107 protein-coding genes, 3 tRNA genes and 3 pseudogenes (2 of these 113 cut by a window edge) are annotated in these 112,042 nt (G+C 71.7%); 41 read left to right on the top strand and 72 right to left on the bottom strand.

Annotated elements, in window-relative coordinates; translation table 11 throughout:
- On the top strand, positions 1–610 hold the 3' portion of the coding sequence (locus SNOUR_RS22215) for an adenosine deaminase (protein WP_067358631.1). Its footprint begins 419 nt before the window's first position; the window shows 610 of its 1,029 coding nt (coding positions 420–1,029); the start codon falls outside the window, past its left edge; it ends in the stop codon at positions 608–610.
- Between the two features lie 27 nt (positions 611–637).
- On the opposite strand, the gene SNOUR_RS22210 is transcribed toward SNOUR_RS22215, so the two are convergent.
- The 6 genes from SNOUR_RS22210 to SNOUR_RS22185 form a co-directional block, all read right to left on the bottom strand.
- Complete coding sequence (locus tag SNOUR_RS22210) at positions 638–1,702, bottom strand: UDP-N-acetylmuramate dehydrogenase (RefSeq protein ID WP_067349954.1); 1,065 nt, start codon at positions 1,700–1,702, stop codon at positions 638–640.
- 59 nt (positions 1,703–1,761) lie between these two features.
- The gene (locus SNOUR_RS22205; protein WP_067349952.1) at positions 1,762–2,196 is read right to left on the bottom strand and encodes a MaoC family dehydratase; all 435 of its coding nucleotides are present in this window, start codon (positions 2,194–2,196) and stop codon (positions 1,762–1,764) included.
- Between the two features lies 1 nt (position 2,197).
- Positions 2,198–2,650: a MaoC family dehydratase N-terminal domain-containing protein gene (locus SNOUR_RS22200; RefSeq protein ID WP_067349949.1), complete on the bottom strand. Its 453-nt coding sequence runs from the start codon at positions 2,648–2,650 to the stop codon at positions 2,198–2,200.
- 85 nt (positions 2,651–2,735) lie between these two features.
- Complete coding sequence (rpmG, locus tag SNOUR_RS22195) at positions 2,736–2,900, bottom strand: 50S ribosomal protein L33 (protein ID WP_004571794.1); 165 nt, start codon at positions 2,898–2,900, stop codon at positions 2,736–2,738.
- 89 nt (positions 2,901–2,989) lie between these two features.
- A tRNA-Met gene (locus SNOUR_RS22190) sits at positions 2,990–3,062 on the bottom strand.
- Between the two features lie 47 nt (positions 3,063–3,109).
- Positions 3,110–3,182, bottom strand: a tRNA-Thr gene (locus SNOUR_RS22185).
- 181 nt (positions 3,183–3,363) lie between these two features.
- On the opposite strand from SNOUR_RS22185, the gene SNOUR_RS22180 reads away from it, so the two are divergent.
- Both SNOUR_RS22180 and SNOUR_RS22175 read left to right on the top strand, forming a co-directional pair.
- The gene (locus SNOUR_RS22180; protein WP_067349946.1) at positions 3,364–4,617 is read left to right on the top strand and encodes an amidohydrolase family protein; all 1,254 of its coding nucleotides are present in this window, start codon (positions 3,364–3,366) and stop codon (positions 4,615–4,617) included.
- A gap of 49 nt (positions 4,618–4,666) precedes the next feature.
- Positions 4,667–5,329, top strand: a complete 663-nt coding sequence (locus SNOUR_RS22175) for an NAD(P)H-binding protein (RefSeq protein WP_039635284.1) — start codon at positions 4,667–4,669, stop codon at positions 5,327–5,329.
- Positions 5,330–5,462: 133 nt separating this feature from the next.
- On the opposite strand, the gene SNOUR_RS22170 is transcribed toward SNOUR_RS22175, so the two are convergent.
- Positions 5,463–6,437 carry a quinone oxidoreductase family protein gene (locus tag SNOUR_RS22170; RefSeq protein ID WP_067349943.1) on the bottom strand — a complete coding sequence of 325 codons (975 nt, stop codon included), beginning with the start codon at positions 6,435–6,437 and terminating at the stop codon, positions 5,463–5,465.
- A gap of 197 nt (positions 6,438–6,634) precedes the next feature.
- Between SNOUR_RS22170 and SNOUR_RS22165 the strand changes: the two genes are divergently transcribed.
- Positions 6,635–7,267 (top strand): TetR/AcrR family transcriptional regulator, encoded by a 633-nt coding sequence (locus tag SNOUR_RS22165; protein WP_067349939.1) that lies wholly within the window; start codon positions 6,635–6,637, stop codon positions 7,265–7,267.
- A 168-nt stretch (positions 7,268–7,435) separates the two neighbouring features.
- On the opposite strand, the gene SNOUR_RS22160 is transcribed toward SNOUR_RS22165, so the two are convergent.
- Positions 7,436–7,517: transfer RNA gene (locus SNOUR_RS22160), tRNA-Tyr, on the bottom strand.
- Between the two features lie 188 nt (positions 7,518–7,705).
- On the opposite strand from SNOUR_RS22160, the gene SNOUR_RS22155 reads away from it, so the two are divergent.
- The 3 genes from SNOUR_RS22155 to SNOUR_RS48435 all read left to right on the top strand — a co-directional run bounded on the left by SNOUR_RS22155 (position 7,706) and on the right by SNOUR_RS48435 (position 8,925).
- Entirely contained in the window at positions 7,706–8,194 is a 489-nt protein-coding gene (locus SNOUR_RS22155; protein WP_039635280.1) for a YajQ family cyclic di-GMP-binding protein, read from the top strand.
- 129 nt (positions 8,195–8,323) lie between these two features.
- Positions 8,324–8,833 (top strand): hypothetical protein, encoded by a 510-nt coding sequence (locus tag SNOUR_RS22150; protein ID WP_067349937.1) that lies wholly within the window; start codon positions 8,324–8,326, stop codon positions 8,831–8,833.
- Entirely contained in the window at positions 8,800–8,925 is a 126-nt protein-coding gene (locus tag SNOUR_RS48435; protein ID WP_312633199.1) for a hypothetical protein, read from the top strand. Before SNOUR_RS22150 ends, SNOUR_RS48435 begins: the two co-directional genes overlap by 34 nt.
- Positions 8,926–8,928: 3 nt before the next feature.
- Here SNOUR_RS48435 and SNOUR_RS22145 read toward each other — a convergent pair whose 3' ends face one another.
- From SNOUR_RS22145 to SNOUR_RS22080, 14 genes are all read right to left on the bottom strand, one after another.
- Complete coding sequence (locus SNOUR_RS22145; RefSeq protein ID WP_067349935.1) at positions 8,929–9,321, bottom strand: YccF domain-containing protein; 393 nt, start codon at positions 9,319–9,321, stop codon at positions 8,929–8,931.
- Between the two features lie 118 nt (positions 9,322–9,439).
- A complete protein-coding gene (htpX, locus tag SNOUR_RS22140; protein ID WP_039635276.1) occupies positions 9,440–10,309 on the bottom strand; it encodes a zinc metalloprotease HtpX in 870 nt (289 codons plus the stop codon).
- 200 nt (positions 10,310–10,509) lie between these two features.
- Entirely contained in the window at positions 10,510–12,033 is a 1,524-nt protein-coding gene (locus SNOUR_RS22135) for an NADH-quinone oxidoreductase subunit N (RefSeq protein WP_067349932.1), read from the bottom strand.
- A complete protein-coding gene (locus tag SNOUR_RS22130; protein ID WP_067358629.1) occupies positions 12,033–13,622 on the bottom strand; it encodes a complex I subunit 4 family protein in 1,590 nt (529 codons plus the stop codon). The genes SNOUR_RS22135 and SNOUR_RS22130 overlap by 1 nt, the downstream gene beginning before the upstream one ends.
- Before the next feature lie 113 nt (positions 13,623–13,735).
- A complete protein-coding gene (locus SNOUR_RS22125; RefSeq protein WP_067349929.1) occupies positions 13,736–15,733 on the bottom strand; it encodes an NADH-quinone oxidoreductase subunit 5 family protein in 1,998 nt (665 codons plus the stop codon).
- Positions 15,730–16,116 carry an NADH-quinone oxidoreductase subunit NuoK gene (nuoK, locus tag SNOUR_RS22120; RefSeq protein ID WP_067349927.1) on the bottom strand — a complete coding sequence of 129 codons (387 nt, stop codon included), beginning with the start codon at positions 16,114–16,116 and terminating at the stop codon, positions 15,730–15,732. Before nuoK (SNOUR_RS22120) ends, SNOUR_RS22125 begins: the two co-directional genes overlap by 4 nt.
- Complete coding sequence (locus SNOUR_RS22115) at positions 16,116–16,706, bottom strand: NADH-quinone oxidoreductase subunit J family protein (RefSeq protein WP_067349924.1); 591 nt, start codon at positions 16,704–16,706, stop codon at positions 16,116–16,118. Before SNOUR_RS22115 ends, nuoK (SNOUR_RS22120) begins: the two co-directional genes overlap by 1 nt.
- The gene (locus SNOUR_RS22110) at positions 16,703–17,290 is read right to left on the bottom strand and encodes a NuoI/complex I 23 kDa subunit family protein (protein ID WP_067349921.1); all 588 of its coding nucleotides are present in this window, start codon (positions 17,288–17,290) and stop codon (positions 16,703–16,705) included. Before SNOUR_RS22110 ends, SNOUR_RS22115 begins: the two co-directional genes overlap by 4 nt.
- Positions 17,290–18,255 (bottom strand): complex I subunit 1/NuoH family protein, encoded by a 966-nt coding sequence (locus SNOUR_RS22105; RefSeq protein WP_067349920.1) that lies wholly within the window; start codon positions 18,253–18,255, stop codon positions 17,290–17,292. The genes SNOUR_RS22110 and SNOUR_RS22105 overlap by 1 nt, the downstream gene beginning before the upstream one ends.
- Positions 18,252–19,457 (bottom strand): NADH-quinone oxidoreductase subunit C, encoded by a 1,206-nt coding sequence (locus tag SNOUR_RS22100; RefSeq protein WP_067349917.1) that lies wholly within the window; start codon positions 19,455–19,457, stop codon positions 18,252–18,254. The genes SNOUR_RS22105 and SNOUR_RS22100 overlap by 4 nt, the downstream gene beginning before the upstream one ends.
- Entirely contained in the window at positions 19,454–20,119 is a 666-nt protein-coding gene (locus SNOUR_RS22095; protein WP_067349914.1) for an NADH-quinone oxidoreductase subunit B, read from the bottom strand. Before SNOUR_RS22095 ends, SNOUR_RS22100 begins: the two co-directional genes overlap by 4 nt.
- Positions 20,110–20,511: an NADH-quinone oxidoreductase subunit A gene (locus SNOUR_RS22090; protein ID WP_067349911.1), complete on the bottom strand. Its 402-nt coding sequence runs from the start codon at positions 20,509–20,511 to the stop codon at positions 20,110–20,112. Before SNOUR_RS22090 ends, SNOUR_RS22095 begins: the two co-directional genes overlap by 10 nt.
- 262 nt (positions 20,512–20,773) lie before the next feature.
- Positions 20,774–21,997 carry a CpaE/TadZ family protein gene (locus tag SNOUR_RS22085; RefSeq protein ID WP_312633184.1) on the bottom strand — a complete coding sequence of 408 codons (1,224 nt, stop codon included), beginning with the start codon at positions 21,995–21,997 and terminating at the stop codon, positions 20,774–20,776.
- Positions 21,998–22,962: 965 nt separating this feature from the next.
- Positions 22,963–24,087: a secretion protein snm4 gene (locus tag SNOUR_RS22080; protein ID WP_067349909.1), complete on the bottom strand. Its 1,125-nt coding sequence runs from the start codon at positions 24,085–24,087 to the stop codon at positions 22,963–22,965.
- Between the two features lie 148 nt (positions 24,088–24,235).
- Here SNOUR_RS22080 and SNOUR_RS22075 point away from each other — a divergent pair, with 148 nt between their 5' ends.
- The 6 genes from SNOUR_RS22075 to rarD all read left to right on the top strand — a co-directional run bounded on the left by SNOUR_RS22075 (position 24,236) and on the right by rarD (position 32,517).
- Positions 24,236–25,456, top strand: a complete 1,221-nt coding sequence (locus SNOUR_RS22075) for a sensor histidine kinase AbrC1 (protein ID WP_067349906.1) — start codon at positions 24,236–24,238, stop codon at positions 25,454–25,456.
- A 175-nt stretch (positions 25,457–25,631) separates the two neighbouring features.
- Positions 25,632–26,963 (top strand): sensor histidine kinase, encoded by a 1,332-nt coding sequence (locus tag SNOUR_RS22070; RefSeq protein ID WP_067349903.1) that lies wholly within the window; start codon positions 25,632–25,634, stop codon positions 26,961–26,963.
- Positions 26,964–27,303: 340 nt separating this feature from the next.
- The gene (locus tag SNOUR_RS22065) at positions 27,304–27,963 is read left to right on the top strand and encodes a response regulator AbrC3 (RefSeq protein ID WP_067358626.1); all 660 of its coding nucleotides are present in this window, start codon (positions 27,304–27,306) and stop codon (positions 27,961–27,963) included.
- A gap of 300 nt (positions 27,964–28,263) precedes the next feature.
- The gene (locus SNOUR_RS22060) at positions 28,264–30,216 is read left to right on the top strand and encodes a 2-oxoacid:acceptor oxidoreductase subunit alpha (RefSeq protein ID WP_067349901.1); all 1,953 of its coding nucleotides are present in this window, start codon (positions 28,264–28,266) and stop codon (positions 30,214–30,216) included.
- Entirely contained in the window at positions 30,209–31,303 is a 1,095-nt protein-coding gene (locus SNOUR_RS22055; protein WP_067349899.1) for a 2-oxoacid:ferredoxin oxidoreductase subunit beta, read from the top strand. The genes SNOUR_RS22060 and SNOUR_RS22055 overlap by 8 nt, the downstream gene beginning before the upstream one ends.
- A 191-nt stretch (positions 31,304–31,494) precedes the next feature.
- On the top strand, positions 31,495–32,517 hold the full coding sequence (rarD, locus tag SNOUR_RS22050; protein ID WP_067349896.1) for an EamA family transporter RarD: 1,023 nt from the start codon (positions 31,495–31,497) through the stop codon (positions 32,515–32,517).
- Here the strand turns inward: rarD and SNOUR_RS22045 are convergent.
- The 4 genes from SNOUR_RS22045 to SNOUR_RS22030 form a co-directional block, all read right to left on the bottom strand.
- Entirely contained in the window at positions 32,507–33,325 is an 819-nt protein-coding gene (locus tag SNOUR_RS22045) for an ABC transporter permease (RefSeq protein ID WP_067349894.1), read from the bottom strand. The two genes, rarD and SNOUR_RS22045, sit on opposite strands and share 11 nt — an antisense overlap.
- Positions 33,312–34,331 (bottom strand): ABC transporter ATP-binding protein, encoded by a 1,020-nt coding sequence (locus tag SNOUR_RS22040; protein WP_067349891.1) that lies wholly within the window; start codon positions 34,329–34,331, stop codon positions 33,312–33,314. Before SNOUR_RS22040 ends, SNOUR_RS22045 begins: the two co-directional genes overlap by 14 nt.
- 128 nt (positions 34,332–34,459) lie before the next feature.
- Positions 34,460–35,725 carry a LolA family protein gene (locus SNOUR_RS22035; protein WP_067349888.1) on the bottom strand — a complete coding sequence of 422 codons (1,266 nt, stop codon included), beginning with the start codon at positions 35,723–35,725 and terminating at the stop codon, positions 34,460–34,462.
- A 260-nt stretch (positions 35,726–35,985) separates the two neighbouring features.
- Positions 35,986–36,999 (bottom strand): polyprenyl synthetase family protein, encoded by a 1,014-nt coding sequence (locus SNOUR_RS22030; RefSeq protein WP_039635241.1) that lies wholly within the window; start codon positions 36,997–36,999, stop codon positions 35,986–35,988.
- Between the two features lie 809 nt (positions 37,000–37,808).
- Between SNOUR_RS22030 and fahA the strand changes: the two genes are divergently transcribed.
- Positions 37,809–39,038, top strand: coding sequence for a fumarylacetoacetase (gene fahA / locus SNOUR_RS22025; protein ID WP_067349885.1), 1,230 nt, complete (start codon positions 37,809–37,811; stop codon positions 39,036–39,038).
- Positions 39,039–39,184: 146 nt separating this feature from the next.
- Positions 39,185–39,673: a hypothetical protein gene (locus SNOUR_RS22020; RefSeq protein ID WP_067349882.1), complete on the top strand. Its 489-nt coding sequence runs from the start codon at positions 39,185–39,187 to the stop codon at positions 39,671–39,673.
- An 83-nt stretch (positions 39,674–39,756) separates the two neighbouring features.
- On the opposite strand, the gene nuoN is transcribed toward SNOUR_RS22020, so the two are convergent.
- The 14 genes from nuoN to SNOUR_RS21950 are packed head-to-tail and all read right to left on the bottom strand — an operon-like array spanning position 39,757 to position 55,982.
- Positions 39,757–41,409 carry an NADH-quinone oxidoreductase subunit NuoN gene (nuoN, locus tag SNOUR_RS22015; RefSeq protein WP_067349881.1) on the bottom strand — a complete coding sequence of 551 codons (1,653 nt, stop codon included), beginning with the start codon at positions 41,407–41,409 and terminating at the stop codon, positions 39,757–39,759.
- Positions 41,406–43,145, bottom strand: a complete 1,740-nt coding sequence (locus tag SNOUR_RS22010; RefSeq protein WP_067349877.1) for an NADH-quinone oxidoreductase subunit M — start codon at positions 43,143–43,145, stop codon at positions 41,406–41,408. The genes nuoN and SNOUR_RS22010 overlap by 4 nt, the downstream gene beginning before the upstream one ends.
- Before the next feature lie 3 nt (positions 43,146–43,148).
- Positions 43,149–45,032, bottom strand: a complete 1,884-nt coding sequence (nuoL, locus tag SNOUR_RS22005) for an NADH-quinone oxidoreductase subunit L (protein WP_067349874.1) — start codon at positions 45,030–45,032, stop codon at positions 43,149–43,151.
- Positions 45,033–45,045: 13 nt separating this feature from the next.
- The gene (nuoK, locus tag SNOUR_RS22000) at positions 45,046–45,345 is read right to left on the bottom strand and encodes an NADH-quinone oxidoreductase subunit NuoK (RefSeq protein ID WP_016573026.1); all 300 of its coding nucleotides are present in this window, start codon (positions 45,343–45,345) and stop codon (positions 45,046–45,048) included.
- Positions 45,342–46,193, bottom strand: coding sequence for an NADH-quinone oxidoreductase subunit J (locus SNOUR_RS21995; RefSeq protein WP_067349871.1), 852 nt, complete (start codon positions 46,191–46,193; stop codon positions 45,342–45,344). Before SNOUR_RS21995 ends, nuoK (SNOUR_RS22000) begins: the two co-directional genes overlap by 4 nt.
- On the bottom strand, positions 46,190–46,807 hold the full coding sequence (nuoI, locus tag SNOUR_RS21990; RefSeq protein WP_229921480.1) for an NADH-quinone oxidoreductase subunit NuoI: 618 nt from the start codon (positions 46,805–46,807) through the stop codon (positions 46,190–46,192). The genes SNOUR_RS21995 and nuoI overlap by 4 nt, the downstream gene beginning before the upstream one ends.
- Positions 46,800–48,188 carry an NADH-quinone oxidoreductase subunit NuoH gene (gene nuoH, locus SNOUR_RS21985; protein ID WP_067349867.1) on the bottom strand — a complete coding sequence of 463 codons (1,389 nt, stop codon included), beginning with the start codon at positions 48,186–48,188 and terminating at the stop codon, positions 46,800–46,802. The genes nuoI and nuoH overlap by 8 nt, the downstream gene beginning before the upstream one ends.
- A complete protein-coding gene (locus SNOUR_RS21980) occupies positions 48,185–50,764 on the bottom strand; it encodes an NADH-quinone oxidoreductase subunit G (RefSeq protein ID WP_067349864.1) in 2,580 nt (859 codons plus the stop codon). The genes nuoH and SNOUR_RS21980 overlap by 4 nt, the downstream gene beginning before the upstream one ends.
- Positions 50,761–52,143 (bottom strand): NADH-quinone oxidoreductase subunit NuoF, encoded by a 1,383-nt coding sequence (nuoF, locus tag SNOUR_RS21975; RefSeq protein WP_067349861.1) that lies wholly within the window; start codon positions 52,141–52,143, stop codon positions 50,761–50,763. Before nuoF ends, SNOUR_RS21980 begins: the two co-directional genes overlap by 4 nt.
- Positions 52,143–52,937, bottom strand: coding sequence for an NADH-quinone oxidoreductase subunit NuoE (gene nuoE / locus SNOUR_RS21970; RefSeq protein WP_179954862.1), 795 nt, complete (start codon positions 52,935–52,937; stop codon positions 52,143–52,145). The genes nuoF and nuoE overlap by 1 nt, the downstream gene beginning before the upstream one ends.
- Entirely contained in the window at positions 52,934–54,268 is a 1,335-nt protein-coding gene (locus SNOUR_RS21965; RefSeq protein WP_067349856.1) for an NADH-quinone oxidoreductase subunit D, read from the bottom strand. Before SNOUR_RS21965 ends, nuoE begins: the two co-directional genes overlap by 4 nt.
- Positions 54,268–55,026: an NADH-quinone oxidoreductase subunit C gene (locus SNOUR_RS21960; RefSeq protein ID WP_067349854.1), complete on the bottom strand. Its 759-nt coding sequence runs from the start codon at positions 55,024–55,026 to the stop codon at positions 54,268–54,270. Before SNOUR_RS21960 ends, SNOUR_RS21965 begins: the two co-directional genes overlap by 1 nt.
- Positions 55,023–55,613 carry a NuoB/complex I 20 kDa subunit family protein gene (locus tag SNOUR_RS21955; protein ID WP_039635212.1) on the bottom strand — a complete coding sequence of 197 codons (591 nt, stop codon included), beginning with the start codon at positions 55,611–55,613 and terminating at the stop codon, positions 55,023–55,025. The genes SNOUR_RS21960 and SNOUR_RS21955 overlap by 4 nt, the downstream gene beginning before the upstream one ends.
- 9 nt (positions 55,614–55,622) lie before the next feature.
- The gene (locus SNOUR_RS21950) at positions 55,623–55,982 is read right to left on the bottom strand and encodes an NADH-quinone oxidoreductase subunit A (RefSeq protein ID WP_067349851.1); all 360 of its coding nucleotides are present in this window, start codon (positions 55,980–55,982) and stop codon (positions 55,623–55,625) included.
- Between the two features lie 765 nt (positions 55,983–56,747).
- Here SNOUR_RS21950 and SNOUR_RS21945 point away from each other — a divergent pair.
- Together SNOUR_RS21945 and SNOUR_RS21940 are read left to right on the top strand one after the other, a co-directional pair.
- Positions 56,748–57,551: a C40 family peptidase gene (locus SNOUR_RS21945; RefSeq protein WP_067349848.1), complete on the top strand. Its 804-nt coding sequence runs from the start codon at positions 56,748–56,750 to the stop codon at positions 57,549–57,551.
- Between the two features lie 241 nt (positions 57,552–57,792).
- On the top strand, positions 57,793–58,611 hold the full coding sequence (locus tag SNOUR_RS21940) for an ATP nucleotide 3'-pyrophosphokinase (RefSeq protein WP_067349846.1): 819 nt from the start codon (positions 57,793–57,795) through the stop codon (positions 58,609–58,611).
- Here SNOUR_RS21940 and SNOUR_RS21935 read toward each other — a convergent pair.
- The 3 genes from SNOUR_RS21935 to SNOUR_RS21925 all read right to left on the bottom strand — a co-directional run bounded on the left by SNOUR_RS21935 (position 58,601) and on the right by SNOUR_RS21925 (position 61,537).
- On the bottom strand, positions 58,601–59,416 hold the full coding sequence (locus SNOUR_RS21935) for an alpha/beta fold hydrolase (RefSeq protein WP_067349843.1): 816 nt from the start codon (positions 59,414–59,416) through the stop codon (positions 58,601–58,603). The genes SNOUR_RS21940 and SNOUR_RS21935 overlap by 11 nt on opposite strands.
- Positions 59,417–59,582: 166 nt before the next feature.
- The gene (locus SNOUR_RS21930) at positions 59,583–60,038 is read right to left on the bottom strand and encodes a carboxymuconolactone decarboxylase family protein (protein WP_067349841.1); all 456 of its coding nucleotides are present in this window, start codon (positions 60,036–60,038) and stop codon (positions 59,583–59,585) included.
- A gap of 152 nt (positions 60,039–60,190) precedes the next feature.
- The gene (locus SNOUR_RS21925; protein WP_328285918.1) at positions 60,191–61,537 is read right to left on the bottom strand and encodes a geranylgeranyl reductase family protein; all 1,347 of its coding nucleotides are present in this window, start codon (positions 61,535–61,537) and stop codon (positions 60,191–60,193) included.
- A gap of 85 nt (positions 61,538–61,622) precedes the next feature.
- On the opposite strand from SNOUR_RS21925, the gene SNOUR_RS21920 reads away from it, so the two are divergent.
- Together SNOUR_RS21920 and SNOUR_RS21915 are read left to right on the top strand one after the other, a co-directional pair.
- Positions 61,623–62,156: a GNAT family N-acetyltransferase gene (locus SNOUR_RS21920; protein WP_067349834.1), complete on the top strand. Its 534-nt coding sequence runs from the start codon at positions 61,623–61,625 to the stop codon at positions 62,154–62,156.
- A gap of 224 nt (positions 62,157–62,380) precedes the next feature.
- Positions 62,381–63,328: a D-alanyl-D-alanine carboxypeptidase family protein gene (locus SNOUR_RS21915; protein WP_229921479.1), complete on the top strand. Its 948-nt coding sequence runs from the start codon at positions 62,381–62,383 to the stop codon at positions 63,326–63,328.
- Positions 63,329–63,441: 113 nt separating this feature from the next.
- Here the strand turns inward: SNOUR_RS21915 and SNOUR_RS21910 are convergent, their stop codons facing one another.
- From SNOUR_RS21910 to SNOUR_RS21895, 4 genes are all read right to left on the bottom strand, one after another.
- On the bottom strand, positions 63,442–64,143 hold the full coding sequence (locus SNOUR_RS21910) for a demethylmenaquinone methyltransferase (protein ID WP_067349829.1): 702 nt from the start codon (positions 64,141–64,143) through the stop codon (positions 63,442–63,444).
- Between the two features lie 398 nt (positions 64,144–64,541).
- Positions 64,542–65,150: an imidazolonepropionase-like domain-containing protein gene (locus SNOUR_RS21905; protein WP_067349826.1), complete on the bottom strand. Its 609-nt coding sequence runs from the start codon at positions 65,148–65,150 to the stop codon at positions 64,542–64,544.
- Between the two features lie 14 nt (positions 65,151–65,164).
- Positions 65,165–66,379: a cyclic dehypoxanthinyl futalosine synthase gene (mqnC, locus tag SNOUR_RS21900; RefSeq protein ID WP_067349823.1), complete on the bottom strand. Its 1,215-nt coding sequence runs from the start codon at positions 66,377–66,379 to the stop codon at positions 65,165–65,167.
- A gap of 191 nt (positions 66,380–66,570) precedes the next feature.
- Positions 66,571–68,517 carry a serine/threonine-protein kinase gene (locus SNOUR_RS21895; protein ID WP_067349821.1) on the bottom strand — a complete coding sequence of 649 codons (1,947 nt, stop codon included), beginning with the start codon at positions 68,515–68,517 and terminating at the stop codon, positions 66,571–66,573.
- 307 nt (positions 68,518–68,824) lie between these two features.
- Here SNOUR_RS21895 and SNOUR_RS21890 point away from each other — a divergent pair, with 307 nt between their 5' ends.
- Positions 68,825–69,838, top strand: coding sequence for an alpha/beta hydrolase (locus SNOUR_RS21890; protein WP_067349818.1), 1,014 nt, complete (start codon positions 68,825–68,827; stop codon positions 69,836–69,838).
- A gap of 53 nt (positions 69,839–69,891) precedes the next feature.
- Here SNOUR_RS21890 and SNOUR_RS21885 read toward each other — a convergent pair whose 3' ends face one another.
- Positions 69,892–70,800 carry a menaquinone biosynthetic enzyme MqnA/MqnD family protein gene (locus SNOUR_RS21885; protein WP_067349815.1) on the bottom strand — a complete coding sequence of 303 codons (909 nt, stop codon included), beginning with the start codon at positions 70,798–70,800 and terminating at the stop codon, positions 69,892–69,894.
- Between the two features lie 250 nt (positions 70,801–71,050).
- Here SNOUR_RS21885 and SNOUR_RS21880 point away from each other — a divergent pair, with 250 nt between their 5' ends.
- The 3 genes from SNOUR_RS21880 to SNOUR_RS21875 all read left to right on the top strand — a co-directional run bounded on the left by SNOUR_RS21880 (position 71,051) and on the right by SNOUR_RS21875 (position 72,389).
- The gene (locus SNOUR_RS21880; RefSeq protein WP_003984261.1) at positions 71,051–71,254 is read left to right on the top strand and encodes a cold-shock protein; all 204 of its coding nucleotides are present in this window, start codon (positions 71,051–71,053) and stop codon (positions 71,252–71,254) included.
- A 668-nt stretch (positions 71,255–71,922) separates the two neighbouring features.
- Positions 71,923–72,060 carry a hypothetical protein gene (locus tag SNOUR_RS46270; protein WP_158690127.1) on the top strand — a complete coding sequence of 46 codons (138 nt, stop codon included), beginning with the start codon at positions 71,923–71,925 and terminating at the stop codon, positions 72,058–72,060.
- A gap of 17 nt (positions 72,061–72,077) precedes the next feature.
- Positions 72,078–72,389 carry a hypothetical protein gene (locus SNOUR_RS21875; RefSeq protein WP_039635190.1) on the top strand — a complete coding sequence of 104 codons (312 nt, stop codon included), beginning with the start codon at positions 72,078–72,080 and terminating at the stop codon, positions 72,387–72,389.
- A 151-nt stretch (positions 72,390–72,540) separates the two neighbouring features.
- Here the strand turns inward: SNOUR_RS21875 and SNOUR_RS21870 are convergent, their stop codons facing one another.
- Complete coding sequence (locus SNOUR_RS21870) at positions 72,541–74,439, bottom strand: AMP-dependent synthetase/ligase (protein WP_067349813.1); 1,899 nt, start codon at positions 74,437–74,439, stop codon at positions 72,541–72,543.
- A gap of 457 nt (positions 74,440–74,896) precedes the next feature.
- Complete coding sequence (locus SNOUR_RS21865; protein ID WP_079143507.1) at positions 74,897–75,526, bottom strand: TetR/AcrR family transcriptional regulator; 630 nt, start codon at positions 75,524–75,526, stop codon at positions 74,897–74,899.
- Positions 75,527–75,731: 205 nt separating this feature from the next.
- Between SNOUR_RS21865 and SNOUR_RS21860 the strand changes: the two genes are divergently transcribed.
- Positions 75,732–76,652 (top strand): alpha/beta fold hydrolase, encoded by a 921-nt coding sequence (locus tag SNOUR_RS21860; RefSeq protein ID WP_067349806.1) that lies wholly within the window; start codon positions 75,732–75,734, stop codon positions 76,650–76,652.
- A 103-nt stretch (positions 76,653–76,755) separates the two neighbouring features.
- Here SNOUR_RS21860 and SNOUR_RS21855 read toward each other — a convergent pair whose 3' ends face one another.
- The 5 genes from SNOUR_RS21855 to SNOUR_RS21835 form a co-directional block, all read right to left on the bottom strand.
- Positions 76,756–78,123: a dicarboxylate/amino acid:cation symporter gene (locus tag SNOUR_RS21855; protein WP_067349803.1), complete on the bottom strand. Its 1,368-nt coding sequence runs from the start codon at positions 78,121–78,123 to the stop codon at positions 76,756–76,758.
- Between the two features lie 429 nt (positions 78,124–78,552).
- The gene (locus SNOUR_RS21850) at positions 78,553–78,840 is read right to left on the bottom strand and encodes a DUF4229 domain-containing protein (protein WP_067358622.1); all 288 of its coding nucleotides are present in this window, start codon (positions 78,838–78,840) and stop codon (positions 78,553–78,555) included.
- Between the two features lie 96 nt (positions 78,841–78,936).
- The gene (locus SNOUR_RS21845) at positions 78,937–79,461 is read right to left on the bottom strand and encodes a GNAT family N-acetyltransferase (RefSeq protein ID WP_067349800.1); all 525 of its coding nucleotides are present in this window, start codon (positions 79,459–79,461) and stop codon (positions 78,937–78,939) included.
- A 42-nt stretch (positions 79,462–79,503) separates the two neighbouring features.
- Complete coding sequence (mqnE, locus tag SNOUR_RS21840) at positions 79,504–80,667, bottom strand: aminofutalosine synthase MqnE (protein ID WP_067358620.1); 1,164 nt, start codon at positions 80,665–80,667, stop codon at positions 79,504–79,506.
- A 179-nt stretch (positions 80,668–80,846) separates the two neighbouring features.
- Positions 80,847–81,305 (bottom strand): Lrp/AsnC family transcriptional regulator, encoded by a 459-nt coding sequence (locus tag SNOUR_RS21835; protein ID WP_039635179.1) that lies wholly within the window; start codon positions 81,303–81,305, stop codon positions 80,847–80,849.
- A 125-nt stretch (positions 81,306–81,430) separates the two neighbouring features.
- Here SNOUR_RS21835 and SNOUR_RS48430 point away from each other — a divergent pair, with 125 nt between their 5' ends.
- The gene (locus SNOUR_RS48430) at positions 81,431–81,565 is read left to right on the top strand and encodes a hypothetical protein (RefSeq protein ID WP_312633127.1); all 135 of its coding nucleotides are present in this window, start codon (positions 81,431–81,433) and stop codon (positions 81,563–81,565) included.
- Here SNOUR_RS48430 and SNOUR_RS21830 read toward each other — a convergent pair.
- Complete coding sequence (locus tag SNOUR_RS21830; RefSeq protein ID WP_067349798.1) at positions 81,562–82,281, bottom strand: UbiX family flavin prenyltransferase; 720 nt, start codon at positions 82,279–82,281, stop codon at positions 81,562–81,564. The two genes, SNOUR_RS48430 and SNOUR_RS21830, sit on opposite strands and share 4 nt — an antisense overlap.
- A gap of 110 nt (positions 82,282–82,391) precedes the next feature.
- Between SNOUR_RS21830 and SNOUR_RS21825 the strand changes: the two genes are divergently transcribed.
- Positions 82,392–82,997 (top strand): rhomboid family intramembrane serine protease, encoded by a 606-nt coding sequence (locus tag SNOUR_RS21825; protein ID WP_067349795.1) that lies wholly within the window; start codon positions 82,392–82,394, stop codon positions 82,995–82,997.
- Positions 82,998–83,128: 131 nt separating this feature from the next.
- Positions 83,129–83,710 (top strand): DUF4870 domain-containing protein, encoded by a 582-nt coding sequence (locus SNOUR_RS21820; protein ID WP_067349792.1) that lies wholly within the window; start codon positions 83,129–83,131, stop codon positions 83,708–83,710.
- Positions 83,711–83,753: 43 nt separating this feature from the next.
- Here the strand turns inward: SNOUR_RS21820 and mqnP are convergent, their stop codons facing one another.
- The gene (mqnP, locus tag SNOUR_RS21815) at positions 83,754–84,656 is read right to left on the bottom strand and encodes a menaquinone biosynthesis prenyltransferase MqnP (RefSeq protein WP_067349789.1); all 903 of its coding nucleotides are present in this window, start codon (positions 84,654–84,656) and stop codon (positions 83,754–83,756) included.
- A 73-nt stretch (positions 84,657–84,729) separates the two neighbouring features.
- On the bottom strand, positions 84,730–86,184 hold the full coding sequence (locus tag SNOUR_RS21810; RefSeq protein ID WP_067349786.1) for a menaquinone biosynthesis decarboxylase: 1,455 nt from the start codon (positions 86,182–86,184) through the stop codon (positions 84,730–84,732).
- Between the two features lie 86 nt (positions 86,185–86,270).
- On the opposite strand from SNOUR_RS21810, the gene SNOUR_RS21805 reads away from it, so the two are divergent.
- The 4 genes from SNOUR_RS21805 (at position 86,271) to SNOUR_RS21790 (ending at position 89,996) form a co-directional block, all read left to right on the top strand.
- Positions 86,271–86,768: a PLD nuclease N-terminal domain-containing protein gene (locus SNOUR_RS21805; protein ID WP_067349784.1), complete on the top strand. Its 498-nt coding sequence runs from the start codon at positions 86,271–86,273 to the stop codon at positions 86,766–86,768.
- Between the two features lie 68 nt (positions 86,769–86,836).
- A complete protein-coding gene (locus SNOUR_RS21800; protein ID WP_079142821.1) occupies positions 86,837–87,400 on the top strand; it encodes a nucleoside deaminase in 564 nt (187 codons plus the stop codon).
- Positions 87,401–87,509: 109 nt separating this feature from the next.
- On the top strand, positions 87,510–88,121 hold the full coding sequence (locus tag SNOUR_RS21795; protein ID WP_067349781.1) for a DUF4291 domain-containing protein: 612 nt from the start codon (positions 87,510–87,512) through the stop codon (positions 88,119–88,121).
- Positions 88,122–88,565: 444 nt separating this feature from the next.
- Positions 88,566–89,996: an alkaline phosphatase family protein gene (locus SNOUR_RS21790; RefSeq protein WP_067349779.1), complete on the top strand. Its 1,431-nt coding sequence runs from the start codon at positions 88,566–88,568 to the stop codon at positions 89,994–89,996.
- A gap of 100 nt (positions 89,997–90,096) precedes the next feature.
- Here SNOUR_RS21790 and ccsB read toward each other — a convergent pair whose 3' ends face one another.
- From ccsB to hemL, 7 genes are all read right to left on the bottom strand, one after another.
- Entirely contained in the window at positions 90,097–91,182 is a 1,086-nt protein-coding gene (gene ccsB, locus SNOUR_RS21785) for a c-type cytochrome biogenesis protein CcsB (RefSeq protein ID WP_067349777.1), read from the bottom strand.
- A complete protein-coding gene (gene resB, locus SNOUR_RS21780; protein ID WP_067349774.1) occupies positions 91,179–93,014 on the bottom strand; it encodes a cytochrome c biogenesis protein ResB in 1,836 nt (611 codons plus the stop codon). The genes ccsB and resB overlap by 4 nt, the downstream gene beginning before the upstream one ends.
- A gap of 3 nt (positions 93,015–93,017) precedes the next feature.
- Positions 93,018–93,782, bottom strand: a complete 765-nt coding sequence (locus tag SNOUR_RS21775) for a cytochrome c biogenesis CcdA family protein (RefSeq protein WP_099055717.1) — start codon at positions 93,780–93,782, stop codon at positions 93,018–93,020.
- A 4-nt stretch (positions 93,783–93,786) separates the two neighbouring features.
- The gene (locus SNOUR_RS21770; protein WP_067349771.1) at positions 93,787–94,401 is read right to left on the bottom strand and encodes a TlpA family protein disulfide reductase; all 615 of its coding nucleotides are present in this window, start codon (positions 94,399–94,401) and stop codon (positions 93,787–93,789) included.
- 131 nt (positions 94,402–94,532) lie between these two features.
- A complete protein-coding gene (locus tag SNOUR_RS21765) occupies positions 94,533–95,756 on the bottom strand; it encodes a polysaccharide deacetylase family protein (RefSeq protein ID WP_067349769.1) in 1,224 nt (407 codons plus the stop codon).
- A gap of 147 nt (positions 95,757–95,903) precedes the next feature.
- The gene (locus tag SNOUR_RS21760) at positions 95,904–96,599 is read right to left on the bottom strand and encodes a histidine phosphatase family protein (protein ID WP_067358615.1); all 696 of its coding nucleotides are present in this window, start codon (positions 96,597–96,599) and stop codon (positions 95,904–95,906) included.
- A gap of 44 nt (positions 96,600–96,643) precedes the next feature.
- Positions 96,644–97,969 (bottom strand): glutamate-1-semialdehyde 2,1-aminomutase, encoded by a 1,326-nt coding sequence (gene hemL, locus SNOUR_RS21755; RefSeq protein WP_079142819.1) that lies wholly within the window; start codon positions 97,967–97,969, stop codon positions 96,644–96,646.
- A gap of 319 nt (positions 97,970–98,288) precedes the next feature.
- Between hemL and SNOUR_RS21750 the strand changes: the two genes are divergently transcribed.
- Positions 98,289–98,882, top strand: coding sequence for a hypothetical protein (locus tag SNOUR_RS21750; protein ID WP_078875854.1), 594 nt, complete (start codon positions 98,289–98,291; stop codon positions 98,880–98,882).
- A gap of 81 nt (positions 98,883–98,963) precedes the next feature.
- On the opposite strand, the gene SNOUR_RS21745 is transcribed toward SNOUR_RS21750, so the two are convergent.
- Together SNOUR_RS21745 and SNOUR_RS21740 are read right to left on the bottom strand one after the other, a co-directional pair.
- Positions 98,964–99,833, bottom strand: coding sequence for an SDR family NAD(P)-dependent oxidoreductase (locus SNOUR_RS21745; RefSeq protein ID WP_376738534.1), 870 nt, complete (start codon positions 99,831–99,833; stop codon positions 98,964–98,966).
- 41 nt (positions 99,834–99,874) lie between these two features.
- Positions 99,875–100,417, bottom strand: a complete 543-nt coding sequence (locus SNOUR_RS21740) for a cupin domain-containing protein (RefSeq protein WP_067349767.1) — start codon at positions 100,415–100,417, stop codon at positions 99,875–99,877.
- Between the two features lie 138 nt (positions 100,418–100,555).
- Between SNOUR_RS21740 and SNOUR_RS48425 the strand changes: the two genes are divergently transcribed.
- The 3 genes from SNOUR_RS48425 (at position 100,556) to SNOUR_RS21725 (ending at position 102,672) form a co-directional block, all read left to right on the top strand.
- Positions 100,556–100,972, top strand: coding sequence for a MazG-like family protein (locus SNOUR_RS48425; protein WP_067349765.1), 417 nt, complete (start codon positions 100,556–100,558; stop codon positions 100,970–100,972).
- 225 nt (positions 100,973–101,197) lie between these two features.
- Positions 101,198–101,533 (top strand): YnfA family protein, encoded by a 336-nt coding sequence (locus tag SNOUR_RS21730; protein ID WP_067349762.1) that lies wholly within the window; start codon positions 101,198–101,200, stop codon positions 101,531–101,533.
- 371 nt (positions 101,534–101,904) lie between these two features.
- A complete protein-coding gene (locus tag SNOUR_RS21725; protein ID WP_067349760.1) occupies positions 101,905–102,672 on the top strand; it encodes an SDR family NAD(P)-dependent oxidoreductase in 768 nt (255 codons plus the stop codon).
- Positions 102,673–102,744: 72 nt separating this feature from the next.
- Here the strand turns inward: SNOUR_RS21725 and SNOUR_RS21720 are convergent, their stop codons facing one another.
- Positions 102,745–103,938: an RtcB family protein gene (locus SNOUR_RS21720; protein ID WP_067349757.1), complete on the bottom strand. Its 1,194-nt coding sequence runs from the start codon at positions 103,936–103,938 to the stop codon at positions 102,745–102,747.
- Positions 103,939–104,100: 162 nt separating this feature from the next.
- On the opposite strand from SNOUR_RS21720, the gene SNOUR_RS21715 reads away from it, so the two are divergent.
- The 5 genes and pseudogenes from SNOUR_RS21715 to SNOUR_RS21700 all read left to right on the top strand — a co-directional run bounded on the left by SNOUR_RS21715 (position 104,101) and on the right by SNOUR_RS21700 (position 108,821).
- Complete coding sequence (locus tag SNOUR_RS21715) at positions 104,101–105,036, top strand: hypothetical protein (RefSeq protein WP_067349754.1); 936 nt, start codon at positions 104,101–104,103, stop codon at positions 105,034–105,036.
- A 200-nt stretch (positions 105,037–105,236) separates the two neighbouring features.
- Positions 105,237–105,956, top strand: coding sequence for a DUF3558 family protein (locus SNOUR_RS21710; protein ID WP_067349751.1), 720 nt, complete (start codon positions 105,237–105,239; stop codon positions 105,954–105,956).
- Positions 105,957–106,066: 110 nt separating this feature from the next.
- A pseudogene (locus SNOUR_RS21705) lies at positions 106,067–106,273 on the top strand (DUF2637 domain-containing protein); the annotation flags it as partial.
- A 164-nt stretch (positions 106,274–106,437) separates the two neighbouring features.
- Positions 106,438–106,552: pseudogene (locus SNOUR_RS49275) on the top strand (IS5/IS1182 family transposase); the annotation flags it as partial.
- Positions 106,553–106,847: 295 nt separating this feature from the next.
- Complete coding sequence (locus SNOUR_RS21700) at positions 106,848–108,821, top strand: hypothetical protein (protein WP_159425894.1); 1,974 nt, start codon at positions 106,848–106,850, stop codon at positions 108,819–108,821.
- 226 nt (positions 108,822–109,047) lie between these two features.
- On the opposite strand, the gene SNOUR_RS46265 is transcribed toward SNOUR_RS21700, so the two are convergent.
- The gene (locus SNOUR_RS46265; RefSeq protein WP_159425893.1) at positions 109,048–109,629 is read right to left on the bottom strand and encodes a hypothetical protein; all 582 of its coding nucleotides are present in this window, start codon (positions 109,627–109,629) and stop codon (positions 109,048–109,050) included.
- Positions 109,622–109,954, bottom strand: a complete 333-nt coding sequence (locus SNOUR_RS21695) for a hypothetical protein (protein ID WP_067349745.1) — start codon at positions 109,952–109,954, stop codon at positions 109,622–109,624. Before SNOUR_RS21695 ends, SNOUR_RS46265 begins: the two co-directional genes overlap by 8 nt.
- 82 nt (positions 109,955–110,036) lie before the next feature.
- Between SNOUR_RS21695 and SNOUR_RS43225 the strand changes: the two are divergent.
- A pseudogene (locus tag SNOUR_RS43225) lies at positions 110,037–110,823 on the top strand (IS5 family transposase).
- A gap of 408 nt (positions 110,824–111,231) precedes the next feature.
- Here the strand turns inward: SNOUR_RS43225 and SNOUR_RS21680 are convergent.
- On the bottom strand, positions 111,232–112,014 hold the full coding sequence (locus tag SNOUR_RS21680; protein WP_159425892.1) for a hypothetical protein: 783 nt from the start codon (positions 112,012–112,014) through the stop codon (positions 111,232–111,234).
- A protein-coding gene (locus tag SNOUR_RS21675) for a hypothetical protein (RefSeq protein WP_067349732.1) crosses the window boundary here: on the bottom strand, positions 112,014–112,042 show its end. Its footprint extends 2,011 nt past the window's final position; 29 of the gene's 2,040 nt are visible here — the last part of the coding sequence; its start codon lies beyond the right edge, outside the window; the stop codon is at positions 112,014–112,016. Before SNOUR_RS21675 ends, SNOUR_RS21680 begins: the two co-directional genes overlap by 1 nt.

The raw sequence follows: 112,042 nt of genomic DNA, 5'->3' as shown, positions 1-112,042 counted from the left end.
CGCCGCGAACCGCATGAAGCACCCGCTGGACGCCCGCACGCTGGCCCGGCTGGCGGTGCGCTACGCCGACCACGGCGTGGTCGGCTTCGGGCTCTCCAACGACGAACGCCGGGGGCTGGCCCGGGACTTCGACCGGGCCTTCGCCATCGCCCGGGACGGCGGCCTGCTGTCGGCGCCGCACGGCGGCGAGCTGTCCGGGCCGGCCAGCGTCCGGGACTGCCTGGACGATCTGCACGCCACCCGGATCGGGCACGGGGTGCGGGCCGCGGAGGACCCGGTGCTGCTGCGCCGGCTGGCGTCCCGCGGGGTGACCTGCGAGGTGTGCCCGGCGTCGAACGTCGCGCTGGGCGTCTACGGCAAACCGGAGGACGTGCCGCTGCGGACGTTCTACGAGGCGGGCGTCCCGATGGCGCTGGGCGCCGACGACCCGCTGCTGTTCGGCTCGCGGCTGGCCGCCCAGTACGAGATCGCCCGCACCTCGCACGCCTTCGACGACGCCGAGCTGGCCGAGCTGGCCCGGCAGTCCGTGCGGGCCTCCCGGGCGCCCCAGGACGTGCGGCGGGCGGTGCTGGCGGACATCGACGCCTGGCTGGCCGCCCCGGCGCCGTAGCGGGCCGCCGGCGGCCTTCCACGGCCCCTACAGGCTGACGCCGACCGTCACCGGTTCGTTGACGAGGGTGACCCCGAAGGCGTCGTGGACGCCGTCGCGGACCTCGCGGGCCAGCGCGAGCAGGTCCTCGGTGGTGGCCCGGCCGCGGTTGGTGAGGGCGAGGGTGTGCTTGGTGGAGATCCGGGCCGGGCCGCTGCCGTAGCCCTTGGTGAAGCCGGCGCGGTCGATCAGCCAGGCCGCGGAGGTCTTCACCCGGCCGTCGCCGTCGGGGAAGGCGGGCGGCGCGGCGTCGGGGCCGAGGCGGTCGTGGACCCGCCGGACGAGATCGGCGTGCTCGGCCTCGCTGAGGACGGGGTTGGTGAAGAAGGAGCCGGCCGACCAGGTGTCGTGGTCCTCGGCGTCCAGCACCATGCCCTTGCTGGCCCGGAGCGCCAGGACGGTCTTGCGGGCGACGGCGAGCGGCACCCGGTCCCCGGTGCCGACCCCGAGGGCGCGGGCCGTCTGGTCGTACTTCAGGGGCGCGGAGAGTCCGTCCGCGTCCTCCAGGGCGAAGCGGACCCGCAGCACGACGTACCGCTCGGGGTGCTGCTTGAAGCGGCTGTGGCGGTACGAGAAGCCGCACTCCTCGTTGGCGAGGGTGACCGTCTCGCCGGTGCGGCGGTCGTAGGCGACGACCTCGGTGAGGGTCTCGGAGACGTCCTGGCCGTAGGCGCCGACGTTCTGGATCGGGGTGGCGCCGGCCGAGCCGGGGATGCCGGCCAGGCACTCGACGCCGGCCAGTCCGGCCTCGACGGTGCGGGCGACGGCGTCGGACCAGTTCTCGCCCGCGGCGAGTTCCAGGGACGTGCCGTCGACCGTGACGCCGCGGGTGGCGATGCGCAGGGCGGTGCCGTCGAAGCCCTTGTCGCCGATGACGAGATTGCTGCCGCCGCCGATGATCAGCAGCGGGCTGCCGGCCTCGTCGGCTTCGCGGACGGCCGCGACCACCTCGTCGTCGGTGGTGGCCGTGACGAGCCGGGTCGCGGGGCCGCCGAGGCGGAAGGTGGTCAGCGGGGCGAGGGGAGCACCGTGCTCCACGTGGAGTTCCTGCACGCGCCCAAGGGTACGGGGGCGGTCCGGCGGCATCGGGCCGGCCGCCCCACGCGGCTGCGTCAGGCGAGCCGGACCACGGCGCGGGACATGCCCAGCACCTTCTGGCCTGCGCTCTTGGCGGTGAGGTCGACGCGGACGGTTCGCTCCGCGTCGTCGAGCTTGGCCGCGACCGTGCCGCTGACCTCGATCAGCGCACCGGTCCCGTCGTTGGGCACCACGACGGGCTTGGTGAAGCGCACGCCGTACTCGGCGACCGCACCCGGGTCGCCGACCCAGTCGGTGACCACCCGGACCGCCGAGGCCATGGTGAACATGCCGTGCGCGATGACGTCCGGCAGTCCGACCTCCTTGGCGAACTTCTCGTTCCAGTGGATCGGGTTGAAGTCCCCGGAGGCGCCGGCGTACTGGACGAGCGTGGCACGGGTCACAGGAAAGGTCCGCGCGGGGAGTTCGGTGCCGACCTCGACGTCGTCGTAGGCAATCTTCGCGGTCATCTCAGGACTCCTCAGCGGGCCGGGCGACGAGCTTGGTGAGGGCGGTCACAACGTGCTCGCCGGCCTCGTCGTGCACCTCACCGCGGATGTCGATGACCTCGTTGCCGGCCATGGACCGGATCGCTTCGATGGTGGAGGTCACGGTCAGCCGGTCGCCGGCGCGCACCGGACGCCGGTAGGCGAACTTCTGGTCGCCGTGGACCACCCGGCTGTAGTCCAGGCCGAGTTGCGGATCCGCGACGACCAGCCCGGCAGCCTTGAACGTGATGGCAAACACAAAAGTCGGCGGCGCGATCACATCGGGGTGACCGAGGGCCTTGGCGGCTTCGGTGTCCGTGTAGGCGGGGTTGGTGTCACCGATCGCCTCGGCGAATTCGCGGATCTTTTCCCGCCCGACCTCGTACGGGTCGGTGGGCGGGTACGTGCGTCCGACGAATGACTGGTCGAGCGCCATGGGCTCGCAACCTCCCTGAACTGATGGTGCCAATGCCGCGAGGCCGCCCCCAGGAAATGGGGACGGCCTCACAGACGAGCCTGAGTTATCGCGTCTCGCGGTGCGCGGTGTGCGCGTTGCAGCGCGGGCAGTGCTTCTTCATCTCAAGGCGGTCCGGGTCGTTGCGCCGGTTCTTCTTGGTGATGTAGTTCCGCTCCTTGCACTCCACGCAGGCCAGCGTGATCTTCGGGCGGACGTCGGTGGCAGCCACGTGAGTGCTCCTTGACGGACGGGTAGTCGATATGAACGCATAGAAGAGTAGCCGACCGGAGGACCGACCCCACAATCGGCTACTGTCAGTAGCGGTGACCGGACTTGAACCGGTGACACAGCGATTATGAGCCGCTTGCTCTACCGACTGAGCTACACCGCTGCGATGTACGAGTCCCTCGCCCGAGGACGAGGTACCTCACACACCAGAGCCCCAATACGGAATCGAACCGTAGACCTTCTCCTTACCATGGAGACGCTCTGCCGACTGAGCTATTGGGGCGAGCGATGAAGACATTACACGGCCCGCCGCCAAACGTGAAATCCGAATCCGCGTCGCGCCCCAGCAGCCCCCCGCACCACGCCAGTACGACTATTCCGCGCCTGCGCGAAGCTCTCCGGGGCGCACCCTAGGCTCGGATCCACACCGCGTGATCTTGCACGCCGTGGCTTCGAGGAGCGCGATGTCCGACAGCAGTTCGCCGCAGCCGGGGAAGCCTGGGGGTGCCGGCCGGTACAGCCGGCCGGATTCCGGTGCGCTGGTCCTGTGCGGTGCCCGGCTCGCCGACGGCCGCACCGTGGACGTCCGGCTCGGCGGCGGGCGCATCGAGGCGGTCGGCACGGCCGGCAGCCTCGCCCCGCAGGGCGCCCGGGTGGACCTCGCCGGCTATCTGCTGCTGCCGGCACCGGCCGAGCCGCACGCGCACTGCGACACCGCACTGACCGCGGACGCCGACGGGCCGGCCTCCGACTCCACCGAGGACGTCCAGCGCCGGACCACCGAGGCGGCGCTGCTGCAGCTCGGGCACGGGGCCACGGCCTCCCGCAGCCATGTGCGGATCGGCGGCGTCCAGGGGCTGGGGGCGCTGCAGGCGGTGCTCCAGGCCCGCCGGGCGCTGCGCGGGCTGGCGGACCTGGCGGCGGTGGCGGTGCCGCGGGTGCTGACCGGAGTGGCCGGCGCGAACGGGCTGGCGATGCTGCGGGACGCGGTCAAGATGGGCGCCACGGTCATCGGGGGCTGCCCGGACCTGGACCCCGACCCGACCGGGTACGTGGAGGCCGTCCTGGAGGTGGCCGGCGAGCACGGCTGCCCGGTGGACCTGCACACCGACGGCGACGACCCGGCGCGGTTGGCGCGCGTCGCGACGATGTGCGGCGGGCTGCGGCCGGGGGTGGCGATCGGGCCGTGTGCCGGGATGGCACGGATGCCGCGGAGCGTGGCGTCCCGGGTCGCGGAGCAGTTGGCGGCCGCCGACGTCACCGTCGTCTGTCTGCCGCAGGGCGACTGCACGGGCCTGGAGCGCAACGGCTCCCGGGTGTCGCGGCCGGCGCCGGTGCGGCTGCTGCGGGCGGCCGGGGTGCGGGTGGCGGCGGGCAGCGGGGCGCTGCGGGACGCGGCCAACCCGGTGGGTCGGGGCGACCCGTTGGAGGCCGCGTACCTGCTGGCGTCCTTGGGGGAGGCCACGCCCGAGGCGGCGTACGAGACGGTGAGTTCGGCGGCGCGGGCCACTCTGGGGCTGCCGGAGGTGCGCGTCGAGGCGGGTTTCCCGGCGGAGTTGCTGGCGGTGCGCGGGGAGCGGATCGCCGGGGTGCTCTCGTTGGCGTACAGCCGGATCGTGGTGCACCGGGGGCGGGTGGTGGCGCGCACCAGTGCGGTGCGCGAGTACTGCGATTCGGTGGACGTGGCACTGGAGTTGCCCCGCCAGTCGCAGCGCTAGGCGGCCTGTCCCCGGGGGTGGCGGGGCGGTTGGGCGTACGGTCGGCAGCATGCGCATTGTCATCGCAGGTGGACATGGTCAGATCGCGCTGCGGCTGGAGCGGTTGCTGCATGCGCGCGGGGACGAGGTCGCGGGGATCGTCCGGCGGCCGGAACAGGCCGGCGATCTGCTGGCAGCGGGTGCCGAACCGGTGGTCTGCGACCTGGAGTCGGCGTCGGTGGGCGATGTCGCCCGGCATCTGGAGGGGGCGGACGCGGCCGTCTTCGCGGCGGGCGCCGGGCCGGGCAGCGGCGCCGCACGCAAGGACACGGTGGACCGCGGCGCGGCGACGCTGTTCGCGGACGCCGCCGAGGCGGCCGGCGTGCGGCGCTTCGTGGTCGTCTCGGCGATGGGCGCGGACCGGGAGCCCCCGGAGGGCACCGATCCGGTCTTCGCGGCCTATCTGCGGGCCAAGGGCGCCGCGGACGCCGATGTACGGGCCCGGGCCGGGCTGGACTGGACGATCCTGCGTCCGGGCCGGCTCACCGACGATCCCGGTACCGGCCAGGTGACGTTGGCCGACGCGACCGGGCGCGGCGCGGTGTCGCGGGACGACGTGGCGGCCGTGCTGGCGGCACTGCTGGAGGAGCCGGACACGGCCGGCCGGACGCTGGAACTGATCGGCGGGGACGTGCCGGTGGCGGACGCGGTCCGGAACGTGGCGTCGCACTGAGGCCCGCGGCGGCGGAGGTGCCCACACGGCCCTGAGGGCGTCTCCGCCGCCCCGTGGCGGCCACCGGGCCGTCCGGGGAGCCAGGGACGGCGGGCGGCGCCCCAGCGTCGTCCGGAGCCCGCGGCAGGCCCCGTTACGGCAGGACGAGGATCCGGCCGAGGTGCGACCGCTCCTCGATGAGCCGGTGCACGGCGGGCGCGTCGGCGAGCGGGAACCGGGCGTGGACGGCGGTGCGCAGCCGTCCGGACGCCGCGTGGCCGGCCAGTTCGGCCATCTCCGCGCGGGCCCGTTCCGGGGCCGCCGCGCGCCAGGCCAGCAGGGAGAACCCGACGACCGTCCTGAGCGCGAAGAGGCTGGTCACGGGGACGTCGAGCAGTTCGCTGCCGGCGGCACCGTAGACCACGACGCGGCCGAACGGCGCGAGCAGGTCGAGGCTCCGCCGCAGGATCTCGCCGCCGACGGAGTCCAGGACCAGGTCCACTCCCCCGGGCGCGACCTCGCGGACCCGCTCCGGCCAGTCGTCGGCCGAGTAGTCGACGGCGGCGTCGGCGCCGAAGGAGCGGACGAAGTCGAACTTGCCCGGTGAGCCGACCGCGGCGATCACCTTCCCGGCACCGAGGAGCTTGGCGAGCTGCACCGCGAGGTGGCCGATGCCGCCGGCCGCGGAGTGGACCAGGACGGTCTCGCCCGCGGCCAACTGGCCGGTGCGCAGCGTCCGGAGGGCGACCGGGGCGCCCATGGGGAGCATGCTGGCCACGCCGAGGTCCACCCCGTCGGGTACCGGGGCGAGCCACTGGGCGTCGGCGACGACCTGCTCGGCGAAGGCGTCCTCGCTCAGCGTCGCGACCCGCCGCCCGATCAACTCGCGGTCGACGCCGGGGCCGGCGGCCTCGACGGTGCCGACCACGTCGCCGGTGAGCCGGCCGGGCAACGGGCGCCGGAAGAGCGGTCCGGCGGCCGGCCCGCGCCGCATCCTGGTGTCGACGAAGTTCGCCCCGATCGCCTCGGTCCGCAGCAGCACCTCGCCGGGCCCCGGGGCGGGGACCTCGGCCTCCTCGCTCGTCAGGACGTCGGGGCCGCCGTACTCGTAGTAGCGCACGCGTCGCATGCCAGCTCTCCTCGGTGGTCGAAGAAACGCAGCGGTGGGTCGGCCCTGACCGGCGCGGCAGGCTCAACTGGACCGGCGGTCAGGTTATGTGCCGACCGTAGCCATTACTGGACCACTGGTCCAGTTGTTTCTGCGAAATGATGGCCCTCCGGCACCGACCGGGCGCCGAGGACACGGGACGGAGAGGGTGAGGGCCGATGGCGGAAGCCCGCCGCGAACGCGCCGACGCGGTACGGAACCGGCGCGCCATCCTGCTGGCGACCGAGGAGCTCCTGGCGCACCATCCGCCGGAGAAGATCTCGATGGAACAGGTCGCCGCCGCGGCCGGGGTCGGCAAGGGGACGGTCTTCCACCGCTTCGGCAGCCGGATGGGCCTGATGCTGGCCCTGATGGAGGAGCGGGCGGTGGCGCTGCGCGAGGCGGTCACCGACGGCCCGCCGCCGCTCGGCCCGGGCGCCGCCCCGCGGGAGCGGCTGCTCGCCTTCCTGGACGCCGTCGTCGAACTCGTCGCCCGCAACAAGGGCCTGCTGGCCGCGCTCTGCCACGCCACCACCACCGCCCAGCGCCCCGCCGACGACGCGCCGCGCGGCGAGCACCCCTTCCACGCCTTCTGGCACGGTCATGTCAGCGCCCTGCTCGCCGCGCAGCGCCCCGACCTGGACGCCGGGCTCCTGGCGCACTTCCTCATCGGGGCCCTGCAGAACGAGCGCGTCCTGCGGCTGCTGGAGCGCGGCGAGACCGTCCACGTGGCCGGGACGCTGCGCGCGTTGGTCACCGGACTGCTGGACGCCGCGCCGGCGGCCGACGAAGACGCGCCCGGGAGGCCGTGAGACCCGGCCGGCCGCGAGCCGCACCGGGGCGCGGAAAATTCACCCGCCCCGTCCCGCGGGCCGCGCCGCCACCCGAAAGACGGGACCGCGGGGCGACGCAACGCAGAGAACCGCAATACAAAGAACCCCTGAACCGTATTCCTACGATTCAGGGGTCCTTCATGGCTGTGGCGGCGCCAGGATTCGAACCTGGGAAGGCGAAGCCGGCAGATTTACAGTCTGCTCCCTTTGGCCGCTCGGGCACACCGCCGGGGGTGTCGTCCGGGATCCCGCTGTGGGGCGGTGTTCCCTGGCAACGACGTAAACCATACCCGATGACAGGGGGTGCTCTGCCACTCGATTCGGGAGCGCTGGATCTTGGCCGGGTGGCTAGGCTTGGCAGGCGGTCCGGGAAGGGCCGCATCCCTGATGGATCTACGTACGAGGAGCCAATCCACCATGGCCGACTCCAGTTTCGACATCGTCTCGAAGGTCGAGCGGCAGGAGGTCGACAACGCCCTCAACCAAGCCGCCAAGGAGATCTCGCAGCGCTACGACTTCAAGGGCGTGGACGCGTCGATCCAGTGGTCGGGCGAGAAGATCGAGATGCGGGCCAGCGCCGAGGAGCGGGTGAAGGCCGTCCTGGACATCTTCCAGTCCAAGCTGATCAAGCGCGGCATCTCGCTCAAGGCGCTGGACGCCGGCGAGCCGCAGGCGTCGGGCAAGGAGTACAGGATCTCCGCCTCGATGGAGGAGGGCATCTCCCAGGAGAACGCGAAGAAGGTCGCCAAGATCATCCGCGACGAGGGGCCGAAGGGCGTCAAGGCGCAGGTGCAGGGCGACGAGCTGCGCGTCACCTCCAAGAGCCGGGACGACCTGCAGGCCGTCCAGCAGCTGCTGCGCGGCAAGGACCTGGACTTCGCGATCCAGTTCGTCAACTACCGCTGAGCGTCCCCGCCGAGGGCGGGTGACGGGCGGGAGCCGTTGGGGCGGCGCGACACGGGAGCGCGCCGCCCCAACGGCGTTGCGGGACACGGGGGTTGACCTCAAGCCTGGTCGAGGTCGCAGGGTGGTCGCATGACTGCCGACACGCCTTTCCCCACGTCTCCTTCCACGCCCGCATCGTCGCCGGCCGGGTTCCGGGTCGATGTGTTCCCCGACGTCCGGCGTCCGGACGCCGGGGCGGTGCTGATCGGCGAGTGGGACACGGGTGGGCCGGAGCGGCAGCGGGCGGTGATGGACGGGGTGGCCCGCGCCTGGGCGGAGGCGCCGCTGCCGGACGGGTTGCTGTCCCGGGTGCTGTTCACCGGGACGGACGGGCGGAACGTGCTCAACTACGGCCAGTGGACCAGCCATGCGGCGCGCCGGGAGTTCCTGCGGACCGGGGCCGCGGGGCTGACGGACCGGCTGGCGGCGGTACTGGACGGCGTCGGGGGCGTCGGCACCGGCGGGCCGGGGACGGCGCGATCGCCTCGTACTTCCACCTCTCCGAGGACGGCACCCGGGTCGTCGACTACAGCGAATGGGCCGACCCGCAGTCCCACCAGCGGGTGGTGGACACCCGACTGCTGGACGGCGGGCCGGTGATGCGCTTCCTCGGCGGGCTGGACGGCGTGGAGCCGCTGGGCTTCCGGCGGTTCACGGCCCCGAGGGGGCTGGTGCGCGCCCTGCCGGCCTGAGGGTCAGCGGGTGGCGAACGGCTGGTCGGTGGGGACGATCTCGCGGCCCAGCGGCAGCAGGGAGAGCGGGATCATCTTGAAGTTGGCGATGCCCAGCGGGATGCCGATGATCGTCACGCACTGGGCGACGCCGGTGACGATGTGGCCCAGGGCCAGCCACCAGCCCGCGAAGACGATCCAGATCAGGTTGCCGATCGCCGAACCGGCGCCGGCGTCCCGGCGCTCCACGGTCGTCCGGCCGAACGGCCACAGGGCGTAGCCCGCGATACGAAAACTGGCAACGCCGAACGGGATCGTGACGATCAGTACGCAGCAGATGACTCCGGCGATGACGTAGCCGACCGCCATCCAGAAGCCGCTGAGGACCAGCCAGAGGATGTTGAGGATGAACTTCATGATCGGCAGCCTTCCAGGGGCAGGTCGGGGAGTGGTTCCGCCGTCCTAGACGCCGCCGGCCGCGGGAAACGTTGCGTGTTTCGCGCGCCTGTCCCCCAAGGGCGGTCGGCGATCGACCTCAGGGGCGGTGATGGCCGGCCATCTGCTCCAGCCGGGCGATGCGCTCGCGCATCGGCGGGTGGGTGGAGAAGAGGCGGGAAAGGCCCTCACCGCGGCGGAACGGATTGGCGATCATCATGTGGCCGGCGGTCTCCAATCGGGGCTCGGGGGGCAGCGGGAGCTGCTGGGTGCCGATCTCCAGCTTGCGGAGCGCGGAGGCCAGGGCGAGCGGGTCGCCGGTGAGCTGGGCGCCGGAGGCGTCGGCCTGGTACTCGCGGGAGCGGCTGACGGCGAGCTGGATCAGCGAGGCCGCCACCGGGCCGAGGATCATGATCAGCAGTGTGCCCAGGAGGCCCGGGCCCTCGTCGTCATCGTCGGAGCGGCCCACGGGGATCAGCCAGGCGAAGTTGACCAGGAACATCACGACCGAGGCCAGCGCGCCGGCGACGGAGGAGATCAGGATGTCGCGGTTGTAGACGTGGCTGAGTTCGTGGCCGATGACGCCGCGCAGCTCGCGCTCGTCGAGGATCCGCAGGATGCCGTCGGTGCAGCAGACCGCGGCGTTGCGCGGATTGCGGCCGGTGGCGAAGGCGTTGGGGGCCTGGGTCGGGGAGATGTACAGCCGCGGCATGGGCTGGCGGGCGGCGGTCGAGAGCTCGCGGACCATGCGGTAGAGCTGGGGCGCCTCGAACTCGCTGACCGGGCGGGCCCGCATCGCGCGCAGGGCGAGCTTGTCGCTGTTCCAGTACGCGTAGGCGTTGGTGCCCACGGCGACCAGGACCGCGACGATCAGGCCCGTACGGCCGAAAAGACTGCCGATGACGATGATGAGTGCGGACAGTCCCCCGAGGAGTACGGCGGTCCTGAGCCCGTTGTGCCGGCGGTGCACGGTACGCCCTCCAAGTGGTGCGGCAGGGGAACCCTTTGCTTCGTTTCTCCACTCTCCAGTGGACCCTTACTCACTGGTCAACGCGAGAGGGGCGGGGGTGGTTCCCCGGCCCGTGCCTGGTCGGAGGGCGGGCGGGGCACGGCCGGAGGGGTGACCGGTGGGCGGACGGGGCCGCCGTCCGCCGTACGGCGGGGCGGGCCCTACAGGAGGGCGCCGGCGGCGAACCGGAGGACGAGCTGGGGGGCGCCGGAGAGGGCGACGCCCAGCACGGTGGCGAGGGTCAGGGCGGTGGTGAGGGCCGCCGGGATCGGGGCGCGGGGCGCTCCGGCGGGCTCGCCGGCCGGGGTCTCGGCGGGCCGGAAGAGGACCGCCGTCCACTGGAGGTAGTAGTAGAGCGCGATCACGACGTTCACGGCCATGACGACGGCCAGCCAGCCGAGCCCGGCGTCGACCGCCGCGGAGAAGACCGTCACCTTGGCGAACAGGCCGATGATGCCCGGCGGCAGGCCCGCGAGGCACAGCAGGAAGAAGCCGAGGGCGAGCGCCACCAGGGGGCGGCGATGGTAGAGGCCCCGGTAGTCGGCGAGGCGGTTGGCGGGGCTGGTGCGGGCCACCAGGGCGGCGACGGCGAAGGCGCCGAGGTTCACCGCGGCGTACATCAGGGCGTAGGCGACGGTCGCGCCGATGGCGTGCGCGGGGTCGTGGGCGTAGCCGGCCGCGGCGATCGGGACCAGCAGGTAGCCGGCCTGGCCGACGGAGGACCAGGCGAGCAGGCGGATCGCGCTGTGGGCGCGGTCCGGGTCCTGGCGGAGGGCGGCGGCGTTGCCGACGGTCATGGTGAGCGCGGCCAGCACGGCCAGCGCCGGGCCCCAGACGTCCGCGTAGGCGGGGAAGCCCTGGACGGTGACCAGGATCAGGCCGGAGAAGCCGACGGCCTTGCCGACCACGGAGAGGTACGCGGCGATCGGCAGCGGCGCGCCGACGTAGGTGTCGGGCACCCAGAAGTGGAACGGGGCGGCGGCGGTCTTGAAGGCGAAGCCGACGAGGGTGAGCGCGACGCCGGCGCTGGCCAGGGTGGCCAGGCGGGGGTCGGGGAGGGCGGCCAGGGCGTGCGCCACCCGGGAGAGGTGGAGGCTCCCGGTGGCCGCGTAGACGAAGCTGACACCGAGGAGCATCACGGCGGTGGCGGCCACCGAGGAGAGGAAGAACTTCAGTGCCGCCTCGGAGGAGAGCCGGTCGCCGCGGCGCAGCCCGACCAGGGCGAAGGCGGGCAGCGAGGCGACCTCCAGGGCGATGACCAGGGTGGCCAGGTCGCGGGAGGCGGGCAGCAGGGCGGCGCCGGCCGCGGAGGAGAGCAGCAGGAACCAGTACTCCCCGGCGGGCAGGTCGTGGTCCTTGAGGGTGTCGATGGACAGCAGCGCCGTCAGGAGCGCGCCGCCGAGCACCAGGAACTGGACGATCAGGGTGAAGTGGTCGGCCACGTAGCTGCACGCGTCGGGGGTGCCGGTGAGGCAGAAGGTGCGGCGGCGGCCGTCCAGGAGGGGCAGCAGCAGGAGCGCGGAGGCGGCCAGGCCGGCGGTGGCGAGCCAGCCCAACAGGGGCTTCCGGGCGGTCGGCAGGAAGAGGTCGGCGACCAGCACCACCAGGGCGACGGCGGCGGTGAGGGTGGGCGGGGCGATGGCGAGCCAGTCGACGGACTGGACCAGCGAGGTGACCTGACTCATCACTTACCGCCTCCGAGGAGCTGCTGGACGGCCGGGTTGGTGAGGCCGAGGAGGGCCGCGGGCCACAGTCCGGCGAGGACGGTGAGGACGGCCAGGGGGCTCCAGGCCGCGTATTCGTAGCGCGCGAGGTCGGGGAGGGCGGGGGCGGTGGCCGGCCCGCCGGTGTCCTGCGGGGAGGTCGGGGCCTTCAGGGTGCCGCCCATGCAGACCCGGCGGACGACCAGCAGCAGGTACGCGGCGGTCAGCAGCGTGCCGAGGCCGGCCAGCGCCATGAACGTCAGGAACGCGGGGCGGCTGAGGCCGGCGGCCGGGTGGAAGGCGCCGAACATCGCCAGCATCTCGCCCCAGAAGCCGGCCAGTCCGGGCAGGCCCAGGGAGGCGACGGCGGCGAAGGCGAGCAGGCCGCCGAAGCGGGGCGCGCGGCCGTAGAGGGCAGCGCCGGTGGTGCCCGCCAGGGTGTCCAGGTCGGTGCTGCCCAGGCGGTCCTTGAGGCCGCCGACGAGGAAGAAGAGCAGGCCGGTGATCAGGCCGTGGGCGATGTTGGCGAACAGCGCGCCGTTGACGCCGGTGGGGGTCATGCTGGCGATGCCGAGCAGGACGAAGCCCATGTGGCCGACGGAGCTGTAGGCGATCAGGCGCTTGAGGTCGCCCTTGGCGCCGGTGCGGACGAGGGCGAGGCAGGCCAGCGAGCCGTAGACGATGCCGACGGCGGCCAGCGCGGCGAGGTAGGGCGCGAAGGTGTGCATGCCGTCGGGCGTGATCGGCAGCGCGATCCGCACGAAGCCGTAGGTGCCCATCTTCAGCAGGACGCCGGCCAGCAGCACCGAGCCGACGGTGGGGGCGGCGGTGTGCGCGTCCGGCAGCCAGCTGTGCAGCGGCCACATCGGGGACTTGACGGCCAGTCCGATGCCGACGGCGAGCACCGCGACGAGTTGCACGGTGTGGCTGAGCTGGGCTTTCGGGCCGTTGTCAGTGGCCAGTGCGACCATGTCGAAGGTGCCGGATTTCACGCCGATGAGGAGGAGGCCCAGCAGCATGACGACGGAGCCGAGCAGCGTGTAGAGGATGAACTTCCAGGCCGCCGCCTGCCTTCCGGCGCCGCCCCAGCGGGCGATGAGGAAGTACATCGGGACGAGGACCATCTCGAAGGCGAGGAAGAAGAGCATCAGGTCCAGGACGGCGAAGGTCGCGAGGGTGCCGGATTCCAGGACGAGGATCAGCGCGACGAATGCCTTGGGGGACGGGCCCGTTGGCATGTTGAAGTAGCTGTAGAGGGCGCAGAGGAAGGTCAGCAGCGCGGTCAGGACGACGAGGGGGAGAGAGATGCCGTCGACGCCGAGGTGGACACGGATGCCCAGCGCCGGGATCCAGCTGAGGTCGGTGGTGGCCTGCATACGCGCCGGGTGACCGTGGTCGAAGCCGACGGCCAGCGCGAGGGTCGCGGCGAACACCACGCCGGTGACGGTCACGCCGTGGCGCAGCACGGCCTGGTCGGGGTTCTTCCCCTTCAGGCCGGGCGGGGCCGGCAGCAGCGCGGCGAGCGCGCCGATCAGGGGGAGCACGACGGAGCCCGCGAGGAGGATCTGCAGGGCGGTGTGGTTCACGGGTCAGGCCCTCCTGCGGGGTTCGGCTCCGGCGAGGCAGGCCACGAGGAGTGTCGGCTGGGGGTGCGGGGGTCGGCCCCCGGGGGATGGCGGCACGGTCAGGCTCCCGTGCCCGTGGCGACGAGGACGGCGGCGACGCCCAGGACGAGCGCGCCGGCCAACAGCGCCCCGAGGTAGGTCTGCACGTTGCCGGTCTGGGCGCGGCGGACGGCGGCGCCCAGCCAGCGGGGGGCGGTGCCCGCGCCGCTGACGTAGGTGTCGACGACGGCGCGGTCCAGGAAGCGGACCAGCTCCGCGGCGGCGCGGACGGGCCGGACGAACAGCGCGGAGTAGACCGCGTCGAGGTGGAAGCCGGCGGCCGCGTGGCGGTGCAGCGGGCCCAGCAGGAGCCGGCCGGGGTCGGCCGGGTCCGGGGCGCCGGCGGCGTCGCCGTAGGCCGGGGGGTGGGTGACGATGGCCAGTTCCTCGGCGAGCGCGGGGGTGGCGTCCTCCGCCACGGCCACCACGCCGAGCGGGGTGCGGGTGGCGAGGGCACTGGTGTGGCGCCAGGCGGCGTAGGTGATCAGGCCGCCGACGAGGGCGACACCGGTGCCCAGCACGGAGGTGGTGAGGGTCGGGGTGAGCGAGCGCCCGTCGAACCAGGCGGGCAGGAAGGTGGCGGTCAGGCCGAAGCCGACGGTGGGGAGGAAGAGCACCCACAGCACGGCGGTCATCGCGCGCGGCTGCGGGCCGTGGTCGGGGGCCTCGGGGCCGGTCCCGCGGAACGTCAGCAGCCACAGCCGGGTGGCGTAGGCGGCGGTGAGGAGGGCGGTGAGCAGTCCGGAGACCAGGACGGTCCAGCCGGCGGAGCCGGGGATGCCGGCCGCGTGGCCGGTGGCGGCGTGCTCGGCGGCGCCCAGGACGGCTTCCTTGGAGAAGAAGCCGGCGAACGGCGGGATGGCGGCGAGCGCGAGCAGCGCGACGGTGACCGTCCAGAAGGCGTCCGGGATACGCCGGGCCAGGCCGCCCATCCGGGACATGGCGGCCAGCGAGTTGGTGCCCGCGGCGTGGATGATCACGCCCGCGCCGAGGAAGAGGAGGGCCTTGAACGCACCGTGCGACAGGAGGTGGAAGACGGCGGCGCCGCGGTCGCCGACGGCCAGCGCGCCGGTCATGTAGCCGAGCTGGCCGACGGTCGAATAGGCCAGCACGCGCTTGATGTCGTCCTGGGCGAGCGCGGCCAGGGCGGAGCCGACCATGGTCACCGCGGCCATCACGGCGAGCACGACCAGCGCCGCGGCGGAGGCGGCGAAGACCGGCAGCAGGCGGGCGACGACGTAGACGCCGGCGGCGACCATCGTCGCGGCGTGGATGAGCGCGGAGACCGGCGTCGGGCCGGCCATCGCGTCCGGGAGCCAGGTGTGCAGCGGGAACTGCGCCGACTTGCCGGCGACGCCGGCCAGCAGCAGCAGCGCGATCAGCGTCGGGTGGTGCAGGCCGTCGCGGGCGACGTGGCCCAGGATGCCGGTGATCCGGAAGGTCCCGGCGTCGGCGGCCAGCGCGAAGATGCCGAAGAGGAAGGGCACGTCGCCGAGCTTGGTGACGAGGAACGCCTTCAGGGAGGCGGCGCGGGCGGCCTCGGTCTCCCAGTAGTGGCCGACGAGGAAGTACGAGCAGATGCCCATGACTTCCCAGCCGACCAGCAGCACCATCAGGTCGCCGGTGTAGACGACCAGCAGCATCGCGGAGGTGAAGAGCGAGACCAGGGCGGCGTAGGAGGGGTAGCGCGGATCGTCGCGCAGGTACGCCGTGGAGTAGATCTGCACGCAGGTCGCCACCACGCCGACGAGGACGCCGATCAGCGCGGCGAAGCCGTCGACGTGCAGCGCCAGGTCGACGGGGAGCGAGCCGGTCGGGGTGAGCCGGGTGGCGACGTCGGTGGCCGGTCCGCCGCCCTGGCCGACGGCGACGGCGACGGTCAGCACCGCCGCGGCCAGCGTCGGCAGCACCGCCAGCGGCCGGACGAAGCCGGGCGAGCGCCGCCCCAGGAGGAGGCCGACGACGGCTCCGAGGAAGGGCAGGAGGGGGGCGAGTACGGCGGTGGTCGTGAGAGTCACGCGGTGGCCTCCGCCCCGGTGTCCGGCTGCGGCTGCCGTGGTGCGTCCGCGCTGCCCGCACCGTCCGGGCCGGACGGCCGCTCGGCGAGGTCGCGGAGCCGGTCGATGTCGGAGCTGCCGCGGTTGCGGTAGACGAGCAGCACGATCGCCAGCCCGATGCCGATCTCGGCGGCGGCGACGGCGATGGTGAAGAGGGTGAGCGCCTGGCCGGCGTGCAGGGTGTCGCGCAGCCAGACGTCGAAGGCGACGAGGTTGAGGTTGACGGCGTTGAGCATCAGCTCGACGGACATCAGCACCAGGATCGCGTTGCGGCGCGCGAGCACGCCGTACAGGCCGGTGCAGAAGAGGAGGACGGCGAGGACCGCCGGGTACGCGAGATGCATCAGAGCCGCCCCTCCCGCGCGGCGGGCGCCGAGGTCTCGGCGGCGCCCTTCGCGCCGCCGCCCCGGCGGGACAGCGCGACCGCCCCGACCAGCGCGGCGAGCAGCAGGACGGAGAGCGCCTCGAAGGGCAGCACCCAGAAGCGGAACAGGCTGCGCCCGGCGGCCTCCGCGGAGCCCTGAACGACCCCGTCGAGGTCGATCCAGGTGGCGCGGAAGGCGTCGACGACAACCCAGACCAGGGCAGCGGCCGAGGCGCCGGCCACCGTCAGCGCGGCCCAGCGGTTGCCGGAATCGGCGTCCGGGGACGGGCCGATGGGCGCCTTGGTGAGCATCAGCCCGAACAGCAGCAGCACGACCACCGACCCGACGTAGATCAGCACCTGCACCCAGGCGATGAACTCGGCGGTGAGCAGGAGGTACTCCACGGCGATCCCGCCGAGGGCGACCACCAGCCACAGCGCGGCGTGCACCAACTGCCGGGAGCCGACGGTCATCAGGGCCGCGCCGAGGGTGGCGATGCCGACGAGGACGAAGGCGATCTCGACGCCGGTGGGCGAGAGGAAGCCGTGGCTTGCGGCGGCGAGCGTCACGTTCCCTCCTGGGTGTCGGTCGGGTCAGCGGTGCTGACCGGGGGCGGTTGCGGGGCGGCGGCCTGCTGGGCGGCGAGCTTGTCCGCGGCCTTGCGGGCGGCAGCGATCTCCTTGGGCTCCTCGGCCGCCGGGTCCAGCGCGGGCGGCTCGGGCACCGTCCACATCCACTCGCGCAGCTTGTCGCGCTCGTGGGTGAGCTCGCGGATGTCGGTCTCGGCGTACTCGAACTCCGGCGACCAGAACAGCGCGTCGAAGGGGCAGACCTCGATGCAGATGCCGCAGTACATGCACAGCGCGAAGTCGATCGCGAAGCGGTCCAGGACGTTGCGGCTGCGCTCCCGGCCCCCGGGGGCGGCCGGCGGCACCGTCTCCTTGTGGGAGTCGATGTAGATGCACCAGTCGGGGCACTCGCGGGCGCACAGCATGCAGACCGTGCAGTTCTCCTCGAACAGCCCGATGACGCCGCGGGTGCGCGGCGGGAGGTCGGGCTGGACGTCCGGGTACTGCGCGGTGACGGACTTCCGCGTCATCGTGCGGAGCGTGACGGCCAGACCCTTGGCCAGGCCGGAACCGGGGATACCCATCAGGAGATCACCACCTTGACGATGCCGGTGAGGGCGATCTGGACGAGCGCCAGCGGGATCAGGACCGTCCAGGCGAGCTTCTGCAACTGGTCCTCGCGCAGCCGCGGGTAGGTGACCCGCAGCCAGATGACGACGAAGGCCAGCGCCACGGTCTTGACCAGCGTCCACAGCCAGCCCAGGCCGTCGGCGCCGAACGGGCCGTGCCAGCCGCCCAGGAAGAGGACCGCGGTCAGCGCGCTGAGCACGACGATGCCGGCGTACTCGGCGAGCAGGAAGAGCGCGAAGCGCAGCCCGGTGTACTCGGTGTACGCGCCGAAGATGATCTCCGAGTCGGCGACCGGCATGTCGAACGGCGGTCGCTGGAGCTCGGCGAGCCCGGCGGTGAAGAACACCACGCCGCCGATGATCTGCCACGGCACCCACCACCAGTGGAAGGCGTCGAGGATGCCGGGCAGCGCGAGGGTGCCGGCGGCCATCGCGACGGACGCGGCGGCCAGCAGCATCGGCAGTTCGTAGGCGAGCAGCTGCGCGGCCGTCCGCAGACCGCCGAGCAGCGAGAACTTGTTGGCCGAGGCCCAGCCCGCCATCAGGGAGCCGAGCACGCCGACGCCCATCACGGCGAGCACGTAGAAGACGCCGGCGTCGAGCGCCTGCCCGACGGCGTTGCCCGGCCCGATCGGGATGGCGACCATGACCAGGAGGTAGGGCAGCAGGGCGACCGCGGGCGCGAGCTGGAAGATCCGCCGGTCGGCGCCGGTCGGGACGACGTCCTCCTTCTGCGCGAACTTCACGCCGTCGGCGACCAGCTGTGCCCAGCCGTGGAAGCCACCGGCGTACATGGGGCCGAGGCGGCCCTGCATGTGGGCCATGACCTTGTGCTCGGTCTGGCCGATGACCAGCGGGAAGACCAGGAAGACGACGAAGATGGCGAGCAGGCGCAGCACCAGGGCGAGGGTGTCGCTCACGGGGTGTCGCCTCCTTCGTCTTCGGGCCGTCGGGCGGGCGGTGCGTCGGACCGTTGCGGGGCGGCGTCCGGCGCCGGTGCCGCTTCCGGACCCGGCGGGGCCGTCGGCTCGGGGGCCTCGGCCGGTCCGGGCTCGGGGGCCGGCGCGGGCTTCCCGGCGGCCTCGGCTTCTTCGAAGGCCGGGCGGGCGTGGTGCCAGGGCGCGTCGGCGGAGCGCGGTGGCGCGGCGGGGCGCCGGGCGGCCGGGGTGCCCTCGGCTGCGGTGTCCTTGGGCGCGGTGTCCGGGGACGCGGTGGGCTCGGGCGCGGCGGCCTCGGCTGCGGCCGCCTGCTGGCTGACCGAGCCCTGGCTCACCGACCGGTTGCGACGGGGCGGCCGGTCCGGGCGCGCGGCGCGGGCCGGGCGTTCGGCCGGGGCACCGGCCGCCGCCTCGATGGCCGCCGCCTCGGTCTCCGCCGTCTGCTGGCTCGCCGAGCCCGCGCTCACGGACCGGGTGCGCCGGGCCGGGCGCTCGCCCGCGGCCCCCGCCGCCCGGGCGCCGCGGGCCGGCCGCGCCGGGGCGGGCGGCAACTGGCCCTTGAGCGGGCCCCACTCGTTGGGGTCGGGCACCCCCGGCGGCAGCATCTGCCGCCGCTTGGGCCCGCCGGGCGCCGCGGGCTCCCCCGGCTCCTTGGCGCCCGGCCACGCCTTCGCGACCCGGGCCGCCAGGACGAAGTCCTTGCGCAGCGGATGGCCCTCGAACGTGTCCGGCAGGAGCAGCGGTACTAGGTGCGGATGGCCGGCGAAGTCCACGCCGAACATCTCGTGGGTCTCGCGCTCGTGCCAGCCGGCGCCCGCGAACACGCCCACGGCGGTGGGCAGCACGGGCGCGTCGTGCGGCACGGTGGTGCGGACGATCAGCCGGCGGACGGCGCCCGGGTGGGCGACATCGGCGAGGTGGGCGCAGATCCGGAAGCCGGTGCCGGGCTCGTCGACGGCGCTCAGCCAGTCGAAGTAGGTGCAGCCGAGCTCGTCGCGGGCGACGGTCAGCGCGCCGATCCAGGCGTCCGCCGGGACGTCGACGGTCAGCAGGTCGTAGGCCAGCTCCGCGGTGGCACCGGCGCCGAAGAGGGCGCCGGCCGGGCGCGGCAACCAGCCGACCGCCTGCTGCTCCTCGGCGGGCGGCTCGGCCGGGTCGGCCGGCTGCTGGGGCTGCTCGGTCATCGGGCCCCCTCCCCCGCGGTCCCGGCAGTACCGGACGCGTCCGGGGACGGGGCGGCCGGCGGGGTCACCAGGCCGCTGCGGAGCGCCGCGGCGGACGGCCGGGCGGCACGCTGGTAGCGCTCGCCGAGCGACTCGCGGGCGATCTTCTCCTGGAGCTTGAGGATGCCCTGGAGCAGCGCCTCCGGACGGGGCGGGCAACCGGGCACGTAGACGTCCACCGGGATGATCTGGTCGACGCCCTTGGTGACCGCGTACGAATCCCAGTAGGGGCCGCCGCAGTTGGAGCAGGCGCCGAAGGAGATGACGTACTTCGGCTCGGGCATCTGCTCGTAGAGCCGCTTGACCGCGGGCGCCATCTTGTCGGTTACGGTGCCGGAGACGACCATCAGGTCCGCCTGGCGCGGTCCGGGCGCGAACGGGATCACGCCGAGCCGGATGAAGTCGTGCCGGGCCATGGACGCGGCGATGAACTCGATGGCGCAGCAGGCCAGGCCGAAGTTGAAGACCCACAGGCTGTAGCGGCGGCCCCAGTTGAGGACCACCTTCATGGGTTCGGGGGCCAGCCGGGCCAGCGCGCCGAGGCGCCGCGGCTCCGGCAGGAACTCAGGGGCGACGCTCCCGGGCACGGTCTCGGAGCCGGCGGAAGCGGGGGTCACGTCCATTCCAGGACGCCCTTCTTGTACGCGTAGAGCAGGCCGACGGCGAGGAAGCCGAGGAAGATGAACATCTCCACCAGCGTCACAGCGCCGTATCCGGGCGCGGCGAAGACCGTCGCCCAGGGGAACAGGAAGATCGAGTCGACGGCGAAGACGACGTAGAGGAAGGCGTAGACGTAGTAGCGGACCTGGGTGTGCGCCCAGCCCTCGCCGACCGGATCCACGCCGCACTCGTACGTCAGCAGTTTCTCGGGCGTGGGCACCACGGGCCGCAGCAGCCGCCCGGCCCCGAAGGCCACAGCGACGAACAGCACCCCGACCACGGCGATGATCCCGACGGCCGAATAGCCCAGGAAATAGTCCGCGGCGACGGTGGTGCGTACGGTCGTGTCCGGCACGTCCGCCCCTCGCTCCCTGACTGCGCTTCTTGAAACGACTTTTACACGATCTGTACGGACGCGAGTCTAGGCCCTGCCCCGGCCGCGTAGAGCAGCCGTGTCATCGCCGACGGTGGGGTCGGCCCCGCTTCGCCCTTCCTGGGTGGCCGGCAGCGTAGACGGCGGGCCAGGTTGTCTCACCAGGCGTCTCACGAATCGGACGGCAGGCGTCCGGTGGGCGGACCGGGTGGGCGGGCGCCGCCGTGCGTCGGCGGCCCGTCGGTCAGCGCGGGGTGCCGCCGCCGTACGCGGCGCGCGGGTCGGCGGACGGCGGGGGCGCCTGGGGGTGCGGCTGGTACGGGGACGGGTGCGGGGGCTGGTGCTGTGGGTGCTGCTGGTGCGCCGGGGGTCGGGGTGGCGGTGCGGTCGGGGGCCGGACCGCCGGCGGGGGCGGGGCGTAGCGCTGCGCGGCCGGTGCCGCGTGCGGCTGCTGCGCGGGGGCCGGGTGCGGCGGCCGGCGCCGGGCCGGGTCCCGGGAGACCGCGCGGTCCATGACCTCGGCCGCGATCCGCGCCGCCGCCTCCCGTGTGCGGGCGCCCAGCAGCTCGCTGCGGATGGCGCCGCCCGCCGCCAGATGGCGGTCGTAGGGCAGCGGCAGCACCGCCGCGCCGCCGGCGCCCAGATGCCCGGCGGCCTTGCGGACGTCGACGCCGCTGTCCGGCGAGGAGTGGGTGAGCACCACGACCGTGGTCGGCAGCAGACCGGGGTGCAGACCACCGACCCAGTCCAGTACCGAGCGGGTGGCGGCCACGCCCTCCGGGGTCGCCGGGGTGACCAGGACCCGGGCCTGGGTCGTCACCAGCGCGGTGCGGGCCACCTCGGCGGGCAGCGTCTCGCAGTCCACCACCGTGGCGGCGAAGTGGCGGCGCAGCGAGGTCATCACCACGCGGTAGGTGTCGAGGTCCAGCCGGGTGCCGATGGCGCCCTGGCTGCCGGGCAGCAGCCAGCCGCCGCCGGCGAACGGGAGGAGGTAGCCCGTCAGGTCCGTGATCAGCATCGACGGATCGAGGATCTGCGCGAGGTCGCTGCCCGACCAGCGGACCTCGCGGGCGCCGAGCCGGTGCGGGAGCGTGCCCAGCGCCGGGTCGGCCTCGACGGCGAGCACCGGATCGGGGCGGTAGTGCGCGAAGGTCAGCGCGAGCAAGGCGGCGACGGTGGACTTGCCGGCGCCGCCGCGGATGCTGGACACCGCGATCTGCCGGCCGCTGGAGACCGGTTGCTGGATGGCGTGCGCGGCCTGGGTCAGGGCGGCGGTCTCGGCGGCGGGCGAGGACGCGAACACCCGGCGCAGGGCCCGGCCCGCGCGCCGGGGCAGCGGGTCGCCGCGGCGCGGCCGGGGCTGTCCGTCGGCCAACTCGGGCGGCAGCAGCGGCACGGAGACCGGCGTCCGCGCGGGCAGCCCGGAGCGCCCGTAGTGCCCGGGGGCGGGCGCGGATCCGGGGCCCACCGGGTGCGACGAGGCCGGCGCGGCGGGGCCCGGGGCGGCCCCCGGGGCGGGCGCGACCGGCGGCAGCGGGGCGACGGCCGGCGGAACCGGGGCGGCCGGAGGCGCCGGAGGAACTGCCGTGCCTGATGGGACTGGTGGGACTGGTGGAGCCAATGGCTCCAATGGGGCCGATGGAGCCGATGGGGTCTGGATGACCTGGCCGGCCTGGATGATCTGACCGGTCAAGGCGACCTGAGGGGCCGGCGGGGGCGGGGACGCCGGCGGTGCTGCCGGGGCCGGGGCCGCGGGAGCCGGCGCGGACGCAGCCGCAGCGGGCGCGGTCGCCGGCGCGGTCGTCGGCGCGGTCGTCGGCGCGGGGTCGAACGGGGACGGTTCGGCCGCCGCGGGCATCATCTGGGGCGGCGGCGACATCGAGGGCAGGGCCGGCGTCGGGGTCGACATCGGCGTCGGGCTCTGGCTCGGCGTCGGCGCAGCCGGCGGCATCGGTACGGCCGCGGGCAGCGCGCCCGGCGCCCCGCCGGCCACCACCGCACCACCAGCGCCTACAGAACCACCCGAACCGGCAGGACCACCCGGCCCGGCAACACCGCCCACTGCCGGCGTACCCGCGGCAGCTGCCGGCTGTGCCGTGCTCTCCGTCGTCATCCGGCCCTCACCTCCTCCCGGTCTTCGCCCTGCGTTCCGAACTCCCCGGGCCGGCCGGAACGTTCCGCCGGCGCCGGGTCTTCACAGGATGTCCCCGTCGTCCCCGCCGACCGCGTCGTCCCCGCCGACCTCATCGCCTCCGCCGGCACCGACCCTCTCCTTCCCACGACCGCTCCCGACCGCTCCCGACCGCTCCCGACCGTCCCGATCGCTTCCGGCCACTTCCAGTCGCTCCCGACCGCTTCCGGCCGTTCCCCACTGCTCCGGACCGCTCCGGTCGTTCTCCGCTCCGTGCCTCCTCGCCCGCAGCTCCGCTCCCGTCAGGAACCGCCCAGCAGCAGCCCGTAGAGCCCGAACGCGCCGAGGCCCACGGGGATCAGCGCCACCATGCTGACCGACTCCACCAGATCCAGCCAGCGCCGCAGCCGGTTCCGCAGCGGTTCCGGCAGCCGGACGGCGAGCGCCGCCACCGGCAGGGCGACCAGCAGGCCCAGCGCGGCGAGCGCGAGCGCCGGGGCGCCGCCGTCCGTCGCGCAGAGCAGGACCAGCCGCACGCAGACGGCCGTTCCGGCGGCGAGCAGCGCGATCACCTCCGCGGCCAGGGGATAGGCACGGGCCCGGGAGAACAGGACGACGGCCAGCAGCAGGGCGGTGAGCACCGTCCAGAGCCCGGGCGCGCCCGCCGCGAGCACACCGGCCGCGCCGGCCGAGGCCGCCAGCGCCACGGTGGCCGGGGCCAGTCCCCGGTGGGCGGCGGCCAGCGCGGCGGCCGCCCGGTGGCGACCGACCGTCGCGGTGCCGGCGTGCCGGTCGTCCAGCCCGGTCAGCCCCGCCGCGCGCAGCGCCAGCCAGGGCAGCGACCCGAGGGCGAGGACGGAGAGGAATCCGAGGGCGACGCCGGTGCGGACCGGGTCGGTCAGGGCCAGCAGCAGTTCCCAGGCGCCCACCGTGAGCGCGAGCGTGGCCGCGCCGGCGAGGCCGCCGCGGCCGAGGCCGGTGCGGAGGCCGAGCAGGGCCAGCCCGACCGCGGCGACGAGTCCGGTGGCGGCGAGCCGGACGGCACCGCCGGGGGCCGCCTGCCAGCCGGCGACGACGCCGAGGGTGCCGCCGATGAGCAGCAGGGCGGTGCCGGCGGCGCGCCGGGCGGGCGCCGCGGTGAGCGCCGCGCCGCCGCCCGCGGCCAGGACGGCCGTGCCGCCCAGCCAGAGGGCGGCGCCGGCGCCGTACCAGGTGCCCGCCGCGATCCCGGCGACGGCGGCGAGCAGCACGCTCGCGGTGAGAGCGGTCCGGGTCCGGCAGCGGTCGTCCCAGTGCGGGCTGTCCTGGGGGCCGGCCGGGCCGGCGGGCGCCGTCGGGGCCGCGGTCCGGGCGCTGCCGCCGCACTGTCCGGGGCCCGCGTCCGCACCCGGCGTCGCACTCGTCATGTCCACGCGGCCGTTCTGCACCGCAACACCATACGGTCCCGGTGCCGCGCCCTGTCCACAGCGTCGCGCGCCAACCCGGGCCGCCCGGGCGGAAGGTGGGGGAAACCCCCCGCCCGCCACCCGACGGCCCCCATGGCAGAGCGGTGCCGGGCCCGGCAAGCTGGGGCGTATGACGGAAAGTTCCCAGCTCGCTGCCGACACCGACGCCGCCGACGGGGCGCCGCTCCCACCCCCGCGGGCGCCGCTCGACCGCTGGACCTGGCGGGAGATCGGATATCTGCTGGCCAACCTCCCCCTGAGCGTGACGGCGTTCGTGGTGCTGGTGGTCTGGTTGGTGCTCGGGCTCGGACTCTCCGTCACGGTCGTCGGACTGCCGCTGCTGGCCCTGGGACTGACGGCCTGTCGGTTCTACGGGAAGCTGGAACGGGCCCGGGCGCGGGCCTGGCTCGGGGTGGCGGTGGCCGAACCGAGCCCGCTGCGACTGAGCCAGCACGGGTTCTTCGGGTGGCTGTGGGCGCGGCTGAAGGACCCGGTGGCCTGGCGGCACGCGCTGTTCGCGGTGATCCGGCTGCCGTGGGGCATCCTCACCTTCTCCCTCGTCCTGGTCTCGCTGCTCGTGGGCTGGCCGGTGCTGCCGTGGCTGGCCCGCTGGCTGGCCAACGTGGACCGGGCGATGGTGCGCGGACTGCTGCCGCCCTCCGACGAGTTGGAGCGGCGGATCGCGGAGCTGGAGTCGGACCGGATGACGGTCACCGACACCGCCGCCGCCGACCTGCGGCGGATCGAACGGGATCTGCACGACGGCGCGCAGGCCCGGCTGGTGGCGCTCGCCATGGGCCTCGGCCTGGCGAAGGAGAAGCTCGCCGAGGGGCAGGCCGACGAGAGCGTGGCCGCGATGGTGGACGAGGCGCACGGCGAGGTGAAGCTGGCGCTCCAGGAGCTGCGCGACCTGGCCCGCGGCATCCACCCGGCGATCCTCACCGACCGTGGCCTGGGCCCGGCGCTGACGTCGCTGGCCGGGCGCTGCACGGTGCCGGTCACCACCTCCGTGGACCTGGCCGAACGCCCCGCACCGGCCCTCGAGGGGATCGTCTACTTCACCGTCTCGGAGCTGCTGCAGAACGTCTCCAAGCACAGCGGCGCACGGCAGGCGTCGGTGGAGGTGTGGCGGTCCCGGGACCGGCTGCTGCTCCAGGTGCAGGACGACGGGAGGGGCGGCGCGCGGCTCGACGGCGGCAGCGGGATGGCCGGGCTCGCGGACCGACTGGGGTCGGTGGACGGGCTGTTCGTGCTGGATTCGCCGGCGGGCGGGCCGACCCGGGTGACGGCCGAGGTGCCGTGGCGCCCGCGGCCGGAGGCGGGGGCGGCGCCGGGCACGGGCCGGCGCTGAGCGGGGCGCGGACCCTTCCGCCGGGGTGGGGAAAACCCCCGGCGGAAGACTGCGAGCACCCTCATGGCCCGGGCGGCGCCGGTCGTCGACCCTGGAGGGAGCCGGCAGGGGCCGGTCGGGAACCGCCGGAATCGCCGGCACGGACGCCACGGCAGAACGGACGGACGAGACAGACATGGACACCGCGTACTCCGCGCACCACCCCACCCGCCCACCGCGGCCCCGCGGCCACCGGGTGCCGGTGGGGCTGCGCGCCCCGTTCGCCGGGCGCACCTGGCGGGAGTTCCTCCACCTCTGCCTGAGCCTCCCGGTGGCCAGCGTGATGTTCGGCTACGCGATCGCCGTGGTCTCGACGAGCGCCGGCCTGCTGATCACGTTCCTGGGCATCCCGGTGCTGGCCGGCGGGCTGGCCGGCGCCCGCGGGCTGGGCGCCCTGGAGCGGGCCCGGGCGCGGGCGCTGCTGGGGCTGGACGTGGCCGCCCCGGAGCCGCTGCGCCCCTCGAAGCCGGGCCTGATGGCGTGGGTCGGCGCGGTCCTCAAGAGCGGGGCGTCCTGGCGGCACCTGCTCTATGCGTTCGTGCACTTCCCGTGGGCGCTGTTCGCGTTCGTCGGCTCGGTGACGTTCTGGTCGGTGGGCTGGGCGCTGCTGAGCTTCCCGTTCTGGTACTGGCTCGCCCCCTCGTACGCCTCCCTGCCGGGGATCCAGCTGTGGGGGGACGGGACCACCGTCCTGTATGTGAGCCCGACGGTGGCGGCCATGGTGAGCGGGGTGTTCGGGCTGCTGATGGTGCTGGCCGGGCCGTGGGTGTTCCGCGGGCTGACGCAGGTGGACCGGCTGCTGGTGCGCGGGCTGCTGGGGCCGTCGCCGCTGGCCACCCGGGTCATCGAGCTGGAGTCGGACCGCGGGGTGGTGGTGGACACCGCCGCCGCCGACCTGCGGCGCATCGAGCGCGACCTGCACGACGGGGCGCAGGCCCGGCTGGTGGCGCTGGCGATGGACCTCGGACTGGCCAAGGAGAAGCTGGCCGAGGACCCGCAGGCGGCGGCGCGGATGGTGGACGAGGCGCACGGCGAGGTGAAGGTCGCGCTCCAGGAGCTGCGCGACCTGGCCCGCGGCATCCACCCGGCGATCCTCACCGACCGCGGCCTGGGCCCGGCGCTGTCCGCACTGGCCGGCCGGTGCACGGTGCCGGTCACCGTCGAGGTGGACCTGGACCGCCGCCCGGCCCCGGCCATCGAGGGCATCGCCTACTTCACCGTCTCCGAACTGCTCCAGAACGTCGCCAAGCACAGCGGGGCGGACCGTGCGGCGGTGGACGTCTGGCACACCGCGGACCAGCTGATGCTGATGGTGTCGGACGACGGCCGGGGCGGGGCGAGCACCGAGGCCGGCGGCGGGCTGGCCGGGCTCGCCGAGCGGTTGAACTCCGTCGACGGCCTGCTGGTCGTGGACTCCCCGGCGGGCGGCCCGACCACGGTCACCGCCGAGCTGCCCTGGCGCGGCTGACCGACGACCGGCGGACGACCGGCGGACGACCGGCGAACGACCGACGGGGAGCGACCGGGGAGAACGATCGGAGGACACGATCGGGGTGGGGCCGGGACGGGGGTCCGGCCCCACCCGCCTTTCCCCGGCCGCCGCCCACCCCCGCCCCTGTCCTCTCCCCTCACCTTCCTCCCCCTTCCTCCCCCGTCTTCCGCCTTCCGCGCCGCCGCGCGTCGTTCCTCTTCTCCCCCTCACCCGCCCGCCGCGTTCCGGATGCTGGAATGCTGGGGGACGGCAGGCTGGACCGTGGGAAACGTGGGGAAACGAGGTCGTGGGGGACGTGTCGGTCGTGGAGGACAGGGTGCGGGTGGTCATCGCCGAGGACTCGGTGCTGCTGCGGGAGGGTCTGACGCGGTTGCTGACCGACCGCGGGCACGAGGTCGTGGCGGGCGTGGGCGACGGCGAGGCGCTGGTGAAGACGGTCGCCGAGCTGGCCGCCGCGGGCGCCCCGCCGGACGTGGTGGTGGCGGACGTGCGGATGCCGCCGACCCACACCGACGAGGGCGTGCGGGCCGCGCTCCGGCTGCGGCGGGACCACCCCGGGGTCGCCGTGCTGGTGCTGTCGCAGTACGTGGAGGAGCAGTACGCCACCGAGCTGCTGGCCGGGTCGAGCCGGGGCATCGGGTATCTGCTCAAGGACCGGGTCGCCGAGGTGCGGGAGTTCGTGGACGCGGTGGTCCGGGTGGCCCGCGGCGGCACCGCGCTGGACCCGGAGGTGGTGGCGCAGCTGCTGGGCCGCAGCCGCAAGCAGGACGTGCTGGCGCACCTGACGCCGCGGGAGCGCGAGGTCCTGGGGCTGATGGCCGAGGGGCGGACCAACGCGGCGATCGCCCGGCAGCTGGTGGTCAGCGACGGCGCGGTCGAGAAGCACGTCAGCAACATCTTCCTGAAGCTGGGGCTGACGCCGAGTGACGGGGATCACCGTAGGGTGCTCGCCGTCCTCACCTACCTCAATTCCTAACCACCTTGTCGGATATTCGTGATGTGCCGATCCACCAGCAGCGGAGGGGCAGGACGTAGAACGATGGTCCTAGCACCAATGGACGAGGTCGGTGCGTCACGGGGACAGGCGCGACGAGGGCAGTGATTCGATGACAAAACATGACAGAGCGGTGTCTCATCCCGGCGTCCACGATGTGGCCGGACCAGGGAAGGGCACCCTTACCCAAGTACGATGGTTATGGGACAACCGGTCGGTACGACCCGTCCCATGCCCTGCGTCCAGCGGGGACGCCGCACCCCTTGAGGGAGGTCCGAAGCAGTGACCAGCCAGGTCAGTAGCACAGCCGAACAGGCCGACGGAGCGCTAGTCGGGGAACAGCGCACGTCCGGCGACGGCGGCCCGGGCAAGGAAGTCCGGCGCCTGGACCGGGTGATCATCCGGTTCGCCGGCGACTCCGGTGACGGTATGCAGCTCACCGGTGACCGTTTCACCTCCGAGACGGCGTCGTTCGGCAACGACCTGTCGACGCTGCCCAACTTCCCCGCCGAGATCCGGGCCCCTGCCGGAACCCTCCCGGGCGTCTCCAGCTTCCAGCTGCACTTCGCCGACCACGACATCCTCACCCCCGGGGACGCGCCGAACGTCCTGGTGGCCATGAACCCGGCCGCGCTGAAGGCCAACATCGGCGACGTGCCGCGCGGCGCGGAGATCATCGTCAACACCGACGAGTTCACCAAGCGCCCGATGGCGAAGGTCGGCTACGACTCCAACCCGCTGGAGGACGGCTCGCTGTCGGCGTACAACGTCCACCCGGTGCCGCTGACGACGCTGACCATCGAGGCGCTCAAGGACTTCGGGCTCTCCCGCAAGGAGGCCGAGCGCAGCAAGAACATGTTCGCGCTGGGCCTGCTGTCGTGGATGTACCACCGGCCGACCGAGGGCACCGAGAAGTTCCTGCGGGCGAAGTTCGCCAAGAAGCCGAACATCGCCGAGGCGAACGTCACCGCCTTCCGGGCGGGCTGGAACTTCGGCGAGACCACCGAGGACTTCGCCACCTCCTACGAGGTCGCGCCGGCCACCGCCGCCTTCCCGACCGGCACCTACCGCAACATCTCCGGCAACCTCGCGCTGTCCTACGGCCTGATCGCCGCCGCGCGCCAGGCCGACCTGCCGCTGTACCTGGGCTCGTACCCGATCACCCCGGCCTCCGACATCCTGCACGAGCTGTCCAAGCACAAGAACTTCGGTGTGCGGACGTTCCAGGCGGAGGACGAGATCGCGGGCATCGGCGCGGCGCTGGGCGCGGCGTTCGGCGGCTCGCTGGCGGTCACCACGACCTCCGGCCCGGGCGTGGCGCTGAAGTCCGAGACCATCGGCCTCGCGGTGAGCCTGGAGCTCCCGCTGCTGATCGTGGACATCCAGCGCGGCGGGCCCTCCACCGGCCTGCCCACCAAGACCGAGCAGGCCGACCTTCTCCAGGCGATGTACGGGCGCAACGGCGAGGCCCCGGTGCCGATCGTGGCCCCGAAGACGCCCGCCGACTGCTTCGACGCGGCACTGGACGCGGCCCGGATCGCGCTCACCTACCGCACCCCGGTCTTCCTGCTCTCCGACGGCTACCTGGCCAACGGCTCGGAGCCCTGGCGGATCCCCGAGGTCGACGAACTCCCCGACCTGCGGGTGCAGTTCGCCACCGGCGCCAACCACGAGCTGGCGGACGGCACCGAGGTGTTCTGGCCGTACAAGCGCGACCCGGAGACCCTCGCCCGGCCCTGGGCCGTCCCCGGCACGCCCGGCCTGGAGCACCGCATCGGCGGCATCGAGAAGCAGGACGGCACCGGCAACATCTCCTACGACCCGGCCAACCACGACTTCATGGTCCGCACCCGCCAGGCGAAGGTGGACGGCGTCACCGTCCCCGACGTCGAGGTGGACGACCCGGTGGACGGGACCGGACAGGGCGCGAACACCCTCGTCCTGGGCTGGGGTTCGACCTACGGGCCGATCACCGCGGCGGTCCGGCGGGTCCGTGGCGCGGGGCAGCGGATCGCCCAGGCGCACCTGCGCCACCTCAACCCCTTCCCGGGGAATCTGGGCGAGGTCCTGGCGCGTTACGACAAGGTGGTCGTGCCGGAGATGAACCTCGGTCAGCTCGCCACTCTGCTGCGCGCCGAGTACCTCGTCGACGCGCGCTCGCACACCCAGGTCAGCGGGATGCCGTTCAAGGCAGAGCAGCTCGCGGAGGTCCTTAAGGAGGCCATCAATGACTGACACGGTCTCGGAGAAGCCCGCGCAGATCGAGGCGCTCTCCCTGGTGCCCAAGGCCACGGCGAAGCAGTCCATGAAGGACTTCAAGTCGGACCAGGAAGTGCGCTGGTGCCCCGGCTGCGGCGACTACGCCGTCCTCGCCGCCGTCCAGGGCTTCATGCCGGAGCTGGGCCTGGCCAAGGAGAACATCGTCTTCGTCTCCGGCATCGGCTGCTCCTCCCGCTTCCCGTACTACATGGACACCTTCGGGGTGCACTCCATCCACGGCCGCGCCCCGGCCATCGCCACCGGGCTCGCGTCCTCGCGCCGCGACCTGTCGGTCTGGGTGGTCACCGGTGACGGCGACGCGCTGTCCATCGGCGGCAACCACCTCATCCACGCCCTGCGACGCAACGTCAACCTCAAGATCCTGCTGTTCAACAACCGGATCTACGGGCTGACCAAGGGCCAGTACAGCCCCACCTCCGAGGTCGGCAAGATCACCAAGTCGACGCCGATGGGGTCGCTGGACGCGCCGTTCAACCCGGTCTCCCTGGCGCTGGGCGCCGAGGCGACCTTCGTGGCCCGCACCGTCGACTCCGACCGCAAGCACCTCACCTCGGTGCTGCGCGCGGCCGCCGCGCACCCCGGCGCGGCGCTGGTGGAGATCTACCAGAACTGCAACATCTTCAACGACGGCGCCTTCGAGGCCCTCAAGGACAAGGAGCAGGCCCAGGAGGCGGTGATCCGGCTGGAGCACGGGCAGCCGATCCGGTTCGGCACCCCGGCACCGGACGGCCTCGGTTCCAAGGGCGTGGTCCGCGATGCGGCCACCGGCGACCTCAAAGTCATCGACGTCACCGAGGCGGGCACCGACGGGGTCCTGGTGCACGACGCACACACCTCCTCCCCCACCACGGCGTTCGCCCTCTCCCGGCTGGCCGACCCCGACACCCTGTACCGCACCCCGATCGGTGTGCTGCGCGACGTCGAGCGGCCCGTCTACGACACGCTGATGGCCGAGCAGTTGGACACCGCCGTCGAGCAGAAGGGCAAGGGCGACCTGGGTGCCCTGCTGACCGGCAACGACACCTGGACGGTCGTCGGCTAGCCGACGCCCCGGCCGGACCCCTCCCGCGGGTGTCCGTGGTGAGCGCCTTGCGGCGTTCTCCGCGGGCACCCGCGCGTGCGTTCCGGGCCCCTTCACACTCCTGTCATGACCGTCTTACGGAACGGACATGACAGGAACGCCGGACGGCGCTACCTTGCACAGCATCGACCGCGCACGACCAGGAGGGCCCCTTGCCGCCTCGAACCGACCAGCGAGCCGGCCTCGCATACGGCCTCGCCGCCTACACCATGTGGGGTCTGCTGCCGCTCTACTGGCACCTGTTGGGCGCCGCCGCGCCGTCCGAGATCCTCGCCCACCGCATGCTGTGGTCGCTGCCGGTCGCCCTGGTCATCCTGGCCGCGCTGCGCCGCTGGTCCTGGATACGCCCGCTGCTGCGGCAGCCCAAGAGGCTCGGGCTGGTCCTGGTCTGCGCCGTGGTGATCTCGCTGAACTGGTACCTCTACATCTGGGCGGTCAACGCCGGGCACGTCCTCGAAGCCTCGCTCGGATACTTCATCAACCCGCTGGTGAGCATCGCGTTCGGGGTGCTGGTGCTGCGCGAGCGGCTGCGGCCGCTGCAGTGGGCAGCCGTGGTCATCGGCGCCGTCGCCGTCGTGGTGATGACCATCGCCTACGGCCGGATGCCCTGGATCGCGCTCGGCCTGGCCCTGTCGTTCGCGACGTACGGGCTGGTGAAGAAGGGCATCAAGCTCGACGGGATCGAGGGCTTCAGCGCCGAGACCGCCCTCCAGGCGCTGCCGGCGCTGGGCTTTCTGATCTACCTCGGGGCGCACGGCGAGTCCTCCTTCGTCACCGGCGGGACGGGGCAGGCGCTGCTGTTCGCGGGGTGCGGTATCGCGACCGCGGTGCCGCTGATCTGCTTCGGCGCCTCGGCGGTGCGGCTGCCGCTGACCACCGTCGGGATGCTCCAGTACCTGGCGCCGACCTTCCAGTTCCTGCTGGGCCTGACGGTCTTCCACGAGCAGATGCCGCCGGAGCGCTGGGCCGGCTTCGCGCTGGTGTGGGCGGCACTGGTGGTGCTGACCTGGGACGCGCTGCGGACCGCCCGGCGGGCGCGATCGGCGCTGGCCGCCGCGGGCGCACGGGCCGGCGAAGCGGTCGCGGCGCAGGCCGGGCAGGCGGCGCAGACCGGGCCCGCCGCCGCGGACCGGGCCGCCCCGGAGCCGGACGCGCCGGGACCCGTCAGGCCGTGATGTCGCGGGTGGTGAACCGCGCCCAGGCCGCCGAGCCGAACACCACCGCGTAGAGCGCCTGGAGACCGAGGTTCCGCAGGATCCCGTCCATGTAGACCGGGTCGCGGAGCAGGTCCGCGAAGGACAGCCAGTAGTGCGGGAAGAGGTACGGCTGGATGGCCTGGAGCTGCGGTATGCCGTCCAGGATCTGGGCGGTGAGCACCAGGCCGACGGTCGTCGCCATGGCGGCGACGCCGCTGTCGGTGAGCGTGGAGACGAACAGGCCGAGGGCCGCCACCCCGAGCAGGGAGAGCGCCACGACGCCCGCGATGGCCAGCGCCCGCAGCAGCCCCTCGCCGAAGGATATGGACGTCCCCGAGAGCAGCGTCACCTTGCCCAGGGGGAACAGCAGCGCCCCGGTGGCCAGCGCGGACAGCGCCACGACGAGGGTGCCCGCCAGACAGAACGCCACGACCGTGACGAGCTTGGCGCACAGCAGGCGGGTACGGCCGGCGGGGGCGACGAGGAGGTAGCGCAGCGTCCCGGTGTGCGCCTCGCCGGCGATGGCGTCGCCGGCCACCACCCCGACGGCCATCGGCAGGAACACCGGCAGCGTCACCGCGAGGGCGGTGAAGACCAGGAAGAGGCCGTTGCCGGCGATCCCGGCGAGGAACGCCGGACCGCCGCCTCCGCCGTGCCGCCCGGCCTGGATCCGCACGGCGACGCCCACCAGCACGGGGACGCCCGCCAGCACGGCCAGCAGCACCAGGGTGCGCCAGCGCCGGAAGGTCGTGGCGATCTCACTGCGCAGCAGGTCAGCCCGCAACATCGAATCCCTCCCCGGTCAGCCGGACGAAGGCGTCCTCCAGGGACGGCCGTTGGGTGCCGAAGGCCCGGACCCGGACGCCGGCGCGGACCAGCGCGGCGTTCAGCTCCGCCGGGTCCGGGGGCGCCGGGCCGTCCGGCGAGGCCTTCGGCAGTTCGCCGGTGACCCGGTCCCCGTCGGCCCGCAGGCCGGTCAGGCCGTGCTCCTTCAGGACCCGGACGGCATCGGCCGGATCGGGGGTGGTCACCGCCAGGTGGCCGTGGGCGCCCGGGCCGAGGACGGCCGCGGTCAGACCGGCGACCGGCCCCTGGGTGACCAGCCGGCCCCGGGCCATCACCGCGGCGTGGGTGCAGACCTGCTCGATCTCGTCGAGGAGGTGGGAGGAGAGGAAGACGGTGGTGCCGTCCGCCGCCAGCTCCCGCACCAGGGCACGGATCTCCCGCATGCCCTGCGGGTCCAGGCCGTTGGTCGGCTCGTCCAGCACCAGCAGCTCGCGGGGCTGGAGCAGGGCGGCGGCCAGCCCCAGGCGCTGCTTCATGCCCAGGGAGTAGGCGCGCGCCTTCTTGCCGGCCGCGGCGGACAGGCCCACCCGGTCCAGCGCCCGACCGACCCGCTCGCCGCGGGTGCGGGGATCGGCGGCAGGGTCGGCGGCGTCGAACCGCCGTAGGTTGTCCCGCCCGCTGAGGAAGCCGTAGAGCGCCGGGCCCTCGATGAGCGCGCCGACCCGGGGGAGGACCTGACGGACCGCGCCGGGCATCGGCCGGCCGAGCACCCGGGCGGTGCCGGCGGTCGGCTCGATCAGGCCCATCAGCATCCTGATGGTGGTGGTCTTGCCCGAGCCGTTGGGGCCGAGGAAGCCGAAGACGCTGCCGCGCGGCACGGCGAGGTCCAGCCCGTCGACGGCGGGCCGGTCGCCTCGGTAGGTCTTGGTCAGCCCCCGGGTCTCGATCACCCGGTGCTCGGCGTCCGGCGCCGCGCGCCCCTGGTCCGCGGTGGGTGGTGCTGGCACGGTCTCCCCCCAACTCCTGGCGTACGGCGGCCCCTCGGGGCCGTGCGGCGGGGCGCGCGGACCGCGTACGGGCCGCGCCGCTCCCCCGTCGGGAGGTGCGGCGCGGCCCGGCCGCCGCCGTGGGCCCCCTACTTCTTCGCGGCGTCGGCCGCGGCTATCAGGGCCTGCTTGTCGACGGCACCGACGTAGACGGTGCCGTCGTCGGTCATCAGGGCGTTGACCAGGCGAGTGCTGAAGAGGTGGCCGGAGCCGAAGGAGCCGGTCACCTTGCTGCCCAGGCTGTCCAGGAACTTGCCGGCATCGCCCTTGGCGAGCTGGTCCTTGCCGCCGGGCCCGGCGGGGGTCTTCAGCGTGGCGATGGACGTCCAGCCCTTGCCGATGACCTGGAAGCCGCCGCCCTTCGGGCCCTTGTGGCCGTCGAAGCCCTTGTGGTCCTTGAGGCCCTTGAGCTCCTTCCCGTGCTCGCGGGCGGCCTGCTCCGCGGCCCGGTCGCCGTTGACCACCTTGGCGCCCTTGGGCGGGGTGAAGGCGAAGGTGTCCGCGGCCGGGCGGGCGAAGTCGACGCGGGTGTAGCCGACGTCGATCGCGGCCGGGCCACCGCTCTTGGGGGTGAGGGTGAACTTCAGCGGGACGCCGTTGGCGGCGTCCACCGCGACCCGGATCGAGCCGACCGTGGAGGCGGCCTGCTTGGGCTTGATGACGAGCTGGTAGGCGTCCCGCCCGGCGACCTTGGCGGTGTCGCCGACCGTCACCGAGGTGGTGTCCCCGGCGGCCTTCAGGGCCTCCTTGGCCAGGTCCTGCGGGGTGGCGTTCTGCAGGCCCTGGGGGAGTCCCTCGGGGGCGCCGCGGTGCGCACCGTGGTGGGCGTCCCTGGGGGCGGTGTGGTGCACGGCGCTGTTGCTGCCGCTGTCGTACGCCCAGACGTCCTTGCCGTTGTGGATGAGGGTGTAGTCGGCGGAGTTGCCGACGATCGACACCCGCTGCTTGTCGGGGCCGTCGACGGCGACCCGCAGGGTGTGCGTGCCCGAGGCCAGCTCGGTCAGCTTGCTCTGCGGCGAGGCGGCACCGCCCGCGCCGTCCCGGCCCTGCCCGCCGCCGAAGCCGCCGGCGCCCATGCCACCCGGCAGGGCGGGCAGGCCGAGGTCCGTGGTGACCTGGACCGTGCCGGACAACTGCTGGACATCGGACTTGGCGATCTTCGCTATCAGGTCCTGGGCGGAGATCTTCGGCAGGTCCGGAGACCCGGATCCGGCGAACGCCGGGACCAGCCCGATCGTCGCGGCCGTCACCCCCGCCACCGCGACCGGTACGGCGTACCGCACCGCCTTACGGCGCTTCGAGGAGCGCTCCCCGTCCCATCCCCCGGTGACCTCAGTCGGTTCGTTCCGTGGCATCTGGCCTACCTCCGTCGTGTGCGGCGGTGCTGTGTCGTCCACTCGTCCACCCGCCGGGCCATGATGGCCCGCCCCGCCGCTTCGTGGTGTTCTCCATCCCACCAAAAACCGCGGATCCCGGCGTCAACCCGCAGGGCCAACTCCACGTACTGCTGTGGGATGACACCCGGCCGCAAACCACCCGACCCCGTACGCCGCCGGTCGCACCGTCCCGGGGGAAAGCCCCCTAGGGGACGCCGCGTCGGCGGCTGCCGTCGGGCTCAGCCCGCGCGGTGCACCACCGTGTCGCACAGCTCTTCCAGGGCCGTCTTCGCCATGCACTCCGGCAGCGGCGCCAGCGTCGCGCGGGCGTCCTCGGCGTAGCGGACGGTGTCCCGGCGGGCCTGCTCCAGCGCCGGGTGGGCGCGCAGCCCGGCCAGCGCCTCGGCGTGCCGGGCGTCGTCGGTGAGGTCGCCGGCCAGCAGCTCGCACAGGGCGCGGTCCTCGGCGGTGCCGGCGCTGCTCTCGGCGAGCTCCCGCAGCCGCAGGACCGGCAGCGTCGGGATGCCCTCGCGCAGGTCCGTGCCGGGCGTCTTGCCGGACTCGTGGGAGTCGCTGGCGATGTCCAGGACGTCGTCGGCCAGCTGGAAGGCGGTGCCCAGCCGCTCGCCGTACTGGGTGAGGATGTTGACGGTGGTCTCGTCGGCGCCGGACATCATCGCGCCGAAGCGGCCGGCGACCGCGATCAGCGAGCCGGTCTTGCCCGCGATGACGTCGAGGTAGTGCTCGACCGGGTCGCGGCCGTCGCGCGGCCCCGCGGTCTCCAGGATCTGGCCGGTCACCAGGCGCTCGAACGCCTGGGCCTGGATCCGGACCGCCTCCGGGCCGAGATCGGCGAGGATGTGCGAGGCACGGGAGAAGAGGAAGTCGCCGGTCAGCACCGCGACGGAGTTGCCCCAGCGGGCGTTGGCGCTGGCCACTCCGCGGCGCACCTCGGCCTCGTCCATCACGTCGTCGTGGTAGAGCGTCGCCAGGTGCGTCAGCTCCACGACGACGGCCGCGGGGACCACACCGGGGCTGAAGGGGTCGCCGAACTGGGCGGCCAGCATCGCCAGCAGGGGCCGGAACCGCTTGCCCCCGGCGCGCACCAGGTGCTGTGCGGCCTCGGTGATGAACGGCACGTCACTCTTGGTGGCCTCCAGCAGGCCCTCCTCGACAGCCGCCAATCCGGCCTGGACATCGGCTTCGAGAGCCTTGTCCCGCACGCTCAGCCCAATGGGCCCGACGACGGTCACGAGGGATACTCCTGTCTGCTGACGATCAAACTGAATGTCGATCTGTCGCTGTCTCCACCATTGGCCAGCGTATCCGGTCACGGTTGGATCACCACGAGCGCCCGCCCCCCGAACCACTCGGCCAGCACAGAAGCCGCCCCGAGGGTACGTCCTTGATCCACCGCCCCGTGCGGCATTTCTCCGGGAGAAATGGGGCGGCAGGAGTGTGAGGTGCCTCAAGGGCCTCTGGTGTCACAGCAGTATCGGGCGAACCGCCCCTGGTGGAGGCCGCCACGCGCCGTCGGGCGGGCCGCACCGTTCACTCTCTCCAGTAGTAAGCGGAGGGAGTCACTCCTCTTCCGGGTCCCGGACTCCCCTTCCGGGTACGGGAGCCACGTCCGCCGCCGCGCAAGCCCTCTTCGACCGCAAACCCCGGAAACCGGAGAAGACCGAGAAGGCGGAGAAGGCGGAGAAGGCGGAGAAGACAGAAGAGAAGGCGGAGGAGAAGGCAGAGGAGGCCCCACAAGCCCCACAAACCCAACAAGCCCCACAAACCCAACAAACCCCGGCAATCCCGAACTTCGCAGTGCGGCACGGCATTTCCCCTCTTCGGCGACCCGAAGGACCCCGCCCCGCCGGCCCGCCCGGCGCTTCCCGGCCCGCGACCGTCCGTTCCCGGCCGCGGGCCACCCCGTTGATCGCCGCCGGTCGTACCCTGATCGACGGGCCCACCGGCCCACGGGGCGCCCGTCCCCGCTCTCCACCCGGTTCGCGCGGGGAGCCCCCGGCCGGTCGCCCACCGGCGACGACGAACGCGAGGAGCAGTGTCCATGCCCGAGCAGAGCCCGTTCGACCTGCCCGAAGGCGACCCCTTCGGCCCGCACACCCTCCCCTACGGCGTGTTCAGCACCGCCGACGCGCCCGACCTGCGCCGGCTCGGCGTCCGCTACGGGGGCCACGTCCTCGACCTGGCCGCCCTGCCGGACGCCCTGCCCGGCACCGTCCCCGCGCCGCACGCCGCCCTGCTCACCGCCGCCTCCCTCAACCCCCTGCTGGCCGCCGGCCGTCCCGTCTGGCAGGAGGTGCACGCGACCGTCCGCGCCGCGCTGACCGACCCCGCGCACCGCACCGCGGTGGCCCCGCTGCTGCGCCCGCTCGACGACGTCACCCTGCACCTGCCCTTCGAGGTCGCCGACTACGTCGACTTCTACTCCAGCGAGCACCACGCCACCAACGTCGGCCGGATCTTCCGCCCCGACGGCGCCGCGCTGCCGCCCAACTGGAAGCACCTGCCGATCGGTTACCACGGCCGGGCCGGCACCGTCGTGGTCTCCGGCACCCCCGTGGTGCGTCCGCACGGCCAGCGCAAGGCCCCGGCCGATCCCGCGCCGGTCTTCGGCCCGTCCACCCGCCTGGACATCGAGGCCGAGGTCGGCTTCGTCGTCGGCACGCCCTCCGCGCTGCACGCGCCGGTGGGCCTGGACGCCTTCCGGGAGCACGTCTTCGGCGTCTGCCTGGTCAACGACTGGTCCGCGCGCGACATCCAGGCATGGGAGTACGTGCCGCTCGGCCCGTTCCTCGGCAAGTCCTTCGCGACCTCCGTCTCGGCCTGGATCACCCCGCTGGACGCCTTCGACGCGTCCCGGACGGCGCCGCCCGCCCGGGACGTGGCACCGCTGCCGTACCTGGACGACGCCGCCGCCGAGCCGGGCGGCCTCGACCTGCGCATCGAGGTGCGGCTCAACGGCGAGGTGATCTCCCGCCCGCCGTTCGCCGCGATGTACTGGACGGCCGCCCAGCAGCTGGCCCACATGACCGTCAACGGCGCGTCGTTGCGCACCGGCGACCTCTACGCCTCCGGCACCGTCTCCGGGCCCGAACCCGACCAGCTCGGCTGCCTGCTGGAGCTCACCCAGGGCAAGGGCCCCTACCTCCAGGACGGCGACGAGATCACCCTCACCGCCTGGGCACCCGGCCCGGACGGCGCCCGGATCGGGCTCGGCGAGGTCACCGGACGGGTCCAGCCCGCCGCGGAACTGCCCGCCGGCCGCCCGGCCTGACCGACCGCCCGGCCCCTGCGCTCCCCCTGGCGGGAGGACGGGTCGGCGGCGGGCGGTCGACCGCGCCGCTCGGCCGCCGGCCGCCCCGGCCCGGCCCGGCCCGCTGCTAGCCTCGCGTCACCTGTCCCACAACGGAGGAGACGTACGTGCGCAAGGCAGCGCAGTTCGCCGGGGCGGCCGCCATCGCCGCGCTGCTGCTCAGCGGTTGCGGAAGCAGCGGCGACAGCGGCAAGGACACGACCACCCCGAGCAAGGCACCCCAGGACGCCCCGTCGACCGCGGGCGGCGGCGACGGCAAGGCCGCGGACCCCACCGCGGTCGAGGGCGCCTGGAAGGGCGGCACGCCGGCCAGCCCGCTGGTCCTGGTGGTCGCCAAGGGCACCGTCGCGTTCAGCAACGGACACAAGTCCGCCTGCATGGGCAAGGTCGAGAAGATGGCCGGGATGACCATGGCCGTCCTCAAGTGCACCGACGGCGACACCACCCGCACCATGGGCACCCTCAAGCCGGGCGCGGACGGCAAGACGCTGACCGTCGACTGGAAGAGCGGCCCGACCGAGAAGTACACCAAGACCGACGACGGCAGCATCAAGGTCCCGGACATGCCCAAGCTCCCGGACATGCCCAAGAGCTGACCGCTCCCCCGTCCTCCCGCACAACGGCCGCCGCCCGGCTCCCCCTCTCGGGGGCACCGGGCGGCGGTCGCGCGACGGGCGGGTCAGCGGATGAAGATCCCCGCGTGCCCGGCCAGATCGAGGAAGTACTGCGGTGCCAGGCCCAGCACCAGCGTGGCCGCGACGCCGACCGCGATGGCGGTGGACGTCAGGACGCTGGGCACCGCGACCGTCGGGCCGTCCGCCTTCGGCTCGCTGAAGAACATCAGCACGATCACCCGGATGTAGAAGAACGCCGCGATCGCCGAGGAGATCACACCGACCACCACCAGCCAGCCCGCGCCGCTCTCCGCCGCCGCCTTGAACACCGCGAACTTCCCGGCGAACCCGGACGTCAGCGGGATGCCCGCGAAGGCCAGCAGGAACACCGCGAAGACCGCGGCCACCAGGGGCGAACGCCGCCCCAGCCCGGCCCACTTGGACAGGTGGGTGGCCTCGCCGCCGGCGTCCCGCACCAGCGTCACCACGGCGAACGCGCCGAGCGTGACGAAGGAGTAGGCCGCCAGGTAGAAGAGCACCGAGGAGATGCCGTCCTGGCTGGCGGCGATGACACCGGCGAGGATGAATCCGGCGTGCGCGATGGAGGAGTACGCCAGCAGCCGCTTGATGTCGGTCTGGGTGATGGCCAGCACCGCGCCGCCCAGCATGGTCAGGATCGCCACGCCCCACATCACCGGCCGCCAGTCCCAGCGCATGCCGGGCAGGACGACGTACAGCAGCCGCAGCAGCGCACCGAACGCGGCGACCTTGGTGGCGGCCGCCATGAAGCCCGTCACCGGCGTCGGGGCGCCCTGGTAGACGTCCGGCGTCCACATGTGGAAGGGCACCGCGCCGACCTTGAACAGCAGGCCCATCAGCACCAGCGCGCCGCCGATCAGCAGCAGCGCGTCGTTGCCCATCGTGCCGGCCAGCGCCGGATCGACCTGCCGGGCGCCGTCCGAGATCACCTCGGCGATCCCGGCGTACGACACGGTGCCGGCGTAGCCGTAGAGCAGCGCCACGCCGAACAGCAGGAAGGCCGAGGAGAAGGCGCCGAGCAGGAAGTACTTCACCGCGGACTCCTGCGAGAGCAACCGCTGGCGGCGGGCCAGCGCGCACAGGATGTACAGCGGGAGGGAGAAGACCTCCAGCGCGATGAAGAGCGTCAGCAGGTCGTTGGCGGACGGGAAGATCAGCATGCCGCCGACCGCGAAGAGCAGCACCGGGAAGACCTCGGTGGTGGTGAACCCCGCCTTGACCGCGGCCTGTTCGGCCTCGCCGCCGGGGACGGCGGCGGCCTGCGCGGCGAAGGAGTCCGCCCGCTTGCCGTGCGCCACCGGGTCCAGCCGCCGCTCGGCGAAGGTGAAGACCGCGATCAGCGACACCAGCAGGATCGTGCCCTGGAGGAACAGCGCGGGGCCGTCCACGGCGATCGCGCCCATCGCGGCGAGGTGCGCCTTGGACGAGCCGAAGCCGCCCGCCGCCAGGCCGATCACCGCGGCGAACGCGGCGGCCAGCGCCACCACGGACAGCAGCACCTGCGCGTAGTAGCGGCTGCGGCGCGGCAGGAACGCCTCGATCAGGACGCCGACGATCGCGGCACCGAGGATGATCAGCGTCGGCGACAGCTGGACGTACTCGATCCGCGGTGCCGGGATCCTGCCCGGCGCCCCGGCCGCCGCCGTCCACAGGCTGTGGACGCTTGCCACGGAACTCACTTCGCGGCCTCCACGTCTTGGGTCTGCGCGGTCCGGCCGTGCCGGCCTCCGCCGGGCACGGCGTCCACCCGCACGGTGGGCTTGGGGTCCTTCTTGTCCACGACGGACAGGGTGTGCTGGACCGCCGGGTCGACGAGGTCGGTGAGCGGCTTGGGGTACACCCCGAGGAAGAGCAGCAGCGCGATCAGCGGCGCGACCACCACCAGCTCCCGCACCTTCAGGTCGGGCATCGCCCGGACCTCGGTGGCCACCGGGCCGGTCATCGTCCGCTGGTAGAGGACGAGGACGTAGAGCGCGGCCAGGACGATGCCGAGGGTGGCGATGATCCCGATCACCGGATAGCGGCTGAACGTGCCGACCAGGACCAGGAATTCACTGATGAAGGGGGCCAGACCGGGCAGCGACAGGGTGGCCAGGCCGCCGACGAGGAAGGTGCCGGCGAGGACCGGGGCCACCTTCTGGACGCCGCCGTAGTCCGCGATCAGTCGGGAGCCGCGACGGCTGATCAGGAAGCCGGCCACCAGCATCAGCGCGGCGGTCGAGATGCCGTGGTTGACCATGTAGAGCGTCGCGCCGCCCTGGCCCTGGGACGTCATCGCGAAGATGCCCAGGATGATGAAGCCGAAGTGGGAGATCGAGGCGTAGGCGATCAGCCGCTTGATGTCCCGCTGGCCGACCGCGAGCAGCGCGCCGTAGACGATGCTGATCAGCGACAGCACCAGGATGACCGGGGTGGCCCAGCTGCTGGCCTCCGGGAAGAGCTGGAGGCAGAAGCGCAGCATCGCGAAGGTGCCGACCTTGTCGACCACCGCGGTGATCAGCACCGCGACCGGCGAGGTCGCCTCGCCCATGGCGTTGGGCAGCCAGGTGTGCAGCGGCCACAGCGGCGCCTTCACCGCGAAGGCGAAGAAGAAGCCGAGGAACAGCAGCCGCTCGGTGCCGGTGCCGAGGGTCAGCGCGCCGGACGCCCGGGCCTGGACGATCTGCGGGAGCGAGAAGGTGCCGGCGCCCAGTTGGTGGGCGGTGACGGCGTACAGCCCGATCACCGCGGCCAGCATGATCAGACCGCCGACGAGGTTGTAGAGCAGGAACTTCACCGCGGCGTACGACCGCTGGGTGGCGGCCTGCTGCTCGCCGCGCCCGCCGGCCCGGTCCCCGAAGCCGCCGATGAGGAAGTACATCGGGATCAGCATGGCTTCGAAGAAGATGTAGAAGAGGAAGACGTCGGTGGCCTCGAAGGAGAGCACCACCATCGCCTCGACGGCCAGGATCAGCGCGAAGAAGCCCTGCGTGGGGCGCCAGCTGTAGCGGCGGTTGGGCTCCCCCGTGGCGGAGCCGCTCTCGGATGCGCCCGTGGCGGAGCCGCTCTCGGATGCGCCCGTGGCGGAGCCACTGTCGGATGCAGCCAGCGGATCGGCGTCGTGCCAGCCCGCCAGGATGACGAACGGGATCAGCAGCGCGGTCAGGGCGATCAGCGCGACCGCGATGCCGTCCACCCCGAGGTCGTAGCGGACCCCGAAGTCCCGGATCCAGGCGTGGGATTCGGTGAGCTGGAACGGGCCCTTGGCACCGGGGTCGAAGCGCACCGCGATCACGGCCGCCAGCGCCAGGGTGGCCAGCGAGAACAGCAGCGCCAGCCACTTGGCGGCGGTGCGCTTGGCGGCGGGCACCGCGGCGGTGGCGATCGCACCGATCGCCGGTACCACGGCGGTCGCCGTCAGCAGGGGAAACGACATGGCTCAGACACCCCTCATCAGCAGGGTCGCGGCGACGAGAACGGCGGCCCCGCCCAGCATCTGGACCGCGTACGAGCGGACGAAGCCGGTCTGCAACTGGCGCAGCCGGCGGGAGAGTCCGCCCATCGCGGCCGCCGTGCCGTTGACCGCGCCGTCCACCAGGGAGTGGTCGAGATAGACCAGCGTGCGGGTCAGGTGCTCGCCGCCGCGCACCAGCACGACGTGGTTGAAGTCGTCCTGCAGCAGATCGCGGCGGGCCGCCCGGGTCAGCAGCGAACCGCGCGGGGCGGTGGCCGGCACCTCCTTGCGGCCGTACATCAGCCAGGCGATGCCGACGCCGATCACCAGCACCACCATCGTGGCGGCGGTGACCACGCCGGCGCTCACCGGGGAGCGGCCGTGCGCGAAGGAGGTGACCGGCTCCAGCCAGCGGACGAAGGCGTCGCCCACGCTGAACAGCCCGCCCGCGAAGACCGATCCGACCGCCAGCACGATCATCGGGACCGTCATCACCTTCGGCGACTCGTGCGGGTGGAACTCCTCCGGGTCCCACCGCTTCTCGCCGAAGAAGGTCATCAGCATCACCCGCGTCATGTAGAACGCGGTGATCGCGGCGCCCAGGAGGGCCGCGCCGCCGAGGATCCAGCCCTCGGTGCCGCCGCGGGCGAACGCCGCCTCGATGATCTTGTCCTTGGAGAAGAAGCCGGACAGCCCGGGGAAGCCGATGATGGCCAGATAGCCGAGCCCGAAGGTGACGAAGGTGACCGGCATGTACCGGCGCAGCCCGCCGTAACGGCGCATGTCCACCTCGTCGTTCATCCCGTGCATCACGGAACCGGCGCCGAGGAAGAGCCCCGCCTTGAAGAAGCCGTGGGTGACCAGGTGCATGATCGCGAAGGCGTAGCCGATCGGGCCCAGGCCGGCGGCCAGGACCATGTAGCCGATCTGCGACATCGTCGAACCGGCCAGCGCCTTCTTGATGTCGTCCTTGGCGCAACCGACGATCGCACCGAACAGCAGGGTGACCGCGCCGACCACGACCACGGCGGTCTGCGCGTCCGGCGCGAGGTTGAAGATCACCCCGGAGCGGGTGATCAGGTACACCCCGGCGGTGACCATCGTGGCGGCGTGGATCAGCGCCGACACCGGGGTCGGGCCCTCCATCGCGTCGCCCAGCCAGGACTGCAGCGGCACCTGCGCCGACTTGCCGCAGGCGGCCAGCAGCAGCACCAGCCCGATGGCGGTCAGCCTGCCCTCGGAGGCGTCACCGGCGGCGGCGAACACCGGCCCGAAGGCGAACGTGCCGAACGTCGTGAACATCAGCATGATCGCGATGGACAGGCCCATGTCGCCGACGCGGTTGACCAGGAACGCCTTCTTCGCGGCGGTCGCCGCACTGGGCTTGTGCTGCCAGAACCCGATGAGCAGGTACGACGCCAGGCCCACGCCCTCCCAACCGACGTACAGCAGGAGGTAGTTGTCGGCGAGGACGAGCAGCAGCATCGCCGCCAGGAAGAGGTTGAGGTAGCCGAAGAAGCGGCGGCGCCGCTCGTCGTGCTCCATGTAGCCGATCGAGTAGATGTGGATCAGCGAGCCGACACCCGTGATCAGCAGGACGAAGGTCATCGACAACTGGTCGAGCTGGAAGGCGATGTCGGCCCGGAATCCGCCGACCGGGATCCAGCTGAACAGGTGCTGGTGCAGCGCCCGGTGCTCGGCGCCCTGGCCGAGCATGTCGGCGAAGAGCACCACCGCGACGGCGAACGAGGCCACCGCCAGGAGCGAGCCGATCCAGTGGCCGGTGCGGTCCAGGCGTTTGCCGCCGCACAACAGCAGGGCCGCACCGACCAGCGGTGCCGCGACAAGCAGCGCGATCAAGTTCTCCACTTTGTGCGACCCCTTACAGCTTCATCAGGCTGGCGTCGTCGACCGAGGCCGAATGACGGGTGCGGAAGATCGACACGATGATGGCCAGGCCGACCACGACCTCCGCCGCGGCGACGACCATCGTGAAGAAGGCGATGATCTGGCCGTCCAGATTCCCGTGCATCCGCGAGAAGGTGACAAAGGCGAGGTTGCAGGCGTTCAGCATCAGCTCGATGCACATGAACACCACGATGGCGTTCCGCCTGATCAGGACGCCGGCCGCGCCGATGGTGAACAGCAGGGCGGCGAGGTAGAGGTAGTAGACCGGGTTCACTTCTGCGCCTCCTCCTTCGGTGCCGCGGGGCCGGGTCGCTTCTTGTCCGGGCGGCCGGACTCCCGCCCCAGCCACTCCTCGGACCGCTGCTCCAGCGCCTTGAGCTCGGCCAGCGACTGGCCGGAGACGTCCCGGACCTGGCCGCGCTCGCGCAGCGTCGGACTGACCGTCAGCTCGGAGGGGGTGCCGTCCGGCAGCAGACCGGGGATGTCGACCGCGTTGTGCCGGGCATAGACGCCCGGGGCGGGGAGCGGCGTCACTTGCTTGCCCTCGCGGATCCGGGCCTCGGAGCGCTCCCGCTGGGTCCGGGCGCGTGCGGTGCGCTCCCGGTGGGTGAGCACCATCGCGCCGACCACCGCGGTGATCAGCAGCGCACCGGTGATCTCGAAGGCGAAGACGTACTTGGTGAAGATGAGGGCGGCCAGGCCCTGCACGTTGCCGCCGGCGTTGGCGTCGCCCAGGCCGTTGAACTCCTTGAGCGCGGCGTTGCCGATCCCGGCGATCAGCAGGATGCCGAAGCCGACGCCCAGCCCGGCGGCGAGCCAACGCTGGCCCTTGAGCGTCTCCTTGAGGGAGTCCGCGGCGGTGACGCCGACCAGCATCACGACGAACAGGAACAGCATCATGATCGCGCCGGTGTAGACCACGACCTGCACGACGCCGAGGAAGTACGCGCCGTTGGCCAGATAGAAGACCGCCAGGACGATCATGGTCCCGGCGAGCGAGAGGGCGCTGTGCACGGCCCGCCTCATCATGATCGTGCACAGCGCGCCGGCCACGGCGACGATGCCCAGGATCCAGAACTGCACGGCCTCCCCCGAGGAGGCCGCGGCGGCCAGGCCCGTCATGCGTGCGCCTCCTCGCCCGGGGCGTCCTGCTTCTCGGAGCGCTCGACCGCCGCGTCCTCGGGCCGTTCGCCCTGGGAGACCGCGACCTGCCGGACCGTGCCCGGCGCGGCCTCCGTCACCAGCCCGTTGTAGTAGTCCCGTTCCGTCATGCCCGGATGGATCGCGTGCGGCGAGTCGACCATCCCCTCCGACAGGCCCACCAGCAACTCTTCCTTGGTGTAGATGAGCGAGGCGCGGGAGCGGTCGGCGAGTTCGTACTCGTTGGTCATGGTGAGCGCGCGGGTCGGGCACGCCTCCACGCACAGGCCGCACAGGATGCAGCGGAGGTAGTTGATCTGGTAGACGGCGCCGTACCGCTCACCCGGGGAGTAGCGCTCCTCGTCGGTGTTGTCCGCACCCTCGACATAGATCGCGTCCGCCGGGCAGGCCCAGGCGCACAGCTCGCAGCCGATGCACTTCTCCAAACCGTCCGGATGTCGGTTGAGTTGGTGCCGGCCGTGGAAACGCGGCGCCGTCGGCTTCTTCTCCTCGGGGTACTGCTCGGTCAGCCGCTTCTTGAACATGGCCTTGAAGGTCACGCCGAAGCCGGCCACCGGGTTCTGGAACTCAGGCACCGTCGCCCCCCTTTCCGTCGCTCTCATCACCATCACTCACAGTGTCCACCCGGCCACTGACAATCAACTCTCCTTCTCCCCGGCGCGGACGCCGGTGCGGCACCGGCGGCAGGCTCTGCCCGGGCAGCGGTGGCACCGGGAAGCCACCGGCCATCGGGTCGAAGGAGGTGTCGCCGTCGGTCTCACCCTCCGGCTCGACGCGCCGGAAGAAGTCCACGACCAGCGAGATCAGCAGCAGCGCCACCGCACCGCCGCCCACGTACAGCACGATCTGGGAGAAGTCGAAGCCCTCGTTCTTCAGCGCCCGGACGGTGGCGACGAGCAGCAGCCACACCATCGACACCGGGATGAGGACCTTCCAGCCCAGCCGCATCAGTTGGTCGTAGCGGACCCGGGGCAGGGTGCCGCGCAGCCAGATGAAGAAGAACAGCAGCAGCTGCACCTTGAGGACGAACCAGAGCATCGGCCACCAGCCGTGGTTCGCGCCCTCCCAGAACGTCGAGATCGGCCACGGCGCCCGCCAGCCGCCGAGGAAGAGGGTGACCGCGACCGACGAGACGGTGACCATGTTGACGTACTCGGCGAGCATGAACATCGCGAACTTGATGGACGAGTACTCGGTGTTGAAGCCGCCCACGAGGTCGCCCTCGGACTCCGGCATGTCGAACGGCGCGCGGTTGGTCTCCCCCACCATCGTCACGATGTAGATGAGGAACGACACCGGCAGCAGCAGCACGTACCACTTGTTCGCCTGCGACTCCACGATGGTCGACGTCGACATCGACCCGGAGTAGAGGAAGACCGAAGCGAACGCCGCGCCCATCGCGATCTCGTAGGAGATCATCTGCGCGCACGACCGCAGACCGCCCAGCAGCGGGTACGTCGAACCGGACGACCAACCCGCCAGCACGATGCCGTAGATGCCGACCGAGGCCGTGGCCAGGATGTAGAGGACGCCGATCGGGAGGTCGGTGAGCTGCATCGGGGTGCGGTGGCCGAAGATCGAGATCTCGTTGTCCGCCGGGCCGAAGGGGATCACCGCGATCGCCATGAACGCCGGGATCGCCGCCACGATCGGCGCGAGGATGTACACCGCCTTGTCGGCGCCCCGGACGACCAGGTCCTCCTTCAGCATCAGCTTGACGCCGTCGGCCAGGGACTGGAGCATCCCCCAGGGCCCGTGCCGGTTGGGCCCGATCCGCAGCTGCATCCAGGCGACGACCTTGCGCTCCCAGACGATGGAGAACAGCACCGTCAGCATCAGGAACGCGAAGCAGAACACCGCCTTGATGACGACCAGCCACCACGGGTCGCGCCCGAACATCGACAGGTCCTCCTGGGCGGCCAGCGCGGCCACCGGAAAACCGGGATGGTGCATCATGCGTCCACCTCCTTGGCCGGCACCGGCGTACCGGATGCGCGAGCGGAGCCGAGCGTGCGGGAGGCGGCGACCTTCACCAGCTCACCGGGGTGCGCCCCGGTGTCGGCGGCGACGCCACCCCCCACGGAATTCAGCGGCAGCCACACCACCCGGTCGGGCATCTGCGTGATCTGGAGCGGCAGTCGGACGGAGCCGGCCGGGCCGGTGACCTCCAGGAGGTCCCCGTCCGCGACGCCGGTCTCCCGGGCGGTGGCCGGCGACAGGCGGGCGACCGCGGCGTGCCGGGTGCCGGCCAGCGCCTCGTCGCCCTCCTGGAGCAGCCCCTGGTCCAACAGCAGCCGGTGCCCGGCCAGTACGGCCTCGCCGGTGCCCGGGCGGGGCAGCGGCCGGCCCGTCTCCCGCGGTTCGGCGGCGTACGGGCCGCGCCAACCACCGAGCCGGTCCAGCTCCCGGCGCACGGCGTGCACGTCCGGCAGGTCCAGGGCGCCCGCGGCGGGCCCGCCCTCGACCCCCGCCATCGCGTCGGCGAGCATCTGCAGGACCCGGGCGTCCGGCAGAAGCTGCCGGCGGGTCATCTGGTCCGGCTTGAGCGCGGCCTCGAACGACCGGGCCCGGCCCTCCCAGTTGAGGAAGGTGCCGGCCTTCTCGACCACCGCGGCCACCGGCAGGACCACGTCCGCCCGCGCGGTGACCTGCGAGGGCCGCAGCTCCAGGCTGACCAGGAAGCCGACCTCGTCCAGCGCGGCCAGCGCGCGCGCCGGATCGGGCAGATCGGCCACCTCCACGCCCGCCACCAGCAGGGCGGCCAGCTCGCCGGTGGCCGCGGCCTCGACGATCTGACCGGTGTCCCGCCCGTGCCGGTGCGGCAGCGTGGCCACGCCCCAGGCGGCGGCGACCTCGTCCCGGGCCACCGGGTCGGTGGCCGGCCGGCCGCCGGGCAGCAGCCCGGGCAGCGCCCCGGCCTCGACGGCACCGCGCTCGCCCGCCCGGCGCGGCATCCACACCAGGTGCGCGCCGGTGGCGGTGGCGGTGCGCAGCGCGGCGGTCAGCGCCCCGGGCACCGTCGCCAGCCGCTCGCCGACGAGGATCACCGCGCCGTCCGCGCGCAGCGCCTCGGCCGCGGCCCGCCCCTCGCCGTCCAGGCCGACGCCGCCCGCGAGCGCGTCCAGCCATTCGGTCTCGGTGCCGGGCGCCGCCGGGAGCAGCTTCCCGCCGGCCTTGATCAGCCCGCGGGTGGCATGGCTGGCCAGCCCCCAGGTGCGCTGGCCGTGCGTGCGGTGCGCCTTGCGCAGCCGCAGGAAGACGCCGGGCGCCTCCTCCTCCGCCTCGATCCCGGCCAACAGGACGGCCGGCGCCTGCTCCAGCGCGGTGTACGTGACGCCCCCGCCGTCGAGGTCCCGGCCGCGGCCGGCGACGTGGGCGGCGAGGAAGTCGGCCTCCTCGGCGCTGTGCGGCCGGGCCCGGAAGTCGATGTCGTTGGTGTGCAGCGCGACCCGGGCGAACTTGGCGTAGGCGTAGGCGTCCTCGACGGTCAGCCGGCCGCCGGTCAGGACGCCGGCGCGGCCTCGGGCGGCGGCCAGGCCGCGGGCCGCGGCCTCCAGCGCCGCCGGCCAGCTCGCCGGCTCCAGTTCACCGGACTCGGCGTCGCGCACCAGCGGGTGCTCCAGCCGGTCCCGGGCCTGCGCGTACCGGAAGGCGAACCGCCCCTTGTCGCAGATCCACTCCTCGTTGACCTCGGGGTCGTTCGCCGCCAGCCGCCGCAGGACCCGGCCCCGGCGGTGGTCGGTGCGGGTCGCGCAGCCGCCCGCGCAGTGCTCGCACACCGACGGGGAGGAGACCAGGTCGAAGGGGCGGGAGCGGAAGCGGTACGCGGCCGAGGTGAGCGCGCCCACCGGGCAGATCTGGATGGTGTTCCCGGAGAAGTACGACTCGAAGGGGTCGCCCTCACCGGTGCCGACCTGCTGGAGGGCGCCGCGCTCGATCAGCTCGATCATCGGGTCGCCGGCGATCTGGTTGCTGAAGCGGGTGCACCGCGCGCACAGCACGCACCGCTCGCGGTCCAGCAGCACCTGTGTGGAGATCGGCACCGGCTTCTCGTAGGTGCGCTTCCTGCCCTCGAAGCGGGTGTCGGGGTCGCCGACCTGCATCGCCTGGTTCTGCAGCGGGCACTCGCCGCCCTTGTCGCAGATCGGGCAGTCCAGCGGGTGGTTGATCAGCAGCAGCTCCATCACGCCGCGCTGCGCCTTCTCGGCCACCGGGGAGGTCAGCTGGGTGCGGACCACCATCCCGTCGGTGCAGGTGATGGTGCAGGAGGCCATCGGCTTGCGCTGGCCCTCGACCTCGACGATGCACTGCCGGCAGGCGCCCGCCGGGTCCAGCAGCGGGTGGTCGCAGAAGCGCGGGATCTCGATGCCGAGGAGTTCGGCGGCCCGGATGACCAGCGTCCCCTTGGGGACGGAGATCTCGATGCCGTCGATCGTCAGGGTGACGAGGTCCTCCGGCGGCACCGCCGCCGCACCGCCCCCGTCGGGGCGTCGGCCCGCGGTGGAGCCGCTGTTCGACTGCAGTACGGTCATGCGTTCACCCCCAGGTGAGCGTCGTTGTCGGCCCAGAGGGTCGACTTGGCGGGGTCGAAGGGACAGCCCTTGCCGGTGATGTGCTCCTCGTACTCCGCGCGGAAGTACTGGAGCGAGGAGAAGATCGGCGAGGCGGCGCCGTCGCCGAGGGCGCAGAAGGACTTGCCGTTGATGTTGTCGGCGATGTCGGCGAGCTTGTCGAGGTCTTCGAGTCGGCCCTTGCCGGCCTCGATGTCGCGGAGCAACTGCACCAGCCAGTACGTCCCTTCACGGCACGGGGTGCACTTGCCGCAGGACTCGTGGGCGTAGAACTCGGTCCAGCGGGTGACCGCCCGGACGACGCAGGTGGTCTCGTCGAAGCACTGCAGCGCCTTGGTGCCGAGCATCGAGCCGGCCGCGCCGACGCCCTCGTAGTCGAGCGGGACGTCGAGGTGCTCCTCGGTGAACATCGGGGTCGAGGAGCCGCCCGGCGTCCAGAACTTCAGCCGGTGCCCCGGGCGCATGCCGCCGCTGATGTCGAGCAGCTGGCGCAGCGTGATCCCCAACGGGCCTTCGTACTGGCCGGGGTTGGCGACGTGGCCGCTGAGCGAGTAGAGCGTGAAGCCCGGGGACTTCTCGCTGCCCATCGTCCTGAACCAGTCCTTGCCCTTGTTGAGGATCGCGGGAACCGAAGCGATGGATTCGACGTTGTTCACCACAGTGGGGCAGGCGTAGAGGCCGGCCACCGCGGGGAAGGGGGGACGCAGACGGGGTTGGCCGCGACGGCCCTCCAGGGAGTCCAGCAGCGCGGTTTCCTCACCGCAGATGTACGCGCCGGCGCCCGCGTGCACCGTGACGTCCAGGTCGAGGCCCGAGCTGAGGACGTCGTTGCCGAGGTAGCCCGCCGCGTACGCCTCGCGCACGGCCTCGTGCAGCCGGCGCAGGACGGGCACGACCTCGCCGCGCAGATAGATGAAGGCACGGTTCGACCGGATCGCGTGACAGGCGATCACGATCCCCTCGATGAGGGCATGCGGGTTGGCGAAGAGGAGCGGGATGTCCTTGCAGGTCCCGGGCTCCGACTCGTCGGCGTTGACCACGAGATAGTGCGGTTTGCCGTCGCCCTGCGGGATGAACTGCCATTTCATCCCGGTCGGGAAGCCGGCGCCGCCACGGCCGCGGAGCCCGGAGTCCTTGACGTAGGCGATGACGTCGTCCGGGGCCATCGCGAGGGCCTTGCGCGCGCCTTCGTAGCCCTCGTGACGCAGATAGGTCTCCAGGGTCCAGGACTCGGGGGCGTCCCAGAAGGCGGAGAGGACGGGGGCGAGGACCTTCTCCGGACTGGTCGGTCCTCCGGCGTGCGGCCGGGAGGTCCCGCCGAACTCGGCTGCCACGGTCATCACTCCCCCTCCTCGTGGGTCGGGCCGGCGGCCTCGTCGGTCGGGCCGTCCGCGGTGGCGCGCGGCGAGACGACGTGGTCGGCGTGACCGGGCGGTGTCTCACCCCTGGCCAGCCGCAGTCCGACCAGGGAGGCCGGGCCGGCACCGCCGGTCGCCGCGACGGCGCCGGGCCGGGTGTCGGGGAAGCCGGCGAGGATCCGGGCGGTCTCCTTGAAGGAGCAGAGCGGGGCGCCGCGGGTGGGTGCGACGGTCCGGCCGGCCCGCAGGTCGTCGACGAGCTGCCGGGCGGAGCGGGGGGTCTGGTTGTCGAAGAACTCCCAGTTGACCATCACGACGGGGGCGAAGTCGCAGGCGGCGTTGCACTCGATGTGTTCGAGGGTGATCGCGCCGTCGTCGGTGGTCCCGCCGTTGTCGACGCCGAGGTGCTCCTTGAGCTCCTCGAAGATGGCGTCGCCGCCCATCACCGCGCACAGGGTGTTGGTGCAGACCCCGACCTGGTAGTCGCCGCTGGGCTTGCGGCGGTACATGGAGTAGAAGGTCGAGACGGCGGTGACCTCGGCGGTGGTCAGCCCCAGCTGTTCGGCGCAGAAGCGGATGCCGGTGCGGGTGACGTAGCCGTCCTCGGCCTGGACGAGGTGGAGCAGCGGCAGCAGCGCCGAGCGGGAGTCGGGGTAGCGCGCGATCACCTCCTCGGCGTCCGCGGCGAGCCGGGCCTTGACGTCGGCCGGGTAGTCGGGTGCCGGAAGCCGGGGCATCCCCAGCTGGACGTCCTTGGGTGCCGGAGTGGCGTTCACCGGTCGACGCCTCCCATCACGGGGTCGATGGACGCGACGGCGACGATGACGTCGGCGACCTGGCCGCCTTCACACATCGCTGCCATGGCCTGCAGGTTGGTGAAGGACGGGTCGCGGAAGTGCACCCGGTAGGGCCGGGTGCCGCCGTCGCTGACCACGTGCACGCCCAGCTCGCCCTTGGGCGACTCGACGGCGGCGTACGCCTGTCCTGGCGGGACCCGGAAGCCCTCCGTCACCAGCTTGAAGTGGTGGATCAGGGCCTCCATCGAGGTGCCCATGATCTTCTTGATGTGGTCGAGGGAATTGCCGAGGCCGTCGGGGCCGAGTGCCAACTGGGCGGGCCAGGCGATCTTCTTGTCGGCGACCATCACCGGCCCCGGCTCCAGCCGGTCCAGGCACTGTTCGACGATCCTCAGCGACTGGCGCATCTCCTCCAGCCGGATCAGGAACCGGCCGTAGGCATCGCAGGTGTCGGCTGTCGGCACCTCGAAGTCGTAGGTCTCGTATCCACAGTACGGCTGTGCCTTGCGCAGGTCATGGGGCAGTCCGGCGGAGCGGACGAGGGGCCCGGTGGCCCCGGTGGCCATGCAGCCGGCCAGGTCGAGGTAGCCGACGTCCTCCATGCGCGCCTTGAAGACCGGGTTGCCGGTGGCGAGCTTGTCGTACTCGGCCATGTTCTTGCGCATCTTCTTGACGAAGGCGCGGACCTGGTCGACGGCGCCGGGCGGCAGGTCCTGGGCGAGGCCGCCGGGGCGGATGTAGGCGTGGTTCATCCGCAGACCGGTGATCAGCTCGTAGATGTCGAGGATCAGCTCCCGGTCGCGGAAGCCGTAGATCATGATCGTGGTGGCGCCCAGCTCCATGCCGCCGGTGGCGATGCACACCAGGTGGGAGGAGAGCCTGTTGAGCTCCATCAGCATCACGCGGATCGCGGTGGCCCGGTCCGGGATGTCGTCGGTGATGCCGAGCAGCTTCTCCACGGCCAGGCAGTACGCCGTCTCGTTGAAGAACGGCGTGAGGTAGTCCATCCGCGTCACGAAGGTGGTGCCCTGCGTCCAGGTCCGGAATTCGAGGTTCTTCTCGATGCCGGTGTGCAGGTAGCCGATGCCGCAGCGGGCCTCGGTGACGGTCTCGCCGTCGATCTCCAGGATCAGCCGGAGCACGCCGTGGGTGGAGGGGTGCTGCGGCCCCATGTTGACGATGATCCGCTCGTCGTCGGACTTCGCGGCGGCCGCGGCGATCTCGTCCCAGTCACCACCGGTGACGGTGTAGACGGGGCCCTCGGTGGTCTCGCGGACGGACGCGCGGGACGCCTCGCTGGGAGTGCTCATCAGGTGTACGACCTCCGCTGGTCGGGAGCAGGGATCTGCGCGCCCTTGTACTCGACGGGGATGCCGCCGAGGGGGTAGTCCTTGCGCTGCGGGAAGCCCTGCCAGTCGTCCGGCATCATGATCCGCGTGAGCGCGGGGTGCCCGTCGAAGATCAGGCCGAAGAAGTCGTAGGTCTCGCGCTCGTGCCAGTCGTTGGTCGGGTAGACCTCGACGATCGACGGCAGGTGCGGGTCGGCGTCGGGGGCGGTGACCTCCAGCCGGATCAGCCGGTTGTGGGTGATCGACCGCAGGTGGTAGACGGCGTGCAGCTCACGGCCCTGGTCGCCGGGGTAGTGGACGCCGCTGACGCCGGTGCACAGCTCGAAGCGGAGCGCGGGGTCGTCGCGCAGGGTCCGGGCGACGGCCGGCAGGTACTCCCGCTGGACGTGGAAGGTGATCTCGCCGCGGTCCACCACGGTCTTCTCGATGACGTTCTCGGGCACCAGGCCCTGTTCGTCGAGGGCGCCCTCCAGCTCGTCGGCGATCTCGTCGAACGTGCCGTAGCCCTCCCCGGCGCCGGCCGGTCCGCCGTAGGGCCGGGTGCTGGCGCCGGGCAGCCGGACGGTGCGGACCAGCCCGCCGTAACCGGAGGTGTCCCCGCCGTTGTTGGCGCCGAACATCCCGCGGCGGGTGCCGATCACCTCGCCGGTGTCCGCGCGCTGCGCCGGGACGGCCTCTTCGGGGGCGTCCGGGTTCGGAGGGTTCGTCGACTCGCTCACCGCAGCAGCCCCTTCTTCTCCGACAGGGAGGGTTTCCGGGCGGAGCGGTCCATCTCGATCAGCGGCAGCGCCTTGAGGGCCGCCGCCTCCTCCTCGTGGGCCGCCCGCACCGCGTTGACGCCGAGCTTGCCGGTCTGGATCTTCTTGTGGAGCTTGAGGATGGCGTCCATGAGCATCTCGGGGCGCGGCGGGCAGCCCGGCAGATAGATGTCGACGGGGACGATGTGGTCGACGCCCTGCACGATCGCGTAGTTGTTGAACATGCCGCCCGAGGAGGCGCAAACCCCCATGGAGATCACCCACTTCGGGTCCGGCATCTGGTCGTAGACCTGCCGCAGCACCGGCGCCATCTTCTGGCTCACCCGGCCGGCCACGATCATCAGGTCGGCCTGCCGGGGGGAGCCGCGGAAGACCTCCATGCCGAAGCGGGCCAGGTCGTAGCGCCCGGCGCCGGTGGTCATCATCTCGATGGCGCAGCAGGCCAGCCCGAAGGTCGCGGGGAAGACCGACGACTTGCGCACCCAGCCCGCGGCCTGCTCGACAGTGGTCAGCAAAAAGCCGCTGGGCAGCTTCTCTTCCAGTCCCATGGGTGACCCCTAGTCCCATTCCAGGCCGCCGCGACGCCAGACATAGGCGTAGGCGACGAAGACGGTGAGCGCGAAGAGGAGCATCTCGACGAGCCCGAACAGCCCCAGGGCGTCGAAACTGACCGCCCAGGGATAGAGGAAGACGATCTCGATGTCGAAGACGATGAAGAGCATCGCCGTCAGGTAGTACTTGATCGGGAAGCGACCGCCGCCTGACGGGTGCGGCGTCGGCTCGATTCCGCATTCGTACGCTTCGAGCTTGGCCCGGTTGTAGCGCCTGGGGCCGATGAGCGTGGCCATGACCACGGAGAAGATCGCAAAGCCTGCCCCGAGGGCTCCCAGTACGAGGATGGGCGCGTAAGCGTTCACCGTCCTCGCTCCCTTCAGTCGACGATGACTGGATGGCGGTCCGCTCGGGCTCGCCGGCCGCCCCGAGGTGATCACGTATATGTGAGGCAGTTCACAAGCCCGATGCCCGCATCTTATGCCCGTCGGTCTGTGATCTGCGACACGGGGTCAGCCAACGCCTTTGTGATCTTCACCACCTGACGAAGGATCATGAAGTCGGATGACCGGTGATCTCCCTACACGAAGCACGCAAGTGATCACCAGAGGTGATATTCGCCGGCGTTACCGCTGGTCAGCGCGGCAACCTCATTATCAAGACACGTGGCTGATAAGCAAATTGGCGCTGGACGGCGGCCAACTGCTATATGCGCGACGGGTGTAGACGTGATGCGCTCGTGACCTCGCCGTGATCGCCGGTACGTGCTTCGGTTCACGAGCGGGAGGCCGGAGTCGCGCAACGACGGGGCGCGCGCGGCCGGTCGACGGCCGACGGCCGGTCACGGGAACATAACGGACACTCACGAGTGACCTATCCCACGCGATTTGAAGTCATAGGACCTTGACGCCCGGGAAGCCTTGGCGTGGCGGATCAAGAAGTGATAAGCGCGCCCGGAGGCCGCGCCGGCCATCAAATGCCGTGCGTAGGAACATGATCGCGAAATTCGGACATCGCGCGGGCGCTACGGCAGTTGACGAAAAGTCCGCTTTATTCGTCGCGTACACATCAAGTGTGGCGCACTCCACCTTTGTTGGCAGCAACTTGCGGCTCCTGATAGCCGTGGTGCCATGTCCCCGAACGCACTCATACCCAGCCACCGGAAGCCCCGCCGCTCCGCGTCCTCGCGGGCCCTGCGTGCGGGCGTGACCGGTGGCTTCCTCACGCTCGCGGTGACCGGCGCGACCGTGCCGGCCAATGCCGTCGACAAGCCCGTCTCCGAAACCCAGGAGATGCCCACCATCACGACGGCACTGGCCACCAGCGCCGCCAAGAGCGCCGACGCCGCACAGCAGGCCGCGTTCAACTACGAGCGGCAGGCGCTCCAGGACGCGGCGGCCGCCCAGGCCGACAAGGCCGCGGACAAGGCGAAGGCCGCCGCCGAGAAGAAGGCCAAGGCCGAGGCCGAGGCGAAGAAGGCCGCCGAAGAGGCCGCCAAGGCCAAGGAAGCCGCGCAGACCCGCGCCTCCCGCTCGGACGCGCGCAGCACCCTCTCCGCCGTCTCCACCGGCAGCGGCAGCGGCAGCGTCTCCACCCTCGTCTCCTTCCTGAAGGCGCAGCTCGGCAAGGCGTACGTGCTCGGCTCCAGCGGCCCGTCCTCGTACGACTGCTCCGGCCTGACCCAGGCCGCGTTCTCCCAGATCGGCATCGACCTGCCGCGCGTCTCGCAGAGCCAGTCGACCACCGGCACCCAGGTCGGCCTCGGCAACCTCCAGGTCGGCGACATCCTGTACTGGGGCAGCGCGGGCAGCGCCTACCACGTCGCCGTCTACGTCGGGAACGGCAACTTCATCGGCGCCCAGAACCCGAGCACCGGCATCGTCGAGCGGCCGCTCAGCTACGACATGCCCACCGGCGCGGTGCGCGTCCTGTAATCACGGACCGCGGCACCCCGGACCGCTCCACGGAACCGCCCCTTCCCCGCTCGGGAGGGGCGGTTCCGCGTTGACCGGGCACCGCGGGGGCGCCCGACGTCCGTTTCGCGCCGCCCAGCGCACCGATCCGGTCAGCCGGCGGCCGTCGGGCCGCACGGGCAGCTACCGATGCGCCGGAGATCCGTTGCACCTCTCGTCACGTCCGCACCGCGGAACCGACGGAGAGGAACCCCGTACCCCGATGAACCCGCACCCCACCGCCCGCCGCACCGTCACCCGGGCCGCGCTCGCCGCCGCCCTGGCCACCGCCCTCGGCATGGGCGCGATGCCCTCCGCCACCGCCGCCCCGGCCGGTCCCGGCTCCGCGCCCGCCCCGGCGGTTCCGGCCGGCCGGGCCCGCGCCGCCGACCCCGACGGCGGCTGGAGCCGGGACGGGCTGCACCTAGACGCCGCCGACAACGAGAAGGTCGACGCGTTCCTGGCCCGCGCCCGCCGGGCGGAACGCTCCCTCAGCCCCCAGCTCCGCACCGTCGCACTGTTCAGCCACGCCACCGTCGTCGGCTTCGACCAGCGGCTCAAGTCCCCCGACTCGCTCAAGCGGAAGGTCGCCACCGCGCTGCGGCAGGCCCCCGGGCAGCGCGTCGAGAGCTCCCTCGCCCAGATCAACGACGCGGTCCGCTACACCCTCCAGTGGCCCACCGGCCAGTACACCCACGGCGTCACCGCGGCCGCCGGCCTGCTCTCCTCCTGGGGCGACGACAACACCCGGTGGTCCAACACCTGGGGTCGCGCCAAGGGCTACAAGGCCGTCAACTCCGCCTGGCGCGCCCCCCGCTCGGGCCAGGTCTTCGAGGTCCAGTTCCACACCCCGCAGAGCAAGACCGCCCAGGTCGAGACCCACAAGCTCTACGAGGAGCAGCGGCTGCCGGGCACCCCGCCGGAGCGGGTGCGCGCGCTCCAGGCGCAGCAGGACGCGATCTTCGCGGCCGTGCCGGTGCCGGCCGGGGCCGAGCGGCTGACCGGCCCGGCGCGGCGCACCCCGGTGCCGGTCAGCTCTTGAGGAACGCCAGCAGATCCGCGTTGAGCCGGGCGTGGTGGCTGGCGTAGAGGCCGTGGCCGGCGTCCGGGTACTCCTTGTAGTCGGCGCCCGGGATCAGTTCGGCGGTCCGCCGGCCGGTGACGTCGATCGGCGCGGAGAAGTCGGCCGCGCCGTGGACGACCAGGGTCGGGATGTCGATCGTGCGCAGCCCCGCCCGGTGGTCGGTGTGGAAGACCGCCTGCTGCACCTGGAGGGTGGCGTACGGCGCGCACGACATCGTCTGCTGGAGGGTGAAGTCGATCAGCAGCGGGTGGACGTCGTTGCCCAGGTGGGTGGCGAAGAAGACCTGCGCCTGATGTGCCATCCACCGGGGCCGGTCGTTCCGCAGCATGTCCATCGACTGCTCGAACGCGGCCTCCGGCAGCCCCTCGGGGTTGTCCTCGGTCTGCTTCATGAACGGCAGGGTCGCCGCGACGAACGCGGCCCGGCGCACCCGCCCGGAACCGTGCCGGGCCAGATAGCAGGCGACCTCCGCGCCGCCCAGCGAGTGCCCGATCAGGGTCGCCCCGGTCAGGTCGAGGTGCTCCAGCAGGGCGGCCAGGTCGTCCGAGGTCGACGCGGTGTCGTAGCCGCCGGAGGGCCGGTCCGAGCGGCCGTGCCCGCGCCGGTCGAACGCGATGCAGCGGTAGCCGCGCTCCACGAAGTAGGGGATCTGGTACTCCCACATGTCGGTGAAGAGCATCGCGCTCGACACGAACACCAGCGGCTCGCCCTCGCCGTACTCCTCGTACCAGAGCCGGGTCCCGTCGTGGCCTTCGAAGAACATGGCACTTCCTCCCGTTGTGACGCTTTCGCCGCTTTCGCTTGCGACGCGTCCCACGATGCCGGTCCCACGGGAGACACACAATTACCTCCCGGGTCATGGGAGTTGGACCGACGGCCGGGGTCGCCCGCACCCCGGCGGGCGACCCCGGCACCGGCCGGCCGGCGCCCTACCAGCCCGCGCCCGCCGGCTGCCGGGTGGTGGCGTTGAGCCGGTTGAACAGGTTGGTGATGCCGATCGTCAGGACGAGCGCCGCCAGCTGCTTCTCGTCGAAGTGGTCGGCGGCGGCGTCCCAGACGGCGTCCGGCACCGGGTCGGAGCTGTCCGCGAGCCGGGTCGCGGCCTCGGTGAGCGCGAGCGCGGCCCGCTCCTCGTCACTGAAGTACGGCGCCTCCCGCCAGGCCGCCACCGCGAACAGCTTGTCGTCGCCGACCCCCGCCTTGCGGGCGCTCTTGGCCCCGCCGTCGACGCAGAAGCTGCAGCCGTTGATCTGGCTGGCCCGCAGGTGCACCAGCTCCAGCGTCTCCTCCGCCACCCCGCCCGTGCGGGTCGCCTTCATCACGTCCAGGAGCGGCTGCATGGCCTCCGGAATGACCACCGCGGGGTTCTTCATACGTGCTTCCATCACTGCTCTCCTCAGCAACCTCGGATGTCCCGGCCGGCGGAGCCGTACCGCCGTGCCGTGGCCGGCTTCGCGCCGTCACCACGCCGACGGATCCCGTGCGGAGAACGTGACAGCGGGCCGGCCCCTTTTTCCCGGACCGGCCCGCGGAGGTGTCACGCCTTCGGCGCGACCTTGCTCAGCCCGTTGATGATCCGGTCCATCGCGTCGCCGCCCGTCGGGTCGGTGAGGTTGGCGAGCATCTTGAGCGTGAAGCGCATCAGCAGCGGGTGGGTCAGACCGCGCTGGGTGGCGATCTGCATCACCTTGGGGTTGCCGATCAGCTTCACGAACGCCCGGCCCAGGGAGTAGTAGCCGCCGTAGGTGTCCTTGAGGATCTTCGGGTAGCGGTGCAGCGCCAACTCGCGCTGCGCGTAGGTGGCTCGGGCCTGTGCCTGGACGATCACCTCGGCCGCGATCGCACCGGACTCCATCGCGTACGCGATGCCCTCGCCGTTGAACGGGTTCACCAGCCCGCCGGCGTCGCCGACCAGGAGGAGGCCCTTGGTGTAGTGCGGCTGGCGGTTGAAGGCCATCGGCAGGGCCGCGCCGCGGATCGGGCCGGTCATGTTCTCCGGGGTGTAGCCCCAGTCGGCGGGCATCGACGCGCACCACGCCTTGAGGATCTCCCGCCAGTCCAGCTCCCGGAAAGCGGAGCTGGAGTTGAGGATCCCGAGGCCGACGTTGCTCGTGCCGTCGCCCATGCCGAAGATCCAGCCGTAGCCCGGCAGCAGCCGGTCCTGGGCGCCCCGGCGGTCCCACAGCTCCAGCCAGGACTCCAGGTAGTCGTCGTCGTGCCGCGGCGAGGTGAAGTACGTCCGCACCGCGACGCCCATCGGCCGGTCCTCGCGCCGGTGCAGCCCCATCGCCAGCGACAGCCGGGTGGAGTTGCCGTCGGCGGCGACCACGATCGGGGCGTGGAAGGTCACCGGCGTCTTCTCCTCGCCGAGCTTGGCGTGCACGCCGGTGATGTGGCCGGTCAGCTCGTTCACGATCGGGGCGCCCACGTTGCACCGCTCGTGGAGCCGGGCGCCGGCCTTCTGCGCCTGCCGGGCCAACTGCTCGTCGAAATCGTCGCGCTTGCGGACCAGGCCGTAGTCCGGGAAGGAGGCGAGATCCGGCCAATCGAGCTGGAGCCGGGAGCCGCCGCCGATGATGCGCAGGCCCTTGTTGCGCAGCCAGCCGGCCTCTTCGGAGATGTCGATGCCCATCGCGATCAGCTGCTTGGTGGCGCGCGGGGTGAGCCCGTCGCCGCAGACCTTCTCGCGCGGGAACGCGGTCTTCTCCAGCAGCAGTACGTCCAGACCGGACTTGGCGAGGTGGTAGGCGGTGGCCGAGCCGGCCGGCCCGGCACCGACGACGATCACATCCGCGCTGTGCTCCGATCGGGGTGTGGTCACGGACTCGGTCACGGACGCGGACTCGGTCACGGCATTTTCTCCCGGAAGTCGATATCTGGATATCCGCTGTGGATATCTGGGTGCCGACCGGCACTGGGCAGGTGCAGTCTATGGGGGCCTTGATGATCGGAAACTGAAGGGTTGTGCCATGACGTCTGCGCCCGCCCCCCGGCCCGCGCGGCCCCTCCCCGCCGTCGAACTGCGCGTGCCCACCGAAGAGGACGCGTGGCACTGGCACCACGTCTTCAACGACCCCCAGGTGATGGAGTTCCACGGCGGCGCCCCCGCCGAACTCTCGGTCTACGAGGAACTCACCGCCCGCCAGCGCCGCCACCACGCCGAACTCGGCTTCTGCCTCTACACCCTGCTCGACCCGGCGGACGGCGCGGTCATCGGCTTCACCGGCGCCCAGCCCTGGCCGTGGGAGTGGGGCCCGGCGGGCGAGATCGAGATCGGCTGGCGGCTGGGCCGGGCGTACTGGGGCAAGGGGTACGCGACGACGGCCGCGGAACGCGCGCTGGACGCCGTACGCACGGCCGGCGTCCAGCGTGTGGTGGCGATGGTCGACGCCCGCAACGCCCGCTCGATAGCGGTGACCCGGCGCCTGGGGATGCATCAGGCCGAGACGGTCACGCCCCCGACCGGCAACCGCACCGCGTACTGCCACCGACTGGACCTCTGACGCCGGCCCCGGAACCGGGAACGAAGGACGGGGACGAAGGACGGGGACGAAGGACGGGGACGAAGGACGGGGACGAAGGACGGGGACGAGGGACCGGGACGGGGGGGGAAAGAAGCGGGTGGGGCGGCGGCGTCAGGACCGGCATCGGAATCGGCCGAAACAAGTGCGCCGCCCCACGCATCCATTGCCGCGCCCCAGGTGTCTGAACAGAGAGCGGCACCCTCATGTGGCCGCACTGCAGGGGTATTTGGAGCATCCACTTGAAAATTGGCATCAAAGGCATCAGGGGCATCAAGGGCATTCGGCGCGCATCCGCCGTGGCCCTCACCACCGGAGCCGTCCTGACCGCCGGAGCGTTCGGCTCCCAGGCGCAGGCCGCCACCCTCCCGACGCCCAGCATCACCGCCGCCGGCGGTTTCGTGATGAACAACGGCACCGGGGCGACGCTCTACGGCAAGGCCGCCGACACCCGCCGGTCCACCGGCTCCACCACCAAGATCATGACGGCCCGGGTGGTGCTGGCCCAGAAGAACCTCAACCTGGATTCCAAGGTCACGGTCCAGAAGGCGTACAGCGACTACATCGTCAACAACAACTGGGCCTCGTCCGCCCACCTGATCGTCGGCGACCAGGTCACGGTCCGCCAGCTGCTCTACGGGCTGATGCTCCCGTCCGGCTGCGACGCCGCCTACGCGCTGGCCGACAAGTTCGGCACCGGCTCGACCCGGGACGCCCGGGTGAAGTCGTTCATCGGCCAGATGAACGCCACCGCCAAGAGCCTGGGCATGAACAACACCCACTTCGACTCGTTCGACGGAATAGGGCGTGGCACGAACTACTCGACGCCGCGCGACCTGACCAAGCTCGCCAGCAACGCGATGAAGTTCTCCACGTTCCGCACGGTCGTGGGCACCAAGTCCACCAAGCAGAAGGTCACGACGAAGAGCGGCGGCTACCGCTACATGTCGTGGACCAACACCAACAACCTGCTCGGCAGCTACCAGGGCACCATCGGCGTGAAGACCGGCTCCGGCCCGGAGGCCAAGTACTGCCTGGTCTTCGCCGCCACCCGCAACGGCAAGACCGTCATCGGCACGGTCCTCGCCTCGCCGTCCCTGGACAACCGCACCGCGGACGCCAAGAAGCTGATGGACTACGCGTTCAAGAAGTAACCAGCCTTCTCGCCCAAGGGCCCGCCCCGGTCGCGTCTTCCGCGACCGGGGCGGGCCCTTCGGTCGTCGAGGCGTGCGGCCCCTCGTTCCGGTCGGCCTGCGCAGGCCCCCGGTCAGCCCTTCGCCGGCTTGGTGCCCCGGTGCAGCGCCACGACCCCACCGGTCAGGTTGCGCCAGGCGACCTCGGTCCAGCCCACACCCTGGAGCCGGGCGGCCAGCTCGGGCTGGTTGGGCCAGGTGCGGATGGACTCGGCGAGGTAGACGTACGCGTCCGGGTTGCTGCTGACCACACGGGCGACCGGCGGCAGCGCCCGCATCAGGTACTCGGTGTAGACCGTCCGGAACGGCGCCCAGGTCGGCTCGCTGAACTCGCAGATCACCACCCGTCCACCGGGCTTGGTGACGCGGTACAGCTCCGCCAGCGCGGCATCGGTCTCCTGGATGTTCCGCAGCCCGAAGGAGATCGTGACGGCGTCGAACACCTCGTCCGCGAACGGCAGCCGGGTCCCGTCCCCTGCCGCGAACGGCAGCCACGGGTGCCGCTTCTTGCCCTCCCGCAGCATCCCGACCGAGAAGTCGCACGGCACGACGTACGCCCCGGTCCGCGCGAACGGCAGCGACGAGGTGCCGGTCCCGGCCGCGAGGTCGAGCACCCGCTCGGCGGGCCGCGCGGCCACCGCGCGCTCCACTTCCTTGCGCCAGAGCCGCGCCTGGCCGAGGGAGAGCACGTCGTTGGTGAGGTCGTACCGTGCCGCCACGTCGTCGAACATCGCGGCGACTTCGTGCGGCTGCTTGTCCAGGGATGCTCGGGTCACCCGGCCATTGTCCACCGTGCGCCGGCGGGGCCGGCCACCGGGCGGGCCGGTGGGCCGATGGGCCGGTGGGCCGGGCGTTTGGTCGGGGACGGCCGTCATGCCCCCCTCTGACATTCCGGGCGGTCGAGCGGTGCGCGAAGCATCGTGAGCGGCCGGGCGACGGCCGTCCCCGCAACCAAGATCCTGCCGGGCTGAATCATCCGTTCCGATTCCGTTGACACCGCCCTGACGCCGCACCGGCGGGCCTTGACGGGTCCTTGACGGAATGCCGCAGCGGGCGCACGTCGCGCCGAACATGCAGGTCAACGACCGTTCCGGCGCCCCGCGAGCTCCGCCACACCCGTGCACCGGCGCCCCGTGCACCCGCGCGAGCCCGTGCCCGGCGCGACGTCGGGGGGTCAGCGGCGGCGGTGGACGAGGCGGCCGGCGAGGACGGTGGCCAGGCAGCTGCCGTCCGGGGCGAAGACGGCGAAGTCGGCGGGGGCGCCGGGAGCCAGGGAATGGGAGGGGGCTTCGGCGGCTCCGCCGGCCCGGGCCGGGGACGTTCGGGGGGGCCGGGGGGTCTGCCGGATGCCGGACCGCTGGACGGCGGTGCGGACCGCGGGGTGGGTGAAGGGCCCGGCCAGCGTGGTGGTGCCGAGGGCGAGCAGGCGTTGGAGGCCGCGCCGGGCGCTGGCGCCCCAGCGGACCTCGGTCATCGGCAGGGCGGCCAGCGCCGCGCCGGTCAGCGGCTCCGTGCCCAGTTCCGCGGCCTCGCGCGGATCGGGGTGGTAGGTGGCCTCCAGCAGCGCCGCGCCGTCCGGTTCATGACGGCCGGGCGTCAACGTCCCGTCCCACTCCCGGATGCGGGCCCGGTCGCCGTAGGCCGCCAGCAGTTCCTCGTAGGGGCCGACGGCGGCCAGCCGGTCACCGTCGACGACGACCGCGTACCCCGGGAGCGGCTCGGCGCCCTCGGGGGCCTCGGCGGGTGCGAGCCGGACGGCCCGCACCCGATGGAGCGTCAACATCCGCGACCCGACGGTCAGTTGGTCTCGACGAGCTTGAGTTCGGGGTGGGCGGTGCCGCCCTCGATGGCCGTCGAGGAGAGGTGCGAGACGACGCGGTCGTCGACCGGGTCGTCGGCCGGGTCGTCGTGCACGGCCAGGTGCTCGTACGTCGTGGAGCGCTGCGCCGGGACGCGGCCCGCCTTGCGGATCAGGTCGATGATCTCCTGGCGGTTGGAACGGTGCTTGGCACCGGCCGAGGAGACCACGTTCTCCTCCAGCATGATCGAACCGAGGTCGTCCGCGCCGTAGTGCAGCGACAGCTGGCCGACCTCCTTGCCGGTGGTCAGCCAGGAGCCCTGGATGTGGGCGACGTTGTCGAGGAAGAGGCGCGCGATGGCGATCATGCGCAGGTACTCGAAGAGGGTCGCCTGCGTCCGGCCCTTCAGGTGGTTGTTCTCGGGCTGGTAGGTGTACGGGATGAAGGCACGGAAGCCGCCCGTCCGGTCCTGGACGTCGCGGATCATCCGGAGGTGCTCGATCCGCTCGGCGTTGGTCTCGCCGGTGCCCATCAGCATCGTGGACGTCGACTCGACGCCCAGCCCGTGGGCCGCCTCCATGATCTCCAGCCAGCGCTCGCCGGACTCCTTCAGCGGCGCGATGGCCTTGCGGGGGCGGGCGGGCAGCAGCTCGGCGCCGGCGCCGGCGAAGGAGTCCAGGCCCGCGGCGTGGATCCGGGTGATGGCCTCCTCGACCGTGACACCGCTGATCCGGGCCATGTGCTCGACCTCGGACGCACCGAGGGAGTGGATGACCAGCTGCGGGAATTCCTTCTTGATGGCCGAGAAGTGCTTCTCGTAGTACTCGACGCCGTAGTCCGGGTGGTGGCCGCCCTGGAACATGATCTGGGTGCCGCCCAGTTCGACGGTCTCCGCGCAGCGCCGCAGGATGTCGTCGAGGTCGCGGGTCCAGCCCTTCTCGGTGTCCTTGGGCGCGGCGTAGAAGGCGCAGAACTTGCAGGCCGTCACGCAGACGTTGGTGTAGTTGATGTTGCGCTCGATGATGTACGTCGCGATGTGCTCCGTACCGGCGTAACGGCGGCGGCGGACGGCGTCGGCGGCCTGGCCCAGCGCGTGCAGCGGCGCGGAGCGGTAGAGGTCGAGCGCCTCCTCCGGCGTGATGCGGCCGCCCTGCGCGGCGCGGTCGAGTACGGCTGTGACATCAAAAGACTTGAGGTCGGCGTTCTCGGTCACCGGGGCGTCCCTTTCGGAGGCGGACAAACAGCAAGCGCGGCGAGCACTTAAGGACTGAACCAGCGTACGCCAGGGGTCCGACAGCACTGCCGGGGGCCGGTACGCGGGCGGGCGACGACGGCTCTCCCGGCGCCTGCCGCACCACGCGTCCGACCGGCCGTGGCTCCGTCCGTCGGTGGTCGTGCGTCCCGTCAGCCGCCGCTCCTCGTCAGGGTCGCCTTCGGGGTGCCGCCCCGCTTGTCGTCCGAGGCGAAGGCGAGCGTGCCGTCCTTGTCGAGGGTGTACGTCACGGTGGAGGTGTTGCCCGTGCAGGCCGGCCCCTGATTGCCGTCGGGGGCCTCCTGGAGGACCAGCTTGTCGCCGTTGGCCGACAGCAGCTTCGCCTTGGCCTGGCAGCGCACCAGCACCACGTCGTACGTCGTGCGCACCACGACGTCGCCCTTGTCGCCGGCCTTGATGACGCTGGTCATGGTGCCGTTGGGGATCCCGTTCGCCATGGTGACGGTGCCGCTCCAGGTGCCGAGGAAGCCCTTGGGGACGCCCCCGGCACCGTCGGCGGGCGTGGAGGGCCGGGCCGTCGGGGACTGTCCGACCGGCGGCTTGGCGGAGGTGCCGCCTCTCCCCGGATCCGTGAGCACGCCGAAGAACACCGCGCCGGTGGTGGCGACCGCCAGCGCGCCGGCCACGGAGAGCACCAGCGTGCAGCTCACCCGCCGGGGCCGGTCCTTCTCCCTGCCGCCGAGCGCGCCGGTGAGCGCGATCCGCCGCTCCTTGGGGCCGGCGGCCGGGGCCGGGGCCGATCCGGTCGGCAGATCGGCGAGGCCGGACGCGGACAGGGGCGGGGGCGCCAGCGGGGGCGCGGGCGGGGAGGTAGGCGCGGGTGCGGGCGGCGAGGGTACGGGGGGCGGCGGGGGCGCGGCCGCGCCGTGCGAGGTGCCGGCCGCCGGCCAGGAGGGCGGTGGGGCCGCGCCCGCCCCCGTCGGTGCACCGGTCCCCGGCCGCGCGGCGGGGCCGCCGCCCGGCGTCGGCGTATCGAACGGGATCAGTCCGGACACCGCCCCGTAGGAGGGATCCGGCGGCCCGAATCCCCCGCCGGACGCGGTGATTCCGGATGCAGTGATTCCAGATGGGGTGATTCCAGATGGGGTGATTCCAGATGGGGTGATTCCAGATGGGGTGATTCCAGATGGGGTGATTCCGGACGCGGCGGTTCCGGGGGCCGCGGCCCCTTCCGCGTCCAGATTCAGCAGCGCCACGGCCTGTCGGCTGACCTGCTCGACCAGGGGGCCCGGCAGCCAGCCGGCGCGGACCAGCCCGGCCGCGCCGCCGCCGGCCTCCCCCGCGAGCCGCGCCGCGACCTCCTTCGGAGCGGGGCGGCGCGCCGGCTCCTTGGCCAGGCAGGCGACCACCGACTCCCGCAGCGTGCCGACGAGTTCCGGACCGAACTCGGGTTCCTCGTGCACCACCTTGTAGAGCAGCGCGGCGGACGAGTCCCCGGTGAACGGGGCGGTCCCGGTCGCCGCGAAGGCGAGCACCGCGCCCAGGGAGAAGACGTCGGCGGCGGCGTCCGCCCCCTTGCCGAGGATCTGCTCGGGCGCCATGTAGCCGGGCGAGCCGACCGAGACCCCGGTGGAGGTCAGTGAGGCGGTGCCGTCCGTGGCCCGCGCGATCCCGAAGTCGATCAGCAGCGGCCCGTCCAGCGTCAGCAGCACGTTGGAGGGTTTGACGTCCCGGTGGACGAGGCCCAGCGCGTGCACGGCGGTCAGCGCCTCGGCCAGTCCGGCGCCCAGGGCCCGTACGGAGTGCTCGGCGAGCGGGCCGTGGTCGGCGACCGCGCGCGCCAGGGAGGGGCCGGCCACATAGCCGGTGGCGACCCAGGGGACGGGGGCGTCGGGGTCGGCGTCCAGAACGGGCGCGGTCCAGGCGCCGCCGACCCGTCGTGCCGAGGCGACCTCGCGCCGGAAGCGGGCCCGGAACTCGTCGTCGGCGGCGTACTGGGCGTGTACGGCCTTCACCGCCACGGTCCGCCCACCGGCGCTGCGCCCCAGATAGACGCGGCCCATCCCACCGGCGCCCAAGCGGCCGAGCAGCCGGTATCCGCCCAGGGACCGTGGGTCCTCGTAGGCCAGCGGTTCCATGGCGCCTCCCCCTCCTGACGGCGGATCCAGCTTATGACCCAGGTCATGCCCCGCTCCCGAAACCCACCACCCCGCTTTCCGCATCAAACAGGGCGCAAGCCGACCATCCGCCCCCGAGGCCGCTGGCCCAGGGCCCGTCCATCGGGAGACGCCCGTGCATCACACCCCCGGGGACCGCCCTGACGACCCGTGCCGGGAGCACCGCAGCGGCCGGCGCGGCCTGCGGGGCCGCGTGCGCCTCATAGGCCGCGGCCGTTCGGCCCGGTGGACGCGGGAAGGGGGGCCGGCCCGCCGCCCCCGGTGGCGCATGTCCTTCCTCACCGGCCTGGTCGCCGTGGTCGGCCTCTGCGTCTACCCGACCGTCAAGTACCTGGACGTGCTGAACGACACCGGTGAGCCGATGTCGTTCAGCCAGACGCTGCCCGACGGCTCCGCGGGGCCGGTGCAGGCGTCCGCGGCCGGTCCGGGGGTCCGGATGCCGACCGGCCCGCAGGCCACGTTCCGTACGGCGGCCACGCTCAGCGACGGCACGAAGATCGGCGTCACCACCCTGCACGGCAGGAAATCCGGCTTCACCGGGCAGGTGTGGGTCTGGGCGCCCAAGGAGTACTACGAGGACCGCTACCGCAACAGTGCCTTCCCGGTCCTGATCGCCCTACCGGGCAGCTACGGCTTCCCCACCAACTACTGGTCGGCCACCGGCCACAAGCTCCAGCAGACCGTCAGCGATCTGGTGGCCCTGGGGCGCAGCCGGCCGTTCATCGTCGTGATGCCGGTCCTCAATCCGGGCAAGCGCTACTACGACGGCAGCGACATCCCCGGGCAGCCGAAGATGGGCACCTGGATGTCCGACGACGTCCCCGACCTGGTCAAGGCCAACTTCCGGACGTTCACCAGCCGCGACGGCTGGGCCTTCATGGGCTCCTCGTCCGGCGGTTTCGTCGCCCTGAAGCAGGTCCTGCAGCATCCGGACCGCTTCAAGGCGGTGATCGCCAGCGGCCCGGACACCCGCCCGGACTCGCCCCTGTGGCGCGGCCACCGGGCGGAGATGCGGGCGAACGACCCGGAGCGGCTGGCGCAGCGGCTGGCCGCCCGCCCCGGCGCCCCCGACGTCTACGTGCAGTTCCAGATCGGCACGCAGGAGGGCGGCCGGGCCAACCTGGAGCGCTTCGTCCAGCGGTACGCCAAGGGGCCGGTCCACGCCCGCCTGCACGTCATCGAGGACGGCGGCCACAACGCCCGGAGCTATCTCCGCGGGATGCGGGACGCGAGCCTGGAGGCCATCAGCCGGGTCCTCCGCGGCCCGACGCCGACGCCGTAGGCAGGTGGTCCGGCGGTCCGGCGAGGGACGCCCGGGCCGCCGGCCACGCGCCGCTACGCCGGGGCGCCGGCAGCCGCCGGCAGCAGTTCCACCGCCACGTCGGCCGGGAACCCGGTGGTCGGGCCCACCCGCCGGGCGAACTCGGTGACGCCGCGCAGCTGGTCCGGCCCGAACCGGAAGTCCAGCGTGGTGAAGTACCGCTCCAGCACCTGCTCGTCGAAGTGCTCCCAGCGGGCGGCCTGCTCGGCGACCTTGCCGACCTCCTCCAGCGACAGGTCGCGGGAGGCCAGGAACGCCTCGTGCACCTGCTGGACCACCTCCGGCTCGCGCTCCAGGTAGTCGCGCCGGGCCGCCCAGACCGCGAAGACGAACGGGAGCCCCGTCCAGTCCTTCCACATCTGGCCCAGGTCGTGGACGTCCAGGCCCAGCTTGGGTGCGTCGTGCAGGTTGGCGCGGAGCGCGGCGTCGCCGATCAGGACCGCCGCGTCGGCCTCCTGCATCATCAGCCCGAGGTCCGGCGGGCAGGTGAAGTAGTCGGGCCGCACCCCGATCTTCTCGGCGAGCAGCAGCTGCGCCAGCCGGACGGAGGTCCGCGAGGTGGACCCGAGGGCGACCCGGGCGCCGTCCAGCTGCTCCAGCGGCTTCTGCGAGACGATCACGCAGGACATCACCGGGCCGTCGCAGCCGACCGCGAGGTCGGGGAAGGCGACGAGGTCGTCGGCGGCCCGCAGGAATTCGACGAGCGTGATCGGCGCGATGTCGAGCTCCCCGCGCACCAGCCGCTCGCTGAGCTTCTCGGGGGTGTCCTTGGTGAGGTCCAGGTCGAGGAGGGTGCCCGTACGGGCCAGGCCCCAGTAAAGGGGCAGGCAGTTCAGGAACTGGATGTGGCCCACCCGCGGCCGGCTGCGACGGTGGTCTGCGTCGGCTCCCGCGGGTGCGTCTCCAAAGGTTGAATTGTCCACATGCGGAGGCTAGACCCGCCGACCCCGGCGCCGGACGCCGGGGCCCCGGTGTGGCCTTTCCCTCTCCCCGCCAAACGTGATCTTTGGCTCTTCCACCTCCGGAGCACACCATGCTAGGCTCAGGCCAAGTTGCAGTTTGGTTTCCCTTGCAGTACAGAGCCTGCGGAGCATGTAACCCGCAGGCTTTTGTAGTTTTCAGACTTCTTTGCAGGTTCTGGAGCAGGGCGACCCTTTGGCCCAAGGAGGGCTCATGGCTACCGGAACCGTCAAGTGGTTCAACGCTGAAAAGGGCTTCGGCTTCATCGCCCAGGACGGCGGCGGCCCGGATGTCTTCGTCCACTACTCCGCGATCAACGCCTCTGGCTTCCGCTCCCTTGAGGAGAACCAGCAGGTCAACTTCGACGTCACGCAGGGTCCGAAGGGCCCGCAGGCGGAGAACGTTACGCCGGTCTGAGTTACCCGCTCCGGTCTTTCTCATCTGATCGACCAGTAGCACCCAAGGAGCCCCACTTCCGCCTTCGGGCGGAGGATGGGGCTCCTGCCTTTTGTACAGCCTCTCGTACAGCTCGCCGTCGGCCGCGCTTTTCCGCTCCCGTCTGCCCGCCCGGAAAAATGAATACCAGGTGAATAACCCGCCGTGCCCGGCCGTGGAGCGGCGTGCGGCTCGGCGCGACCGCCGCCCGGCGCCGCCCCCCTTCCGGTTCGGCGGCCGCCCCGGAGGCCCGCCCGCGAACATCCCGCACCGGTAACGGAACGCATAATTCCCCGCATCGGGAACGCCCGGGAAATCCGCACGCCCGCCGGAAGATCGGGAAGAGCGGATTGTGCATTCCGACGATTCACCGGCCCGGAAATCTTCCCCAATTCCTACCGACGACCGCCGCCGTGGGCGCCGCACCGCCCCGCCGCACCGCCCCGGCGCACCGCCCTGGCCTGCGGACTCCCCGCACCGGGCGGTCCGCGGTGCGCCGGGCGCGGCGACCGCTCCCCGAATTCGGGCGGGGCCGGATAAACCGCACCCGCGGTCGAACCGGGAAGGCCGCGCCTGGTGGCGGCGGGGGCGACGGATGCGATCACGGAAAGTGGTCACATGGCCACATGACAGGTTCTACCGTGGGCAGAATGAGCGAGAACATGCCACCGCAGAAGCCCTGCCCCGATTGCGGTGGCGCGGGCACCGTCGAGTGGGAGACCCCTGGCGGCCACAAGGTCACCACGCAGTGCTCCGGCTGCGCCGGCACCGGAACCGTCCTGGCATAGAGGAGGCGGATGCAACCATGGCGGCCTTCAGCAGAAACGGCAAGCCGGTCGGCCTCGATGCGCAGTACGTCGGCAGACTCCCGTGCGCCGCCTGCGGGCTGCGGCCGATGAAACTGCCCGGCCGGGAGGGCGGGGTGTGCATTCCCTGCTTCGCGGAGGAGCGGGCGGCGGCGGGGCGGCGGGCCGCGTCGGCCGGTGCGTGGGTGGCGGCGAGCTTCGTCGGCGACCCGTGCCTGGCATGCGGTTCGCGGTCCGTGGACGCCAACGGATGGGCGTTCTGGTGCAATTCATGCCAGATGCAGACGGCGGTGGCGTTACCCCCACGATGAGACCGGGCCCCCGGTCCGCGCCCGAGGGGTGCGGGGCGGGCATGGCAAGAGGACCCCGGGCAGGGCAGGAAGACCCCGTGCCACCTCCCCCACAGAGGTGACACGGGGGTTCCAGTCTGACGCGCGGAGGGCCGCGGCTCCAGAGCCGTAATCACTCCCTTTCGTAAAGGTGCGCTATCTCGCTGGCGAAGTCGCGGGCGACGACGGCGCGGCGGAGCTTGAGGGACGGCGTGAGATGGCCGGTCTGCTCGGTGAACTCCGCGGGGAGGACGGCGAAGCGGCGGATGGACTCGGCGCGGGAGACCAGTTCGTTGGCGTCGTCGACGGCGTGCTGGAGGTCGGCGAGGAGCCGCTCGTCGTGGACGAGTTCGGCGAGCGGTACGTCCTGTTTCCTGGCCATATGGCGCCAGTGGGCGAGGCCGTCGGGCTCCAGGGTGAGCAGGGCGGTGACGTAGGGCCGGTTGTCCCCGATGACCATGCACTGGCCTACGAGGGGGTGCGCGCGGAGGCGGTCCTCCAGGGGCGCGGGGGCGACGTTCTTGCCCCCGCTGGTCACGATGATCTCCTTCTTGCGGCCGGTGATGGTGAGGTAGCCGTCGGCGTCGAGGGCGCCGAGGTCGCCGGTGGCCAGCCAACCGTCCGGGTCGGCGACCGGGGCGGCGGCGTTGGCGGCGGCGTCCCAGTAGCCCGTGAAGACATGGGGGCCGCGGAGCAGGATCTCGCCGTCGTCGGCGATCCGGACCGCGCTGCCGGGGAGCGGCCAGCCGACCGTGCCGATGCGGGGGCGCAGGGGCGGGGTGATGGTGCTCGCGGCGGTGGTCTCCGTCAGGCCGTAGCCCTCGAAGATCTCGATGCCGGCGCCGGAGTAGAAGGCGGCGAGGCGGTGGCCCAGCGGGGAGCCGCCGCAGATCGCGTAGCGGACCCTGCCGCCGAGGGCGGCGCGGATCCGGCGGTAGACGAGCGGGTCGTAGAGCTTGCGGGCGGCCTTGAGGGCGACGCCGGGGCCGGGGCCGGTCCCGTGTTCCCCGGCCTCGACGGCCTCGCCGTAGGAGCGGGCGATGCGGACGGCGCGGTCGAAGGAGGCGGCCCGGCCCATCTTCTCGGCGGTGGCGCGGCCGGTGTTGAAGACCTTCTCCAGGACGTAGGGAATGGCGAGGAGGAAGGTGGGCCGGAAGGCGGCGAGGTCGGCGAGGAGCTCGTCGGTCCGGATGCTGGGGGCGTGGCCGAGGCGGACCCGGGCGCGCAGACAGCCGATGGCGACCATGCGACCGAAGACGTGCGAGAGGGGCAGGAAGAGGAGGGTGGCGGCGGGCTCGTCGCTGACCGAGGTGAAGACGGGGTGGAGGAGGGCGATGGCGTTGTCGACCTCGGCGAAGAAGTTGGCGTGGGTGAGGGCGCAGCCCTTGGGGTTGCCGGTGGTGCCGGAGGTGTAGACGAGGGTGGCCAGCACATGGGGGGTGAGGGTGGCGCGGCGTTCGTCCACGACCTCGTCGGGAAGGTCCCGACCGGCGTCGACGAGGTGGCCGATGGCGCCGGTGCTGAACTGCCAGAGGTGGTCGAGGGCGGGGAGTCGGCCGCGGATCTGGCTGATCAGACGGGCCTCGTCGACGCCCTCGACGGCGCAGGCGCGGGCCGTGGAATCGTGCAGGATCCACTGCGCCTGGTGGGCCGAGGAGGTCGGGTAGAGGGGGACGGTGACCAGGCCGGCGGCCCAGGCGGCGAAGTCGAGGAGGGTCCACTCGTAGGTGGTGCGCGCCATGATCGCGAGCCGGTCGCCGGGGCGGAGGCCGTGCGCGATCAGGCCCTTGGCGACGGCGCGGACCTCGGCGGCGAACCCGGCGGCGGTGACGTCGCGCCAGGTGCCGTCGGGCCGCTTGCGGGAGAGGACGGTCTCGTGCGGGGCCTCGGCGGCGTTGGTGAAGGGGATGTCGCCGAGCGAGCCGGTGCGGACGGGCGGGGCCAGCGGGGGGACGGAGACCTCGCGGACGGTGCCGTCGACCAACGTCGTGCGGGGCGGGGCGGGTTGGGGAGCGGTGGGCTGGTTGAACACGAGCGGCTCCTCGGTGTTGCGCGCTGGTGTTGCGGGGGGCGGGGTGGGTGGCGCTTCCTCTTCCGCCGGGCCCTGTGCGGGCGGGCGTTGGCGCGCCGGGGCGGCCGGGAGGGGTGGCTTGTGGCCGTCTCCCGTCGTCGGCCGCGGCGCCGTGGGGTGTCGGCTCTCGCGCCGCGGGGGCTCCGTCGGACTCGCCCACGGCCGGCGGGTGCCGACCGGCTGCGCGAGCGCGTCCCGTGCGGTCGCGCGGCCGGGCGCGGGCCTCGCCCACCCGGCGCGGGAGGCCCGACGGCGCGGCAGCGGAACGCGGCGGAGGCGGCAAGGTGCCAGCCCCTTTCGGCACTGACCCGACGGTAACCTTACTGCGCGGTAAATTTACGCCCAGGTCCGGGCGCCGGCCAATGCCCGTGCACGGCTTTCCTCGGCGGCCGGGCGTGACGCACCCTCGTCGGTCCGGTCAGGCCGGGGTCCAGCGCTCGCCGTGCATGAGGCGGCCCAGGCCGGCCCAGGCGAAGTTCATCAGGGTTCCGGCGGCGTCCTTGGCCGTCGGCCGTTCGCGTTCGCCGCTGGGCCCCAGGGCCGAAGTGCCGTCGGTGGCGCAGGCGTTGGCCCACTCGGCGAGCGATTCGGCGGCGCCGACGAGGGCGTGCGCCAGGCCCGCGACCTCGCGGTCGGCCAGCTCGCCGGCGCACCCCGCCTCCTTCGCGGCGGCGCCGATCAGACCGGCGACGAACCGCACGATCTCCGCCCGCATCGCGGCCACCTCGATCGCGAACGGCTCCCCCTGCGTCCGCGCCTGCTGGTGCAACACCGCCCAGCCTTCGGGGTGTTCGGCGGTGTGCGCGAAGAAGCCCGCCAGACCGCACCAGAGTTGGCGGTCGGCGGCGGCGCCCTTCTCCACGGCCGCGGTCACGGCCGCCACCAGGGCCGCGGCCTCACGCCGGATGACCGCACTGAAGAGCTCCTCCTTGGAGTTGAGGTAGAGGTAGACCAGGGGCTTGGAGACGCCCGCGAGTTCGGCGATCTCGTCCATGGAGGCCGCCCGGTATCCGCGCCGCGCGAACGTCCGCACCGCCGCGTCCATCATCTGCCGCTCCCGGACCGCGCGCGGCACCCGCTTGCTCTTGGCAGCACCCACCCTGAAAACCCTCCATCACCCCGCCCCTTTGCGGCATTTACCGCAAAGTAAGTTTACGATCTTCGCCCTCCCCGTCCGGTTGCTTGACATGATGTGAGACATGGCGAGACGATACGGCCCGTTCCGTTAGCTGTATACGAAATGGGGGCCGCGCATGCCGCAGCGGGGAACAGGGATCGAGGAGCGCTTCGTCGACGCCGCGCCGGGCATCCGGCTGTGGACGGAGCAGCGCGGGCCCGCCGACGCGCCGCCGCTGTTGCTGGTCATGGGCGGGCAGGCCGCCGGCGTCGGCTGGCCGGAGCCGCTGGTGGACGCGTTGGCCGCACGGCACCGGGTGATCCGCTACGACCATCGCGACACCGGCCGCTCCACCTGGTCGTTCGAGGACCGGCCGTACCGGATCGCGGACCTCGCCGACGATGTGAGCGCCGTGCTCGACGGGCTCGGCGTCGCCCGCGCGCACCTGGTGGGGATGTCGCTGGGCGGCATGCTGGTGCAGATGGTCCTCGCCGACCACCCGGAGCGGCTGCTCAGCGCCACCCTGATAGGGACCTGTGCGCTCAGCACCGCCCCGTACACCCGGCCCGACGGCGGCACCGTCCCCGTGGCGGAGCTGCCTGGCATCGCGCCGGAGGTGCTGGAGATGTGGGCCCGCCCGGTGGCGGACCGCGGTGAGCAGGCCGAGATCGAGCGCCGGGTCGAGCACTGGCGGCTGCTCGCCGGTGACCGGCTGCCGTTCGACGCGGCGTACTACCGCGCGCTGGAACGGCAGGTCGTCGCGCACACCGGGCACTACCACGTGGGCACCGCCCACGGGCGCGCCGACGACGGCGGGATGCTGCGCACCGAGGAGCTGGCGCGGAACGAGGTGCCCACGCTGGTGGTCTCCGGGCCGGCGGAGCCGATCTTCCCGCCGCCGCATCCGCAGCATCTCGCGCAGGCGATCAAGGGTGCGGAGGTGGTGGCGATCCCGGGGATGGGGCACGCGCTGCCGCCGGAGGTCCACCGACCGCTGGCGGAGGCGATCCTGGCGCACACCGGCGCGGCGCACGGGGCGGCGGCGGGCGCCCGCTGAGCCGCCGCGCCGGCCCTGCCCCGGACGCTAGCGCGCCCCCGCAGCCTCGTACGGGCTGCGGGGGCGCTGCGGCGCACCAGGGGCGGGGCCCCGGTGGGCGGTGTCAGGCGGCTGCCGGGGCCGGCTCCCGGTCGGCGGCCGGCTCGACGTCGGCCGCCTTCTGCGTCTCGCCGATGCGGATGCTGGTGGCGCCGGCGTAGGCGTCGCGGTCCAGGATCTTCTCGCGGGCGGAGACCAGGATCGGGATGACCGACTGGCCGGCGACGTTGGTGGCGGTCCGCATCATGTCCAGGATCGGGTCGATGGCCATCAGCAGGCCGACGCCCTCCAGGGGCAGGCCCAGCGTCGAGAGGGTCAGGGTCAGCATGACCGTGGCGCCGGTGAGGCCGGCGGTGGCGGCGGAGCCGATGACCGAGACGAAGGCGATCAGGACGTAGTCGGCGATGCTGAGGTGGACGTCGAAGATCTGGGCGATGAAGATCGCGGCGATCGCCGGGTAGATCGAGGCGCAGCCGTCCATCTTGGTCGTCGAGCCGAACGGCACCGCGAAGGAGGCGTACTCCTTGGGCACGCCGAGGCGCTCGGTGACCTTCTGGGTGACCGGCATGGTGCCGACCGAGGAGCGGGAGACGAAGGCCAGCTGGATGGCGGGCCAGGCGCCGCGGAAGAACTGCAGCGGGTTGACCTTGGCGACCGTGGAGAGCAGCAGCGGGTAGACCCCGAACAGGACCAGCGCGCAACCGACGTAGATGTCGACGGTGAAGGTCGCGTACTTGCCGATGAGGTTCCAGCCGTAGGTGGCGATGGCGTGGCCGATGAGGCCGACGGTGCCGATCGGGGCGAGCCGGATGACCCACCACAGGGCCTTCTGGAGCAGTTCCAGGGCGGCGCGGCTGAGCTTGAGGACCGGTTCGGCCTTCTCGCCGAGCTGCAGCGCGGCGATGCCGGCCACGGCCGCGATGAAGACGATCTGCAGGACGTTGAGCTGGGTGAACGGCGTGATGACGTCGGTGGGGACGATGCCGGTGAGGAAGTCGATCCAGGAGCCGGTGTGCTGGGGGAGCTTGCCGTCCTTGGGGGTCAGGCCGGTGCCCGCGCCGGGGTGCGTCAGCAGGCCGATGGCCAGGCCGATCGCCACCGCGATCAGCGAGGTGACCATGAACCACAGCAGCGTGCGGGTGGCCAGCCGGGCGGCGTTGTTGACCTGCCGCAGGTTGGTGATCGAGACCAGGATCGCGAAGAAGACCAGGGGGGCGACGGCCAGCTTCAGCAGCTGGACGAAGAGGTCGCCGATGTGCTCCAGCGTGGAGCCGAGCCAGCCGATGTCACCGCTCTTGGCGACCCAGCCGAGCAGCACGCCGAGGGCGAGGCCGGCCAGGATCTGCACCCAGAACGGGATCTTGGGTATTCGGGAGGTCTTCGGGGTCTGGGGCGCCGCGGCGGGCGCGGGGGTCTGGGCAGACGTGGACAACGGACACACTCCGGGAACGGGAAGACGTGGGACGCGGGGCGTCGGGACGGCGTGAAGTGGCGCCAGGAGGTCCGTACGTACAGGCAGGATCTCCGGCCGCTGGGGACGTGTCAGCGGCGGCAACAGGCCGCGGACATACAGCGGCAAAGATCGACGTGCAGGCGCACCACGAGCGGGACGCTCATGGGGGTCGAGGGCGCAGCTGCGGTCTTCATGACATGCACGTTAACACTTGAACTTTGAGGAACCCAAAGAAAATCTTTGGGTCGGTGTGACGGCCGGCGAGCCGTCGTGAAAACGGCCGGAATACGCAAAAGGGCGCCCGGTCCGGGGAGTTGGGACTCCACCGGCCGGGCGCCGGACGAAAAGGGGGCCGGACGGCGCGCCGACGTGACGCGTCTTACAGTCCGGAGGGGCGAGGGGCGGACCCTACAGCCCGTCCTCCATGCTCTGGTTGGCCGCGAGACGCTCCCTCTGGCGGTCCACCTTGGCCACGATCTGCTCGGACATCGCGTCCCGCTGCTTGCGCAGCAGCACGAAGCTGAGCGGCGCGGAGATCACGATGGCGAGGAGGAGCATCCAGATGGCGTTGGAGCTGCCGACGCCGAGGGGGATGATCCGGAAGTACGCCAGCACCCACACCACGGCGAAGCAGGCGGCGAACAGGCCGATGCGAAGGGCGGTGTAGCGGAGCGTGGCGAACTTGGGGCTACTCACGGTCGGGACCTTCTTCTCAACGGCAACCGAAAGGGTCTCCGTCCAGTCAAGCACAGGAACCTGGGCGATCTTCCGGGCCCCCGGCACGAGGGTGCTTCAGACCAGGTCCAGCCACATCGTGACGTCGTCGCGGAAGTCGTCGTCGGCGAGCTTGATCGCGCGGGGGGCGCGGCCGATCTCGCGGTAGCCGCAGGTTTCGTAGAAGCGGCGCAGGCCGGTGCCGCCGCGGCAGGTGAGGCGGAGGCCGATGATGCCGTCGATGCCGCGGGCGGCGCCGGAGACCGCGGCCATCAGGGCGCGGCCGACGCCGCGGCCCTGGAGCGAGGGGTGGACCATCACCGTGTAGACCCACAGCCAGTGGGTGGACATGCGGTGCTGGTTGAGGGTGAGGAACGCGTTGGCCACGATCCGGCCGTCGGCGTCCCGGCCGACGAGCAGCCGCTCGCGGCCCTCGGCGAGCGCCGCGAGGTGGCGGAGGAGGTCGGCGCGGATGTCCGCGGAGGTCACCGGCGGGACGAAGCCGACCGCACCGCCCGCGTTGGAGACGTCCGCCCACAACGCGCAGATCCCGTCCCGGACTTCCGGGGTGACGGCAGGGTCCAGCTCGAAGCGCACGCTCATGGAGCGGACCCTACCGGGGCCCCGGAAGGGGCGAGGTCGTCGTCAGATCCGCATCGGCTGCGGGGCCTCGCGGCGCTCCGGGTCCGGGCCGGGGTACTCGCGGATGGTCTCGTAGCGGGTGTTGCGCTCGACGGGGCGGAAGCCGGCGTCGCGGATCAGCTCCAGCAGGTCGTCGCGGGTGAGCTTGTTCGGCGTGCCGTAGTTGTCGGCGTCGTGCGTGATCTTGTACTCGACGACCGAGCCGTCCATGTCGTCCGCGCCGTGCTGGAGGGCGAGCTGGGCGGTCTGCACGCCGTGCATCACCCAGAAGACCTTGACGTGCGGGATGTTGTCGAAGAGGAGCCGGGAGACGGCGAAGGTCTTCAGGGCCTCGGCGCCGCTGGCCATCGTGGTCCGCGCCTGGAGCTTGTTGCGGACCTTGCCGTCCTGCATGTCCACGAAGTCGTGCTGGTACCGCAGCGGGATGAAGACCTGGAAGCCGCCGGTCTCGTCCTGGAGCTCGCGGAGCCGCAGGACGTGGTCGACGCGGTGGCGGGGCTCCTCGATGTGCCCGTAGAGCATGGTGCAGGGGGTCTTCAGGCCCTTTTCGTGGGCGAGGCGGTGGATCCGCGACCAGTCTTCCCAGTGGGTCCGGTGGTCGACGATGTGCTGCCGGACCTCCCAGTCGAAGATCTCGGCGCCGCCGCCGGTCAGCGACTCCAGGCCGGCGTCGATCAGCTCGTCGAGGATCTCGGAGGCGGACAGGCCGGAGATGGTCTCGAAGTGGTGGATCTCGGTGGCGGTGAACGCCTTGAGCGAGACGCTCGGCAGCGCCTTCTTCAACTCCCGCAGCGAGCGCGGGTAGTAGCGCCACGGCAGGGTCGGGTGCAGGCCGTTGACGATGTGCAGCTCGGTGAGGTTGTCGTTCTCCATCGCCTTGGCGAGGCGGACGGCCTCCTCGATGCGCATCGTGTACGCGTCCTTCTCGCCCGGCTTGCGCTGGAACGAGCAGTACGCGCAGGACGCGGTGCACACGTTCGTCATGTTGAGGTGGCGGTTGACGTTGAAGTGGACCGCGTCGCCGTTCTTGCGGGTCCGCACCTCGTGGGCCAGGCCACCCAGCCATGCCAGGTCGTCGGACTCGTAGAGGGCGATTCCGTCCTCGCGGGTCAGCCGTTCGCCGGCGTGGACCTTGGCCTCCAGCTCGCGCTTGAGGCCGGCATCCATCGACGCAGCCATCGGGTCGCCTCCCACCATCTCTGTCTGTCACCGGCCGTTTCACGTGAAACGCTGGCCGTTTCGTGCGAAAAACGGGCTTCGCCGAGCCTACTCCCCCGGTTTCACGGCGGACGGCGGCCCCTTGGGAGTGGGCCCGGGCCGCCGTCCGCCGTCGGTGTCCACCGGGCTCAGTCGACCTCGTCCGGAAGCTCGCCGACGCGGTTCTCCCACTTGGTGGAGAGCACGATCGTGGTCCGCGTACGGGAGACGCCCTTGGTGCCGGACAGCCGCCGGATGGTGCGCTCCAGTCCGTCCACGTCACCGACCCGCACCTTGAGCATGTACGAGTCGTCGCCGGCGATGAACCAGCAGTCCTCGATCTCTTCGAGGTCCTTCAGACGGCGGGCGACGTCCTCGTGGTCGGCCGCGTCCGACAGGGAGATGCCGACCAGGGCGGTGACGCCGAGTCCGAGCGAGGCGGCGTTGACCGTCGCGCGGTAACCGGTGATCACTCCGGCCGCTTCGAGGCGGTTGATCCGGTCCGTGACGCTGGGGCCGGAGAGGCCGACGAGCCGGCCGAGCTCCGCGTAGGAGGCCCTGCCGTTCTCACGAAGTGCCTGAATGAGCTGCCTATCCACCGCGTCCATGCCCTCAAGCCTTCCAATCTTTCCGCGTTTCTGCGTTCTGCATGTAGAATCTAAGGCATACAGGGCCCTAGTCCTGTGATTCATTTAGAACGATCAAGGACGATCTTTCAACAGGAGTTGTCACCGTGTACTCGATCGAGATGGCCTACGCCCGCATGCGTGAGCTGCAGGACCAGGCCAATCGTTCACGTGCCGCCCAGCAGGCCGCCACCCCGCGGGCACGGCGCCGCCTGGGCCGCGCCACCGCCAAGAAGCACTAACGAGCCTTCGGGGCCTCCCCCTTGGAGCCGCCCCCCAGCTCCCCTTCCCACCGCCGGTACAGCCCGTGCGGCACCTGAGCCGCATCGAGCACCCGGCCCGCGACGAAGTCCACCAGATCCTGGATGTGCGTCGCACCCGCGTAGAACGCCGGAGAGGCGGGCAGCACCACGGCGCCCGCCTCGTCCAGCGCCACCAGATGCTTCAGCGTCGGCCCGTTCAGCGGGGTCTCCCGCACCGCGACGACCAGCGGCCGCCGCTCCTTGAGCGTCACGCTCGCCACCCGCTGGAGCAGGTCCTTCGACAGCCCCAGCGCCACCCCGGCCACACACGCCGTGCTCGCCGGGACGATCAACATCCCCTGCACCGGATACGAACCCGACGACGGGCCCGCCGCCAGATCCCCGGCCGGCCAGTACCGGACCGCGTCCAGCGCCCGCTCGGTCACCGGGAAGGTGCCCGGCTTGCCGTCCGCGCCGCGCGCCAGCCACTCCCGCAGGTCCTCGCGCCAGTGCGCGTCCCGGAAGGCGATACCGGTCTCGTCCAGCAGGGTCAGCCGCGAGGCCCGACTGACGATGAGATCCACCGCCTCCCCGGCCGCGAGCAACCCGCGCACCACGGATGCGGCGTACGGCGTCCCGGACGCGCCGGAGATCCCCACGACCCACGGTCGGCGGCCGGGGTCCTGCTTGCTGGTGTCGTTGTGCGGCGGCTCCACGGATCGAGCCTATCCGGCGGAACCACCGGGGCCGTCACGACCGTTACTACCTGTGCGCCGGTACGACGCCGGGGACGCGACCGGACACGTCGAGGACGAGGGGGCGGGAGATGACGCCGCGTACCGCACGGGCCAGGCCCGCGCTCGTGCTGATGCTGGGCTGGGTGGCGCTGCTGTGGGTCCTGGAGGGCCTCGACACCGTCACCGGCAACGCCCTCGACGCCTTCGGCATCCAGCCCCGCGATCCGGCCGAGCTGGTCGATGTGATCCCCGCCGCCTTCATCCACTTCGGCTTCGGCCATCTGGCGGCCAACACCCTTCCGCTGCTGGTGCTCGGCTTCGTCGCCGCGTTGCGCAGCGGCATCCGCCGGTTCCTCGGCGCGGCGCTGCTGATCATCCTCGTCAGCGGACTGGGCGTCTGGCTGACGGCCGCCCCGCACAGCAACACCGCGGGCGCCTCCGGAGTGGTCTTCGGGCTCTTCGGCTATCTGCTGGTCCGCGGCTTCATCGAGCGCAAGCTGCTGGACATCGGGATCGGCGTGACCGTCGGGCTGATCTACGGCTCGATCCTGTGGGGCGCGCTGCCCACCACCAGCGGGATCAGCTGGCAGGGCCATCTGTTCGGGCTGGTCGGCGGGGTGCTGGCGGCGTTCGTGCTGCGCGAGCGGGGGCGGGCGGTGCGGTCGGCCGGCGCCGTTGTCGGACCCGTCCCGTAATCTCGGGAGACAGGTCGCGCAAGCGCGCTCCGGGCCGGGGCCGGGGGGGGTCGGGAGGCCCGGCGTCCGCCGTCCGCGGCCGGCGCCGCGGCGCGGCCAGACAGCGACACGACGACGCGGGGGAGTGCACGATGTCCGACCACCACCAGCCGGGATACGGCCCGCCCGCGGGCTGGCAGCAGCCCACTCCCCCGCCCGGCGGCTACGGCTATCCGGGCGCGCCCGGATACGGCTACCCCACCGGCCCCGGCTACGGCGTCCAGCCGCCGCCCTCGCCCTCGACGAGCCCGGCGATGTGGGCCCACCTCGGCGCCCTGCTGACCATCACCGCCGGCTCGATGCTCTGCGGGCTGGGCGGCTTCCTGGGCTGGATAGGCCCGCTCTCCCTGCGGGGCAACGCCCGCCACAAGCACGACCCGTACGTCCGCCACCACGCCACCCAGGCGCTGAACTTCGGCCTCACCCAGGCCATCGTCGCGGCGCTCGGCCTGGTGCTCTACCTCGGCAGCGCGGTCATCTTCGCGGCGGCCGACGACAGCGGGCGGAGCGATCCCCCGCCGGGGCTGGCCGTGCCGCTGCTGACGATCATGGTGATGATGGTGGCCTACGCCGTATCCGGGATGGTCTGCGCCATCATCGGCACGGTCAAGGCGACCAAGGGCGAACTGTGGCACTACCCGCGGCTGATCGCCTGGCCGATGAGCAAGGTCTGACCGGCCGGGCGACGCACCGCCGCGATGTCAGCGCACCAGGGCGTCAGGGCGTCAGGCCGCGGACGAACAGGTCCAGCAGCGCGCAGACGAACAGCGCGATCCCGATGAAGCTGTTGACCTGGAAGAACGCCCGGTTGAGCCGCGAGGTGTCGTGCGGGCGCACGATCGCGTGCTCGTAGCAGAAGGCCACCGCCACGATCACCAGCCCGACCCAGAAGAAGAGGCCGGCGCCGATGGCGACGCCGTACCACGCCAGCAGCGCGGTGGTGACGACGTGGCACCAGCGGGCGCCCCAGAGCGCACCCGGCACACCGAAGCGGGCCGGCACGGACAGCACGCCGTTCGTCCGGTCCGCCTCGACGTCCTGGCAGGCGTAGATCAGGTCGAAGCCGCCGATCCAGATGCCGACCGCCAGGCCGAGGATCACCGACTCCCAGGACCAGGCGCCGGTGACCGCGATCCAGGCGCCGACCGGGGCCATCGCCTGGGCCAGGCCCAGGATCGCGTGCGGGAAGTTGGTGAAGCGCTTGCCGTAGGGGTAGACCACCATCGGGACGACGGCGACCGGCGCCAGCGCCAGACACAGCGGGTTGAGCAGCGCAGCCGCGCCCAGGAAGACCACCACCGCGACCAGCGCGCCAGTCCAGGCGGACCGGACCGACACCGCGCCGGTGACCAGCTCGCGCCCGGCCGTGCGCGGGTTACGGGCGTCGATCTCCCGGTCGATGATGCGGTTGACGGCCATCGCGAAGGTGCGCAGGCCGACCATGGCGACGGTGACGAGCAGCAGCCGGATCCAGTGGACGTTCCGGTCCAGCTGGTGCATCGCGGTGAAGGCCGCGATGTAGGCGAAGGGCAGCGCGAAGACCGAGTGCTCGATGACGACGAGTCGCAGGAAGGCCCGAGTCCTGCCCGGCTGCGGTACCGCGGCGGCGGATGCACTCATGCGGAAACCTCACTGCGCTCGGCCCGGCACGCGCGCGGCGCGCACCTGTTGATCGTCGGCTCGCCAGGCTCGCTCACAGCCCGTACTCCTTCCAGCGGCGGTCGACCAGCGCCGCGGTCCTCGGGTCCGACTCGACCATGTCCGGCCAGCCCCCGTCGCGGGTGTAGCCCTCCTCGGGCCACTTCTTCGTGGCGTCGATGCCCGCCTTGCCGCCCCAGAACTGCTGGTAGGAGGCGTGGTCGAGGTGGTCGACGGGGCCCTCGACGACGGTCAGGTCGCGGGCGTAGTCGGTGTTGCCCAGCGCCCGCCAGGAGACCTCGTGGAGGTCGTGCACGTCGCAGTCCGCGTCGACCACCACGATCAGCTTGGTCAGCGACATCATGTGGGCGCCCCAGATGGCGTGCATGACCTTCTGGGCGTGCTTGGGGTACTTCTTGTCGATCGAGACGATCGCGCAGTTGTGGAAGCCGCCCGACTCGGGGAGGTGGTAGTCCACGATGTCCGGGACGATGATCTTCAGCAGCGGGAGGAAGAACCGCTCGGTGGCCCGGCCCAACGGCCCGTCCTCGGTGGGCGGGCGGCCCACGACGATCGACTGGAGCAGCGGGCGGCGCCGCATCGTCACGCAGTCGATCTTCAGCGCGGGGAACGGCTCCTGCGGCGTGTAGAAGCCGGTGTGGTCGCCGAACGGGCCCTCCGGCAGCATCTCGCCGGGCTCCAGCCAGCCCTCGATGACGACCTCGGCGTGGGCCGGGACCTGGAGCGGGACGGTCTTGCAGTCCACCATCTCGATCCGCTTGCCCTGGAGGAAGCCGGCGAAGAGGTACTCGTCGATGTCGCCGGGGAGCGGCGCGGTCGAGGCGTAGGTCACCGCCGGCGGGCAGCCGAAGGCGATCGCGACCGGCAGCCGCTCGCCGCGCCTGGCGGCGACCTGGTAGTGGTTGCGGCTGTCCTTGTGGATCTGCCAGTGCATCCCGATGGTGCGCTTGTCGTGACGCTGGAGGCGGTAGAGGCCGAGGTTGCGGACGCCGGTCTCGGGGTGCTTGGTGTGGGTCAGGCCGAGGTTGAAGAAGGAGCCGCCGTCCTTCGGCCAGGTGAACAGCGCCGGCAGCTGCTCCAGGTCGACGTCGTCGCCGGTGAGCACGACCTCCTGGACGGGAGCGTCGCCCTTGAGCTTCTTCGGCGGGACGTGCGTCATGTTGGCGAGCTTGCCGAACGCCTCGCGCACGCCCACGAAGCCGTGCGGGAGCTCGGGCTTGAGGAGCCCGCCGATCTTCTCGCTGATCTCCTCGTACGCCTTGAGGCCGAGGGCCTTCAGGAGTCGGCGGTCGGTGCCGTAGACGTTCATGGCCAGCGGCATCGACGAGCCCTTGACGTTCTCGAAGAGCAGCGCCGGCCCGCCGGCCTTCTGCACCCGGTCCACGATCTCGCCGACTTCCAGGTACGGATCGACCTCGGCCTTGATGCGCGTCAGGTCGCCCTCGCGCTCCAGGGCCCGCAGCAGGGAGCGAAGATCGTCGTAAGCCATGCGTTCCAGTATCCGGTACGCACTACCCTGTACGGGTCACGGGGCCCCGTCGCGGGCCCGTCCACAGCGCAGGGGGACCGTCCGCAATGCTCAGGTATCTGCCGTTCCTGTTGGTGCTGGCACTGTGGATCTACGCGTTCATCGACTGCATCAACACCCCCGAGTCGCAGGTCCGCGGCCTGCCCAAGGTGGTGTGGGTACTGATCATCCTGCTGTTCGGCGAGGTGCTGATCGGGCCGATCGCCTGGCTGGTGGCCGGCAAGGAACGGCATCGGGTCGCGGGCGGCGGGGGCAGCACGCCCTCGGAGTGGCACCACCGTCACAGCACCGCGAAGTGGGTCGCGCCGGACGACAATCCGGAGTTCCTGCGGTCCCTGCGCGAGGAGAACAAGAAGGACGAGGCGCTGCTGAAGGACTGGGAGGCCGACCTGCGGCGCCGCGAGGAGGAGCTGCGGCGCAAGGAGGCCGGGCCCGCCGACGGCGCGACCGGTACGGACGGCACGACCGGCACGACCGGCTCCGACGGGACGCACGGCAAGAGCGGCCGGAAGGGCCCCGAGGACACCCCGCCCGCCACTTCCTGAGCACCCCTCACAACCGTCCGGCCCAGCCCGCGTTGCCATGGCCCGGCCCGGCGGGGAAAGTGACCGGCATGGACCAGGCACCGGATCAGGACCGGACACGGCAGTGGGGGCAGGACCGCGACTCCGTCCGCCGCTACGGCGGCGTCGACGGTCATGGCGACCCGTCCGGCCACCCCGACCACGTCCAGGAGCAGGCCCGGACCATGCTCGCCACCGCCGTCGCCGAGGCGCGGGCCGGGCTGGCCGAGGGCGGCATCCCCGTCGGGGCGGCGCTCTACGGCCCGGACGGGACGCTGCTGGGGCGCGGCCACAACCGCCGCGTCCAGGAGGGCGACCCGTCGCTGCACGCCGAGGTCGCGGCGTTCCGGGCGGCCGGGCGGCAGCGCGACTACCGCGGCACCACGATGGTCACCACGCTCTCGCCGTGCTGGCTGTGCAGCGGGCTGGTCCGCCAGTTCGGCATCTCCCGGGTCGTCATCGGCGAGGCCCGGACGTTCCACGGCGGCCACGACTGGCTGGCCCGGCACGGCGTGCGGATCGTGCTGCTGGACGATCCCGGGTGCGCGGCGATGATGCGCGACTTCATCGGGGAGCACCCGGAGCTGTGGCAGGAGGACATCGGCGTGGTCTGAGGCCGGCCCGCCCGTCCACCCGCCGGTCCGTCCGTCCGCCCACCGGGGACCGCCGGGTGGCGCGTAATCCGGTGGCCCACGCCGCCCCGCCTCGGCAGGATGGGCCGCCATGAGCACCGGCACCACCACCCCCCACGAGCCGCCCTGCCGCATCCGGGCGCTGCACACCGCGGACACCGTCACCGTCTACCAGGCGTACGCGCCGTCCCTGGGCCTGCCCGCCGCGCGGGACGGCCGGTTCCCCGCCGCCTGGAAGCGCGACCGGATGACGTGGATCAAGCCGTCGTTCCTGTGGATGATGTACCGCTGCGGCTGGGCCACCAAGACCGACCAGGAGACCGTCCTGGCCATCGAGATCACCCGCGAGGGCTTCGACCGGGCGCTGCGCCGCGCCTGCCTGTCGCACTACGTCCCCGGGCTCCACGCGGACCGCGACGCCTGGCAGCGCGCGCTGCGCCACTCGCCGGCCCGGGTCCAGTGGGACCCCGAGCGCGATCTGCGCCTGAAGCCGCTCGGCCACCGCTCCCTCCAGCTCGGGCTGTCCGGTGAGATGGCGCGGGCCTACGCGGACGAGTGGACCGTCGCCATCCGCGACGTGACACCGCTGGCCCGGAAGGTCCACGCGCTGGTCCGCGCCGGCGACGACCGGTCCGCCCGGGCGCTGCTGCCCGACGAGCGCCCGTATCCCGCGCCGGAGGAGGCGCTGGCCCATCTGCGGTGAGCCGCCGGCGGCGCCGCACGGCCGCTTCCGGCCACTCTCCCCGCGTCCGGACGTCCGTTGAGGTGCCCGAGACGCTCCGCTACGGTTCCGCCGGGCCGGCGGAAGGGGCCGCCCCGGGCCGGGCGCGCCCGCCAGGTCCACGGCCGGGCGGAGTCCGCCAGGGGAGTGGCCTCCCCCTGCCGCCCGTACCCGGCACCCGGGGGAACTCCGTGCGTAAGCCGCGTGTCCCCGTCAATCGCCACAAAGGCGTAGTCGGGGTGGTGCACGAGCGGTCGCGCGCTGCTTCATGTGGCGTATGAGGCGTAGGGCCGGTCGGCCAACTCTGGTCCGTTCACAGCCATTTGACTCAGCGTTCAGCAACCTCCCCCTGCCTCGGAAACTGCCCCGCCGCCACAGTCGGGACGGCCCACCGAGGGCTTACGCGACTCAGGGAGAGTGGCATTCATGCCGGACATGACCCGACGCAGACTCCTCGGCTCGGCGGCCGGGGCGATCGGTGGTACCGCCGCGCTGTCGTTGCTGCCGCCCAGCGTCCAGAAGGCCGTCGCCGCCGGTCCCCCGCGTCACGGCTCACTGCGCGACATCGAACACGTGGTCCTGCTGATGCAGGAGAACCGTTCTTTCGATCACTACTTCGGAACGCTGCGCGGCGTCCGCGGCTTCAACGACCCGGGCGCGCTCACCCTCTCCACCGGCCGGTCCGTCTTCTACCAGCCGGACCCCGAGAACCCCGACGGCTACCTGCTCCCGTTCCGCCTCGACACCCACACCTCCAGCGCCCAGGCCATCCCGTCCACCAGTCACGCCTGGTCGGTCCAGCACGAGGCGTGGAACGGCGGCAGGATGGACCGCTGGCTGCCCGCGCACCGCAAGGCGGACGGCGTGAACGGGCCGTACGTGATGGGCTACCACACCCGCGAGGACATCCCCTTCCAGTTCGCCCTCGCCGAGGCGTTCACCCTCTGCGACAACTACTTCTGCTCGGTCTTCGGGCCGACCTGGCCCAACCGGCTGTACTGGATGACCGGCACCCTCGACCCGGGCGGCACCCACGGCGGCCCGGTCCTGAACAACACCGCGCCCAAGCCGTACGGCTGGACGACGTACGCGGAGCGGCTGGAGGCGGCCGGCGTCAGCTGGAAGGTGTACCAGGAGGAGGACGACTACGGCTGCAACCTGCTGGAGCAGTTCCAGACCTTCCGGGACGCCAAGCCGGGCAGCCCGCTGTACGAGAAGGGGGTGCGGCCCGGACCGGCCGGCGCCTTCGAGGAGGACGCCCGCAACGACCGGCTGCCGGCGGTCTCCTGGATCATCCCCACCAGCTACCAGTCGGAGCACCCGGACTACCTGCCGGCCGCCGGCGCCGACTTCGTGGCCAAGAAGATCGAGGCGATCGCCGCGAACCCCAAGGTGTGGGCCAAGACCGCCTTCATCCTGAACTACGACGAGAACGACGGCCTCTTCGACCATGTGCCGCCGCCGGTGCCGCCGGCGGGGACCAAGGACGAGTTCGTCCGCGGCCTGCCGATCGGGGGCGGGTTCCGGGTCCCCTGCCTGATCGTTTCTCCTTGGACGGTAGGCGGCTGGGCCGCCGGCGACGCCTTCGACCACACCTCGGTGCTGCAGTTCCTGGAGCGGTTCACGGGTGTGACGGAGCCCAACATCAGCGACTGGCGGCGGGCCACCTTCGGCGATCTGACCTCGGCGTTCGGCTTCCGTTCGGCGGCGCACCACCCGCCGCGGCTGCCGCGGGACACCGCCGAGAAGCTGGCCGAGGCGCAGTGGGAGGTGGCGCACCTGCCCAAGCCGACGCTGCCGGGCAAGGACCAGAAGCCGCCGCGGCAGGAGCGCGGCCGGCGCAGGCGGCGCCCGTAGGGGCGGTGCGGCTCCCGTACAACACGACGGTGCCGTACGGACCGGCCCTCGGTGAGGGGCCGGGTCCGTACGGCACCGGTGTGTCGCGGTTCGGGCGGGCTCAGACGCCGGCGTAGGAGTGCAGGCCGGTGACGAAGATGTTCACGCCGTAGTAGTTGAAGAGGTAGCAGGCGAAGGCGATCAGGCCCAGCCAGGCCGCCTTGCGGCCCTTCCAGCCGACGGTGGCGCGGGCGTGCAGGTAGCAGGCGTAGGCGACCCAGGTGATGAAGGACCAGACCTCCTTGGGGTCCCAGCCCCAGTAGCGGCCCCAGGCGGCCTCGGCCCAGATGGCGCCCGCGATGATGGTGAACGTCCACAGCGGGAAGACGGTGGCGTTGACGCGGTAGGCGAACTTGTCGAGCGAGGCGGCCGAGGGCAGCCGCTCCAGCACCGAGGTGGCGAAGTTGCCGGGCTGCGGGCCGTCCGGGTCGGCGAGCTTGGCCTCGTAGCGGTCGCGGAAGAGGAAGAGCAGGGTGGCGACCGCACCGAGGTAGAGCACCGCGCCGGAGAGGATCGCGCAGGAGACGTGGATCCACAGCCAGTACGAGTGCAGCGCGGGCACCAGCTGGTCGCTGGCGGTGTACAGCACGCTGACGGCCAGGCCCAGGGTGAGCAGGACGGTGGTGACCAGCGGCAGGCCGATCCAGCGGACGTCCTTCTTCAGGAGCAGCAGGACCAGGTAGGCGCCCACCGCGACCCCGGCGAAGGTCGTGGAGAACTCGTACATGTTGCCCCAGGGGGCGCGCTGCACGGACAGGGCGCGGGTGACGATGCCGCCGACGTGCAGCGCCCAGGCCAGGACGGACAGCGAGATCGCGATCCGGCCGTAGAGGTCGCCCTTCTCGGTGCCGCCGTGGGCGCCGGGGCCGTCGGGGACGTCACGGCTGCCGGTCACGGACCGGGTGACGACCTTGGGGCGCTCCAGGACGGCGGTGCCCCCCTGCCGGGCGGTCCCGGCAGGGGCCGCGGCGGAGGCAGCGACCTCCGTGGTCAGCGCGGCGGCGGTCCGGCCGACCTTGCTGCGGCTGCCGAACACCCACTCGGCCATGTGGGCGACGAAGGCCAGGGTGTAGATGGCCATCGCCGAATAGACCAGCACATTGCTGTAGTGAGCCAGTGTCTCGTTGGCTGCGGCAGCGAGATTCACGTGCGCGCTCCTTCGGAGGGATCAGCAGGATCGGCAGAGTCGGTCGGCTCCGTCGGGTCTTCGGCGGACGCGGCGGGTTCGTCCCCGGTGTCCGGTGCGGCGGCGGCCAGCGGGGCGCTGGGCGTCAGCGCGTCGGCGAGGGCGGCGAGCTCCTCCGCCACCCGGGCCGACTCGCTGCGGCCGAGGCCGGCCATCTCGACGACGGTGACGCCGTTCCCGCCGTCGCCCTCGACGCGCTCCGCGCGGACCCAGACCCGGCGCCGCTGGATGAACAGCGACGCGGCGAGGCCGAGCAGGGCGGCGACCGCGCCGGTCAGCGCGAGGCCGTTGCCGGGCTGGTGGGTGATCTTGAAGCTGGCCCAGGTCTTGATGCCCTCGAAGGTGATGGAGCCGTCCCCGTTGGGGAGCTTCATCGTGGACTCGGCCTCGATCTCCTGGGGCGTCAGCTTGGCGCCGGAGTGACCGAGCATCTGCGCCGCCCGGTCCTTGGGCAGCAGCATCTTCTTGAAGAAGTCGCCGCTGGCGTCCTTGTACTGCTTCAGGCGCTTGGTGTCGAGCTGGTAGACGTTCTGCGGCAGGCCGGAGTCCATGCCGAGGTCGCCGTGCCAGGCGTTCACCGACAGGACGGGGAAGTCCGGGGCGGGGAACTGGGAGAACATCGATCCGGAGTTCTTGCCGCCGAAGGTCGGGACGAACAGCGCCTGGAAGCCGAGCTGGTTGCGCTCGCCGTCCTTGGACTGCGCGCCGGGGACCTTCACCACGCCGGAGGAGGTGAAGTTCTTGGGGTCCTGCGGGAGGAACGGCACCGCGCCGTGGTACACGACCTTGCCGCGGCCGTCCTTGACGGTGACGACCGGTGCGTAGCCGTGGGAGAGCAGGTAGACCTTGTTGCCGGCGATGTCGAGCGGGGTGTTCACCTCGATCGACTTCTTGTGCTCGGTGCCGTCCGCGCCGGTGAAGTAGGTGATGTTGGCGCGGAAGGTGCGGGGGGTGCCCTTCTGCGGGCCGGTCCGTTCGTAGGTCGCGTCGAACGAGTCCATGGTGAAGCCGAACGGCTCCATGGTGTCGGTGTCGAAGAACGGGCCGGAGGAGAAGTCGTCGTACTGGGTCAGGCTGTTGGAGAAGCCGTCGCCCTCGGTGACCAGCTTGCCGCCCTCGGACTTCCACAGGCTGCCGACGGCGAACGCCACCAGCATCACGATCAGCGCGACGTGGAAGAGGAGGTTGCCGGCCTCGCGCAGATAGCCCTTCTCGGAGGCGACCGCGGTGCCCTCCCGGCGGATCCGGAAGCGCCGCTTCTTGAGCATCCGCTCGGCGGCGTCCAGGACCTGCTCGGGCGCCGCCCCGGTGCGCCAGGTGGTGTACGCGGGCAGCCGGGTGAGCCGGCGGGGGGCGGCCGGCGGGCGGCCGCGGAGCTGCCCGACGAACTGCCAGGCGCGCGGCACGATGCAGCCGATCAGCGAGATGAACAGCAGCAGGTAGATCGCGGAGAACCAGACCGAGCTGTAGACGTGGAACATCCCCAGCTTGTCGTAGATCTCGGCGAGGGTGGTGTGCTTCTCCTTGAACGCGTCGACCTTGACCGGGTCGATGCTGGTCTGCGGGATCAGCGAGCCGGGGATCGCGCCGATGGACAGCAGGAAGAGCAGCAGCAGCGCCACCCGCATGGAGGTCAGCTGGCGCCAGAACCAGCGCGCCCAGCCGATCGGCCCGAGCGAGGGGAGGGAGACGTCCTCCTTGGGCGCGGTGGAGAGCTGGGATCCGGCGATGCCGAGATCACCGCCCTGGTCGGCGGCGTCCGGCTCGTCCGTGGTGTCGGTCTTGGTGGACATCAATCAGATCCCAACGGTGATGCTTTGCGTCCAGCTCTGTAGCTGGGACATCAGAATGTCCCAGACGCCTGTGAGGAGGAGGACGCCGAGGGCGATCATCATGCCGCCGCCGGCCCTCATCACCCAGACGTAGTGCCGCTTGACCCAGCCGAAGGCGCCCAGCACCCGCCGGAAGGCGAGCGCCACCGCGATGAACGGCAGCCCCAGGCCCAGGCAGTACGCCACGGTGAGCAGCGCGCCGCGGCCGGCGCTGGCGTCGTAGAAGGAAAGGGTGTTGACGGCGGTGAGGGTGGGGCCGAGGCAGGGCGTCCAGCCGACGCCGAAGAGCACACCGAGCACCGGCGCGCCGGCCAGCCCCATCGCGGGCTTCTTGTGGAACCGCAGTTCGCGCTGGCCGAACCGCTTCAGGACGCCGGCGAAGGCCAGCCCGAGCAGGATCATCAGCACGCCCAGGACACGCGCGATGACGTCCTTGTAGTCCTGGAGGGTCTTGCCGAAGAAGCCGAAGAGGGCGCCGCCGGAGACGAAGACGGCGGTGAAGCCGAGGACGAAGAGGAAGGCGCCGGCCAGCATCCGGCCGCGCCGGGCGTCGGCGAGGTCGGTGCCGGTGACGCCGGTCACGTACGACATGTAGCCGGGGACGAGCGGCAGCACGCAGGGCGAGAAGAACGAGACCAGGCCGGCCACGAGGGCGACCGGGACGGCCGCGATCAGGGCCCCGGTGAGGACGGTCTGGTTCTCCGCGGCGTTGGCGGCGAGCGTGATCACGCGATCACTTCTCGGCGATCAGCGGGTCGACCATCTTGCGCAGGTCGTCCTCGGCGAGCGGGCCGATCGACCGTGCGGCGATCCGGCCCTGCCGGTCGATGGCGATCGTGGAGGGGATCGACTGCGGGTTGAGGCTGCCCTTGGGGAAGCGCAGCATCAGCTTGCCGGTGGGGTCGTACAGGCTCGGATAGGGCACCTTGTGCTCTTCCTCGAACTGGACGGCCTGCGACTTCTCGGCGTCGCGGGTGTTGATCCCGACGAACTGGACGCCCTTGTCCTTGACCTCGTTCGCGACCTTGGCGAAGTTGGGGGCCTCGGCGATGCAGGGGCCGCACCACGATCCCCAGACGTTGACGATGACGACCTTGCCCTTGTAGTCGGCCACGTCCAGCTTCTTGCCGGTGGTGGTCTCCCCGGACAGGGCAGGGGCCGGCTGCCGGTCGGCGGGCTTGACGGTGTCGACGCCGTTCTTGCCCTGGACGAACCGGGTCTGCGCCGAGCCGCCGGAGGCACCGTCGCCGCAGGCGCTCAGCGTCAGCGAGGCGGCCGCCGCTCCCGCGGCGAACAGGGCGAGACGGCGGCGACTGGTGAGGCGGCGGGGGGCGCGGCTGTCACTCATGTGAAAAGTTTCGCATGGGCCATTTGCGGATCTTCCGCGCCCCCCTCGCCCCGTCGCGCCACAGGCAAAGGGGCATGTCAGACCCTACGGAACGACAGCTTCCGGCGCGTTGTGCGGACTTGCGGGCCGGGTCAGACCTCGGTGAGGTAGCTCTTCCAGCCGCCGGCCGGCCGCTGGCCGACGCCCATCCCCTGGAGCTTGTGGACGACCCGGGGGTCCTGGGCGTCGATCCAGTCGGTGAACTGGCGGAAGGAGACCAGCCGGACGTCCCTGTTCCGCTCGTTGGCGATGTGCTTGAGCGCCTCTTCGACGGCGTCCATGTAGATGCCGCCGTTCCACTGCTCGAAGTGGTTGCCGATGAAGAACGGCGCGCGGTTGGTCTCGTAGGCCCGGCGGAATCCGGAGATGTAGGCGTCGGCGGCCTGCCGGCGCCAGCCCGGGTAGTTGGCCGGCGGCGCCTTGGTGGAGTTCTTGGACTGGTTGGCCAGGATGTTGTAGTCCATCGAGAGCACCTCGAAGGAGTGCCCGGGGAAAGGTATCTGCTGGAGCGGGAAGTCCCATATGCCCTGCTTCTTCCGAGGCCAGACCTGGCGACCGCCGGGCGAGCTGGCGTCGTAGCGCCACCCCAGCTTCCGGGCGGTGGGCAGCAGGTTCTCCTGGCCGAGCAGGCAGGGCGTCCGGGCGCCGACCAGTTCCTTGCGGTAGTCGAAGGGCAGCGGTTCGGCGTCGTCGAATCCGGTGTTCGTGCGCCACTTCGTGACGAAGGCCATGGCCTGGTCTATCTCGGACTGCCACTGCGCGGGCGTCCAGTGCTTGACGGACGTCCGGTCGTCGCCACAGAAGTGGCCGTTGAAGTGGGTCCCTATCTCGTGTCCGTCGAACCACGCCTGGCGGACGTTGTCGAGCGTCTCCCGTATGTGGTCGTTGTTGAGGTAGCCGATGGCGGAGGCGCCGGGCTTGTTGTTCGGCGGGAGGTAGAGGTGCTTCTTGTCCTCGGGCAGCAGGTAGAGCCCGGAGAGGAAGAAGGTCATGGCCGCGCCGTGGTCCTTGGCGAGCTTGCGGAACCGGGGGAAGAGGCCGTTGCCGACCTCTCCCGCCCCGTCCCACGAGAAGATCACGAACTGCGGCGGGGTCTGCCCCGGCTCCAGCCGCTCGGGCGCGCCGGGCTGGTGCGGCTGCTTGCCGTAGTCAGCGGTCGAGCCGTCGCCGATGAGCTTGGGGCGGGCCGGCACCGCGTTCTTGACCCGCTGCCCCTCCGCGCCACCCTGCCCCGAGGCGGAGCACCCGGCGACACCCAGTGCGGCGGCTGCCCCCACGCCCATCCCCAGCAGACTCCGCCGACTGACCGCGCCCATAGCGTCGTTCCCCATCCGTGCTCAACGAACCCGATATCCATATAAACGGACACCGTGGTAGAGGGCATGCCGGACGGTGAGGTTCCGCGTTATTCGCTCATACTTTCCGTTTCCGGAAAATTTGACATTTCGCCATGTAACGGCTTTTCAGGCCCCGAAAGCCTTGGACTTCCCCTTCGCGGGCTTGGCGCCGGCCAGCAGGTGGGAGGGAACCAGGTCGCGCGCCGGCTCGCTGTACCCCACCGAGATGATCTTGTCACCGTGGAAGGTGAACGACGTCAGCGAGGCCAGCGTGCACTGCCGCTTGCGCGGGTCGTGCCACAGCCGGCGCCGCTCGGCGAAGCTGCGCACGATCCAGATCGGCAGCTGGTGACTGACCGCCACCGCCTCGTGCCCGCGGGCCGCGTCCCGGGCCGCGCCGAGCGCCGCCATCATCCGGACCACCTGCTCGATGTACGGCTCGCCCCACGAGGGCCGGAACGGATTGGTCAGGTACTTCCAGTTGCCCGGCTTCTTCAGCGCGCCGTCGCCCACCCCGAAGGTCTTGCCCTCGAAGACGTTGGCCGCCTCGATCAGCCGCTCGTCGGTGGCGATCGCCAGGCCGTGCGCCTCGGCGATCGGCGACGCGGTCTCCTGCGCGCGCTCCAGCGGCGAGGCCACCACATGTGTGATGTCCCGCTCCGCGAGGTGCTCGGCGACCCGGTCGGCCATCTTCCGACCCAGGTCGGAGAGGTGGTACCCGGGCCGGCGGCCGTAGAGCACGCCCTCGGGGTTGTGCACCTCGCCGTGCCGCATCAGGTGCACGACGGTGATCTCGTCGCCGTTCTTCTCGCCGCTGCTCATGTCGCCCGTCTTCCGCTCCGTACCGCTCGTGGCCTCGGTGCCGTTCATGCGGTCGCCTCGGCCGCGGCCCGGGCGGCGGCCGGCAGTGCGGCGGCGATCCGCTCGACGGCCGCGGTGTCGTGCGCGGTGGAGACGAACCAGGACTCGAAAGCGGACGGCGGGAGGTAGACGCCCTGCGCCAGCATCGAGTGGAAGAAGGCGGTGAAGCGGAACGACTCCTGCGCCTTCGCCGTCTCGTAGTCCGTCACCTCGGCGTCCGTGAAGAACACCGAGAACATGTTCCCGGCGACCTGGAGCCGGTGCGCCACGCCCTCCTTGGCGAGCGCCTCGGTGACCAGCCCGCGGACCTCGGCGGAGACCGCGTCGACCTTCTCGTAGGCGGCGTCGTCCAGCAGCCGCAGCTGCGCGACGCCGGCTGCGGTGGCGATCGGGTTCCCCGACAGGGTGCCCGCCTGGTACACCGGCCCGGCCGGGGCGAGGTGCGCCATGACGTCCGCCCGGCCGCCGAAGGCCGCAGCCGGGAAGCCGCCGCCCATCACCTTGCCGAAGGTCATCAGGTCCGGGCGGACCCCGTCGATGCCGTACCAACCGGCCTTGCTGACCCGGAAGCCGGTCATGACCTCGTCGGAGATGTACAGCGCGCCGTTCTCGGCGCAGAGGTCGGCGAGCCCCTGGTTGAAGCCCGGCAGCGGCGGGACGACGCCCATGTTGCCCGGCGACGCCTCGGTGATCACACAGGCGATCTCGCCCTCGTGCGCGGCGAACGCGGCACGGACGGCGGCCAGGTCGTTGTAGGGCAGCACGATGGTGTCGCCGGCCTGCGCACCGGTCACCCCGGGGGTGTCCGGCAGCCCGAACGTGGCCACGCCCGAACCGGCCGCGGCCAGCAGCGCGTCCACGTGCCCGTGGTAGCAGCCGGCGAACTTGATCACCTTGGCCCGGCCGGTGAAGCCGCGCGCCAGCCGGATCGCCGACATCGTCGCCTCGGTGCCGGACGACACCAGGCGCACCTGCTCGACCGGGGCGATCCGCGCCACGATCTCCTCGGCCAGCTCGACCTCGCCGGCACCGGGCGTCCCGAAGGACGTCCCGCGGGCGACCGCCTCCTGGACCGCGGCGATCACCTCGGGGTGCGCGTGGCCGAGGATCATCGGCCCCCACGAGCACACCAGGTCGACATATTCCCGGCCATCGGCATCAGTGAGGTATGGACCGGTACCGGACACCATGAACCGGGGCGTACCGCCCACGGCTCGGAACGCCCGCACCGGAGAATTCACGCCGCCCGGCGTCACCACGGACGCGCGGTCGAACAGCGACTGCGAAACAGGGGCTTCATACGGAAAAGACACTGTGATCCTGACCTGCATATACGGGGGAGGAGGGCGGCGGCGCACGGACACGGCCCGGCTGACTGCGGTACGGGAATCGCCCCGCGGACCACCCGGCCCGTCACGCGATTCCGCTTCATTCCCTCTTGGTTTCTTTTTTCGTTCCTCTCGCTCTCGACCGGGCGTCAGCCCCCGCGCGTCTGCGAAACTGGGGCGTCGTACGAGTAAGTCACGCAAGCAATGGTCTCAGAGGCGCACGGGGGCGTGCGGCCGGGCGTTTCACGCGCCGGCAACGGGGGAGGTCTCTGAGACGATGATCGGGTTGCGCGGCTGGGGCTGCGAGTGGTCGGGTGGAGATATGCATCGCGGTGGCGAACTGGGCGAGGGAACCAATGACCGGGGTCCCGAGCGCGCCCAGCGCGGCCGTCACCGGCGCGAGGGCTCCGAGAACGTCAGCGACGACCCGCCCAAGAGCACCGAGAGCATTACGGGCGGGGAAACCAGGGGCGGCCGCATGGGGGTGACGTACAAATACTTCGGCGCACCCAATGGCGCCACGGCTGCCCGAGTCCCGATCTCGATGCGTCCCGAGGAACTCGGCGGTGACGAGCTCGGCATGGGCGGCATGTTCACCAAGATCAAGCCGGAGACCATGGCCGCCATGGTCCTCACCGGTATAGAGGGCATACCGCTGCACAAGGTCCCCCCGCTGGAACTGGTCGTCCTCCACCCCGACTACGCCGTCGTGAAGCTCCCCATGACCGTGGTCGACCCGCTGCGCGGCGTCGGCGAGGAGTCCGTCGGCGCGGCCGCCTTCATCTGGTCCACCGTCCCCGACCGCGGCGGCCCGCGCGACGCCTTCAGCGTCTACCAGCTCCTCCACGAGTGGCAGGACTTCTCCCACCGGCTCCACGAGGCGGGCCATCAGGCGTACTGCCTGGTGTGGCCGTAGCGAAGCCGACCGCCGCGGCCCGGGCGGCGCAGCGCCGCGGGCCGATGCCGGGCCGCGGGCCCACCCACCCCGCGGGTCGGCTCACCATGTCGGCCGGGCCGAGACGCCGCCGTCCACGACGAGGTCATGGCCGGTGATCCACGAGGCCATCGGCGAGGCGAGGAAGACACAGGCGTCGCCGACGTCCTCCGGGCGCCCCAACCGCCCGGTGGGGGCCGCCTGTTGCCAGCGGCGCACCCCCTCGGGCCAGTCGTCGGCCAGGCCGGGCCGGGCGATCAGCCCCGGCGAGACGCTGTTGACGCGGATCCCGTACGGCCCGTACTCCAGCGCCGCGGACCGGGCGTGCATCACCACCGCCGCCTTGGCCGCGCAGTAGTGGGCGTGCCGTGGCGCCGGGCGGTCCGCCTCGATCGAGGCGATATGGGTCACCGACCCGCCGCCGGACCCGCGCATCACCGCCGCCGCGGCCTGGGTGCAGGCGAAGACGCTGTGCACGTCGGGGTCGGCGACGGCCCGCCAGTCGGCCAGCGACATCCCGGCCAGCTCCTGGGTGGGCTGCACGCCCGCGTTGTTGACCAGCGCGGTCAGCCGCCCCCGCCAGCCGGCCGCCTCCGCGACCAGCCGATGGCACTCCTCCTCCACGGCCAGATCGGCGCGCAGCGCGAGCGCGTTCCGGCCGCTCCGCTCGATCTCGTCGACCAGCGCCCGCGCGGCCTCGCTCCCCGTGCGGTAGTGCACCACCACATCCGCCCCGGCCGCGGCGAACCGCATCGCGATCCCCCGACCGATCCCGCCCGACGCCCCGGTGACGAGCACGACGTGACCGGTGAGGTCGGGGAGGACGTCGACCGGGGCTGCCGCCCCGTACGCGGGGGCCGTGCCCGACGGCCCGGTTGGGGAGCCCGTCCGGCCGAATCGGCCCTGTGCGCCGGCCCGTTCGGAAGCACCCACCGCTCCCCCGGCGTTCGGCTCATGAGGGGTCCGCACCACTGTCATGCCCGGCTCAGCGCCCCGATCCGCACCGCCTCCTGGGGGAACCGCGCGGCCAGCGCCCCCGCCTCCCCGTGCTCATAGTCCGCGAAGGTGAAGCCGGGCGCCATCGTGCAGCCGAAGAGCGTCCAGGACCCGCCGGCGGCGACCTCGGCGGCCATCCAGGTGCCGGCCGGCACCGTGAACTGCACATGCTGCCCACCCAGGACATCCGGGCCGAGGACGACCGTGCGGGCCGCACCGCCGGCACCGCCGCCCGCACCGCCCGCGTCGCCGGCCTCGGAGAGCAGGAGCAGAGCGAGCGGATCACCCCCGTAGAAGTGCCAGATCTCGTCGGTCGGCAGCCGGTGCAGCGCGGCGTAGACGCCCGGCTCGGCGGTCAGCAGCATCACGATCGCCGACCCCTCCGGTCGTCCGTCCGGCCGCTGCGGCCCCGCCCACGTACGCCGGCACCAGCCGCCTTCACGGGGCAACCGGGTCAGCCCGTAGAACGCGACCAACTCCTGTGGGAGTCGGTCGTGGGGCATCGCGGGGTGCTCGTCCATCCGTCTGGCCGCCTTCCGCTCGTCCACCGTGCCGAGAGGGTGCTCGCCGGTCCACCGGCCGCCGGCCCGTGGCCGGTTGCCGCCTCACCCTAGGGGCGACGGGGGCGCAGGACGGGGAACGAGCGGCACAATCGGGCCATGTCTGATCCCGCCGCCACCTCCCCGGGTCCCGTTGCGGACACCAACTCCCCTTCTCCTCCTGCCCGTTCCGGCGTCGCCTCCGATGACGCGGCCCCCTGGGACACCGTCGCCGCGCTCGTCGGCTGGCTCGACCGGGAGAGTGCGCTGCCGGCGGAGCAGGAGCGGCTGCTGCGCATCCTGAAGCTCTCGGAGGAGGCGGGCGAGGTGGCCCAGGCCGTCATCGGGGCCGTCGGCCAGAATCCGCGCAAGGGGCACAGCCACAGCTGGGAGGACGTCCATGCGGAGCTGTGCGATGTCATCGTGACGGCGATGGTGGCCCTGCGGACGCTGACGCCCGAGGCGCGGCGGGTCTTCGACGGCCATCTGCGGCGGATCGCCGGACGGTCGCTGGGGGCGGCGACGAAGCCGTCCTGAGCCGTCGCCCGGCCGCGTCCGGGCCGGGACCGGTTCCGGGTCCGGGTCCGGGTCCGGGTCCGGGTCCGGGTCCGGGTCCGGCAGCACGATCGCCCTCCCCGCTCCGGCCGCGGCTCGCCCCTTGCGCCCCGGCGAAGAGATATGAACCACCGGCGGCCGGGCCCGGGGCGTCCCCGCCCCGCCCCGTCCTCGCCCGGACCCGCTCGTCTCCTTACGCTGAACGGCATGCTCATCGCTCGTTCCGCCGCCCTGTTCGTCGTCGCCGCGCTCTTCGAGATCGGCGGTGCCTGGCTGGTGTGGCAAGGGGTGCGGGAACACCGGGGCTGGGCGTGGATCGGCGCCGGGGTGATCGCCCTGGGGGTCTACGGCTTCGTGGCCACGCTCCAACCGGACGCCGAGTTCGGTCGGATCCTCGCCGCGTACGGCGGGGTGTTCGTCGCCGGGTCGCTGGCCTGGGGCATGGTCGCGGACGGCTACCGCCCCGACCGCTGGGACGTCATCGGCGCGCTGATCTGCCTGGCCGGCATGGCCGTGATCATGTACGCACCGCGCGGCCGCTGATCCGACCGGCCGCGGCTCGCCCCCTTCACGCTCCGGCACCGCCCGACCCCGGCGCCCCTCCGCCCGTCAACCCGCCAATCCCCACTGCATATCCTGGCCACGCACCACTCGAACCACCCGGACCACCCACAGCGGCCGCACCACCCGAACCATCCGCACCACTCACAGCAGCCGCACTACCCGCACCACTCACAGCAGTCGCACCACCCGGACCGCCGCTCACGAACCACACCGGGATTCACGCACCGCACCACGGTGCACGGCCCCGGTTCACGGACCTGGTCACCGACCCGGTTCACCGCCCGCACAAGGCTTCACGAGCCGCACCACGGCTCGCCGTTCGCACACGCACCGTGCAGAGGGAGCGCACCATGACCGCCGATTCCGCCGGCATCCGTACCGCCGTCGTCACCGGAGCGAGCAGCGGCATCGGCGCCGCGACCGCACGGGCGCTGGCCTCCGCCGGCTACCGCGTCGTGCTCACCGCCCGCCGCAAGGACCGCATCGAGGCCCTCGCCGACACGTTGCCGCACGCCGAGGCGTACGCGCTCGACGTCACCGACCGTGCCGCCGTCGACGCCTTCGCGCGCTCCCTCGACCGCTTCCCCTCCGTCGACGTACTGGTCAACAACGCCGGCGGCGCCCTCGGTGCGGAGCCCGTCGCCACCGGTGACCCGGCCGACTGGCGCGCGATGTACGAGGTCAATGTGCTCGGCGTGCTGCACATGACGCAGGCGCTGCTGCCCGCGCTGACCGCCTCCGGCGACGGCACCGTCGTCGTCCTGTCCTCCACCGCCGGGCACGCGACGTACGAGGGCGGCGGCGGTTATGTGGCCGCCAAGCACGGTGCGCATGTCCTCGCCGAGACGCTCCGCCTGGAGCTGTGCGGCGAGCCGGTACGGGTCATCGAGGTGGCGCCCGGCATGGTCAGGACCGAGGAGTTCGCGACCACCCGCTTCCGCGGCGACTCCGACAAGGCCGCCAAGGTCTACGCGGGCGTGGAGGCCCCGCTCACCGCGGAGGACGTCGCCGACACCGTCGCCTGGGCGATCACCCGTCCCCCGCACGTCAACATCGACCTGCTCGTCGTCCGCCCCCGGGCGCAGGCGTCCAACACCAAGGTGCACCGCAGCAGTTGAGCGGCGCGGCAGCAGAGACGACGGCGGGGTGCCGGGTCGGCCGTCGACGGCCGACCCGGCACCCCGCCCCGCTCACCCCTTGACGCAGACGACCTGCTTGAGCTTGGCGACGACCTCCACGAGGTCCCGCTGCTGCTCCATGACCTTCTCGATCGGCTTGTAGGCGCCGGGGATCTCGTCGACGACGCCGGAGTCCTTACGGCACTCCACGCCCCGCGTCTGCTCCTCCAGGTCACGCGTGGAGAAGCGCTTCTTCGCGGCGTTCCGGCTCATCTTGCGGCCGGCGCCGTGCGAGGCGGAGTTGAAGGACGCCGCGTTCCCCAAGCCCCGGACGATGTACGAGCCGGTGCCCATCGAGCCCGGGATGATCCCGTAGTCGCCGCTGCCGGCCCGGATCGCGCCCTTACGGGTCACCAGCAGTTCCACGCCCTCGTAGGTCTCCTCCGCCACGTAGTTGTGGTGGCAGGAGATCACCGGCTCGAAGACCGGCCGGGCCTTGTGGAATTCCTTGCGGACGACGTCCTGGTACAGGGCCATCATCACGTCCCGGTTGTGCCGGGCGTACTCCTGCGCCCAGAAGAGGTCGTTGCGGTACGCCGCCATCTGCGGGGTGTCCGCGATGAAGACGGCGAGGTCGCGGTCGACCAGCCCCTGGTTGTGCGGCAGCTTCCGGGCCTGCTCGATGTGGTACTCGGCGAGCTCCTTGCCGATGTTGCGGGAGCCGGAGTGCAGCATCAGCCAGACCGAGCCGGTCTCGTCGAGGCAGAACTCGATGAAGTGGTTGCCGGACCCCAGCGAACCCATCTGCTTGGCGGCCCGCTCGTGCCGGAACTTGACCGCCTCGGCCACCCCGTCGAAGCGGCCCCAGAAGTCGTCCCAGCCGGCGGCGGGGAAGCCGTGGATCCGGCGCGGGTCCACGGGATCGTCGTGCATCCCCCGGCCGACCGGAATCACCTGCTCGATGCGGGAGCGCAGACGGGAGAGGTCGGCGGGCAGGTCGTCGGCGGTGAGCGAGGTCTTGACCGCGCTCATGCCGCAGCCGATGTCCACGCCGACGGCGGCCGGGCAGACCGCCCCGCGCATCGCGATGACCGAGCCGACGGTGGCCCCCTTGCCGAAATGCACGTCCGGCATCACGGCCAGCCCCTGGATCCACGGAAGCGTGGCGACGTTGCGCAGTTGCTGCATCGCGACGCCCTCGACCGTGGCCGGGTCGGCCCACATCCGGATCGGCACCTGGGCGCCGGGCACTTCGGTGTACGACATATCTAACCCATTCCCCCGAAAAGCTGAAAAACGCAAAAGCCGGACAATGCGCCTGATCATGGACGGCGAACCGGCGTTCACGGCGAGACGTGCGGTAGACATTGTGTCCAGCTGCCGCCATCCGGCGGCAACCGCATTTCCGCAGGGAAGGAGCCGCGAACGATGCCGCGCAAGTCGTTCGTACCCGGTGCCGCACTGCTGGTCACCGCGGCCCTGGCCGCCGGTCTCACCGGCTGCTCCAGCGGCTCCACCACCGGCACCGGCAGCAGCGACGGCAAGGGCGGCGACACCACCGCCGCCAGCCAGTCCGCCCAGCCCGGCCGCTACCAGACCCTGCCGGAGGCCTGTGGCCTGCCCTCCCGCGGCACCCTGCGCGACATGCTGCCCGGCGACGGCCAGCCGCTGTCCCCGGCGGACGCACGGAAGATCTACGCCGGCCGGGCCGACGTCACCTACGACACCGATCGCCGGGTCGGCTGCCAGTGGACGCGGGAGACCACCGAGGGCACCCGCCACCTCACGCTCGACATCCAGCGCGCGGTCTCGTACAACGCCGCGGTCAGCGACGACGACCGGGCGCAGGAGATCTACCTCGGCAAGGAGCAGGCCGCCAAGATCCCGTCCGACGGCTCCGGCTCCCCCTCGGCCTCGGCCAGCCCGAAGGACCAGCCGAAGGGCAAGCCCACGGACCAGCCGAAGCCGACGGCCAGCGCCACGGGCCAGGGCGACGGCAAGGACGCCGACGCGGGCGGCAAGAAGACGGACGGCGACGCCACCCCGGCGACCCCGACCCCGTCGGCCTCCCCGTCGACCTCCCCGTCCGGGACGCCCTCCGACCCCGCCACGGGCCCCGGCAGCCCGCTCGCCCCGCGCGTCCTGGACGGACTCGGCGACGCGGCCTTCCTCAACGACCAGCTGATCACCACGGACTCCGGTGTGCACCGCGACATCACTGTGGTCTTTCGCACGTCGAACGTCATCGTGACGCTCACCTACGACCAGTGGTCCACCGACAAGACGCAGCTGCCGGAAAGCCAGGAACTGCAGGACAAGGCCCGTTCGTTGGCCGGCGAACTCGCCGACAGCCTCAGCGAATAAGCCCGCTATGGACCGATATCCCGGAAAGGGATAAATGCCCGAGACTGCCCCATTCATCCAACTTTCCAGTTGTGACGAACCGGGCAGTCGCCTCGCTCCGCCGCGTACCGTGCCCTAGGACCCGCCCCGACCCCGGGGCCGGGCCACCACACGCCACAAGGGTCCGCACCGACTCGACGACGACGAACAGCGAAGGAACCATGCACCGATCAGCCAAGCGACTCGCCGGCCTCCTCACCTGCGCAGCAGTACCGATGCTGCTCGTCGCCGGGTGCTCCGGCTCGGACAGCAAGAGCTCCGGTGACAGCACTCCCTCCGGCTCGTCCAGCGCCGCCGCCAGCACCGCGCCGTCGCCGACCGTCGCCGCCGCGAAGTTCAAGAAGCTGCCGAACCCGTGCACGGCGTTCTCCAAGGACACCATCGACAAGCTGCTGCCCAAGGTGAAGGACGCGGCCGGCTCGCAGGGCAAGTCCACCGACCCGACCGTCCGCGGCGCCTGCTCCTGGACCAGCTCGGACGAACAGGGCGTCGACGGCACCCAGTTCCGCTGGCTGGACGTCGCCTTCCAGCGCTACGACTCCGACCCGAGCGTCGGCTCGGGCGAGAAGCGCGCCACGGACTTCTACACCCAGCAGATCAACGACGCCAAGGGCACCCAGGGCGCCAAGAAGGTCGCCACCGTGGCGACCGCGGGCACCGGTGACGCGGCCACCGCCATCACCTACGACATCGCGAAGGAGGGCAACGACTTCAAGAACACGACGATCGTTGCCCGCACCGCCAACATCGTCGTCACCGTCAACTACAACGGCGCGGGGATGGCCGGCGCCGACGACCCCAACGGCAACGACCTGCTGAAGGCCGCCCAGGCCGCCACCAAGGAAGCCGTCACCGCCGCCACCAAGGCCAACAACGCCTGACCTCCCCCGGGAACACCGGCCGGCGGCACCGCCCCGGCCCTCCCCGGCTCGGCGTGAACGGGTGTGCAACGCTAGGGCCCCGATTCGTCGAGTCCGGGGAGGGACCGCGGGTGTCCGCGACACAGACCGCGCAGTTGACCCGTACGCACCGCGTCCTGATCGGCGTGGTCATCGCCGGCGCGGCCCTGATCGCGGCGATCGGCTTCACCGGCTCCTACGCGGCGGTCCGCGCCCTGGCCGAGAAGAAGGGCTTCGGCGCCTTCTCGGTCGTCTTCCCGATCGGCATCGACGCCGGCATCGTGGTCCTGCTCGCGCTGTTCCCTGTCAAGTTCTTCTGTTCAGATTCTCACCTTGCGTCTCAAGTTCCGTGATCAGCGTTGCCGGACCATGGGCGCCATCCGTGACGGAACTGGAGGCGTGGCTCATGGGTGGTTTGACCAGCTGATGGGATGCACCTGCCCGATTAGTGATCACTGGTGCCATGTGGGACCGGATCGAGCCGCTGATGCCGGCTGATCCGGTTCGCGGGATGGCGGTGGGCCGATCACCGAATCACGTTCAGGGCCACCATGTGGAATTACGGCACCAACTCGCCCCGGGCCAGTCCAGCCCGGCAAACTCGGCCCGTTCCAGACCTGGCCACACCCATCAACAAACTCGCGATCGCCTACCAGGCCGCACTCCACCCTCGTCTGGGCACGACGCTATCCAAGGAGAGGAAACCTAGTTTCCCACCACACGGCGGACCTGGATCGACGGATCTGGTCGACTCGCGACAGGCACAGCACATCGTGCGCGCGGCAGCGCATCGGCGAAAGTCCACAATCGGCTCGCTGAAGCGCTAGCATCTCATCACTCTTTTCACTCTACGTATCAGAGGCCTCCCGTACCGTGACCACCACGCCGTTATCTGCGTATCCGGATCCGTGCACTCGAGAAACCATCGACCGCTTGGTCGCGGCTGCCCTCGCCACCGATGGGGTCAACGCCCCCCGTGAGGCGCTTGCCGCGGCATTCGCCTACGTCGCCGAGCCGATCGAGGACCTCGTCAGCGTCGAGGGAGTGCCTGAACGCATTCGCCCCGATCGCCTGCGCTCCGTGGACGGAGACGGCGAAACGGCCCTGGAGCTGTCTGTACGGCTGTTCGGATGTGCCGGCAGCACCTGGGAACGCAACGAACGCGATAACTCAAGCTGGAACTCTCCCGCCGACCCGGCTTCGGGCACCGCCGAGTGGATGCTCCCGCCGGCCGAGGTCTGGCATGACTCCAACGGAAGACCGGCGGCCGCGCTGAGCGTCACGATGCCGAGTGTGGATCACGTCGGCGAGGTAATCCGCCGCGCCTCAAAACTGCTCAGTACAGGCGACGGCCGCCGCCGCTATGACCTGACCAACGACCTCAAGGTGAACGGGCAGAAGGTACCCTGCGTGATGGTCGCGCAGGTCTACCGCACACCTGAGGGTGATTTCTGGGCCTGGCCCACTGTAAAGGGCAACAACCGGACGAAGTCGCGCCACCGCATCCTTAAGACCGACCAAGCGACGCTCCTCACGGCGCCGGACGTGACCGCCGCCCTTCAGCAGTGGGCGGCTGAGCGCACCGCCGAACTGAAGCACGCCGATTCGGACGAGCATCCGGCGCGACTCGCGCTCCAGGTCGCTGTCATGGATGCCAAGCTCATCGTCGGATGCACCAAACCGGAAGTCCTGCTCCAGGTCGCGCAGGCCGGGAACCGGCGCGATCACGTACACGCGAACCTAGACTTCACACCGAACGACCAGGCACGCGCGATCGGCCGTCATGTGTTGGCGAAGTACCGAGAGGCCGGGCTCATCGACAACACCATGTTCGGTGTGCTCACTGGAGACCTGCCGATCACGCGACTGCCCGAGTGTACGCCGGAGGCGGGTGTTTGTGAGCAGCGTGACCTGCGCTGCATGCTGTTGCTCACCGAGTTTTTCCCGGCCAGAGGGGACCGCCGACGATCTCTGATCCGCAAGGCGATGGCTGAGCCTGAGGGCGAGGCCCTGAACTCACAGCACACGGTCGAGCGGCTGCGCGCCTACTCCGCACTGTGCTCGGCGAGCTGGCCGGAAGCGTGGAACCCGCGCGTGGACGACGCCACTGTTGGGGTCATCAGCGCCCGCGACGGCATTGTCCTCAGCGGTATGAACGCCGTCCAGTTGCTCGCCATCGCGGACAAGAATGACGCAGCTTTCGACGAGCTGATCCGCTACCGAGCACCGCAGTGGCTGACCGCGTTCAAACTCGCCGACGCCGATCGCGGCTCCATGGGCGCCCAAGCCAACCGCGGCGCGGACGACGAACCAGGCCGCAGCACCCGGACCCGGCGCGGCATCCCGGCCGCGCTCACCGCCATGAACGCCCGGCGGATACAGGCGGTTGGGCTACTTCGCGAGATGGCAGCCGCGATGGAAGAGGGCCGCCGCCCACTACGCGTCGATGCCTTCGGGAATGTCGACACATCTGGCGGGGCCGCCGACCAGGTGTGGTTCGACTACGCCTTCCCCAGGGTTAGGGGCCGCCTACCTCGGGCCCCGCACACCGCTCCTGCGGCTCTGCCAAGGCAGAGTCAGCAGCCGCTGTTCCACGCGCCGCCACCGCCCAGTGACCGCGAGCTCGCCGACACAAAGAAGGCAGGCGTCCGCGCCATGCTGAATCAGATGGACGTGCTCACGAAGGACCTCACGGCGTTTATCGATGCAGCACACAGTCATGCCGCCGCAGCCGGAATGAGCCCAACGTGGGAAGCCAACGAGTCCGACCGTCTCAACGTTCAGGCAGGAAACATCATTGAGAGCCTGCGGCATGCCGTCGAGAGCACTCGGCCGTTCGACGAGTGACATCGCGGCAAGGTTCTGTCGCCTTATGTACGAACGACGGTCCGAAGTACTCGTGGCCCCTCCCATAGTCAGGTCTGAAACGCACCATCCCATACGGCACTGACAACCGCTGCCTACGGCTTCACCCACCCACAGATCGCGAGCGCGGCTAGATCGAGCAGGGCCGGTTCGGGGGCGCGACGCCATCTCGATGTACCGGCCGGCCGTCGTCAGGTCTGCGATGGCGTCACCAGACGCCAAATTCAGCATGTCGCAGCATGTCTAGGGCGTCTGTTACTGATTTCCTGAGTACCACATTGCTATACCCCAATAGAATCTTGTCCCCCGCCATCAATTCCACTAGATCCCCGGTTGTAGGCGCATCTTCTCCATGTTCCGAGGAATGCATGTACACCAAGATTGCCTCCATTGCGGTTGCTCGCTGGATCGTCGGGTCGCCAGCGATAAATTTCCTTATGCTCCTGATCCAGGTGAGTAGGATCGAGAGGACATCATCTAGCGGGGAGTCGCGTTTCTGAACGCCGAGCGCCTTGGCCTTCAGTAGTAGGCGCAGCAGTGAATCGCACCGCGACTCGAATTCTTTAGGGTATTCGACTTTCTTTGACCAGTCGGCGAGATGAAGAAACGGCACCTCGCTCACGGTGCGACAGAAGTCGTCCAGTAGGGTATTCCCCTCTGCGTATATATCAAGGACCAGCTCATGGCGGACCCTATCCAGCCCGCCTGTCGCTCCGAAAACGATATGCTCAGCGTTGTACTGGTTTCCTGTGACGCTTTGTCGGCTCTGATTGAAACTTGCTTCAGCCACTCAAGCCCCCGGCAATCTGGCCGACGGTTGCTGCCAGTGTCGCCAACCCAACAGAATCTGCGAGCCAAGCACGTGCACGCTCAAGGCGCCGCGTTGCGGTAGCGGTGTCGCCTGTCTCCAGGTCTTGACGGGCCGCAATTAGCTCGTCTCGCCCTAGTTGGTCAAGCTGGGAGTCCTCTGCGCACGCGACATCGATGACCTCGTCCAGCTGTTCACGAGCTGCTTCCAGGGTGATGCGTTCTGTCCTGTACTGGACCTGATTGATGGTCTCGGCGTTGTTCTGGCCGCCGTAAACGGTCTGGTTCTGCTGGTTGAAGGTCGCCATGGGCCGAGACTATTGCCAGTCCCCGGTGCGTGTTGGCTGTCTCTCGCATCTCTGCACATAGAAGGAGCCGTTTCCAACCTGACTGGTGGTTGGACGGGCGACCCCGGCGGTGGGGCCGTCGTTCAAGTCCCGTCCGCAAGGCTGCGGGACTGCTCCGCGAGACGAGCGGGCTGTGCTCACGGCGGTGGTGTACGTCCTGACCAGCGGCTGTTCCTGGCGGCATCTGCCGGAGACGTTCGGCGTCTCGCCCGCCACCGCGCACCGCCGGTTCATTGTGTGGACGAGAGCGGGGCTGTGGCGGCGGCTGCACCGGGCGGTCCTGGACGAACTCGGAGCCCGGGGCGAGCTGGACTGGACCTCCGCGATCGTCGACGCGGCGTCGGTGCGGGCGAAAAGGGGGGGGGCTCGCTGACCGGGCCGAACCCGGTCTATCGCGCCAAGAAGGGCAGCAAGCTGCACGTGCTGTCCGAGGCCCAGGGCATCCCGCTGGCCGTCGCTGTGTCCGCGGCGAACACCCACGACCGCCTCGCCCTCAAGCCACTGATCCGCGGGATAACCGCCATCCGCTCCGCCGCGGACCACGCCGACGCCGCCCCGGCAAGCTTCGCGCCGCCAAGGCGTACTTCTCCGCCGACCACCTCGCCTGGCTGCGTGAACGCGGCCTCATTCCGCGTATCGCCCGCCCGGGCATCGAGTCGAGCGAACGGCTCGGCCGGCACCGCTGGAAGATCGCGCGGTCGATCGCCTGGCTGTTCGGCTACCGCCGCCTCACCGTCCGATACGAGCGGAAGGGCTCACACTTCCTCACCTTCCTCGGCCTCGCAGCCGCTCTCACCTGCTACAAGAAGCTGGCAAAACGCACCACGTGAGACATCCTCTTAGTTAGCGCCCGGCCCAGATGAGGATGGCGGCGAGGTGGAGTGCGGCCTGGTAGGCGATCGCGAGTTCGGAACCGTCCGCTCCCGATCGTCGTGCGCCTGGGAAATCCCGGAGAGCTGCTTGGTCGTTGGCCTGAAACAGGTGACGCGCAGCGTCATTCGCTCTATCGGAGATGCCCTCCAACGCCACATCCATCCATGGGACTCGCGCATCTGTTCGCGCTCACAGATCCAGGCGGCTTCCCATCGCAGTGCCTCCTGATAGCTCAGTCCAGGGTTGTCCAACGTCCACAGCCACATTCGCCGCGCCATGCGCGGTGCCAGGAGGAAATGGATACCCCGGACCGGGTTCTTCCATAGCATCACACTTCACTCCTGACGTAAAAATCACCTGCCCGTTCAGGCTAGTGGCGGCCCAGCCTGCGTATTCCGCACACTGCCGCTCTCCCCCACCTGCCCTACCTCCGGCCTATGCATTCCCAGATGGTCCAAGGTGCGGTTCATGACCTGGAGTGCCAGCGACAGGGACTCCTTATCTTCAATCACGTTGAACACTTCCTCGATCTTTCGGCGGACGAGCAACTTCTCATTCGATGTCTGATCGATCCTCGCCGCGTGGAGCGTTTTCTGAAGCTCTTTGAAGGCCCCGAGAACGGAAACGACCTTCTGTTTGGGGTCGCCGGTCGCGAACTGGAGATCGGCATAGCGGCTGACCCACCAGACGGGACCGAGTACCGGGTCCGTGAGACGGTCAAGCAGCAGATCGAGTTCAACTGTTTCCCGCGCATGAGCTGACCGCAGGACCTCTTCTTCTGCAGCTCGCCGCAGCGCCGCCTCTCTTGTCGGCTTGGGGACTCGAATACGGACGTGTCCAACCACCCAGAGTCGCTGCTCATGATCCGAAAGCTCTTGGCCAAGCACAGAGTTCATCGCGTCCGCTGCCGCCGCACGATCCAGCAGTCGATATGTGCGGGCCACCCTCGTCAACTCTTCCCTCAGGAGGTAACGGGCCATTTCATCCGGGGCAAGGGGGCGAGGAGCAGGCGAGTCAGGATTCAGCCACCACCGGTAGCGAATAACGGCGCGATAGTGCAGTCCACGGTCCTTGCTTTCCAGAGATGCGGAGAAGGAGCGACGATCAGAGATTCGCCGCTCCTTCAGCCAGTCGAGAATCAGAATCATTATGTTCTGGGATCCGCCTCATTCGCGC

The organism is Streptomyces noursei ATCC 11455 (assembly GCF_001704275.1).
GTDB lineage: Bacteria > Actinomycetota > Actinomycetes > Streptomycetales > Streptomycetaceae > Streptomyces > Streptomyces noursei.
This window is presented reverse-complemented; position numbering and strand designations above follow the sequence as displayed.

Coding starts and splice junctions, on each gene's coding strand:
- SNOUR_RS22205 (WP_067349952.1), bottom strand. CDS start 2,196: ATGACCGCGAAGATTGCCTACGACGACGTCGAGGTCGGCACCGAACTC.
- SNOUR_RS22200 (WP_067349949.1), bottom strand. CDS start 2,650: ATGGCGCTCGACCAGTCATTCGTCGGACGCACGTACCCGCCCACCGAC.
- SNOUR_RS22180 (WP_067349946.1), top strand. CDS start 3,364: ATGTCCGACAGCAGTTCGCCGCAGCCGGGGAAGCCTGGGGGTGCCGGC.
- SNOUR_RS22175 (WP_039635284.1), top strand. CDS start 4,667: ATGCGCATTGTCATCGCAGGTGGACATGGTCAGATCGCGCTGCGGCTG.
- SNOUR_RS22170 (WP_067349943.1), bottom strand. CDS start 6,437: ATGCGACGCGTGCGCTACTACGAGTACGGCGGCCCCGACGTCCTGACG.
- SNOUR_RS22165 (WP_067349939.1), top strand. CDS start 6,635: ATGGCGGAAGCCCGCCGCGAACGCGCCGACGCGGTACGGAACCGGCGC.
- SNOUR_RS22155 (WP_039635280.1), top strand. CDS start 7,706: ATGGCCGACTCCAGTTTCGACATCGTCTCGAAGGTCGAGCGGCAGGAG.
- SNOUR_RS22150 (WP_067349937.1), top strand. CDS start 8,324: ATGACTGCCGACACGCCTTTCCCCACGTCTCCTTCCACGCCCGCATCG.
- SNOUR_RS22145 (WP_067349935.1), bottom strand. CDS start 9,321: ATGAAGTTCATCCTCAACATCCTCTGGCTGGTCCTCAGCGGCTTCTGG.
- SNOUR_RS22135 (WP_067349932.1), bottom strand. CDS start 12,033: ATGAGTCAGGTCACCTCGCTGGTCCAGTCCGTCGACTGGCTCGCCATC.
- nuoK (WP_067349927.1), bottom strand. CDS start 16,116: ATGCATCTCGCGTACCCGGCGGTCCTCGCCGTCCTCCTCTTCTGCACC.
- SNOUR_RS22110 (WP_067349921.1), bottom strand. CDS start 17,290: ATGGGTATCCCCGGTTCCGGCCTGGCCAAGGGTCTGGCCGTCACGCTC.
- SNOUR_RS22100 (WP_067349917.1), bottom strand. CDS start 19,457: ATGACCGAGCAGCCCCAGCAGCCGGCCGACCCGGCCGAGCCGCCCGCC.
- SNOUR_RS22095 (WP_067349914.1), bottom strand. CDS start 20,119: ATGGACGTGACCCCCGCTTCCGCCGGCTCCGAGACCGTGCCCGGGAGC.
- SNOUR_RS22075 (WP_067349906.1), top strand. CDS start 24,236: ATGACGGAAAGTTCCCAGCTCGCTGCCGACACCGACGCCGCCGACGGG.
- SNOUR_RS22070 (WP_067349903.1), top strand. CDS start 25,632: ATGGACACCGCGTACTCCGCGCACCACCCCACCCGCCCACCGCGGCCC.
- SNOUR_RS22055 (WP_067349899.1), top strand. CDS start 30,209: ATGACTGACACGGTCTCGGAGAAGCCCGCGCAGATCGAGGCGCTCTCC.
- SNOUR_RS22045 (WP_067349894.1), bottom strand. CDS start 33,325: ATGTTGCGGGCTGACCTGCTGCGCAGTGAGATCGCCACGACCTTCCGG.
- SNOUR_RS22035 (WP_067349888.1), bottom strand. CDS start 35,725: ATGCCACGGAACGAACCGACTGAGGTCACCGGGGGATGGGACGGGGAG.
- fahA (WP_067349885.1), top strand. CDS start 37,809: ATGCCCGAGCAGAGCCCGTTCGACCTGCCCGAAGGCGACCCCTTCGGC.
- SNOUR_RS22010 (WP_067349877.1), bottom strand. CDS start 43,145: ATGTCGTTTCCCCTGCTGACGGCGACCGCCGTGGTACCGGCGATCGGT.
- SNOUR_RS21995 (WP_067349871.1), bottom strand. CDS start 46,193: ATGACGGGCCTGGCCGCCGCGGCCTCCTCGGGGGAGGCCGTGCAGTTC.
- nuoH (WP_067349867.1), bottom strand. CDS start 48,188: ATGATGCACCATCCCGGTTTTCCGGTGGCCGCGCTGGCCGCCCAGGAG.
- SNOUR_RS21980 (WP_067349864.1), bottom strand. CDS start 50,764: ATGACCGTACTGCAGTCGAACAGCGGCTCCACCGCGGGCCGACGCCCC.
- nuoF (WP_067349861.1), bottom strand. CDS start 52,143: ATGACCGTGGCAGCCGAGTTCGGCGGGACCTCCCGGCCGCACGCCGGA.
- SNOUR_RS21965 (WP_067349856.1), bottom strand. CDS start 54,268: ATGAGCACTCCCAGCGAGGCGTCCCGCGCGTCCGTCCGCGAGACCACC.
- SNOUR_RS21955 (WP_039635212.1), bottom strand. CDS start 55,613: ATGGGACTGGAAGAGAAGCTGCCCAGCGGCTTTTTGCTGACCACTGTC.
- SNOUR_RS21945 (WP_067349848.1), top strand. CDS start 56,748: ATGTCCCCGAACGCACTCATACCCAGCCACCGGAAGCCCCGCCGCTCC.
- SNOUR_RS21940 (WP_067349846.1), top strand. CDS start 57,793: ATGAACCCGCACCCCACCGCCCGCCGCACCGTCACCCGGGCCGCGCTC.
- SNOUR_RS21935 (WP_067349843.1), bottom strand. CDS start 59,416: ATGTTCTTCGAAGGCCACGACGGGACCCGGCTCTGGTACGAGGAGTAC.
- SNOUR_RS21930 (WP_067349841.1), bottom strand. CDS start 60,038: ATGGAAGCACGTATGAAGAACCCCGCGGTGGTCATTCCGGAGGCCATG.
- SNOUR_RS21920 (WP_067349834.1), top strand. CDS start 61,623: ATGACGTCTGCGCCCGCCCCCCGGCCCGCGCGGCCCCTCCCCGCCGTC.
- SNOUR_RS21915 (WP_229921479.1), top strand. CDS start 62,381: ATGTGGCCGCACTGCAGGGGTATTTGGAGCATCCACTTGAAAATTGGC.
- SNOUR_RS21905 (WP_067349826.1), bottom strand. CDS start 65,150: ATGTTGACGCTCCATCGGGTGCGGGCCGTCCGGCTCGCACCCGCCGAG.
- SNOUR_RS21895 (WP_067349821.1), bottom strand. CDS start 68,517: ATGGAACCGCTGGCCTACGAGGACCCACGGTCCCTGGGCGGATACCGG.
- SNOUR_RS21890 (WP_067349818.1), top strand. CDS start 68,825: ATGTCCTTCCTCACCGGCCTGGTCGCCGTGGTCGGCCTCTGCGTCTAC.
- SNOUR_RS21880 (WP_003984261.1), top strand. CDS start 71,051: ATGGCTACCGGAACCGTCAAGTGGTTCAACGCTGAAAAGGGCTTCGGC.
- SNOUR_RS46270 (WP_158690127.1), top strand. CDS start 71,923: ATGAGCGAGAACATGCCACCGCAGAAGCCCTGCCCCGATTGCGGTGGC.
- SNOUR_RS21875 (WP_039635190.1), top strand. CDS start 72,078: ATGGCGGCCTTCAGCAGAAACGGCAAGCCGGTCGGCCTCGATGCGCAG.
- SNOUR_RS21865 (WP_079143507.1), bottom strand. CDS start 75,526: ATGATGGACGCGGCGGTGCGGACGTTCGCGCGGCGCGGATACCGGGCG.
- SNOUR_RS21860 (WP_067349806.1), top strand. CDS start 75,732: ATGCCGCAGCGGGGAACAGGGATCGAGGAGCGCTTCGTCGACGCCGCG.
- SNOUR_RS21845 (WP_067349800.1), bottom strand. CDS start 79,461: ATGAGCGTGCGCTTCGAGCTGGACCCTGCCGTCACCCCGGAAGTCCGG.
- mqnE (WP_067358620.1), bottom strand. CDS start 80,667: ATGGATGCCGGCCTCAAGCGCGAGCTGGAGGCCAAGGTCCACGCCGGC.
- SNOUR_RS21835 (WP_039635179.1), bottom strand. CDS start 81,305: ATGGACGCGGTGGATAGGCAGCTCATTCAGGCACTTCGTGAGAACGGC.
- SNOUR_RS21825 (WP_067349795.1), top strand. CDS start 82,392: ATGACGCCGCGTACCGCACGGGCCAGGCCCGCGCTCGTGCTGATGCTG.
- SNOUR_RS21820 (WP_067349792.1), top strand. CDS start 83,129: ATGTCCGACCACCACCAGCCGGGATACGGCCCGCCCGCGGGCTGGCAG.
- mqnP (WP_067349789.1), bottom strand. CDS start 84,656: ATGAGTGCATCCGCCGCCGCGGTACCGCAGCCGGGCAGGACTCGGGCC.
- SNOUR_RS21810 (WP_067349786.1), bottom strand. CDS start 86,184: ATGGCTTACGACGATCTTCGCTCCCTGCTGCGGGCCCTGGAGCGCGAG.
- SNOUR_RS21805 (WP_067349784.1), top strand. CDS start 86,271: ATGCTCAGGTATCTGCCGTTCCTGTTGGTGCTGGCACTGTGGATCTAC.
- SNOUR_RS21800 (WP_079142821.1), top strand. CDS start 86,837: ATGGACCAGGCACCGGATCAGGACCGGACACGGCAGTGGGGGCAGGAC.
- SNOUR_RS21795 (WP_067349781.1), top strand. CDS start 87,510: ATGAGCACCGGCACCACCACCCCCCACGAGCCGCCCTGCCGCATCCGG.
- SNOUR_RS21790 (WP_067349779.1), top strand. CDS start 88,566: ATGCCGGACATGACCCGACGCAGACTCCTCGGCTCGGCGGCCGGGGCG.
- resB (WP_067349774.1), bottom strand. CDS start 93,014: ATGTCCACCAAGACCGACACCACGGACGAGCCGGACGCCGCCGACCAG.
- SNOUR_RS21770 (WP_067349771.1), bottom strand. CDS start 94,401: ATGAGTGACAGCCGCGCCCCCCGCCGCCTCACCAGTCGCCGCCGTCTC.
- SNOUR_RS21765 (WP_067349769.1), bottom strand. CDS start 95,756: ATGGGCGCGGTCAGTCGGCGGAGTCTGCTGGGGATGGGCGTGGGGGCA.
- SNOUR_RS21760 (WP_067358615.1), bottom strand. CDS start 96,599: ATGAGCAGCGGCGAGAAGAACGGCGACGAGATCACCGTCGTGCACCTG.
- hemL (WP_079142819.1), bottom strand. CDS start 97,969: ATGCAGGTCAGGATCACAGTGTCTTTTCCGTATGAAGCCCCTGTTTCG.
- SNOUR_RS21750 (WP_078875854.1), top strand. CDS start 98,289: ATGCATCGCGGTGGCGAACTGGGCGAGGGAACCAATGACCGGGGTCCC.
- SNOUR_RS21740 (WP_067349767.1), bottom strand. CDS start 100,417: ATGGACGAGCACCCCGCGATGCCCCACGACCGACTCCCACAGGAGTTG.
- SNOUR_RS48425 (WP_067349765.1), top strand. CDS start 100,556: ATGTCTGATCCCGCCGCCACCTCCCCGGGTCCCGTTGCGGACACCAAC.
- SNOUR_RS21730 (WP_067349762.1), top strand. CDS start 101,198: ATGCTCATCGCTCGTTCCGCCGCCCTGTTCGTCGTCGCCGCGCTCTTC.
- SNOUR_RS21725 (WP_067349760.1), top strand. CDS start 101,905: ATGACCGCCGATTCCGCCGGCATCCGTACCGCCGTCGTCACCGGAGCG.
- SNOUR_RS21720 (WP_067349757.1), bottom strand. CDS start 103,938: ATGTCGTACACCGAAGTGCCCGGCGCCCAGGTGCCGATCCGGATGTGG.
- SNOUR_RS21715 (WP_067349754.1), top strand. CDS start 104,101: ATGCCGCGCAAGTCGTTCGTACCCGGTGCCGCACTGCTGGTCACCGCG.
- SNOUR_RS21710 (WP_067349751.1), top strand. CDS start 105,237: ATGCACCGATCAGCCAAGCGACTCGCCGGCCTCCTCACCTGCGCAGCA.
- SNOUR_RS21695 (WP_067349745.1), bottom strand. CDS start 109,954: ATGGCGACCTTCAACCAGCAGAACCAGACCGTTTACGGCGGCCAGAAC.
- SNOUR_RS21680 (WP_159425892.1), bottom strand. CDS start 112,014: ATGATTCTGATTCTCGACTGGCTGAAGGAGCGGCGAATCTCTGATCGT.